Annotated in this window: 108 protein-coding genes and 3 tRNA genes (2 of these 111 only partly in view); 62 read left to right on the top strand and 49 right to left on the bottom strand. The window is 71.6% G+C overall.

All coding sequences use genetic code 11. The features are described from left to right. Both gatC and gatA read left to right on the top strand, forming a co-directional pair. Positions 1 to 29, top strand: partial view of an Asp-tRNA(Asn)/Glu-tRNA(Gln) amidotransferase subunit GatC gene (gene gatC, locus ABGB10_RS06010; RefSeq protein WP_347659843.1) — the 3' portion only. Its footprint begins 277 nt before the window's first position; only the last 29 of its 306 coding nucleotides appear in the window; its start codon lies off the left edge, out of view; its stop codon occupies positions 27 to 29. After that, positions 26 to 1501, top strand: coding sequence for an Asp-tRNA(Asn)/Glu-tRNA(Gln) amidotransferase subunit GatA (gene gatA / locus ABGB10_RS06005; protein ID WP_347659842.1), 1476 nt, complete (start codon positions 26 to 28; stop codon positions 1499 to 1501). Before gatC ends, gatA begins: the two co-directional genes overlap by 4 nt. A 131-nt stretch (positions 1502 to 1632) precedes the next feature. On the opposite strand, the gene ABGB10_RS06000 is transcribed toward gatA, so the two are convergent. After that, positions 1633 to 2277, bottom strand: coding sequence for a hypothetical protein (locus ABGB10_RS06000; protein WP_347659841.1), 645 nt, complete (start codon positions 2275 to 2277; stop codon positions 1633 to 1635). After that, positions 2274 to 2543, bottom strand: a complete 270-nt coding sequence (locus tag ABGB10_RS05995; RefSeq protein ID WP_347659840.1) for a hypothetical protein — start codon at positions 2541 to 2543, stop codon at positions 2274 to 2276. The genes ABGB10_RS06000 and ABGB10_RS05995 overlap by 4 nt, the downstream gene beginning before the upstream one ends. 136 nt (positions 2544 to 2679) lie before the next feature. On the opposite strand from ABGB10_RS05995, the gene gatB reads away from it, so the two are divergent. Together gatB and ABGB10_RS05985 are read left to right on the top strand one after the other, a co-directional pair. Continuing rightward, positions 2680 to 4179, top strand: a complete 1500-nt coding sequence (gatB, locus tag ABGB10_RS05990) for an Asp-tRNA(Asn)/Glu-tRNA(Gln) amidotransferase subunit GatB (RefSeq protein ID WP_347659839.1) — start codon at positions 2680 to 2682, stop codon at positions 4177 to 4179. Between the two features lie 107 nt (positions 4180 to 4286). Then, the gene (locus ABGB10_RS05985) at positions 4287 to 6644 is read left to right on the top strand and encodes a pyruvate dehydrogenase (RefSeq protein ID WP_347659838.1); all 2358 of its coding nucleotides are present in this window, start codon (positions 4287 to 4289) and stop codon (positions 6642 to 6644) included. Between the two features lie 37 nt (positions 6645 to 6681). On the opposite strand, the gene ABGB10_RS05980 is transcribed toward ABGB10_RS05985, so the two are convergent. The 3 genes from ABGB10_RS05980 to ABGB10_RS05970 all read right to left on the bottom strand — a co-directional run bounded on the left by ABGB10_RS05980 (position 6682) and on the right by ABGB10_RS05970 (position 11425). Beyond that, positions 6682 to 8280, bottom strand: coding sequence for a metallophosphoesterase (locus ABGB10_RS05980; protein ID WP_347659837.1), 1599 nt, complete (start codon positions 8278 to 8280; stop codon positions 6682 to 6684). A gap of 61 nt (positions 8281 to 8341) precedes the next feature. Continuing rightward, complete coding sequence (locus tag ABGB10_RS05975; protein WP_347659836.1) at positions 8342 to 9514, bottom strand: PQQ-dependent sugar dehydrogenase; 1173 nt, start codon at positions 9512 to 9514, stop codon at positions 8342 to 8344. Positions 9515 to 9607: 93 nt separating this feature from the next. Beyond that, positions 9608 to 11425, bottom strand: a complete 1818-nt coding sequence (locus ABGB10_RS05970; protein WP_347659835.1) for a SpoIIE family protein phosphatase — start codon at positions 11423 to 11425, stop codon at positions 9608 to 9610. Between the two features lie 186 nt (positions 11426 to 11611). Here ABGB10_RS05970 and ABGB10_RS05965 point away from each other — a divergent pair, with 186 nt between their 5' ends. Beyond that, positions 11612 to 12538, top strand: coding sequence for a 2-hydroxyacid dehydrogenase (locus ABGB10_RS05965; RefSeq protein ID WP_347659834.1), 927 nt, complete (start codon positions 11612 to 11614; stop codon positions 12536 to 12538). Here ABGB10_RS05965 and ABGB10_RS05960 read toward each other — a convergent pair. Beyond that, complete coding sequence (locus ABGB10_RS05960; protein ID WP_347659833.1) at positions 12532 to 12912, bottom strand: PH domain-containing protein; 381 nt, start codon at positions 12910 to 12912, stop codon at positions 12532 to 12534. The two genes, ABGB10_RS05965 and ABGB10_RS05960, sit on opposite strands and share 7 nt — an antisense overlap. Positions 12913 to 13130: 218 nt before the next feature. On the opposite strand from ABGB10_RS05960, the gene ABGB10_RS05955 reads away from it, so the two are divergent. Then, positions 13131 to 15506, top strand: a complete 2376-nt coding sequence (locus ABGB10_RS05955; protein WP_347659832.1) for a GGDEF domain-containing phosphodiesterase — start codon at positions 13131 to 13133, stop codon at positions 15504 to 15506. Positions 15507 to 15512: 6 nt separating this feature from the next. Here the strand turns inward: ABGB10_RS05955 and ABGB10_RS05950 are convergent, their stop codons facing one another. Then, positions 15513 to 16532 carry a LacI family DNA-binding transcriptional regulator gene (locus ABGB10_RS05950; protein WP_347659831.1) on the bottom strand — a complete coding sequence of 340 codons (1020 nt, stop codon included), beginning with the start codon at positions 16530 to 16532 and terminating at the stop codon, positions 15513 to 15515. Between the two features lie 141 nt (positions 16533 to 16673). On the opposite strand from ABGB10_RS05950, the gene ABGB10_RS05945 reads away from it, so the two are divergent. The 4 genes from ABGB10_RS05945 (at position 16674) to ABGB10_RS05930 (ending at position 23994) form a co-directional block, all read left to right on the top strand. Continuing rightward, positions 16674 to 19094: a glycoside hydrolase family 2 protein gene (locus ABGB10_RS05945; RefSeq protein ID WP_347660147.1), complete on the top strand. Its 2421-nt coding sequence runs from the start codon at positions 16674 to 16676 to the stop codon at positions 19092 to 19094. A gap of 609 nt (positions 19095 to 19703) precedes the next feature. Beyond that, complete coding sequence (locus ABGB10_RS05940) at positions 19704 to 20744, top strand: tetratricopeptide repeat protein (protein ID WP_347659830.1); 1041 nt, start codon at positions 19704 to 19706, stop codon at positions 20742 to 20744. 44 nt (positions 20745 to 20788) lie between these two features. Continuing rightward, entirely contained in the window at positions 20789 to 23047 is a 2259-nt protein-coding gene (locus tag ABGB10_RS05935) for a CHAT domain-containing protein (RefSeq protein ID WP_347660146.1), read from the top strand. Then, positions 23044 to 23994 (top strand): tetratricopeptide repeat protein, encoded by a 951-nt coding sequence (locus tag ABGB10_RS05930; RefSeq protein WP_347659829.1) that lies wholly within the window; start codon positions 23044 to 23046, stop codon positions 23992 to 23994. The genes ABGB10_RS05935 and ABGB10_RS05930 overlap by 4 nt, the downstream gene beginning before the upstream one ends. Here ABGB10_RS05930 and ABGB10_RS05925 read toward each other — a convergent pair whose 3' ends face one another. Then, the gene (locus ABGB10_RS05925; protein WP_347659828.1) at positions 23995 to 24618 is read right to left on the bottom strand and encodes an RloB family protein; all 624 of its coding nucleotides are present in this window, start codon (positions 24616 to 24618) and stop codon (positions 23995 to 23997) included. Next, positions 24599 to 25930 carry an AAA family ATPase gene (locus ABGB10_RS05920; protein WP_347659827.1) on the bottom strand — a complete coding sequence of 444 codons (1332 nt, stop codon included), beginning with the start codon at positions 25928 to 25930 and terminating at the stop codon, positions 24599 to 24601. Before ABGB10_RS05920 ends, ABGB10_RS05925 begins: the two co-directional genes overlap by 20 nt. Positions 25931 to 26172: 242 nt before the next feature. On the opposite strand from ABGB10_RS05920, the gene ABGB10_RS05915 reads away from it, so the two are divergent. From ABGB10_RS05915 to ABGB10_RS05905, 3 genes are all read left to right on the top strand, one after another. Further along, entirely contained in the window at positions 26173 to 26511 is a 339-nt protein-coding gene (locus ABGB10_RS05915; protein ID WP_130407971.1) for a metalloregulator ArsR/SmtB family transcription factor, read from the top strand. Then, the gene (locus tag ABGB10_RS05910; RefSeq protein ID WP_347659826.1) at positions 26508 to 28199 is read left to right on the top strand and encodes a SulP family inorganic anion transporter; all 1692 of its coding nucleotides are present in this window, start codon (positions 26508 to 26510) and stop codon (positions 28197 to 28199) included. The genes ABGB10_RS05915 and ABGB10_RS05910 overlap by 4 nt, the downstream gene beginning before the upstream one ends. Before the next feature lie 76 nt (positions 28200 to 28275). Then, complete coding sequence (locus ABGB10_RS05905) at positions 28276 to 28812, top strand: hypothetical protein (protein ID WP_347659825.1); 537 nt, start codon at positions 28276 to 28278, stop codon at positions 28810 to 28812. A 291-nt stretch (positions 28813 to 29103) separates the two neighbouring features. On the opposite strand, the gene ABGB10_RS05900 is transcribed toward ABGB10_RS05905, so the two are convergent. The 7 genes from ABGB10_RS05900 to ABGB10_RS05870 form a co-directional block, all read right to left on the bottom strand. Further along, a complete protein-coding gene (locus ABGB10_RS05900; protein WP_347659824.1) occupies positions 29104 to 29529 on the bottom strand; it encodes a hypothetical protein in 426 nt (141 codons plus the stop codon). Next, complete coding sequence (locus ABGB10_RS05895; protein WP_347659823.1) at positions 29516 to 30172, bottom strand: hypothetical protein; 657 nt, start codon at positions 30170 to 30172, stop codon at positions 29516 to 29518. Before ABGB10_RS05895 ends, ABGB10_RS05900 begins: the two co-directional genes overlap by 14 nt. Beyond that, positions 30169 to 30429 carry a hypothetical protein gene (locus ABGB10_RS05890; RefSeq protein WP_347659822.1) on the bottom strand — a complete coding sequence of 87 codons (261 nt, stop codon included), beginning with the start codon at positions 30427 to 30429 and terminating at the stop codon, positions 30169 to 30171. The genes ABGB10_RS05895 and ABGB10_RS05890 overlap by 4 nt, the downstream gene beginning before the upstream one ends. 15 nt (positions 30430 to 30444) lie before the next feature. Further along, on the bottom strand, positions 30445 to 30708 hold the full coding sequence (locus tag ABGB10_RS05885; protein ID WP_141908162.1) for a hypothetical protein: 264 nt from the start codon (positions 30706 to 30708) through the stop codon (positions 30445 to 30447). Between the two features lie 92 nt (positions 30709 to 30800). Next, complete coding sequence (locus ABGB10_RS05880) at positions 30801 to 31232, bottom strand: hypothetical protein (protein WP_347659821.1); 432 nt, start codon at positions 31230 to 31232, stop codon at positions 30801 to 30803. 127 nt (positions 31233 to 31359) lie between these two features. Continuing rightward, positions 31360 to 31554 (bottom strand): DUF397 domain-containing protein, encoded by a 195-nt coding sequence (locus ABGB10_RS05875; RefSeq protein WP_347659820.1) that lies wholly within the window; start codon positions 31552 to 31554, stop codon positions 31360 to 31362. Continuing rightward, positions 31547 to 32428, bottom strand: a complete 882-nt coding sequence (locus ABGB10_RS05870) for a helix-turn-helix transcriptional regulator (protein WP_347659819.1) — start codon at positions 32426 to 32428, stop codon at positions 31547 to 31549. The genes ABGB10_RS05875 and ABGB10_RS05870 overlap by 8 nt, the downstream gene beginning before the upstream one ends. Before the next feature lie 208 nt (positions 32429 to 32636). Between ABGB10_RS05870 and ABGB10_RS05865 the strand changes: the two genes are divergently transcribed. Genes ABGB10_RS05865 through ABGB10_RS05855 form a run of 3 tightly spaced genes read left to right on the top strand, consistent with a single transcriptional unit; the run spans position 32637 to position 35202 of the window. Beyond that, positions 32637 to 32930 (top strand): DivIVA domain-containing protein, encoded by a 294-nt coding sequence (locus ABGB10_RS05865; RefSeq protein WP_347659818.1) that lies wholly within the window; start codon positions 32637 to 32639, stop codon positions 32928 to 32930. Further along, positions 32927 to 33178 carry a hypothetical protein gene (locus ABGB10_RS05860; RefSeq protein ID WP_347659817.1) on the top strand — a complete coding sequence of 84 codons (252 nt, stop codon included), beginning with the start codon at positions 32927 to 32929 and terminating at the stop codon, positions 33176 to 33178. The genes ABGB10_RS05865 and ABGB10_RS05860 overlap by 4 nt, the downstream gene beginning before the upstream one ends. Continuing rightward, positions 33175 to 35202, top strand: a complete 2028-nt coding sequence (locus ABGB10_RS05855; protein WP_347659816.1) for a hypothetical protein — start codon at positions 33175 to 33177, stop codon at positions 35200 to 35202. Before ABGB10_RS05860 ends, ABGB10_RS05855 begins: the two co-directional genes overlap by 4 nt. 116 nt (positions 35203 to 35318) lie before the next feature. On the opposite strand, the gene ABGB10_RS05850 is transcribed toward ABGB10_RS05855, so the two are convergent. The 6 genes from ABGB10_RS05850 to ABGB10_RS05825 are packed head-to-tail and all read right to left on the bottom strand — an operon-like array spanning position 35319 to position 40357. After that, positions 35319 to 36062 carry a copper homeostasis protein CutC gene (locus tag ABGB10_RS05850; RefSeq protein WP_347659815.1) on the bottom strand — a complete coding sequence of 248 codons (744 nt, stop codon included), beginning with the start codon at positions 36060 to 36062 and terminating at the stop codon, positions 35319 to 35321. Continuing rightward, positions 36059 to 37120 (bottom strand): asparaginase, encoded by a 1062-nt coding sequence (locus ABGB10_RS05845; protein ID WP_347659814.1) that lies wholly within the window; start codon positions 37118 to 37120, stop codon positions 36059 to 36061. The genes ABGB10_RS05850 and ABGB10_RS05845 overlap by 4 nt, the downstream gene beginning before the upstream one ends. Beyond that, complete coding sequence (locus ABGB10_RS05840) at positions 37117 to 37986, bottom strand: amino acid ABC transporter permease (RefSeq protein WP_347659813.1); 870 nt, start codon at positions 37984 to 37986, stop codon at positions 37117 to 37119. The genes ABGB10_RS05845 and ABGB10_RS05840 overlap by 4 nt, the downstream gene beginning before the upstream one ends. After that, entirely contained in the window at positions 37983 to 38627 is a 645-nt protein-coding gene (locus ABGB10_RS05835) for an amino acid ABC transporter permease (protein ID WP_278144246.1), read from the bottom strand. Before ABGB10_RS05835 ends, ABGB10_RS05840 begins: the two co-directional genes overlap by 4 nt. Before the next feature lie 16 nt (positions 38628 to 38643). Beyond that, the gene (locus ABGB10_RS05830) at positions 38644 to 39609 is read right to left on the bottom strand and encodes a glutamate ABC transporter substrate-binding protein (RefSeq protein ID WP_347659812.1); all 966 of its coding nucleotides are present in this window, start codon (positions 39607 to 39609) and stop codon (positions 38644 to 38646) included. Positions 39610 to 39628: 19 nt separating this feature from the next. Then, a complete protein-coding gene (locus tag ABGB10_RS05825) occupies positions 39629 to 40357 on the bottom strand; it encodes an amino acid ABC transporter ATP-binding protein (RefSeq protein WP_145785835.1) in 729 nt (242 codons plus the stop codon). Positions 40358 to 40520: 163 nt separating this feature from the next. On the opposite strand from ABGB10_RS05825, the gene ABGB10_RS05820 reads away from it, so the two are divergent. Continuing rightward, positions 40521 to 41735: an ROK family transcriptional regulator gene (locus ABGB10_RS05820; RefSeq protein ID WP_347659811.1), complete on the top strand. Its 1215-nt coding sequence runs from the start codon at positions 40521 to 40523 to the stop codon at positions 41733 to 41735. A 139-nt stretch (positions 41736 to 41874) separates the two neighbouring features. Here the strand turns inward: ABGB10_RS05820 and ABGB10_RS05815 are convergent, their stop codons facing one another. Continuing rightward, on the bottom strand, positions 41875 to 42720 hold the full coding sequence (locus ABGB10_RS05815) for a hypothetical protein (RefSeq protein WP_347659810.1): 846 nt from the start codon (positions 42718 to 42720) through the stop codon (positions 41875 to 41877). Positions 42721 to 42881: 161 nt separating this feature from the next. Further along, entirely contained in the window at positions 42882 to 44729 is a 1848-nt protein-coding gene (gene ilvD, locus ABGB10_RS05810) for a dihydroxy-acid dehydratase (protein ID WP_347659809.1), read from the bottom strand. A 111-nt stretch (positions 44730 to 44840) separates the two neighbouring features. Between ilvD and ABGB10_RS05805 the strand changes: the two genes are divergently transcribed. The 5 genes from ABGB10_RS05805 to serA all read left to right on the top strand — a co-directional run bounded on the left by ABGB10_RS05805 (position 44841) and on the right by serA (position 53025). Continuing rightward, positions 44841 to 47213, top strand: a complete 2373-nt coding sequence (locus ABGB10_RS05805) for an EAL domain-containing protein (protein WP_347659808.1) — start codon at positions 44841 to 44843, stop codon at positions 47211 to 47213. A gap of 187 nt (positions 47214 to 47400) precedes the next feature. After that, positions 47401 to 49284, top strand: a complete 1884-nt coding sequence (locus ABGB10_RS05800; RefSeq protein ID WP_347659807.1) for an acetolactate synthase large subunit — start codon at positions 47401 to 47403, stop codon at positions 49282 to 49284. Between the two features lies 1 nt (position 49285). Then, positions 49286 to 49801, top strand: a complete 516-nt coding sequence (ilvN, locus tag ABGB10_RS05795) for an acetolactate synthase small subunit (protein ID WP_030337232.1) — start codon at positions 49286 to 49288, stop codon at positions 49799 to 49801. A gap of 91 nt (positions 49802 to 49892) precedes the next feature. After that, entirely contained in the window at positions 49893 to 50906 is a 1014-nt protein-coding gene (gene ilvC, locus ABGB10_RS05790) for a ketol-acid reductoisomerase (RefSeq protein ID WP_347659806.1), read from the top strand. A gap of 520 nt (positions 50907 to 51426) precedes the next feature. Then, positions 51427 to 53025 carry a phosphoglycerate dehydrogenase gene (gene serA / locus ABGB10_RS05785; protein WP_347659805.1) on the top strand — a complete coding sequence of 533 codons (1599 nt, stop codon included), beginning with the start codon at positions 51427 to 51429 and terminating at the stop codon, positions 53023 to 53025. A gap of 74 nt (positions 53026 to 53099) precedes the next feature. On the opposite strand, the gene ABGB10_RS05780 is transcribed toward serA, so the two are convergent. Then, complete coding sequence (locus ABGB10_RS05780) at positions 53100 to 53456, bottom strand: hypothetical protein (protein ID WP_347659804.1); 357 nt, start codon at positions 53454 to 53456, stop codon at positions 53100 to 53102. 413 nt (positions 53457 to 53869) lie between these two features. Then, positions 53870 to 54712, bottom strand: coding sequence for an FAD:protein FMN transferase (locus ABGB10_RS05775; protein WP_347659803.1), 843 nt, complete (start codon positions 54710 to 54712; stop codon positions 53870 to 53872). Between the two features lie 228 nt (positions 54713 to 54940). On the opposite strand from ABGB10_RS05775, the gene ABGB10_RS05770 reads away from it, so the two are divergent. Both ABGB10_RS05770 and ABGB10_RS05765 read left to right on the top strand, forming a co-directional pair. Beyond that, complete coding sequence (locus ABGB10_RS05770; RefSeq protein ID WP_347659802.1) at positions 54941 to 55972, top strand: 3-isopropylmalate dehydrogenase; 1032 nt, start codon at positions 54941 to 54943, stop codon at positions 55970 to 55972. Positions 55973 to 56114: 142 nt separating this feature from the next. Then, positions 56115 to 57212: a branched-chain amino acid aminotransferase gene (locus ABGB10_RS05765; protein WP_347659801.1), complete on the top strand. Its 1098-nt coding sequence runs from the start codon at positions 56115 to 56117 to the stop codon at positions 57210 to 57212. Positions 57213 to 57263: 51 nt separating this feature from the next. On the opposite strand, the gene ABGB10_RS05760 is transcribed toward ABGB10_RS05765, so the two are convergent. The 4 genes from ABGB10_RS05760 to ABGB10_RS05745 all read right to left on the bottom strand — a co-directional run bounded on the left by ABGB10_RS05760 (position 57264) and on the right by ABGB10_RS05745 (position 59361). Further along, positions 57264 to 58046: a tyrosine-protein phosphatase gene (locus tag ABGB10_RS05760; protein ID WP_347659800.1), complete on the bottom strand. Its 783-nt coding sequence runs from the start codon at positions 58044 to 58046 to the stop codon at positions 57264 to 57266. A 19-nt stretch (positions 58047 to 58065) separates the two neighbouring features. Continuing rightward, the gene (locus ABGB10_RS05755; protein WP_347659799.1) at positions 58066 to 58524 is read right to left on the bottom strand and encodes a PRC-barrel domain containing protein; all 459 of its coding nucleotides are present in this window, start codon (positions 58522 to 58524) and stop codon (positions 58066 to 58068) included. A 127-nt stretch (positions 58525 to 58651) separates the two neighbouring features. Next, positions 58652 to 59182, bottom strand: coding sequence for a carboxymuconolactone decarboxylase family protein (locus ABGB10_RS05750; protein WP_347659798.1), 531 nt, complete (start codon positions 59180 to 59182; stop codon positions 58652 to 58654). A 2-nt stretch (positions 59183 to 59184) separates the two neighbouring features. Further along, on the bottom strand, positions 59185 to 59361 hold the full coding sequence (locus ABGB10_RS05745) for a hypothetical protein (RefSeq protein WP_347659797.1): 177 nt from the start codon (positions 59359 to 59361) through the stop codon (positions 59185 to 59187). 314 nt (positions 59362 to 59675) lie between these two features. On the opposite strand from ABGB10_RS05745, the gene cimA reads away from it, so the two are divergent. Beyond that, entirely contained in the window at positions 59676 to 61259 is a 1584-nt protein-coding gene (gene cimA, locus ABGB10_RS05740) for a citramalate synthase (protein WP_347659796.1), read from the top strand. Between the two features lie 171 nt (positions 61260 to 61430). Here cimA and ABGB10_RS05735 read toward each other — a convergent pair whose 3' ends face one another. After that, a complete protein-coding gene (locus ABGB10_RS05735) occupies positions 61431 to 62438 on the bottom strand; it encodes an endonuclease/exonuclease/phosphatase family protein (protein WP_347659795.1) in 1008 nt (335 codons plus the stop codon). A 340-nt stretch (positions 62439 to 62778) separates the two neighbouring features. Here ABGB10_RS05735 and ABGB10_RS05730 point away from each other — a divergent pair, with 340 nt between their 5' ends. From ABGB10_RS05730 to arfB, 7 genes are all read left to right on the top strand, one after another. After that, on the top strand, positions 62779 to 63288 hold the full coding sequence (locus ABGB10_RS05730) for a hypothetical protein (protein ID WP_347659794.1): 510 nt from the start codon (positions 62779 to 62781) through the stop codon (positions 63286 to 63288). Positions 63289 to 63554: 266 nt separating this feature from the next. Continuing rightward, positions 63555 to 64604, top strand: a complete 1050-nt coding sequence (locus tag ABGB10_RS05725; RefSeq protein ID WP_347659793.1) for a MoxR family ATPase — start codon at positions 63555 to 63557, stop codon at positions 64602 to 64604. Beyond that, entirely contained in the window at positions 64601 to 65614 is a 1014-nt protein-coding gene (locus ABGB10_RS05720; RefSeq protein ID WP_347659792.1) for a DUF58 domain-containing protein, read from the top strand. Before ABGB10_RS05725 ends, ABGB10_RS05720 begins: the two co-directional genes overlap by 4 nt. Continuing rightward, on the top strand, positions 65611 to 66570 hold the full coding sequence (locus ABGB10_RS05715) for a VWA domain-containing protein (RefSeq protein ID WP_347659791.1): 960 nt from the start codon (positions 65611 to 65613) through the stop codon (positions 66568 to 66570). Before ABGB10_RS05720 ends, ABGB10_RS05715 begins: the two co-directional genes overlap by 4 nt. A 36-nt stretch (positions 66571 to 66606) precedes the next feature. Then, complete coding sequence (locus ABGB10_RS05710) at positions 66607 to 67491, top strand: trypsin-like peptidase domain-containing protein (RefSeq protein ID WP_347659790.1); 885 nt, start codon at positions 66607 to 66609, stop codon at positions 67489 to 67491. A gap of 110 nt (positions 67492 to 67601) precedes the next feature. Beyond that, positions 67602 to 67898, top strand: coding sequence for a hypothetical protein (locus tag ABGB10_RS05705; RefSeq protein WP_347659789.1), 297 nt, complete (start codon positions 67602 to 67604; stop codon positions 67896 to 67898). 63 nt (positions 67899 to 67961) lie between these two features. Next, complete coding sequence (arfB, locus tag ABGB10_RS05700) at positions 67962 to 68387, top strand: alternative ribosome rescue aminoacyl-tRNA hydrolase ArfB (protein WP_347659788.1); 426 nt, start codon at positions 67962 to 67964, stop codon at positions 68385 to 68387. Positions 68388 to 68467: 80 nt separating this feature from the next. Here the strand turns inward: arfB and ABGB10_RS05695 are convergent, their stop codons facing one another. The 4 genes from ABGB10_RS05695 to ABGB10_RS05680 all read right to left on the bottom strand — a co-directional run bounded on the left by ABGB10_RS05695 (position 68468) and on the right by ABGB10_RS05680 (position 72144). Further along, positions 68468 to 69373, bottom strand: a complete 906-nt coding sequence (locus ABGB10_RS05695; RefSeq protein WP_347659787.1) for an RICIN domain-containing protein — start codon at positions 69371 to 69373, stop codon at positions 68468 to 68470. A 200-nt stretch (positions 69374 to 69573) separates the two neighbouring features. Then, a complete protein-coding gene (locus tag ABGB10_RS05690) occupies positions 69574 to 70209 on the bottom strand; it encodes a hypothetical protein (RefSeq protein ID WP_347659786.1) in 636 nt (211 codons plus the stop codon). A gap of 260 nt (positions 70210 to 70469) precedes the next feature. Beyond that, positions 70470 to 70622, bottom strand: a complete 153-nt coding sequence (locus tag ABGB10_RS05685; RefSeq protein WP_347659785.1) for a hypothetical protein — start codon at positions 70620 to 70622, stop codon at positions 70470 to 70472. A gap of 34 nt (positions 70623 to 70656) precedes the next feature. Next, positions 70657 to 72144 (bottom strand): hypothetical protein, encoded by a 1488-nt coding sequence (locus ABGB10_RS05680; RefSeq protein ID WP_347659784.1) that lies wholly within the window; start codon positions 72142 to 72144, stop codon positions 70657 to 70659. 174 nt (positions 72145 to 72318) lie between these two features. On the opposite strand from ABGB10_RS05680, the gene ABGB10_RS05675 reads away from it, so the two are divergent. The 4 genes from ABGB10_RS05675 to ABGB10_RS05660 all read left to right on the top strand — a co-directional run bounded on the left by ABGB10_RS05675 (position 72319) and on the right by ABGB10_RS05660 (position 73743). Then, positions 72319 to 73122: a fumarylacetoacetate hydrolase family protein gene (locus ABGB10_RS05675; RefSeq protein ID WP_145785131.1), complete on the top strand. Its 804-nt coding sequence runs from the start codon at positions 72319 to 72321 to the stop codon at positions 73120 to 73122. 108 nt (positions 73123 to 73230) lie between these two features. Further along, a tRNA-Gln gene (locus ABGB10_RS05670) sits at positions 73231 to 73302 on the top strand. A 134-nt stretch (positions 73303 to 73436) separates the two neighbouring features. Continuing rightward, positions 73437 to 73509: transfer RNA gene (locus ABGB10_RS05665), tRNA-Glu, on the top strand. A gap of 161 nt (positions 73510 to 73670) precedes the next feature. After that, positions 73671 to 73743, top strand: a tRNA-Glu gene (locus ABGB10_RS05660). 190 nt (positions 73744 to 73933) lie between these two features. Here ABGB10_RS05660 and ABGB10_RS05655 read toward each other — a convergent pair. After that, a complete protein-coding gene (locus tag ABGB10_RS05655) occupies positions 73934 to 74620 on the bottom strand; it encodes an IclR family transcriptional regulator (RefSeq protein ID WP_007456408.1) in 687 nt (228 codons plus the stop codon). A gap of 49 nt (positions 74621 to 74669) precedes the next feature. Between ABGB10_RS05655 and leuC the strand changes: the two genes are divergently transcribed. The 4 genes from leuC to ABGB10_RS05635 all read left to right on the top strand — a co-directional run bounded on the left by leuC (position 74670) and on the right by ABGB10_RS05635 (position 79692). Further along, positions 74670 to 76115, top strand: a complete 1446-nt coding sequence (gene leuC / locus ABGB10_RS05650) for a 3-isopropylmalate dehydratase large subunit (protein ID WP_347659783.1) — start codon at positions 74670 to 74672, stop codon at positions 76113 to 76115. Positions 76116 to 76129: 14 nt separating this feature from the next. After that, entirely contained in the window at positions 76130 to 76717 is a 588-nt protein-coding gene (leuD, locus tag ABGB10_RS05645; RefSeq protein WP_347659782.1) for a 3-isopropylmalate dehydratase small subunit, read from the top strand. Between the two features lie 172 nt (positions 76718 to 76889). Further along, positions 76890 to 77588 (top strand): HU family DNA-binding protein, encoded by a 699-nt coding sequence (locus tag ABGB10_RS05640; protein WP_347659781.1) that lies wholly within the window; start codon positions 76890 to 76892, stop codon positions 77586 to 77588. Positions 77589 to 77730: 142 nt separating this feature from the next. After that, positions 77731 to 79692, top strand: coding sequence for an endonuclease/exonuclease/phosphatase family protein (locus tag ABGB10_RS05635; RefSeq protein WP_347659780.1), 1962 nt, complete (start codon positions 77731 to 77733; stop codon positions 79690 to 79692). 26 nt (positions 79693 to 79718) lie between these two features. On the opposite strand, the gene ABGB10_RS05630 is transcribed toward ABGB10_RS05635, so the two are convergent. The 5 genes from ABGB10_RS05630 to cofC are packed head-to-tail and all read right to left on the bottom strand — an operon-like array spanning position 79719 to position 85435. After that, the gene (locus ABGB10_RS05630) at positions 79719 to 80597 is read right to left on the bottom strand and encodes an NUDIX hydrolase (protein WP_347659779.1); all 879 of its coding nucleotides are present in this window, start codon (positions 80595 to 80597) and stop codon (positions 79719 to 79721) included. Next, on the bottom strand, positions 80585 to 82105 hold the full coding sequence (locus tag ABGB10_RS05625) for a CYTH and CHAD domain-containing protein (protein ID WP_347659778.1): 1521 nt from the start codon (positions 82103 to 82105) through the stop codon (positions 80585 to 80587). The genes ABGB10_RS05630 and ABGB10_RS05625 overlap by 13 nt, the downstream gene beginning before the upstream one ends. Before the next feature lie 24 nt (positions 82106 to 82129). Then, positions 82130 to 84487, bottom strand: a complete 2358-nt coding sequence (locus ABGB10_RS05620; protein ID WP_347659777.1) for an RNA degradosome polyphosphate kinase — start codon at positions 84485 to 84487, stop codon at positions 82130 to 82132. 54 nt (positions 84488 to 84541) lie between these two features. Further along, positions 84542 to 84739, bottom strand: coding sequence for a cold-shock protein (locus ABGB10_RS05615; protein ID WP_278137883.1), 198 nt, complete (start codon positions 84737 to 84739; stop codon positions 84542 to 84544). A gap of 48 nt (positions 84740 to 84787) precedes the next feature. Further along, positions 84788 to 85435: a 2-phospho-L-lactate guanylyltransferase gene (gene cofC, locus ABGB10_RS05610; RefSeq protein ID WP_347659776.1), complete on the bottom strand. Its 648-nt coding sequence runs from the start codon at positions 85433 to 85435 to the stop codon at positions 84788 to 84790. Between the two features lie 128 nt (positions 85436 to 85563). On the opposite strand from cofC, the gene ABGB10_RS05605 reads away from it, so the two are divergent. The 5 genes from ABGB10_RS05605 to ABGB10_RS05585 all read left to right on the top strand — a co-directional run bounded on the left by ABGB10_RS05605 (position 85564) and on the right by ABGB10_RS05585 (position 90469). Further along, positions 85564 to 86301, top strand: a complete 738-nt coding sequence (locus tag ABGB10_RS05605) for a lysophospholipid acyltransferase family protein (protein ID WP_347659775.1) — start codon at positions 85564 to 85566, stop codon at positions 86299 to 86301. Next, positions 86298 to 87305: an NAD(P)H-dependent glycerol-3-phosphate dehydrogenase gene (locus ABGB10_RS05600; RefSeq protein WP_347659774.1), complete on the top strand. Its 1008-nt coding sequence runs from the start codon at positions 86298 to 86300 to the stop codon at positions 87303 to 87305. The genes ABGB10_RS05605 and ABGB10_RS05600 overlap by 4 nt, the downstream gene beginning before the upstream one ends. A 7-nt stretch (positions 87306 to 87312) precedes the next feature. Continuing rightward, positions 87313 to 88431: a cystathionine gamma-lyase gene (locus ABGB10_RS05595; RefSeq protein WP_347659773.1), complete on the top strand. Its 1119-nt coding sequence runs from the start codon at positions 87313 to 87315 to the stop codon at positions 88429 to 88431. Positions 88432 to 88439: 8 nt separating this feature from the next. Further along, entirely contained in the window at positions 88440 to 89228 is a 789-nt protein-coding gene (locus ABGB10_RS05590) for a putative protein N(5)-glutamine methyltransferase (RefSeq protein WP_347659772.1), read from the top strand. A 191-nt stretch (positions 89229 to 89419) separates the two neighbouring features. Then, positions 89420 to 90469 (top strand): ROK family protein, encoded by a 1050-nt coding sequence (locus ABGB10_RS05585; RefSeq protein ID WP_347659771.1) that lies wholly within the window; start codon positions 89420 to 89422, stop codon positions 90467 to 90469. Positions 90470 to 90567: 98 nt separating this feature from the next. Here ABGB10_RS05585 and ABGB10_RS05580 read toward each other — a convergent pair whose 3' ends face one another. Next, positions 90568 to 90768, bottom strand: a complete 201-nt coding sequence (locus ABGB10_RS05580; protein WP_347659770.1) for a DUF397 domain-containing protein — start codon at positions 90766 to 90768, stop codon at positions 90568 to 90570. Between the two features lie 5 nt (positions 90769 to 90773). Further along, positions 90774 to 91619, bottom strand: a complete 846-nt coding sequence (locus tag ABGB10_RS05575; protein ID WP_347659769.1) for a helix-turn-helix transcriptional regulator — start codon at positions 91617 to 91619, stop codon at positions 90774 to 90776. A 278-nt stretch (positions 91620 to 91897) separates the two neighbouring features. On the opposite strand from ABGB10_RS05575, the gene ABGB10_RS05570 reads away from it, so the two are divergent. Together ABGB10_RS05570 and ABGB10_RS05565 are read left to right on the top strand one after the other, a co-directional pair. After that, positions 91898 to 92116: a hypothetical protein gene (locus ABGB10_RS05570; RefSeq protein ID WP_347659768.1), complete on the top strand. Its 219-nt coding sequence runs from the start codon at positions 91898 to 91900 to the stop codon at positions 92114 to 92116. A 195-nt stretch (positions 92117 to 92311) separates the two neighbouring features. After that, entirely contained in the window at positions 92312 to 93412 is a 1101-nt protein-coding gene (locus tag ABGB10_RS05565) for a D-alanine--D-alanine ligase family protein (RefSeq protein ID WP_347659767.1), read from the top strand. Between the two features lie 104 nt (positions 93413 to 93516). On the opposite strand, the gene ABGB10_RS05560 is transcribed toward ABGB10_RS05565, so the two are convergent. Both ABGB10_RS05560 and ABGB10_RS05555 read right to left on the bottom strand, forming a co-directional pair. Then, positions 93517 to 94209: a DUF3515 family protein gene (locus ABGB10_RS05560; RefSeq protein WP_347659766.1), complete on the bottom strand. Its 693-nt coding sequence runs from the start codon at positions 94207 to 94209 to the stop codon at positions 93517 to 93519. Then, positions 94210 to 94443, bottom strand: coding sequence for an Lrp/AsnC ligand binding domain-containing protein (locus ABGB10_RS05555; protein WP_007456453.1), 234 nt, complete (start codon positions 94441 to 94443; stop codon positions 94210 to 94212). Positions 94444 to 94596: 153 nt separating this feature from the next. On the opposite strand from ABGB10_RS05555, the gene ABGB10_RS05550 reads away from it, so the two are divergent. Together ABGB10_RS05550 and ABGB10_RS05545 are read left to right on the top strand one after the other, a co-directional pair. Continuing rightward, positions 94597 to 95529: a thiamine-phosphate kinase gene (locus tag ABGB10_RS05550; RefSeq protein WP_347660145.1), complete on the top strand. Its 933-nt coding sequence runs from the start codon at positions 94597 to 94599 to the stop codon at positions 95527 to 95529. 29 nt (positions 95530 to 95558) lie between these two features. Continuing rightward, positions 95559 to 96020, top strand: coding sequence for a GNAT family N-acetyltransferase (locus tag ABGB10_RS05545; protein WP_347659765.1), 462 nt, complete (start codon positions 95559 to 95561; stop codon positions 96018 to 96020). A gap of 103 nt (positions 96021 to 96123) precedes the next feature. Here ABGB10_RS05545 and rpmB read toward each other — a convergent pair whose 3' ends face one another. Continuing rightward, positions 96124 to 96315, bottom strand: a complete 192-nt coding sequence (gene rpmB / locus ABGB10_RS05540; RefSeq protein ID WP_011905179.1) for a 50S ribosomal protein L28 — start codon at positions 96313 to 96315, stop codon at positions 96124 to 96126. A gap of 287 nt (positions 96316 to 96602) precedes the next feature. On the opposite strand from rpmB, the gene ABGB10_RS05535 reads away from it, so the two are divergent. Further along, complete coding sequence (locus ABGB10_RS05535; protein WP_347659764.1) at positions 96603 to 98216, top strand: DAK2 domain-containing protein; 1614 nt, start codon at positions 96603 to 96605, stop codon at positions 98214 to 98216. Beyond that, complete coding sequence (gene recG, locus ABGB10_RS05530) at positions 98213 to 100411, top strand: ATP-dependent DNA helicase RecG (protein ID WP_347659763.1); 2199 nt, start codon at positions 98213 to 98215, stop codon at positions 100409 to 100411. Before ABGB10_RS05535 ends, recG begins: the two co-directional genes overlap by 4 nt. Positions 100412 to 100511: 100 nt before the next feature. Here the strand turns inward: recG and ABGB10_RS05525 are convergent, their stop codons facing one another. Beyond that, positions 100512 to 102020, bottom strand: coding sequence for a cell wall anchor protein (locus ABGB10_RS05525; RefSeq protein WP_347659762.1), 1509 nt, complete (start codon positions 102018 to 102020; stop codon positions 100512 to 100514). A 305-nt stretch (positions 102021 to 102325) separates the two neighbouring features. On the opposite strand from ABGB10_RS05525, the gene rsmD reads away from it, so the two are divergent. The 9 genes from rsmD (at position 102326) to ABGB10_RS05480 (ending at position 110255) form a co-directional block, all read left to right on the top strand. Beyond that, a complete protein-coding gene (rsmD, locus tag ABGB10_RS05520) occupies positions 102326 to 102889 on the top strand; it encodes a 16S rRNA (guanine(966)-N(2))-methyltransferase RsmD (protein ID WP_347659761.1) in 564 nt (187 codons plus the stop codon). Then, complete coding sequence (gene coaD / locus ABGB10_RS05515; RefSeq protein ID WP_347659760.1) at positions 102886 to 103368, top strand: pantetheine-phosphate adenylyltransferase; 483 nt, start codon at positions 102886 to 102888, stop codon at positions 103366 to 103368. The genes rsmD and coaD overlap by 4 nt, the downstream gene beginning before the upstream one ends. Positions 103369 to 103597: 229 nt before the next feature. Further along, positions 103598 to 104095 (top strand): hypothetical protein, encoded by a 498-nt coding sequence (locus ABGB10_RS05510; protein WP_088991070.1) that lies wholly within the window; start codon positions 103598 to 103600, stop codon positions 104093 to 104095. Between the two features lie 110 nt (positions 104096 to 104205). Further along, on the top strand, positions 104206 to 104769 hold the full coding sequence (locus ABGB10_RS05505) for a YceD family protein (protein WP_278137900.1): 564 nt from the start codon (positions 104206 to 104208) through the stop codon (positions 104767 to 104769). A 5-nt stretch (positions 104770 to 104774) separates the two neighbouring features. Further along, positions 104775 to 104948, top strand: a complete 174-nt coding sequence (rpmF, locus tag ABGB10_RS05500) for a 50S ribosomal protein L32 (RefSeq protein ID WP_030335284.1) — start codon at positions 104775 to 104777, stop codon at positions 104946 to 104948. 111 nt (positions 104949 to 105059) lie between these two features. Then, complete coding sequence (locus ABGB10_RS05495; RefSeq protein WP_347659759.1) at positions 105060 to 106046, top strand: phosphate acyltransferase PlsX; 987 nt, start codon at positions 105060 to 105062, stop codon at positions 106044 to 106046. Further along, on the top strand, positions 106043 to 106963 hold the full coding sequence (rnc, locus tag ABGB10_RS05490; protein ID WP_347659758.1) for a ribonuclease III: 921 nt from the start codon (positions 106043 to 106045) through the stop codon (positions 106961 to 106963). The genes ABGB10_RS05495 and rnc overlap by 4 nt, the downstream gene beginning before the upstream one ends. Then, on the top strand, positions 106956 to 107813 hold the full coding sequence (mutM, locus tag ABGB10_RS05485; protein ID WP_347659757.1) for a bifunctional DNA-formamidopyrimidine glycosylase/DNA-(apurinic or apyrimidinic site) lyase: 858 nt from the start codon (positions 106956 to 106958) through the stop codon (positions 107811 to 107813). Before rnc ends, mutM begins: the two co-directional genes overlap by 8 nt. Before the next feature lie 222 nt (positions 107814 to 108035). Continuing rightward, positions 108036 to 110255, top strand: coding sequence for an MMPL family transporter (locus ABGB10_RS05480; protein ID WP_347659756.1), 2220 nt, complete (start codon positions 108036 to 108038; stop codon positions 110253 to 110255). Positions 110256 to 110302: 47 nt separating this feature from the next. On the opposite strand, the gene ABGB10_RS05475 is transcribed toward ABGB10_RS05480, so the two are convergent. Next, on the bottom strand, positions 110303 to 111145 hold the full coding sequence (locus tag ABGB10_RS05475; protein ID WP_347659755.1) for an endo alpha-1,4 polygalactosaminidase: 843 nt from the start codon (positions 111143 to 111145) through the stop codon (positions 110303 to 110305). Between the two features lie 116 nt (positions 111146 to 111261). Then, a complete protein-coding gene (locus ABGB10_RS05470) occupies positions 111262 to 112458 on the bottom strand; it encodes a CAP domain-containing protein (RefSeq protein ID WP_347659754.1) in 1197 nt (398 codons plus the stop codon). A 371-nt stretch (positions 112459 to 112829) separates the two neighbouring features. On the opposite strand from ABGB10_RS05470, the gene ABGB10_RS05465 reads away from it, so the two are divergent. Both ABGB10_RS05465 and smc read left to right on the top strand, forming a co-directional pair. Beyond that, a complete protein-coding gene (locus ABGB10_RS05465; RefSeq protein ID WP_007456482.1) occupies positions 112830 to 113024 on the top strand; it encodes a hypothetical protein in 195 nt (64 codons plus the stop codon). A 358-nt stretch (positions 113025 to 113382) separates the two neighbouring features. Beyond that, positions 113383 to 113636: the beginning of a chromosome segregation protein SMC gene (gene smc / locus ABGB10_RS05460; RefSeq protein ID WP_347659753.1), read on the top strand. Its footprint extends 3361 nt past the window's final position; only the first 254 of its 3615 coding nucleotides appear in the window; its start codon is at positions 113383 to 113385; its stop codon lies off the right edge, out of view.

Raw genomic sequence — 113636 nt, 5'->3', positions numbered from 1 at the left:
GGATCCTGAGCGAGGACGTGGCCTCATGAGCGATTTGATCAGAATGACCGCGACGGAGATCGCGTCCCTGGTCGCCGGGGGCGAGACCTCCGCCGTCGAGGTGACCCAGGCCCACCTGGACCGGATCGCCGCCGTCGACGACCGGGTGCACGCCTTCCTGCACGTCGACACCGACGGCGCGCTCGCCGCGGCCCGCGCGGTGGACGAGCGCCGGGCCGCCGGCGAGGAGCTGGGTCCTCTCGCGGGTGTGCCGGTCGCCGTCAAGGACGTGCTCGCCACCCGAGGCGTACCGACCACCGTGGGGTCGAAGATCCTGGAGGGTTGGCGTCCGCCGTACGACGCGACGATCGTGCAGCGCCTGCGGGACGCCGGCACGGTGATGCTCGGCAAGACCAACATGGACGAGTTCGCCATGGGGTCCTCCACCGAATACTCGGCGTACGGCCCGACGCACAACCCGTGGGACCTGACCCGGATCCCGGGCGGCTCGGGTGGTGGCAGCGCCGCCGCGCTGGCCGCGTACGAGGCGCCGCTGGCGATCGGCTCGGACACCGGCGGCTCGATCCGCCAGCCCGGCGCGGTCACCGGCACCGTGGGTGCGAAGCCCACCTACGGCGGCACCTCCCGCTACGGGCTGGTCGCCTTCTCCTCGTCGCTGGACACTCCCGGCCCGTGCGCCCGTAACGTCCTCGACGCGGCCCTGCTGCACCAGGTGATCGGCGGGCACGACCCCCGGGACTCGACCTCGATCCCGCAGCCGATTCCGGACGTGGTGGCGGCGGCGAAGCTCGGTGCGACCGGTGACCTGACCGGCGTGCGACTCGGCATCGTCAGCGAGTTCGTCGGCGAGGGCGCCGAGCCGGGTGTGATGACCGCGTTCCGCGAGTCGGTGGACGCGCTCGCGAAGATGGGCGCGGAGATCGTCGAGGTGTCCTGCCCGACGTTCGCGTACGCGCTGCCGGCGTACTACCTGATCGCCCCGAGCGAGTGCTCGTCCAACCTGGCCCGGTTCGACGGCGTCCGGTTCGGCCTGCGGGTCGGCGACGACGGCAACCGGTCGCTGGAGGAGGTCATGTCGCTGACCCGGGAGGCCGGCTTCGGTCCTGAGGTCAAGCGCCGCATCATGATCGGCACGTACGCGTTGTCGTCGGGTTACTACGACGCGTACTACGGGCAGGCGCAGAAGGTTCGGACGCTCATCACCCGAGACTTCACCGCCGCGTTCGAGCAGGTCGACGCGCTGATCTCGCCGACCACCCCGTCGGTGGCGTTCCCGATGGGCGCGCGGACCGCCGACCCGTACCAGATGTACCTGGCCGACCTGTACACGATTCCGACGAACCTGTACGGCGGGCCGGGCATCTCGGTGCCCTGCGGGCTCTCCGAGGGGTTGCCGGTCGGTCTGCAGGTGATGGCCCCGACGATGGCCGACGACCGGATGTACCGGGTGGCCGCCGCGCTGGAGTCCGCGATCGGCACGTTCACCCCGCCGGCGCTGTAGTGCCATCGCGACCGGCCCTGACGGATCCGTCCGTCGGGGCCGGTCGTGCGTCCGGGTACGGCGGGGCCGGCGCGTCGCCCTACTCTCGGGCGTCGCGGTCACTGGCGAGGTAGCGGCGGGCCTCCCGCAGGTCACGCCAGCGCCGGTAGCCCTGAATGGCCCAGAGAACACCGAGCGCCACGGCGATCACCCGGGTCGACGGGCGGGACGCGCCGACGACCAGGGCCTGTGTCGAAGTCCTCGGTCGAGCCGAGGCGGAGTCCGGGCGGCGGTCCGGCAAGGCGGATATTCGTTCGGATACCGGTGTTGTATCCGGGCGAATATCCAACGCGGCCGGTCGTCGTCCGGGCCCGCCGCAGGCCGGCCAGGGGCTTTGACACAGGCCCTAGCAGCGCCTCGAGCAGCATGCCGGCACCGAAAAACCAGAGCACCCAGCGCCCACCGATCCGGTGTTCGGCCTCCCTGCGCGCGAGGGAGTCGATGCGCGGGTCGTCGGCCTGTCCGGCGCGCAGCGCCCGGCGGACCGTCCGATCGGCGGTCCGGGCGGCCTGTGGATCGGATAGCCGGCGACCGGTCAGGAAAGTCGCCGCCGCGCCGAACGCCGCGAGGAGGAGCGCGAACAGGAAGATCGTGAGTACGCCGCGCGGCGTGATCTCCCGCCCGTCCAGGACGAACAGCGCCACCGTCAACGCCGGGAGCCCCACCACCAGACCCGCGGCGACCACCGCCGCGCGCCACCACGCACCCCGGCCGGTCGGCCGGCGAGCCGGTGTCACGCCCCCTCCCGGTTGCGGCGGCGCGAGGCCACCGACCCGACCCCCCACGCGACGGCCAGCCCGATCAGGCCCGGGATGGCAAGCAGGACCACCAGTAGCCACAGGTCGTCCGGCTGCCGCTCGCCGCCGGCGACGGACCAGCCGACCATGGTGAGCGCGGCAGCCACCACCCACGCGACCAGCACCGCCAGCAGGACCTGCCTTTTGTCGTACCGTCGGCCCGGCGCGGCCGGGTTGACGGATCGACCATTCCCCGTATTCGCCATGGTCGACAGGTACCCGGGTGTTATCGCGGACACACTCGACGACTGTTTCGGTGTGTTCTCGAAACCCCACCGGAGCCGGGAGCGGCAACCCCACTAGGCTGGACAGGTTCTGTCCGGATCGCGCCTGGAGCGTCTCATGACCACGACACTGCCCGCGTACGACGAGGTCGTCGCGCGCTACGAACCGGTGATCGGCCTGGAGACCCACGTCGAGCTGGGCACGAACACCAAAATGTGGTGCGGCTGCCCGACCGACTTCGGTGGCGAGCCGAACACCCGGGTCTGCCCGGTGTGCCTGGGCCTGCCCGGGTCGCTGCCGGTGGCCAACAAGGCGGCGATCGAGGCGATCATCCGGATCGGTCTGGCGTTGAACTGCTCGATCGCCGAGTGGTGCCGGTTCGCCCGGAAGAACTACTTCTACCCGGACATGCCGAAGAACTTCCAGATCAGCCAGTACGACGAGCCGATCTGCGTCGACGGTTACCTGGACGTCGAGGTCGACGGCGAGACGGTGCGGATCGAGATCGAGCGGGTGCACCTGGAGGAGGACACCGGCAAGACGCTGCACGTCGGCGGTGCCACCGGCCGCATCCACGGCGCGACGGAGTCGCTGGTCGACTACAACCGGGCCGGCATCCCGCTGGTCGAGATCGTCACCAAGCCGATCACGGGCACCGGTGCGCTCGCCCCCGAGGTGGCCAAGGCGTACGTCGCGGAGTTGCGCGACGTGATCCGCACCCTCGGTGTCTCGGACGTGCGGATGGAGGAGGGTTCGCTGCGCTGTGACGTGAACACCTCGCTCAACCTGCCGGGCGCGGAGTGGGGCACCCGTACCGAGACGAAGAACGTCAACTCGCTGCGGTCGGTGGAGCGGGCGGTCCGCTCGGAGATGCTGCGGCAGGCGTCGGTGCTCGACGCGGGTGGCCGGATCACCCAGGAGACCCGGCACTTCCACGAGGACACCGGCGACACCACCCCCGGGCGGTCCAAGGAGACGGCGACCGACTACCGGTACTTCCCCGAGCCGGACCTGGTGCCGATCGCCCCGGACCCGGCCTGGGTCGCCGAGCTGAAGGCCGCCCTGCCGGAGCTGCCCCGGGTGCACAGGCGTCGGCTCCAGGAGCAGTGGGGCCTGTCCGACCTGGACATGCAGTCGGTGTTGAACGCGGGCGCGGTCGAGCTGATCGAGGCGACCGTCGCCGCCGGCACCACCCCGGCGGCGGCGCGCAAGTGGTGGCTGGGTGAGCTGTCCCGCCGGGCCAACGAGAGTGGTGTGGAGCTGGCCGAGATCGGTGCCACCCCCGCCCAGGTCGCCGAGCTGCAGGGGCTGGTCGACGCCGGCAAGCTCAACGACAAGATGGCCCGTACGGTGCTGGAGGGCGTGGTCGACGGTGAGGGCTCGCCCACCGAGATCATGACCAGCCGGGGCCTGGAGGTCGTCTCGGACACCGGCGCGCTGACCGCTGCCGTGGACGAGGCGATCGCCGCGAACCCCGGCATCGCCGACAAGATCCGCAGTGGCAAGGTCGCCGCGGCCGGCGCGCTGGTCGGAGCGGTCATGAAGACCACCCGCGGCCAGGCCGACGCCGCCGCCGTCCGCACGCTGATCCTGGAGCGCCTCGGCGCCCAGGGCTAGTTGTAAGGAAGGGCCCCTTCTTATACATAAGGCGTTAATAAGGGGCCCTTCCTTAGCTCGCACCCCTTGGATGAGGGCGTCAACGGCGACGCCTGGATGGAGCCACCGTGACCCAGCACGACCTCGATGTCCTCGACGAGATCCAGCGGCGGGTGCTCTGGCTCGCCACCCGGATCGTGGACGCCGCCAACCACGACCGCGCCACCGGTGACGGTGTGAAGGTCGGTGGCCACCAGGCGTCCAGCGCCTCCCTGGTCACGGCGATGACCGCGCTGTGGTTCGCGCACCTGGACGCCGAGGACCGGGTCGCCGTGAAGCCGCACGCGTCCCCGGTGTTCCACGCCATCCAGTACCTGCTCGGCAACCTGGACCGCTCCTACCTGCCCCGGCTGCGGGCCCGTGGCGGCCTCCAGTCGTACCCGTCGCGCACCAAGGACCCGGACGAGGTGGACTTCTCCACCGGCTCGGTCGGGCTCGGCGCGGCGGCGCCGCTCTTCGCCGCCGCCACCCGGCGGTACGTCGACGCGCACTTCGGGGCCCGCCCGCACTCCCGGTTCGTGGCGCTGATCGGCGACGCCGAGCTGGACGAGGGCAACATCTGGGAGGCGGTCGCCGACCCGGCCACCACCGGGCTGGGCAACGTCATGTGGCTTGTCGACTTCAACCGCCAGTCGCTGGACCGGGTGGTGCCGGGAATCCGGATCAACCAGTGGCGCGGTCAGTTCGAGGCGGCCGGCTGGCACGTGGTGGAGGTCAAGTACGGTCGCCGGCTCGCCGAGGCGTACGCCCGGCCGGGCGGCGAGGCGCTGCGCGACTGGATCGACGCGATGCCCAACGAGCAGTACCAGTCGCTGTTCGGGCTGGCCGGCCCGGCGCTGCGCAAGCAGTTCCTGGACGGCGCGCCGGCCGGCATCGACGAGCTGATCGCCCACGTCAGCGACGAGGACCTCGCCCCGCTCGTCACCGACCTGGGCGGGCACGACCTGTCGGCGATGCTCGACGCGTACGCCCAGTGCGACGCGGTCACCGACCGGCCCAGCGTCGTCTTCGCGTACACCGTCAAGGGTTGGGGGCTGCCCATCGCCGGCAACCCGCGCAACCACTCGGCGCTGCTCAGCACGGAGCAGGTGGACACGCTGCGGGCCGCGCAGGGCTTGACCGCCGAGACCGAGTGGGACCGCCTCGACCCGGCGTCACCGGCCGGCATCCGGGCCGGCGCCCGCCGGGAGGCGCTGTCCCGCGCGCCCCGCGAGCGCGCGCTGGGGGTCACCGTTCCGGAGAGCACCGGAGTACGCGCCAACAAGCCGATCTCCACGCAGGAGGTCTTCGGTCGGGTGCTGGTGGACCTGGCGCGGGACCGGGAGGTGGGCCGTTACCTGGTCACCACCGCCCCGGACGTGGCCACCTCCACCAACCTCGCCGGGTTCATCAACAAGACCGGGGTCTTCGCCCCCACCGAGCAGCGTTCCTGGACCGAGGACCGGATGCTGCGCTGGACCGAGAGCCCCGCCGGGCAGCACATCGAGCTGGGCATCTCGGAGATGAACCTGTTCCTGCTGCTGGGCCAGCTCGGGCTGTCGTGGGACCTGTCCGGGCAGCCGCTGCTGCCGGTGGGAACGGTCTACGACCCGTTCGTGCTGCGCGGCCTCGACGCGTTCCTGTACGGCACGTACTCCGGCTCCCGGTTCGTGGTGGCCGGCACCCCGTCCGGCATCACCCTGGCCCCGGAGGGCGGTGCCCACCAGTCCACCATCACCGCGTCGGTCGGCCTGGAACTGCCCGGGGTGACGTTCGTCGAGCCGGCGTACGCGGGCAGCCTCGACTGGTTGCTCTGCGACGCGCTGGGGCAGATCGCCGGCGGTTCGAGCCCGGCCGCGACGGCCGCGCCGACCGAGGACGGGGCGTACTACTTCCGGTTGAGCACCCGCCCGCTGGACCAGGCGCCGTTCGAGGCGGCCCGCGCCCGGCTCGGTGACGCGGTCCTGCGTCGGCAGGTGGTCGCTGGGGCGTACCGGCTGGTCGACGCGCACCAGGCGTACCCGCACCTGGTCGACGCGCCGGTGGTGCAGCTCGCTGCCTCCGGTGCGGTGCTGCCGGAGGTGCTGGCCGCCGCGGCGGAGCTGGCCGACGAGGGCGTCGCCGCGCACGTGGTGGACGTGACCTCGCTGGACCGGCTCTACCGCGCCTGGCAGCGCACCCTGCGGCAGGGCGTGCGGACGGCCACGGTGCCCAGCGTGCCGGGCGCGCTGCGGTCCGCGTTCGCCGACCGGGTGCCGGTGGTGACCGTGCACGACGCGGCGTCGCACGCGATGGCCTGGCTCGGGTCGGCGGTCGGCGCGCCGGCGGTGCCGCTCGGGGTGGACGAATTCGGCCAGTCCGGCACCGTCGCCGAGCTGTACGAGTTGCACGACCTGCTGCCCGGCAGCATCGTCAACGCCGCGCTGGCCGCCATCGCCCTGCGCTGACCCGCCCGCCGGTCCGCTGGCCGGCGTCGACGTCGGCTCAGCCGGTCGGCGTGGGTGTGGGTGTGGCGGGGACACCGCCGCTCGGCGTGGGTGTGGGCGTGGCGGGGGCGGTCGGGTTCTCCACCAGGCGTCGTTCCAGGTTGACCTGGGCCTGCCCGGTGCCGCCGACGGTGATGGTGTCGTACGCCTGGAGCATCTTCTGCTGGTCGAAGTAGAGCACGCTCATCGACAGTGGGGTGGGCTTCTCGCCCTCCAGGCCACGCAGCCCGGCACCTCCGGTCGAGCCCTCCACCATCAGCGTGGTGGGCTGCTGCCCCGGTGCCTGCGGCAGCTTGGAGACCTGCCGGGCGTGGGTGTGCCCGGCCAGCACCAGCGGGCAGGTGCCGGCGAGTGGCCCGGCCGACGCCGGGTCGTGCACCAACGCGATGTTCACCGGCTGGGGTGAGCGGCGCACGGTGGTCGCGAGCTGCTCACCGACGCCGATCACCTGGTCGGCAACCTCCTGGGTCAGCCCGCTGCCGGCCGGCGAGGTGTTCTTGTCCGGGGTGAAGCGCGGGTCGCCGATGCCGGCGATGGTCAGGCCGGCGACGGTCGTCGTGGAGTTGTTCAGCACGATCGCGTTCGACTGCCGGGCCACCGCGGCGGCGGTCTTGCCGGAGTCGTGGTTGCCCCGGATGAAGACGTACGGCTTCTTGAGCAGACTGATCGAACCGACGAAGGAAGCCTCCGGTTCGCTGCCCCAGTCGGTGATGTCCCCGGTGTCGATCACCACGTCGATGCCGAACTGATCCACGACGGTGCGGATCAGCTGCCAGCCGGTCGGGTTGAGGTGCATGTCGGAGACGTGCAGGACGCGGGTGGTGCCCGGGGCCGGCTCGTACACCGGGAGCGCCGAGACGGTGGTGTAGAGCTGGCTGACGTTGCCGACCAGGCGTTGCAGCTGCTCGGCGTACTTGGTGTAGTCGTTGGCGATCCGGCGGGCGTCACCGACGATTGCCGGCGCGTTGACCAGCAGCCCTTCGTAGCGCGGTTCCTCGATCGCCTGGGGGCGCAGGGTGGCCGCCGCCGTGCCGAGACTGCCGGCGGTGAACAGCAGCGCCAGCCCGCCGGCCCAGGCCGTCCGTCGGAAGTTCCGGAAGATCAACCCGGCCAGGATCAGCGTGACCAGCACCGACGCGCCGAGAGTCCGCAGGCCCAGCCGCATGATGCCGGAGCGGACGTCCTCCACGGCGCTCTGGCTGGCCCGGCTGATGCTGGCCGGGTCGTCGAGCAGCGCCTCGGTGCGGCCCTGGTCGAGTGCGCCGAGCCGGACGGTGAGGTGGGTCGGCCCGTCGTGACTGTCGAGCAGCAGCGCCCCGAGCGGTGGGATGTCGACGGTGGTGCCGCCGTCCCGGGAGGGGGAGATGCTGAGGTTGGCCCGGAACGGGCCGATGTCGGTGTCCACCCGACCGCCGGCAAGCACCCCGAGCACCGCCCCGGCCAGGGCGATGGCGAGGACGGCGCCGATCAGCCCGACGCGCCGCAGCGGCCCGGCCAGCGCGGCCCACCGGCCGTTCGGGCGCGGCAGATCGGCGCCGGTGCCCGGGGCGTCCCGGTCGTCGGCGTCGTCGTGCTGCTCGTCTCGTTGCCCGTCCATGCTGAAATTCTGACCTGCCCGTCGGAAGATCTTGGCAAACCTGAACGGATGGTGACGAACCTCAGCTGCGTCCGCCGTCGCCGCCGGCGAAGACCACCCGCAGGAGTCGGTCGTCGTCGCCGGCCGGGTCACCCCGCCCGTCGTGGTTGGAGGTGCCCACCCAGAGCGACCCGTCCGGTGCGGCGGCCACCGCGCGCAGTCGGCCGTACCGGTTGGTGAGCAGCTCACTGGGCTGACCGAGCAGCGTACCCGTGTCGGTCAACTCCATCACCCAGAGGCGCTTGCCGCGCAGACAGCCGGCGACCAGCAGTCGGTCTGCGGCGGCCAGACCGGAGCAGGACGCGTCCGAGGTCGCCCACTGCGTGATCGGGTCGGTGAAACGCCTGTCGCCGGCTCGCCCCTCGACCTCCGGCCAACCGTAGTTGCCGCCCTTGGTGATCTGGTTGATCTCGTCCCACGTGTTCTGGCCGAACTCGACGGCGTACATCCGCTTGGCGTCGTCCCAGGTGAAGCCTTGCACGTTGCGGTGGCCCAGGGACCAGACCGGGGAACCGGGGTACGGGTTGCCGGCGGACGGCTTGCCGTCCGGCGTGATCCGGAGGATCTTGCCGCCGAGGCTCTTCACGTCCTGCGAGAGGGGGCGTTCACCCGCGTCGCCGGTGCTGACGTAGAGCTGCCCGTCGGGGCCGAAGCCCAATCCGCCGCCGTTGTGCACGTTGGCCTTGGGAATGCCGGTCAGGATCGGGGTGGGCTGACCGCCCAGTTCCAGCCGGGCGACCCGATTGTCCTGGGCGGAGGTGTAGTAGACGAAGACCGACCGGTCCTGGGCGTAGTTCGGGGAGACGGCGATGCCGAGCAGACCGCCCTCGCCGGCCGCCGCCACGTCGGGGATCGTCTGCGCCGGGCGGACCCGCAACCCGTCCGGCCCGGACTCCGGGCCGACCTGCAGGATCCGGCCGTTGTCCCGTTCGGTGACCAGCGCGCCGCCGTCGGGCAGGAAGGCGATGCCCCACGGCACCCGCAGACCCTTGGCCAGCACGGTCGCCACCGCCTGCTGGCCGGCGCGGCCGGGGCTCGCCGACGCGGAGGGAGTCGGCAGATTGGGCGGCTCGCCGGCCGGGTCGGGCTCCGGTTCGCCGAAGCTGCAACCGGAGGCGAGCAGCAGCGCGGCGCAGGACGCCGCGAGGGCCGCCCGGAGGCGGCGGACGCGAGGGTACGGGGGACGGGCTCTCACCCGGCCCAGGGTAGCCCGCCGGACGGCTCACCCGGGCCCGTCGCGATCCGACCGGTGCCGGTTGCTCCGGCCGAAGGGTCCCCGGTGGACCGCTCACCGTGCTCGTACGGCCAGCAGCGCGGCGTCGTCCTCACGGCCGTGGATCGAGGCGAGCAGCAGGTCGCACAACTCGTCGAGGGGCAGCGTGTCGGTGCCGGTCAGTCGGCCCACCAGCTCGGCCAACCCTTCGTCGATGGACCGGTCCCGCCGCTCGATCAGCCCGTCGGTGTAGAGCAGCAGGGTGTCGCCGGCCGCCAGGCTGGTCGGCTTGCTGGTCCGTGCCTGCGACCGGGTCAGACCGAGCAGCGGCTCCGGTGTCGCCTCCAGCACCTCGACCGCCCCGCCGGCGCGGACCACCAGGGCCGGTGGGTGCCCGGCGTTGGACCAGGTCACCTCGTGGACGCCGGCGATCTGCGGACAGATCCGGACCAGCGTCGCGGTGGCGGCGATCGGCAGCCGCAGTCCGCGGATGGCACCGTCCAGGTTGCTCATCAGCGCGCCGACACTGTCGGGCCGGCCGAAGGCGTTGCCGCGCACCAGGTTACGCAGCTGGCCCATGGCCGCCGCCGCCTCGATGTCGTGCCCGGCCACGTCGCCGATGGTGGCGATCACGTCGCCGTCGGGCTGGACGAAGGCGTCGTACCAGTCACCACCCACCTCGACCTGGTCGGCGGCCGGCTGGTAGCGGGCCGTCAACTCCAGCTCCGGCACGTTCGGCAGGTGGGGCAGCATGCTGTGTTGCAGGACCTCGGCGACGTGCCGCTGCTCGCCGTACATCGAGCTGTTGCCGACGGCCTGGCCGGTTCGGCGACCGATCTCGACCGCGGTGAGCAGGTCGTGATCGTCGAACTGCTGACGCTGCGAGCTGTTGACGAGGGTGATCGCCCCGAGCACGGTGCCGCCGACGCCTCGCATCGGCACGCTCAGGTAGGAGGCGATGCCCAGGCGGGCGGCGATCGACACCATCTCCGGGTCGGTGGTCCCTTTCGCCACGTCGGCCAGGGACGCCACGGTGCCGAGTTGGGGTTGGCCGGTGCGGAGGACCGACCGGATGATCGAATCCGGGCTCAGCCCGGTGCGCAGCAGCTCACCGAAGTGTTCGACGTCCGCCGTGCGGGCCGGGTCGCGGTGCACCGAGACCACCTCGCGCGGCTGGCCGGTCGGCCCGATCAGGGCGAGCAGGCACCAGTCGGCGAGCGGCGGGACCATGGTGGCGGCGAGCCGGCGCAGCGCGGTGCCCACGTCGAGTGTGCCGGCCAGCGTCTCGCTCACGCCAGCGACCAGCTCCAACCGTTCGTGCGCCTGCACGGCCCGCCGCTGTGCCTCCCGCGCGCCGTCGAGCGCGATCCGCAGTCGCAGCTCCGACGAGCACGCGGCGGCCAGGTCGGCCAGTGTCCGCAGTTGGGCGGTCGTCCACGCGCGGGGTTTGTTGTCGATGGCGCACAGCGCGCCGAGCACCCGGCCGGAGAGGTCGGTCAGCGGCATCCCGGCGTACGCGACCACACCGAGGTCGTCGATGGCCAGATTGTCCCGGACGCGGGGGTAGAGCCGAGCGTCCGGCAGCACCATCGGCACCTCGACGTCCACGACGTGCTGACAGAACGAGTGGCTCAGCGGGGTCTGCCGGCGCTGCGACCAGGGTTCCGGCAACCCGACCGCGCCGGGGAAGAACTGCCGGTCGGCGGAGACCAGGGAAACCAGCGCCACCGGTACGTCAAGCAGGTCGCTGACCAGCCGGGCGAACCTTTCGAAGGCCTCGTCCGGGACGGCGTCGAGCCCGGTCTCGGTGAGCGCACGCAGTCGCGCCGCGTCGCCGAGCGCCGGAGGTGGCACTGTCGGACGCCGGGCGCTGGCGGGGGAGCCGTCGGTCATCGAGCACCTGTCTGCCGGGGCGGAGGACGACCGGCCCTCCGACATTTCGTTATACCTCGGCCAGGCCGGAGTCGAACATCGGTGTGCTGAGTCTCGCCCGCCCCGGCGGCCCGCGCCATCCCCCGGGACGCCGGATCGTCGCCGTGCCCACGCGGGCCGCCGCGGAGGGGACTATCGTCGGCGGACGTGAAGGTATGGATCCCGCACCAGGCCGGCCTGGACCTCATGGGCGAGCTGCCCCCGGACGTGGCGGTGGAGGTGTTCGAGCACACCGACCGGATGCCGTCCGACCCTGCCGACGTCCGCGTCTGGGTGCCACCGTTCCTGGGTGGCTCGGACGGGACGGCGTTGCTGCGTGAGCTGCCCGACCTGGCGGTGGTGCAGTTGCTCTCGGCCGGGGCTGACGCCTGGGCCGGCCGGACTCCGCCGGGGGTCACGCTCTGCGACGCCCGGGGTGTGCACGACCCGTCCACCGCCGAGTGGGTCGTCACGGCGATCCTCGCCCAGCTGCGCGCGTTCCCGGCGTTCGTCCGGGCGCAGGCCGAGCGGCGTTGGGCGTACGAGGGGAACACCCCCACCGACGAGCTGACCGGTAAGCGGGTGCTCATCGTCGGGGCCGGTTCGATCGGCACCGCGGTGCGGGACCGGCTCGCCCCGTTCGACGTGAGCTTCACGCTTGTCGCGCGGACCGCCCGTCCGGAGCAGGGGGTGCACGGCGTCGAGGAGTTGCCCCGGCTGCTGCCCGAGGCCGACGTGGTGGTGGTGATCGTGCCGCTGACCGACCAGACCCGTGGCCTGATCGACAAGGACTTCCTGGCCGCGATGCCGGCCGGGGCACTGCTGGTCAACGCCGCCCGAGGGCCGGTGGCCCAGACCGAGGCGCTCGTCGCCGAGCTGGCCACCGGTCGGATCGCGGCCGCGCTGGACGTCACCGACCCGGAGCCGTTGCCCGCCGACTCGCCGCTCTGGGCGATGCCGAACGTGTTGCTCACCCCGCACGTGGCCGGGTCGGTGCGGGGTCTGCTGCCGCGGGCCTACCGACTGGTCGGTGACCAGGTGCGTCGGTTCGCCGCCGGGCAGCCGCTGATCAACACGGTGGTCGACGGTTACTGACCGGGCGTCTCGGCCGGCGTCTGGCCGGTGGCCGACAACAGCCGGGGCAGGTCCACACCGCGTACCGCCGGCAGGGTGACCTGCTGGCCGTCGTCGAGCCGGGCGACCGCCCGCCCGCGCTCGTCGGTGACCAGCTCGACGACCTGGTCCCAGTCGATCCGGCGTTGCCCGGCCAGCGCCCGCACGCGCAGCCCTCTGGCGTCGGCGTCGGTGCCGGCCCGCCAGGCCCAGACCGCGACGGCGAGCGGCACGAGCAGCACCGGCAGAAGGTAGGACCGGGCGCTGGCCAGCGGCAGGGCGCCGATGAAGGCGATGACCGCGGCGGCCAGGATGGCTTGGTTGTGCCGGAAGCGGACCGTGTCGGGCTTACTCACCCTCCGATGATCCCACCCCCGGCCGGTCCGGCTCGCGGCGGGCGGTGCCGGCAGGGTGCGGTACGCCGTACAGTGACACAGGTCATTGTCTCCTCCAGGTGACCGACACGTAACCGATCCGGCCGCCGATCGTTGCCAGTTGTTGAGCAGCGGACCCGCAACGTCCGCTGCCCCGCGCCGTCGTAACGCCCCCGTGCCCCCTCACGAAGGCGACCGCTGTGCTCCTCGCGTACCCGTTCCGCGTTCTCGTCCCCCGCCGGGCGGCGTCGGAGGCTGTCACGTCCACGGCGGTGACGCTGCTCCTTCTCGCCGGTGCCTTCGACCTGGTTCCGACCCCGGTGGTGATCGCGCTTGCCGTCGGTGCCGGCGCCACGGTCGCCGGGGTGCGGCTCTCCCGGCTGGCCGGCCGACCCGCCACCGGCCCACCGCCGCGCGCGGCGGGCGTGCTGCTCGACGCGGCGGTGGTGACCGCTGGTCTCACCGCCGTCGTGCTGCCCCTGACCGCCCTCGGGCCGAGCTTCGCCGTGCTGGTCGGTTCGCTTCTCGTGGCGGCCCTCTCGGTGAGCGGTCTCCGTCGCCTTCCCGGCCGGACGCGTCCGTCGCCCGGGGTCCGGCTGCGCCGGCTGGTCGAGTCGAGCGGCCCGGCCGTCGGTCTGGCCCTCACCGGCTGGCTGCTGCTGCCCCAGGACGCCCTGCCCGATCCGGCCCGACTGGTCGCCGCGTTGGCGCTCGGCGGGCTGGGCATGGCCGCGCTGGACGCGTTCGCGGGGCCACGGCGACGCTCGGGCGCGGCGGTCTGCCGGGGCGGTGTCCTCCTCACCCTGGGCGGTTTGGTGCTGTTGGCCGCGCTGGTGTCCGCACCGGCGGGCCGGGCGGCGCTGCTGGCCGTACCCCCGATGGTGTTCGGGATGCTGCTCGTCGCGGTCGGTGCGGAGGCGGCGGCGGACGCGGGTGACGCGGGGTCGGCGCCGCCGGTCGCTGCGGCCTGGCCCCGGGCGGTCCTCCCGGCGGCGATGCTGCTGCTGGCGGCGGGTCTGCACCTGGCCGCCGGCCGCGCCCCCGACCGGACGAGCGTGGTGTTGGCCCTGGCGGCGGTGCCGTCCCTGATGGTGTGCGAGCTGCTGCGGGCGGGTGAGGCGTCCACCACCGAGCGGCGGGCCGCGCACCGCCGCCGCGCCGGTGGTGCGGTCCGGCATCGTGCGGCGCACCCGCGCTGGGTGGGCGGGTCGGAGCCGCCGCCCGCGTCGCCCTCGCGGGTCGTCGACCCGGACGCCCCGACCACCGCGAGCGCTGTCGGCGCGGCCTGGCAGCCGGGCGCCGCCTGGTCGACGCTCGACCGGCGGCCCGTTCCGGCGGGAGGCGGTGCGGGCGACCGGGCGGCCCTGCTGGACGCCCTGGCCGCGATCGGTGACGTGCCGGCGCCGACCGGCGCGTTGCTGCTGGTGGACCTGCACGGCACCGATTCGGTCGGCCCGACGGCCCGGGAGGACGTGCTGGCCGAGGCGGTGCACCGGGCCCGCGCGGTCATCGCCCCCGACGACCTGGTCACCGGGTGCACGGGTGCCGGCTTCGCCGTGGTCACCGCCGCCGGCCCGGTGCTGGCGTACGCGCTGGGCACCCGGCTGCTGACCGCGCTCAGCCCGCCCTATTCGCTGCCCGGCGTGGTGCTGCGGGTGCAGACGAGCATCGGGCTGGCCGAGGTGAGCGGGGCGGGGCCGGCGGACGTGCTCCGTCAGGCCGAGCTGGCCCGGCGGCGGGCGGTGCAGTTGGGCCGCGACCGGGTCGAGTGGTACGACGCGTTCCTGGAGGAGCAGCTGGTCCGTCGGCTCGACCTGGAACGCGAGCTGCCCGGTGCGGTGGCGCGCGGCGAGTTGGACCTCGTCTACCAGCCGGTGCTCGACCTGGCCGACGGGCAACCGGTGGGCGCGGAGGCTCTGCTGCGGTGGCGGAGCCCGGTGCTCGGCACGGTGCTCCCGGCCGAGCTGCTGCCGGTCGCCGAGGACCTGGACCTGATCGGCGAGTTGGAGTGGTGGGTCCTGGACCGGGCCTGCCGGCAGTTGTCCAACTGGTCGGTGGGCGTCCGGGAGCTGTGGATGGCGGTCAACGTGACGACCCGGGAGCTGACCACCCCCGACTTCGTGCAGCGGGCGGCGGCCGTGCTGGCCGCGTACGGGGTGCCGCCGGAGCGGCTCGTGGTGGAGGTCAGCGAGCCGCGGGTGGCCGCCGACCTGTCGACGGTGGTGGCCCGGCTGGCCGGGTTGCGGTCGTTGGGCGTACGCACCGCGTTGGACGACTTCCGGGCCGAGCACGCTTCGCTGGCGCAGCTCCGGCGGCTGCCGATCGACCTGTTGAAGGTGGGCCCGGAGTTGGTGGGCGCGCGGCCGGACGGGCAGCCGCCGCTGATCGACGTGGTGGTCAACGTCGGCGAGCGGCTGGGTGTGGAGATCGTCGCGGAGGAGTTGGAGTCGCCGACCCAGGTGGAGGGGGCGCGCCGGGGCGGCTGCCGGTACGGGCAGGGGTTCGCGCTGGCCCGACCGGCGACGGCCGAACGGGTCGAGGCGTACTTCGAGGAGTTCCCGTCAGCATCTCGCTGAACCGGTTCATCTCTCCCGGGGTGGTGCGGTGCTGCCGCGCGGTGTGAGGTGGGGCGTCTCGTCCTGCACCCGGCCGGCCGGGTCTCCGCCGATGACGGCGAGAAGTTGGCGGGCGGCGTGCGCGCCGTACGCCGCGATGTCCCGGCCCAGCGCGGTCAACGGTGGGTGCACCAGCCGGCACAGCGGCGAGTCGTCCCAGGCCACGATGGACAGATCAGCGGGCACGGTGAGCCCCATCTCCTGGGCCACGGAGAGCCCGGCGATGGCCATCACGTCGTTGTCGTAGATGACCGCCGTGGGCCGCTGGGCGGAGCTGAGCAGGCGGCGGGTGGCCCGGCCGCCCTCCTCGCCGGTGTAGTCGGACGAGACGGTGACGGCGTCGACCAGGCCGAGCCGCTGGCAGACCGCCGTGAAGGCCGCGGTGCGGATCTCGGTGTGCCGTAGGTCGGGCAGGCCACCGACCCGGGCGATCCGCCGGTGTCCGAGCGCGACCAGGTACTCCACCGCCTCGGTCAGCGCGGCGGCGTCGTCGGACCAGAGGCTGGCCAGCTCTCCGGTGCCGCCGGGCCCGCCGATCACCACCGCCGGCAGTTGGATCTGCTCCAGCGCGGGGATGCGGCGGTCGTGGCTACGCAGGTCGCAGACCAGCACCCCGTCGACCCGACGTTCGCCCCACCAGCGCCGGTAGACCGCGATCTCGGCGTCGTGGTCGGCCACCACCTGGAGGGTCAGCGCGTACGAGCGGGCGGAGAGTTCGGCCTCGACGCCGCTGATCAGCGCCATGAAGAACGGCTCGACCCCGAGCGTCCGGGCCGGCCGGCACAGGGCCAGACCGACCGCCCCGGCGGTGGCGGCGGAGAGGGCTCGGGCGGCGCTGCTCGGGCTGAACCCGATCTCCGTGGCGATGGTCAGGATCCGCTGCCGGGTGGCTTCGGAGACGCCGGGCTGGCCGTTGAGCGCGTACGACACGGCGCCCTTGGACACCCCGGCGCGTCGGGCGACGTCGGCGATTGTCGGCCGCTTCACCGGTGTGCTCCTTCGCTCTCCGGCCGTTGACAGCCCGGAGTTCGGACCATACGGTGGCTCAACTTATCCGGTTCAGTCAACGTCTTTCGATCCAGGAGATGCGGGGAAGTCTTGAGTCGACAGGCACTCTACGACGGTTGGATGCTGCGGGCAGCCCACGGAGCGCAGGTGCCGGCCGAGATCGCCGGGCGGGCCGTGCCGGCGACCGTGCCGGGCTGCGTGCACACCGACCTGCTCGACGCCGGGCTGATCCCCGATCCCTACCTCGACGACAACGAGCTGACGCTGGCCTGGATCGGGCGCACCGAGTGGACGTACCAGACGAGCTTCCGGCCGCCGTCCGGCGACCACGACCGGGTCGACCTGGTCTGCGCCGGCCTGGACACCGTCGCCACGATCGCCGTCAACGGGGTCGAGGTCGGCCGCACCGAGAACATGCACCGCGCCTACCGGTTCGACGTCCGGTCGTTGTTGCGCGACGGCGACAACGATCTGGTGGTCGCCTTCGACTCCGCGTACCGCTACGCCGAGGCGCAGCAGGAGCGACTCGGCGACCGACCGAACGCCTACCCGGAGCCGTTCCACTTCATCCGCAAGATGGCCTGCAACTTCGGCTGGGACTGGGGGCCGACCCTGGTCACCGCCGGCATCTGGCAGGAGATCGGCCTGCACGCCTGGTCCACCGCCCGGCTGGCCACCGTCCGCCCGCTGGTCACCATGGACGGCCGCGACGGCCGGGTCGAGCTGCACGTCGAGGTCGAGCGGGCGTCGGACGTCCCGCTGACGGTCCGCGCCGCCGTCGCCGGGGCCCGCGCCGACGTGGTCATTCCGGCCGGCCGGCGCACGGCCGTGCTGACTCTCACCGTCCGCGAACCCGCGCTCTGGTGGCCCCGAGGGTACGGCGACCAGGCGCGCCACCTGATCGAGGTGACCCTGCACGCGCCGGACGGCGACACCCTGGACACCTGGTCGCACCGGATCGGCTTCCGGTCGGTCCGCCTGGACACCACACCCGACGAGCACGGCACCCCGTTCGTACTGTCGGTCAACGACGTCCCGGTCTTCGTCCGCGGGGTCAACTGGATCCCCGACGACGTGTTCCCCACCCGGGTCACCCGCGACCGCCTCGCCGAGCGGTTCGACCAGGCCACCGACGCCAACATCAACCTTCTGCGGGTCTGGGGCGGCGGCCGGTACGAGTCGGCGGACTTCTACGACCTCGCCGACGAGCGTGGGCTGCTCGTCCAACAGGACTTCCTCTTCGCCTGCGCCGCCTACCCGGAGGAGGAACCCTTCGGCACCGAAGTGGCCGCCGAGGCCGCCGAGCAGGTGACCCGGCTGATGCCGTACCCGTCCCTGGTGCTCTGGACCGGGAACAACGAGAACATCTGGGGCTGGCACGACTGGGACTGGCAGCAGCCCCTCGACGGACGCACCTGGGGGCGCGGCTACTACCTCGACGTGCTGCCCCGGATCGTCGGCGACCTCGACCCGACCCGCCCGTACTGGCCGGGCAGCCCCTGGTCGGGCACCGAGGCCATCCACCCCAACGACCCGGCGCACGGCACCACCCACATCTGGGACGTGTGGAACACCGACGACTACACGAAGTACCGGGAGTACGTGCCGCGCTTCGTCGCCGAGTTCGGCTACCAGGCCCCGCCGGCGTACGCCACCCTGCGCCGGGCACTGAGCGACGAACCCCTCGCCCACGACTCACCGGGCATGGCACACCACCAGAAAGCGGCCGACGGTGACGCCAAACTCCAGCGCGGCCTGGACGCGCACCTGCCCGCCCCGGCGGACTTCGACGACTGGCACTACCTGACACAGCTCAACCAGGCCCGTGCGATCCAGCTCGGGGTGGAGCACTTCCGCTCCCACCGGGACGTCTGCGCGGGGACCATCGTGTGGCAGCTCAACGACTGCTGGCCGGTGACCTCCTGGTCGGCCGTCGACGGCGACGGCCGCCGCAAACCCCTGTGGTACGCGCTGCGCCACGCGTACGCCGACCGGCTCCTCACCGTGCAACCGCGCGACGGTGGGCTGGCGCTGGTGGCCGTCAACGACTGTGGCACGCCGTGGCGGGCGTCGGCCTCGGTGACCCGGGTGACCCTCACCGGTGAGTCCCGGTCGAAGACGACGATGGCACTGGACGTGCCGGCGTACTCCTCGATCGTGTTGGCGCTGCCGGCGGACCTGGTCCGACCGGACGAAGCCCGCCGCGAGTTGCTGGTCGCGGAGGCCGGTGACACCACGGAGCGCGCACTGTGGTTCTTCGCCGAGGACCGGGACGTGGACTGGCCCTTGGCGGCCTGGGAGGCCACCGTCGAGCCGGTTGACGGCGGTCAACGGGTCCGAGTCACGGCCCGCACCGTGCTCCGCGACCTGACGCTCTTCCCGGACCGGCTGGATGCGACCGCCACTGTGGACGAGTCCCTGGTCACCCTGCTGCCGGGCGAGTCGGTGCTGTTCACCGTGTGCGCCGGAGCCCCGCTGGACCCGGCGGCCCTCGTCGCCCGCCCGGTGCTCCGCTGCGTCAACGACATCCGCCAACCCTGAGCCGCCCACCGGGCGGCCCGGCCGCCGCGAGGTCGCGAGCCGAACCAACCGACCGCTTGATCAACACCATTTCGCCGATGTCGCGGTGTCCACACGTGCGGGATACCGCGACATCGCCGAATTCGTGTTGATCTAGCGGGTGTTTCCGCATCGAGTAGCGATGTCGGAATGCGGACTCTCCCGGCGCCACCGCACCCGCCACTCACGGCCAAGAATGGCGCAGGTCAACGGCGATTGTGACCGTCAATGGTCCGGACAGCCCGGAAAAGCCGCCGGTCCTGTGCCCGAGCGAATGCTGCCCACCGTCCGATATCGACGGTACCGTTCACGGGACCCGAGACTGGCATTCGCGAGGACTCGTCGTCACGGCTGCGCAGAGGCAGGGGAGGTGCCGGGTTGACGGATGGTTCAGACCCAGCGGCCGACAGCGCGCCGGCCGGGCGACCGGCAACCGCGGCGCGCAGTGGGTCGGCTGCTGCGACGGTTGCCCAGTGGGCGGAGGTGCACCGGTTGGCGGTGGGGGGCCAGGAGCCGGCAATCGCCCGGCACGTCGGTGATCTGGTGTCGAGGGTGTGGCTGCCCAGGTCGCGGTTCGCCGACGTGGCTGCCATGGCGAGCGCGACGTTGACTCTCGGCCCGGACGCCGGCGCCTTCTATGACCTGGGGTGGACCCAGTCATCCACCGGGCAGCCTCGAGAGGCTCTGGCCAGCTACGAGCGGGCCCTGCGCCTGTATCGCGAGGCCGGTGACCGCGGCAACGAAGCAGCAACCCTCACCAACATCGGCCTCGTTCACCACAGCCTCGGCGATGCGAGGCAGGCTCTGGCCCACTACGGGCAGGCTCTGCCGATACAACGGGAGGTCGGCTACCGCAGGGGCGAGGCGAACACTCTCAACAATATCGGTGGTGTGTACAACAGCCTCGGCGATGGGGAGCAGGCTCTGGCCTTCTACGGGCAGGCTTTGCCGATCCGGCGTGAGGTCGGTGATCGTGCTGGCGAGGCGGCGACGCTCAACAACATCGGTGGTGTGTACGACAGGCTCGGGGATGGGGAGCGGGCTCTGACCTTTTACGGGCAGGCGCTGTCCATCCGGCGTGAGGTCGGTGATCTTGCTGGCGAGGCGACGACGCTCAACAACATCGGTGGTGTGTACGACAGGCTCGGGGACGGGGAGCAGGCTCTTGCCTTTTACGGGCAGGCGCTGTCCATCCGACGTGAGGTCGGTGACCGTGCTGGCGAGGCGACGACGCTCAGCAATATCGGCGCTGTGTACGGCAGCCTCGGCGATGGCGAGCAGGCTCTGGCCCACTATTCGGAGGCTTTGCCTCTCCGACGGGAGGTCGGCGATCGGGCTGGCGAAGCGATCACCCTCAACAACATCGGTGCGATCCGGTTCCGCCAGGGCGATCTTGCTGGGGCGAAGGACATTCTGGACCAAGTTCTTGAGGTCTTCCGCGTTGTCGGCGATCGCAGGTCTGAGGCAATGGCCAGCGCCAATATGGCCACTCTGCTCGCGAAGATGGCGCGGGTGGACCAGGCCATCGAGTTTCAGCGCCGCGCTGTTGCCCTCGCCCAGCAGACGAGCCATCCACAGCTGGACCAATATCGGGCATTCCTCAGCCGGTTAGAGGAAATCAAGGGGAGTTGAGCGTTGGGCGCTATCGGTGAGGGAGGAGACCAACGGTGAGCGACATGATCACCTATGAGCTGGAGATCTTCGAGCGGACCTCCGACTACTCCGAGCTGCGCCTGTCCACCGGCGGTGGTCAGCCGAAGACCCGTGGAGTGGACAAGGCCGCCATCGATCAGCTGATCGACCTGGTGACACGCCACTATGGCCAGCACTCGGTCGCTCAGCAGGTCTTCGGCTCACCACAGCTAGGCGACCTCGGGATGCGACTGGCCGCCTTCCTCGACGGCGACGAGCGGTGGCTGACGCCGATCCTGCACCAGCCTCCCGGCAGCACGCTGCGGATCACCGTCGCGGGCCGGCTACGGCATCTGCCCTGGGAACTGCTCGCCGTGGACGGGGCGCATCTGACCGTCTCCAGCCAGGCACCGTTGTTACCGGTGCGGGCCGTAGGCACCAACACGGCCTTCAAGGGCCCGGTCACTCCCGGGAACCGGCCCCTGCGGGTGCTGTTCATGGCCACCTCTCCCGAGGGGGTCGAGCCGGTGCTCAGCTACGAGGCCGAGGAGGCGGCCATCCTGGCTGCCACGTCCCGAACCGGTGCCGAGCTGGTCGTCGAGGAGAGCGGCACCCTGGAGGGACTTCGTTTCCTCAACCGGGACTACGGCGCGGGCTACTTCGATGTTCTCCATCTGAGCGGCCACGCCACCATCAACGGCGACGGTCAACCCGTCTTCCTGGTGGAGAACGAGTTCGGCGAGCACGTCGACGCCACCGCCGACCAGATCGCCCACGCGATGGCTGGGCACTGGCCGCGCCTGATCTTCGTCTCCGGCTGCCTGACCGGGAATGCCCCCGGCGCCGGCACCGTCCCCTCGATGAGTGAAAGCCTGGTTCACTCCGGGGCCCCCGCCGTCCTGGGGTGGGCGCTGCCGGTCGGCGACGTCTCCGCGACCGACTTCGCCGCCGAGCTCTACCGGTCACTGGCTGACGGGGTGCCCCTCGACCGGGCCATCATCGAGGCCCGCCAACACCTGTACGCGCAGAAACGCGGCAACTGGCACCTGCTGCGCGTCTACGCCGACAGATCCCCGCTCGCCCCGATGGTCACGCCCCTGATCACCAAGGAACGTGCGCGGATTCAGATCCGCCCGGCCGACCAGGAATTCCTGGACCCACAGACCCAGTTGTCCCGGGTCGCCGCCCGTGCCGCCTTCGTCGGACGACGACGAGTCATCCAGCGCTGTCTGCGTACCCTGAAAATGCCTCTGGGCCAGGCCGGCGCAGCCGAGGCTCTGGTCCTGCATGGCATGGGCGGTCTCGGCAAGAGCAGCCTCGCCTCCCGGCTGCTGGAACGCATGCCCACCCACCAGCGTGCCGTCTGGTACGGCCATGTCGACCTGAAAAGCTTCCGGGAGCTGACCACCAAGGTCCCATTCTCGACCGTGGAGCAGCAGGTCGAGGCGGACAAGCTGCTCGCCAACGACCAGGCACCCCTCCTCGTCCGCCTGCGCCACCTGCTCCACGTCGACGGGCCGCTCGGGCGGACTCCCTGCCTGTTCGTGTTCGACGACTTCGAGGAGGGCAACCTCGACGAACGCGACGGCACCTACGTGCTCTCCGCGGAGATGGCCGGCATCCTCCCGGCCCTTCTCAGAGCCATCCGCGAGACCGGCAGCCCCAGCCGGGTCGTGATCACCAGCCGCTACCGCTTTCCCGCCCCCGTCGGAACCACCGTCGCCGTCGAATCACTCGAAACGCTCACCGCGATCGAGCAGACCAAGAAGCTCGCGAACCTGCGGAACCTGCGCCCCGGCTCAGTGATCGACCCGGACATCCGTAGGCGGGCCATCCACGCCTCGGCCGGGAACCCCCGCCTGCTCGACTGGCTTGACCTGATCGTCGGTGACACCAGCCTCGACATCGATGGCCTCATCACCGCCATCGAAGAGGAGACCGACCGATTCCGCCGGGAGACCATCCTCGCGGCGAACCTGCTCGACTCCCAGGTTCCCGAGCTGCAACAGATGCTCGCCAAGGTCAACGTCATCGACCTGCCCGTCCCCGCCGCGACCGTGAGGGCCGTCCACGACCATCCCGACGCCAGTGCCCACCTCAAACGCGCCGTCGAACTCGGGCTGATCGAAGAAGGTACCGACCCGGAGACCCGCCAGCCTCGCTACTTCGTCTCCAATGTCCTGCGCCCCCTCATCCGCCCTCTGCTCAGCGACGACGAGTACGTCCAAGCCTGCGCCGCCGCCGCGCGAAGCCTCTACGAACTCTGGGTCACCGCCCCTGCCCCGCCCGGGTCCGCGTCATGACCACCCTCGCCCAATGGGTAGAGGTGCACCGGTTGGCGGTGGCGGGCCGGGAGCCGGCAATCGCCCGGGACGTTGGTCACCGTCTGGCGAGGATGTGGCTACCTAAGTCCCGGTTCGCGGATGTCGCGGCCCTCGCGAACGCGACCCTGACCCTCGGCATGGACGCCGGCGCACTCTATGACCTGGGCTGGGCTCAGTCCTCCACCGGGCATCCGCAGCAGGCCTTGATGAACTATGAGCAGGCCCTGCATCTGTATCGCGAGTCCGGCGACCGTGGCAACGAAGCAGCCACCCTCGCCAACATCGGCGGCGTGTACGGCGGGCTCGGGGATCGGGAGCGGGCTCTGGCCTGCTACGAGCAGGCTCTGCCCATCGCCCGAGAGGTCGGCCACCGCGGCAACGAAGCAGCCACCCTCGCCAACATCGGCGGCGTGTACGGCAGGCTCGGGGATCGGGAGCGGGCTCTGACCTACTTCGAGCAGGCTCTGCCCATCCAGCGAGAGATCGGCGACCGTGCTGGCGAAGCGACCACCCTCAACAACATTGGCCTTCTCTACAAGGGGGTTGGGGATCGGGAGCGGGCCCTGGCTTACTACGAGCAGGCTCTGCCCATCCGACGGGAGGTCGGTGACCGTGCTGGCGAGGCGGTCACCCTCAACAACATTGGCCTTCTCTACAAGGGGGTTGGGGATCGGGGCCGGGCTCTGGCCTACTACGAGCAAGCCCTACTCATGACCCGGGAGGTCGGCGACCGCGCAGCCGAAGCGGTCACCCGGTTCAACATCGCAATGCTGCACCGGGAGAAGGGGAATCTCGATGCCGCTATCCGCGAACTCGAAGTCGTCGTGGACCTCGATCGTCAGGTCGCCCACCCGGACCTCGCGTCTGACACTGCCGCGCTGGAGCAGGTACGCGAAGAACGAGCACAGGCTCGGGAAACGACCTGATCACTGTCCTGTTCGGGCACGACCATCACGTAGCGCGGCGATGATGTGCCCCACGGCAGTGGACGGATTGCCCTCCGGGGGCGGGTCAAGCCGATCAGCCCGGCGGCAGGCATCCTCGATCCGGTCGCGGAAGTTGCCGAAGTCGAGCGCGGTCTTGTCCCAGGCAGGGTCGTGCTCGCGCAACAGGTCGCGGGCCCTCTTGGCGTTCTCCACGAACCTGGTGCAGTTGCCGTAGTGGAGCAACAGCCAGACCTCGAAGCAGGGATTGGACCAGGCCAGATTGACATCGGCGACGACAGCTTCGCGGGTCGCCGGCTCCGTGGCGAAGTCGTCGACGTCGCAGACGGCCCATGCCTCGTCGAAGTCGTCGCGCTGGCGGCGCCGCGCCGCACCTCGCACCACGTTGACCGGCGAGCCGCGTTCTGCCACGACGACCACCCGAGGGCGCACCCACGACTCCTGCTTGAGGCCGTTGAAGTAGGCCCGTTCCGTGGATTCGCCGTTGGTGGCGATCAGGATGGTTGTCCGCTGTTCCCGGGTTGACGCGCGTCGTCGGAGGTCGGTCTCGCGGCCACGGCCGGACCGGGGGCCGGAGGCTTGCCGATCACCCTGCCGTGGCGTCATCCGAGCCTCCACGGGTGGCAAGGGCCTGTTCGAACAGGTCGGTGGAGAGGTTGGGAACCGCACCGTAGTTGCCGTTCAAGTAACGGCGCTGACGGTTCTCGCCTTCTTTCCGGGGCTTGAAATCGGTCAGCGGGTACAGCGAGGACGCACCCTCGTCGTCTTTCTCCACGAACCAGATCTCGTCGCGGCGCAGGATCTCCTCCGTGTCGAGGGTGCCGAGTAGGGCCGCGTCGTGGCTGGTGAAGATGAGTTGGCTGCCCAGGGGATTCGCCGATGGGCTGCGGAACAGGCTGACGAGCTTGGCGGTGAGGACCGGGTGCAGGCTGGTGTCGATCTCGTCGATCAGCATGGTGGCGCCGGTACGCAGCATCGCGGCGGCGTGCAGGCCCAGGGTCAGTAGCCGCCGCGTGCCGGTCGACTGGTTTTGGAGGTCGAGCAGCGCGAGTCCGTTCGGTCCCTGGTGGGCGAACAGGATGAGGGGTGGGCGCCGGGCCCCCGCCATGGCCTTGTTCACCCGGGCCCTCATGCCGTGGACCGACGAGTTGAACCAAACAGAATGGTCGTCGGCCGGGTCCGAGGGAATCATGACATCGACGATCCCGACGTCGGCGGCCTGCAACAGGTCCACAGCCAGCCGGCGTACCTCGTCGGCGTCCGAATGGCCGACGCGGATGAGGGTGGACAGCTCAGGGGTGGCGTCAGTGCCTTGGCTCATCAGGTAGAACCACCGGTAGGTGTCATGCAGCGGCTGTGGGTTTGCCGGGTCCGGCTGGGGGCGGCTGTGACCAAAGCGGGCGACCGTGCTGAGGAAAAGAGCTGTCGGAGCGGTGATGCCGCCGATTTGCTCCAGGTCGCTTCGTCGGCCCGTCTCCTCGCCCCAGGAGAAGGTGTCACCGTCTCGTTCGAACACGCGCCGCCTGCGCCCAACCGGATAGTGGTAGAGCCACTCCTCCAGCACCCGGTCGTCATCGATGGTGAACCCGTAGGTGTGCCGGACGCCGCCGAGCAGAAGATCGACGACATAGCGTGACGGCTGGGTGGCAACTTCCGGATCCAACCGAAACGGCTCTCGGTGTAGGCCCACCCCAGGTTCGACGGCGCGGTCGGACTCCACGACGGTCTGCCGCATGAACGCCATCGCGTTGAGGCAGTTTGACTTGCCAGAGGCGTTCGCCCCGAAGATGCCGACGACCTGGACCGCCTGTGGGGCCGGCTCGTCGGCCGAGGCCCCGTCCCCGTAGACGGGCGTCAGGTTGAGCTGCTGCTCGTCGCGAAACGACCGATGGTTGGCGAAGCGGAAACTCAACAGCATTGGCTGTGTGCCCCTAGGTAGTGGGCTGTTACAAGCGCATCCCTGCGAGTAAACCACGAGAAGGCGACGCAAAGCCCGATGCGGACCAGTGCTGACCCGGCGGGTTGGCCGGGGGTACGCGTTCGGCTCGGCCTGCCTCGTCAACGCTCAGCCACGAGTGCGGTGTTGTCGGCGGCGACACGGTCATCGGTTGAAGACTTCTTCAACTGCTAAAGTCTTCGCATCGATCCGGAGGGGTGCTCATGTCGGTCCCGCTGTACCAGGCAAAGGCGGAACTCTTCCGCACCCTCGGGCACCCGGTGCGCATCCGGGTCCTCGAACTGCTCCAGGACGGCCCGAAGCCGGTCCGCGACCTGCTCGCCGTCATCGAGGTCGAGGCCTCCAACCTCTCCCAGCAGCTCGCCGTGCTGCGTCGCGCCGGGATGGTCACCTCACACCGCGACGGTCCCCTCGTCATGTACGCGCTCAGCACCCCGGACGTGGCCGACCTGCTGGCCGCCGGGCGGCGGATCCTCGGCGCAGTCCTCACCGACCGGGACGGCCTCCTCGACGAACTGCGCGCCACCGGCGCGGACAGGTGAGCGGCGCCATTCCTGTCGTCCGCGAACGGCTACTCGGGCTGCTGCCCGGTCGGGCCGACTGGACGGCCGTCCACCGCTCACCGCGCCGGGACCTTCTGGCCGGTCTCACCGTGGCGGTGGTGGCGCTGCCGCTGGCTCTGGCGTTCGGCGTCACCTCCGGGCTGGGCGCCGAGGCCGGGCTGATCACCGCCGTGATCGCCGGCGCGGTGGCCGCCGTCTTCGGCGGCTCCAACCTCCAGGTCTCCGGGCCGACCGGGGCGATGACCGTGGTGCTGGTGCCGGTGGTGCAGCAGTTCGGAGCCACCGGCGTACTCATGGTCGGGGCGATGGCCGGCCTGGTGCTGATCGCGCTCGCCGTGGCCCGCCTGGGCCGGTACGTCCGCTACCTACCCACCCCGGTGCTGGAGGGTTTCACCGCCGGCATCGCGGTGGTCATCGCACTGCAACAGGTGCCCGCCGCGCTCGGCGTGACCGACGCGCACGGGGAGAAGGTCTGGGCCGTCGCCGCCGACGCGGTCGCGCGGTTCGTCGTACACCCGAAGCCAGCCGCGCTCGCGGTGGCCCTCGCCGTCGCGGCGCTGATGCTGTTGGGTGCCCGGTGGCGGCCCGGTCTGCCGTTCTCGCTGCTCGGCGTGGGGGCCGCCACAGTCCTCGCCGAGGTTGTTCCGGTCGATCTGGTCCGGATCGGCGCGTTGCCTCAGGGCCTGCCCGCGCCCTCGCTCGGCTTCCTCGACCTCGACGCGCTCGGCGTGCTGCTGCCCAGCGCGCTCGCGGTCGCCGCGCTCGCCGCCCTGGAGAGCCTGCTCTCCGCCACCGTCGCCGACGGCATGACCGTCGGTGAACGGCACGATCCGGACCGGGAACTGTTCGGTCAGGGGCTGGCCAACCTAGCCGCCCCGATCTTCGGCGGCATCCCGGCGACCGCCGCCATCGCCCGTACAGCCGTCAACGTCCGTGCCGGGGCGGCCTCGAAGCTGGCCGCCCTCACCCACGCCGTCGCCCTCGCGGCGATCGTGCTGGCCGCCGCGCCATTGGTCGGCCGGATCCCGCTCGCCGCCCTGGCCGGGGTGCTGCTGGCCACCACGGTCCGCATGGTGGAGGCGGGCTCGTTGTGGGCGTTGGCGCGGGCCACCCGGGGCGATGCCGTCGTGCTGGTGCTCACCTTCGCCGTCACCGTGATCTGGGATCTCGTCACCGCCGTCGCGGTCGGCGTCGGCGTCGCCGTGGTGCTCGCCCTGCGCGCGGTGGCCCGCAGCGCCCGACTGGAACAGGTGCCCCTCGACCCCGGGGATCACAGCGCCGAGGAGTACGCGCTGCTCACCGAACACATCGTCGCGTACCGGCTGGACGGGCCGCTTTTTTTCGCCGCGGCGCACACCTTCCTGCTCGAACTTTCCGAAATCTCCGACGTCCGGGTCGTCATCCTGCGGATGTCCCGGGTGACCACGATGGACGCCACCGGCGCGCACGTCCTCGGCGACGCGATCGGACGGCTCCGCGGGCGCGGGATCACCGTCCTGCTCTCCGGCATCACCCCCGCCCACGACCAGGTGCTGGCCACGCTGGGGGTGGCTGACGACCTGCGCCGCGAGGAGTTGCTCTTCCCGGACACGCCCGCCGCCATCCGGTACGCCCGCACCGTCGCGCTCTCAACGGCGGGTCACCCTACGGTCGTACCCGCCGAGTGAGCGGTACGGGCGTCCGCTGTCGCGTTCCGGATAGCAGGGGCTTCGCCGAGACGGTACGACCGGTTCAATGACAGGCATGCGGGGACCCAACGGCACGGCGGCGGCGAAGGCTCTCATCCTGGCTGCCATTCCCATCGGTGGTGTCGGCTTCATCGTCGCCGGGCCGAGGGCCGTGGCCGCGATCGTCGCCAACCTCCTCCTGCTCGCTGGCGGCGGTGCTCTGTGGTGGCTGGACTTCCACCGGAAACGTCGTTGGCTCAACCTCCACCGCACCGGCGTGCCCGGCACCCTGACGCCTGGCGGCGGTGTCACCACCTCCATCGCTGACACCCGCGGTGGCGGGCCACCGGTCTTCGTCGAACAACGTCGCCGGCACCGGCTGATGTTGTCGGCGACCAGCCGGGTGCGGCGCTCCGGCGGGCGCCGGCACATCGCGGGCGAGCCGTCGCGTGACGCTGATCAGTTGACCATGGTGGCGGACAACGTGGCCCGGATTCAGCATCTGATCGACACGGGGCAGCAGCGATCCCGGCGTGAGCAGTTGTGGTGGCTGGTCGCGGGTCTGGCGGCATCGATTCCGATCGGCGTGGCCATCAACCTCGCCACCGGCTAGGCGGCGAACGCTCCTTGCGATCCAGCGACGCGACGTGCCCGGCAGCGTCGACTCAGGTCGTGCTTCGCACCGAAGGTCTGAGGTGTGGGCTCACCGGGTTCGGACCACTCCTCCAACTGGCTGCCAGCTGCAGAGCTGCTGTCGTTCGCTGTCGGTGTATCGAACTCCGGGCTGTCCTGTGACGAGATGGCGGTGGACACGACGCTGACCGCGACCGGCTGCACGGGGCGCGACGAACGGGTCAGCGCTCCAATCTTGTCGTGCCATCGCTCGAAGCTGTCGAGTGTCGACTTACACTCGGTTGGCCAGCGCTACGGCATCGGCGAGGAGTGCTTCCAGGTCGTCATCGGCAATGGCGTGATTGCCCAAGATGGCAAGAATCACCAGGCCCTGGATCCGGCCGGCCATCTGCGGATCGATGGCTGTCTCGACATCTGGATCCACGGCCGCCCGGATCAGCGTCTCGGCCGCATTGGCGTCGATTTCTGGTGCACCCGCCGGAACTGCCGCTCGTATGTCGGCCACGAACCGCATGATCTCACCGGGAGACGTCTGCTCATCGAAGCGTCGGTTGACCGCAAAGTAAAAGACCGCACCGAGGAGGGTCGGGAAGCCGTCCCAGCCGAGCTGATCGAGGCGAGCCTCGACCCGGTCGTTGGCCTCGTGGTCGCCTCTGACCATCGTCCGGATGTAGTCGACCATTTCAGGGCTGCTCATCAGATCGCTTCCTTTCGCGGCGCTTCTTCGTCATGTTCCAAACACCTCGAAGGCCCACGACTACTGCGCCAGCAGCCATGATGACTGATGTGACCGGGTGCTCCAACTGAGGGCGGTCAGCCGGCGTGCCGGGGCTGGCGGAGGTGGATGTCGTGCTGCCACTCGATCCCGAGCCCTTGAAGCTCTTTTGCAGCTCGCGAAGGCCAGTGGTGATCGACTGTTCGGTTTGTTTGAGGGTGTCCTCGGAATCGTCCGCCTTCCTGATGTGCCGGCGGAGGAATGCCTCGGCTTTCCGACTGCGGCCCTCTGCTTCCTCCACCAGGCGCTCGCCGGACGGCGATGCCGCATCAACTGGGCCGGAGGAGGACGCGGCACCGGGGGCGATGGTGTTGACATACCCGGTGATGTGTCGGGCAGCCTCGGCCAGGAGGCGGGCGTAGCGGCTGGCTTTGTCACGGGCCACCCCGGCGTCCGCGACAGCCGCGCTCAGCCGCTGGTCAGTACTGCCCCGCTGTACTTCGGTCAGGTGTGTAAGGGCCTGCTCGGCATCCGCCCGGGCGCGCAGCGCGGTGACGGCAGCGGCATCGAGCTTTCCGCGTACGGCGAGAAGCTGCGCGACGACCTCGGCGATGCTGCCGCTCATCCGAGGCGGGTGAAGTAGGTGTTTGCGTGTTTGGCGGTGTTGTCGAAGCGGCGGCGGGTCGGTTCGACCTCTGCCCCGGCTGCGGCAAGCGCCTGCCGGGCTTCCGTTACATCCTCATTCCGGCTGCCCTGCAGGACGGCGTTCGCCATCCGGGTTGCCGCCTCCGCCTCGGAAGCGGCCTGGTCGAACACCCGACGTCCCTGACGGGCCGCCTCGATGGCCGCGCGAAGGGACGCCTTGACCTCGCCAACGCTCATCGCTGTGGCCGATGCTCAGCCGAGGACGCTGATGTAGCGGCGTGCCGCCTCCGAGCTGCCCTGCACCAGGGCCATGGCTTCGGCCAGGCGTTGCTTGCTCTGCTCGCCACGGGCGATGGCCTCGGCGATCGTCGGGTGCCCGGTGCCGGCGGAGATGGCGCGTAGCCGGGCCAGCATCTGTTCGGTGTTGTCGGCGGCGGCACGGATCTGGTTGATGGTGGCGTTGCCCTGCTCGGCGGCCTGCATCAGAGCTGCTTTGACTTCTTCGATGCTGGCCATGCCGCCCTCCATCTGACGATCGCGCAACTAGTTCACGTTTGCGTGGTCGGACGGACACTATCGGAGATCAAGCTGGCATGCAGCCCCGCTGGTTACAAGTATTCGGCAGCCGTGCGCCCCACGTCGGCGATGAACGCTTCTAGCTGCGTCTCGCCGAGATCACGGTCTTGAAGCAGCTTGCCGAGGAGCACGATTTGCATTTTTAGGGCGATCTCGGAGCTGAGGTTGTCGATTAGCCCGACCTCACCGAGGGTCGCGCGGACGAGCGCTTCCATCTCCAGGGTGGGCAGCGCCTCCGCGCCCGGAAACTGGTTACGCGTCTCGGCGACGAAGCGGGCAACGTCGGTGGGGGAGTGAGCGGAGGCGAGGCGGTCGTTGACCGCGATGGCGAATGCAGCACCGATCACCTGGTTCCCGCCGTGCCAGCCGGACGTTTCCAACGCGTCCAGAAGTTGGTCCACCGTGCCCCAGTCACGCCGTGCCATCGCGCGAATCAGGTCGTCGAACTTGGTCCGTACGCTCACGATTTCGTAACCCCGCTGGTCCTCAAGGATCGACTGAACAGAGTGCTGGTGGTGATGCTCGCCGCCAGCGAGCGCAGCTCCGCACCGGATGGGTGTCCCAGGAGAGCCCGAGGCACCCACCGAAGCCTCAGCGGGAAATGCGGGTCGAGCGCACGAAGGTGGCCCAGGTGGCGGGGGTGAAGGTGAGGGCCGGGCCGTCCGGGTCCTTGCTGTCGCGTACGGCCACGACGCCGGGCAGGTTGTCGGCAACCTCGACACACTCGCCGCCGTTGCTGCCACTGCGAGTGCTCTTGCGCCAACGAGCGCCGCTCAGATCAACCATGATGGACCTCCCCGATGATCTTGTTGATCAGGTGCCTCGATTGTCCTTCATCAAGGGCGAGCTGATCCAGGCTTGACCAGACCTGCTCGTAGGCGGCGAACTCTTCTGGCCGATCAAGGTAGAGGGCACCCGTCCAGGACTCGCAGTAGATCACCGAAGGCTCGGGCAGGGCCCGGTTGCCCAACGGGAAGTCGAGCATCACGAAGGATCCCGCCTCAACGCCACGATGCAGGCCGGCAGTGAGCGGCAGGATTCGGATCGAGTTGGTCGCTGTGTCTCCCAACATCAGCAGGTGATTCAGCTGATCTGCCATCGTCTCGGGGCTGCCGACTGTGCGCAGGAGGGCGGCCTCGGAGATGATCACGTCCAGCTTCGGAGGTGGAGGCAGGCGACGTCTCAGCAGTGCCTGACGTTGCAGCCGGATCTGCACCAGGCACTCCCGCTCTTCGTCGCTCACCTCCGCTCGGTGTTGGTAGACGCCCAGTGCGTAACCCCGATGTTGTAGGAGACCCGGAACCATTGCTTCGTTGAAGAAGCGCAGATGGGACGCGGCGGATTCGAGGCCGACGTACAGCTCGAACCATTCGGGGACGGCGTCGCCGTACGCGTGCCACCAGCCCTTCGCTTTCGTCTCGCCGGCCAGGGAGATCAGCGCCCGGGTCAGCTCGCCAGTCGCCCCGTACAGCTCGCACATCGCTCGGACGTCGACGCCGCGCACCGAGCCGAGCCCGCTCTCGATCCGCCACACCTTCTGGCGGCTGCACTCCAGCGCTTCGGCGACCGCGTCGAGGGTCGCCCCTGCCTCGGTGCGCAGGTCACGTAGCGCCCTGCCGAGCTGGCGTCGGGGCACCGTCGAGCCCATGTCATCGGCCACCCGGTCTCTCCTTCCTGTTGAGTTTTGCAACATCCCGACAGCCGTTCTGCAACACGGGAATGTTGCGCACAAATAGCGGAACAGTGTGAGTCGACATTCATTGTGATGGTGCCTCTGACCTTACAAGATTGGTCCGACAACGCCGATGGGCGCGCAATTCCTGCGCCGGTGGACGTCGACCAAATGCGAGGAAGGGTGGTGCTGCGTCGTGCGCGCGTTTCTCCGTCATCTCCGGGCCGAGCCGCCCCGGCCGGCGCCCTATCGGGCGGCCAACTACGTACCCCTGAAGCCCTGGCAGGTTCGCGAGCGCCGGTTCACCCGACGCGGCCGGCGTGGCGTGGACGCCGTGGAGGTCGCCGAGTTCCTCGACCGGGTCGCCGACGATATGGCCGAGGTGTACGCGGCACTGGGCAGCAGTCGCCGGGAGACCGAGCGGATCAAGGACGCCTTGAAGTGTTGGCAGTCGCGGCGGGCCCGCGAGGATCTGGCGGCCCGCCGGTGAGCGCCCGGTGGGTGGCGCACCTGCCGTTCACCGCCGCCGACCTGCCGGCCGCCCAGCACTTCGCCGGGACCCTGGCCCGCTCGCTGAGCTTCCTGTCCGAGGTGGACGCGGGCGAGACCACGGTGTCCGCCGAGGACGCCCAGGGCGTACGCCATCGGGTGTTCTGCGACCTACCGCTCGACGGCGGCCGGCGCTGCGTGCGGCGCGTCGAGCACGACGGTGACTGCGCGGGCCGGCGGTGCCGGTGACCGCCGTACCCGTGGTGACCTGCCCCGACTGCGACGGGATGACCTTCACCCTGGACCCGTGCCGGTGCACCACCTACGGCGACCGGTTTCTCGCCGAGGCCGACGTGCCCGGGCCACCTCGGGAGGCGTACCGGAGCTGCGAGCAGTGTCGCGGCTCGGGCCGCGTCGCGTACCCCTGTTATCGCTGTGGTCGGCGCGGCCGGCGGCGGGCGCAGCTCGTGGTCACCGTCGCCAACCTGGACACCGGCGCGGTCGCGTCCCACCAGGTCGTGCCCGGCGGCCTCGACCCCCACCGCGACCCGGCGGGAAACTGGGTGGTCGACCTTGCTTCCCGGGTACGCGAACTCGCCGCCACCGTCGGCGCGGTCGTGGCCGAAGCCGACGCGCCGTCGCTGTGGCTGACCAATGAGTGGCGACCCGACCTGCCCACGACGCAACGGCACGAGTTGGAGGCCCAGGCCCTCCTGCGGGCCGACCACGCAGCCTGGCGGTTGGTGCTGGGCCGATCGACCGCAACGCCCGCGGTCGACCCGGCCGACCTACTGGTCCGGCTCTGCGCGCTGGCCGACCTGCTCCTGCTCGACCTGGTCGTCGAGGCCCGCCGGCAGGGCGCGGGGTTCGGCTGGGCGATCCGGTACGAGGTGCCTGGCTCCCCGGTGCCAGCCGGCACACCCGGCTCGTGCCGGGACCTGCCGGAGGCGTTGGCCCGGACCGACGTGGCCACCGCACTCACCGGCCTCGCCGAGCGTGGCCTGGCCGCTCCCGCCCGGTTGCTGCGCCCCGACGCGCCGCGCTCACCCGTCGCCCCGAGCGTGGACGTCGACCAGCTCGAACGCCGCGTCCTCGCCGACTGTGTCGACCCGGCCGGCGGCGACGACCTGCCCGGCGCGCAGGCCCTCTGGCGGCACGGCCGCTGGTGGCACACCACGTTGCGCCCCGGCGAGCCGGTGGAGATCCTCGCCGAGCAGCCCACCGGCCAGGTGGTCCGCCGCGTGCAGGTGCCGGTGACCCGTGGCTACGAACCACCCGACCCGCCCTGGCTGGGTGAGCCCGTCGGCTGGCGGCCCTGCCCGGACTGCCGACCGCAGAGCCGGTTGCGCGCCTGCGAGTGCCGGCTCGGCGGGCGTCCCGCCGACTCGGGCTGCCCGCACTGCTCCGGGGCCGGCCTGCGCCCGTCGGCGCTGCGCTGCTTCACCTGCGGCGACACGCACCGCCTGCACCAGGCCGTGCTGGTCACCGTCACCGACCTGCGGCACCGGGTGGTGCACCTGGCCTGGCAGGCCGGCACGCCCGAGGTCGCCCCGCTGGTCGCCACCCAGCCCAACGGCCGGCCCGTGGTGCGACTTCCCGACCGTTACCGACTCACCTCCTGGGCTGCTGTTCTCGGCGCGCGACCCGAGGACCTCGCCGACGCCGACGGCGGGCACGAGATCGGCAGGGACCTGCGCGAGGGGTACGTCACCCTGCCCTGGGCCGGTGCCGACCCGGTGGGGGAGCACGTACGCAGCGCCGGACGGGGCACGGCCGCCGGTCGCCTGATCGTGGCGGTGGGGCCGCCCGACGCACCACCGCTCGCCGAGTTGCTGCGCCTTGCCCTCGGTCTCGACCTGGCCCTCGTGGTGGGTGTTCTCGACCTGCGGCACAACGCCGGTGACCCGTTGCTGGCCGACGGCCTGCGCTGGTCGGTCGAGGTGAAGCCCCGCGACGCGCCGGTGAGCCGCGACGACCTGCCGTACCGGCCGAGCCTGACCGCCGCTCTCGCCTGGTGCCGCGAATGCCTGATCGACGCCGTCGCCAGCGCCGCCCCGACCGACCCGGCGGTCGCCATCCCGGTGCCCCGGTCCGGGCCGTGCGGCAGCGTCGCCGACCCCGAGCCGGACCTGCTGCGGCTCGCCGCCCAGCACGCCGGGCAGGCGGTCACCGTGCGCTTCACCCGCGCCGGCTGCGCCGTGCACCGACACGACGACGACGGCGTACGCCTCCTCGCCGAAGGCCCGGACCTGCGCGATCTCCGTCTGACGTGAGGGTTGGGGTCCCATGATCGTGCTCGATCCATGAAGTAGTGGCCTCCCCAGTTGGGGGAGGCCACTACTTCCATGTTCGAGCACGATCAGCACGCCCGGGGCGCGATCCGGCAGGGTCAGGCGCGGGCGGCGGCGAGCACCTGGCCGACCAGGGCACCAGAGGTGCCGGAGCGCTCGTACTCGGGCCGGTTCAGGCTGCCGCCCATCAGCGGTGCCGGGTTGCGGTGCACGGCCGGGCTGTCCGAGCTGACCAGTGCCGCGAAGTGGTACTCGTCGGCGCCCGTCGCCTCGACGATCCGGGTGATGTTGCGCGGGGTGATGCCACCACCGGGCATGATGACGATCCGACCGGCGGCTCGGCGCACCAGCTCGGCGATGAGCGGGGCACCCTCCAGCACGCTGACCTCCTGGCCCGAGGTGAGCACCCGGTGCACGCCCAGCTCGATCAGCTGCTCCAACGCCGCGTACGGGTCGCGGGTCATGTCGAAGGCGCGGTGGAAGGTGATGCTGGCGTCACCGGCGGCGGCGATCAACCGGCGGGTGGTCGGTACGTCGACGTCGCCCTCGGCGGTCAGCGCGCCGATCACGATGCCGTGCGCGCCGGCCGCGACGGCGGCCCGCACGTCCCGCTCCATCGCCTCGATCTCGAACGGCGAGTAGATGAAGTCACCGGCCCGGGGCCGGACGATCACGTGCACCCGGATCCGGGTGACGGCGCGCAGGGTCGTCTCGATGGTGCCCAGGCTGGGGGTCAGTCCACCGTCGAAGAGCGCGGAGCACAGCTCCACCCGGTCGGCGCCGGCCTCCTCGGAGGCGACCGCCCCCTCGACGCTGTCGATGCAGATCTCGAATGTGCTCATGACTCTTCCTTTTCGGTGCGAGACGACGCCGCTTCGGTGCGAGACGACGCCGCTTCGGTGCGAGACGATGCCGCTTTGGTGCGAGACGGGGCCGCGGTCCAATCGATGACGGCCGTGACGGCGCCGACCGGTTCGCCGCCGCCGAGCACCGGCACCTGGCGCAGCGCGTCGGCTCCGCCCACCGGTACGCCAACGGCGTCGAGGGCGGCGAGCGCGATGGCGGTGGTGGCTCGGGGTGAACCGTCGACCACCTTCACCGCGACGGCGTGACCGTCCGGGGCGGCCACCCCGAGCACGCCCTCGGCCCCGCCCTTGGCCAGGACGCCGGGCAGCGCCCGCATCAGGTCGGTGTTCGGGTGCCCGTGCCAGCCGCCCACGTACTCCGGGTATTGGCGCATGGCCTGCGCGACCAGCGCCTCGTCGCTGTCGTCGGGTGCGGTGACCAACGCCTGGAACGTGCGGGCAAGGCCGGTCAGCGGCAGGCCGAACAGGGGTGCGCCGCAACCGTCGACGGCGTGGTGCGCGATCGGCGTTCCGGCCAGCCGGGCGACGGCGGCGGCGGTCTCCCGCTGCAGCGGGTGCTCCGGGTCGAGGTAGTCGTGGGTGCTCCAGGACCGGGCGACGGAGGCGACAAGCATCGCGGCGTGCTTCCCGGAGCAGTTCATCCGGATCCGGTCGCGCTGCCCGCCGGCGCGGATCAGCCGCTCCCGGGTCGGTTCGTCCTCCGGCCAGTCCACCGGGCAGCCGAGCGCGTCCTCGGTCAGACCGACGCCGGCCAGCATCGCCCAGACCACCTCGACGTGCCGGTCGTCGCCGGTGTGGCTGCCGGCGGCGAGCGCCAGCGCCGCGCCGGTCAGCTCGTCACCTGCCGCGACCCGGCAGGCCAGTGCCTGCACCGGCTTCAGGGTGGAGCGGGGGAGCACCGGCTCGTCGGGTACGCCGGCGGCGAGGACGACCTCGCCGTCCGGTGCGAGCACCACGACGCTGCCGTAGTGCCGGCTCTCGACGAAGCCGTTGCGGACGACCCGAGCCAGTTCGGCGTAACGGAAGATGGTCACCGCGGGGTGGTCCCTTCGATGAGCGGCGGGGGCAGGTCGGCGTCGCGTCCTCCGCGCCGGCCGCCGAAGCGGCCGTTACGGGCCTGGAGTACGCGGGCGAACTTCGACAGCGAGGCGTTGACCGCGAGGTAGATCAGCGCCACCACCAGGAACGTCTGGATCAGCAGATGGGTGTACGACGAGAGCACCTGCCCGCTGTACAGCAGCTCGGTGTAGCTGACCACGAAGCCGAGCGAGGTGTCCTTGAGCAGGCCGACCAGTTGGCTGACCAGGGACGGCGTGAGTTGGAGCAGCGCCTGGGGCAGGACCACCAGTGCCATCACCTGTCCACGGCGCAGCCCGACGGCGAGGCCGGCCTCGGTCTGTCCACGGTCCAGGGCCAGGATGCCGGACCGGAAGATCTCCGCGAACGCCGCCGAGTTGGACACCACCAGCGGCACCACGAGCTTCCAGAAGAGCGGGAAGTTCATCCCGTACTGCGGCAGGGCGAACAGCGTCACGTAGATGAGCAGCAGGGTGGGAACGGTCCGGAAGACCTCCACGTACGCGCCGGCCAGCCAGCGCAACGGTCGGTGCGTGGAGAGGCGTCCGAGCGCCAGCAGCAACCCGAGCGCGGCGCTGAGCACGGCGGTCGCGGCGGCGGCCCGCACGGTGGCCCAGAGGCCGTTGAGCAGGTACCGCCAGATCGGCCAGGTGGTGAACGGCTCCCACCGGGCGGCGGCCAACTCGCCGTGACTGGCGAACTGGTACACGGCCGCCACGGCGGCGGCCACCAGGAGGACGGCACCCACCACTGTGGCGATCCGGATCCGCCGCTGGGCGCGCGGGCCGGGTTCGTCGAAGAGGATCTGTTGCGTCTTGTTCATCGGACGATCGCCAGCCTTCGTTCGAGCAGGCCGGTGACCTGACCGATGATCAGCGCCAGCAGCATGTAGGCGAGGCCCGCGCCGGTGAAGACGGCGATCGGTTGGGCCTCGACCAGGTTCACGTTGTTGGCCGCCTGGGTCAGTTCGACCACTCCGACGGCGGCGGCCAGCGAGGTGTTCATCAGCAACGCGATGCAGATGTTGCCGATCGGCTGGATCACCGCCCGCAGTCCCTGCGGCAGGATCACGTGCCGCAGGGACTGCCCGAAGGTCAACCCGATGGCGCGGGCCGCCTCGGCCTGGCCGACCCCGACCGTGTTGATCCCCGCGCGGATCGCCTCGGCCAGGTACGCCCCCTCGTACACGGCGATGACGATCGCGGCGGAGGTGAACAGCGGGAACGTGATGCCGATGGTCGGCAGGGCGAAGACGAAGAGCACCAGCAGAGCCAGCAGCGGCAGGTTCTGGAACACCTCGACGTACGCCGTGCCGATGGCGCGCAGCAGCGGGACGGGTGCGATCCGCAGGGTGGCGACGACGATGCCCAGCAGCATCGCGCCGACGGTGGTCACGACGGTCAGTTCGACAGTCGTGACCAGGCCGTGGCCGAGCTCGCTCAGGTGGGCGGTGAGGGCGTCCATCGGTACGGGAGGATTCTCAGGAACCGTCGGCGGAACCCAGGGCGGGCGGGGTGGGCGCGCCGCCCTCCACCACCGAGCCGAGGGTGCCCTCCCAGACCTTCGCCCAGGTGCCGTCGGCCTGGATCTTCTTCAGCCAGTTGTTGACGAACTCCTTGAACTGCGTGTCCTCTTTGTTGAGGCCGATGCCGTACGACTCGGTGGTGAACGGCTCGCCGACCACCTTCATGCCCGGGTTGGCCCTGGCGCCCGAGGCGAGCAGCGTGAAGTCCTGCACGTACGCGTCGCCGCGCTTCTGCAGCAGCGCCTGCAACGCCTGCGGGTCGGTGCCGAACGCGATCTGCTTCGAGCCGGGAGCGGCCGAGGGCAGCGCGGTGACCGCCGGGGTGTTCGCTCCGACGATGACGGTCTTGCCGGCGAGGTCCTTGACGCTCTTGATCGAGGTGTCGTCCTTGCGGACCCCGACCGCGAGGCCGGAGGTGAGGTACGGGCCGGCGAACGCGACCTGGGTGGCCCGCTGCGGGGTGATCGTGTACGTCTGGAAGACGGCGTCGACCGACTTGGCCTGGAGCATGGCCTCCCGGGTCTGGGTGCCGATGGTCGTCGTCTTCACCTCGGGCTTGCCGATGATGTACTTCGCCAGCAGCTTCGCCATGTCGGCGTCGAAGCCCTCGATGGTGCCGCTGACCGGGTTCTGCTGGGCGAGCAGTGGCGCGTCCAGGGATCCGCCGATGTTCAGGTAGCCGCGCTTGCGGATCGCGTCCATGGTCGAGCCGGCCGGGATGTCCGCGTCGGTGGCGACCGGGGCGGCGTCGTACACCGACTGGGCGACCACGCCGTCGCCACCCAGGCCGGGGTTGCCCGGCAGCGTCGGTGCGCCGCCGCTGTCACCGCCGCAGCCGGTGGCGGCGAGGGCCACCGCCACGGCGGTGGCGGTGAGGGCGAGCGAGCGCCGCCCGGTGAAGCTCATCTTGAGGATTGACATGACACCCTCCCGTTGGGGGCTAGTGCTGGAGGATCTTGGAAAGGAAGTCGCGGGCCCGCTCGGTGCGCGGAGCCGCGAAGAATTCGTCGGGGGCGCCGGATTCGACGATGCGGCCGTCGTCCATGAAGACGACCCGGTCGGCGGCGCGGCGGGCGAAGCCCATCTCGTGGGTGACCACGATCATGGTCATCCCCTCGCTGGCGAGGGAGACCATCACGTCGAGCACCTCGTTGACCATCTCCGGGTCGAGCGCCGAGGTCGGCTCGTCGAAGAGCAGCACCTTCGGTTGCATCGCGAGGGCCCGGGCGATCGCGGCCCGCTGCTGCTGTCCACCGGAGAGTTGGGCCGGGTGGTGGTTCGCCTTGTCGGCGATCCCGACGCGTTCCAGCAGGGCCATCGCCTGCTGACGCGCCTCGGGACGGGCGATCCTGCGGACCCGGGTGGGGCCGAGGGTGACGTTGTCCAGCACCGTCTTGTGCCCGAAGAGGTTGAAGGACTGGAAGACCATGCCGACGTCGGCGCGCAGCCGGGCCAGCGCTCGGCCCTCGGCCGGCAGCGGCTCACCGTCGATCTCGATGCTGCCCTGCCCGGCCGTCTCCAACCGGTTGAGGCAGCGGCACAGGGTCGACTTGCCGGAGCCGGACGGCCCCACCACGACGACCACCTCGCCGGCGGCCACCGTGAGGTCGATGTCCTTGAGCACGTGCAGCGGACCGAACCACTTGTGCAGGCCGCGTACCGACACCATCGGTCGGTCCGCACCTGTCGTCTCCGGTGCCACCAGACGGCCCCACTTTCTCCGACAACCGAACTAAGTCGGCTTGACATCGAATCAACAGCGCCATCTAAAGGTAGCCAACAAACTAAGTCAACCAGTTGCTTGAACGAACTGCGGATGCTAAGAACCTGACGTGACGATTGACGACGCGCCACGCGAGGCCCTCCGGGGTGGTCCCCGGGAGCTGCTGCGGTGGGTGGCCACCGGAGCCGCCGTCAGTCGCGCCGACCTGTCCCGGCTCTCCGGGCTCTCGCCCTCGACGGTCTCCCAGCGGGTCGAGGCGTTGATCAACCAGGGTTTGCTGGAAGAGGCCGGCGCCGGGCGTTCCCGGGGCGGGCGACGACCGCGCCAGCTCGCCGTACCCACCGGCGGTGCCGTGGTCGGTGCCATCGACCTCGGCGCCCACCACGCGCGCATCGGCACACTGGATCTCTCCGGGCGGGTGGTCCAGGGCCGCACCCTGCCGGTACGCATCGAGGACGGCCCGGAAGCGGTGCTCGGCACCCTGCTGGCCGAGGTCGCGGCGTTGGCCGCCGCGCCCGGTGACCCGACGGCCGCCGGCACCGCCTCGTCGGCGACCGGGTCGACGACGGCGGACGGCGCCGCGGGCGCGCTGCGGGGCGTCGGCATCGGCATTCCCGGTCCGGTGCAGCACGCCACCGGACGGGTCGTCAGCCCGTCCCGGATGCCCGGCTGGAACGGGTTCGACGTCGCCGCATTCTGTGCCGACCGGGTCGACGTGCCGGTCATCGTGGACAACGACGCCAACCTGATGGCGCTCGGCGCGCACCGTATGGCACACCCCGAGTTGGACCATGCCGTCTACATCAAGGCCGGTACCGGGATCGGCTCCGGGGTGATCTCCAGTGGACGGTTGCACCGCGGTGCCCAGGGATCGGCCGGGGACATCAGCCACTGCCGGGTGGTGGCTGACCCCGCGCCGTTGTGCAGCTGCGGCAACGCCGGCTGCCTGGAGGCGGTGGCCAGCGGCGCGGCCCTGGTCACCGCGTTACGCGACCAGGGCGTGTCGGTCTCCGACCTGACCGGCGTGCTCCGCCTGATCGACGACGGCGACCGGCACGCCACAGCGCTCGCCCGCAAGGCCGGCCGGGCCATCGGCGAGATCCTCGCCGTCGTGGTCAACTTCTTCAACCCGCAGGTGGTCGCCATCGGCGGTCGGCTCGCCGACTGCGAGCCGCTGCTGGCCAGCATGCGGGCCACCCTCTACGAGCGGTGCCTGCCGCTGGCCACCCAGACGCTGCTCATCGAGCGGGTCGCCACCAGCCAGGACATCGGCATCACCGGCGCCGCCCACCTGGTCATCGACCACGTGGTGTCCGCCAGCTGACCCCGCTCCATCCCTTCGTGGTGCTGCCCGGCGCGGCCGGCCAGACCCGGCCGGGAGGGTCGCCACGCGGGCCGGGTGGCACTGGGAACGGGACGGGCGGGCCCGGCGTCACGCCGAGCCCGCCCGAACACGGAACTGGTCAGTTGCTGGCGGTCAGGCCCTGCAGACCCTTGAGCATCTCGGCGAAGTCGAGGGTCTCCGCCGTCGGCGGCGTCTCGACCGTCACCGCCTTGCCGTAGTCGGTGTAGTCCATCACCAGGTCACCCAACGGCCCCATCTTCAGGGCGGCCCGGCGGGGCCGGTACTGCTCGTCGACCCACAGGTCGGTGGTGATCTCCTTGACGCCCATCTTGGTCATCTGCTGCTCGACGCCCGCCCGCAGCTTCGCGTCGATCTGCTCAAGGTAGGTCGCCATCGGGGTGGTGACGGTGTAGTGGACGGTGGCCGCCCCGTTCACCGTCTCCTGCCCGACCACCTTCGTGCCCTCGGTGGCGAGCAGCGTCTTGACCTGCTTGATCGGGTCGATGTCCTCGAACTGCTTGCCGAAGTTCATCCCGGCCTGCTTGCCGGCTTCGCTCAGGTCCATCTTCATCCAGCGCTTGCCGTCCATGCTGGAGCGGTCCTCGGCCGGAATCTCGACGTAGATGACCGCGCCGATCATCCGGACGACGATCGAGCCGCCCTCCGGGTCCGTCGTCGTCATCTCGGCCTTGACCGGGTCGCCGAGGTCCAGGACGCCGCGCATCTCGACCTTCTCGCCGCCCGCCGTGCCCGTCATCGCCACGGTCACCGAGTCACTCTTGTCGGTGGCCTCGGCGGTCTTCTGCAGTGACCCCTTCAGATCACTGGCCAGCAGCTCCAGGACGCTGGGCTGCTTGGGCGCGTTGGACCCGCCGGACCCACCGGACGTCGTGCCGCACGCGGAGACAGCGAGCGCGGTGAGCGCCGAGACCGCAACCGCCACGGACTTCTTACCAAACGACACGTGCACGCCTCTTCCCCGCAGGAATCCGGGCTCTCCCCGAATTGATCGACGACACGCTAGCCCACACCACCGACATCCGGGGACCGCGTTTCGCCGATATCTGAGTGTCAGAGCCAGTGAGACACCCCAATATCGGCGAGCCGTCAATCAGCGGGCGGCGGTTACTCCGGGACGCGGCGGTAGGCGCCGTCGCTGGCCGAGGTGGCCATCGAGGCGTACGCGCGCAGCGCCGCCGACACCGGACGCTGCCGGTCGGTCGGGGTGTACGGCTTGTCGCGCTTCTCCTCCGCCACCCGGCGGGCCTCCAGCTCGTCCTCCGGCACGTTGAGCGAGATCGACCGGCTCGGGATGTCGATGACGATCTCGTCGCCGTCGCGGACCAGGGCGATCAGCCCACCGGAGGCCGCCTCGGGGGAGACGTGCCCGATGGAGAGCCCGGAGGTGCCGCCGGAGAAGCGGCCGTCGGTGAGCAGCGCGCAGGAGCGGCCCAGCCCGCGTCCCTTCAGGAACGAGGTGGGGTAGAGCATCTCCTGCATACCGGGGCCGCCCTTGGGGCCCTCGTACCGGATGACCACGACGTCTCCCGCGACGACCTGCTTGGCGAGGATCGCGGTCACCGCGTCGTCCTGCGACTCGTAGACCTTCGCCGGACCACGGAAGGTCAGGCAGTCGTCCGGCACACCGGCGGTCTTCACCACGCTGCCGTCCGGCGCCAGGTTGCCGTGCAGGATGGCCAGCCCGCCGTCCGCCGAGTAGGCGTGTTCGCGGTCCCGGATGCAGCCACCGGCCGCATCGGTGTCCAGCGACGACCACCGGTTGGTGGTGGAGAACGGCTCGACGGTACGCACCCCGCCCGGCGCGGCGTGGAAAAGCTCGACCGCCGTCGGTGTCGGCGAGCCGCCGCGCACGTCCCAGTCGGTCAGCCACTGCGCCAGCGAGGGGGAGTGCACGGCGTGCACGTCCCGGTTGAGCTGCCCGGCCCGGTCCAGTTCGCCGAGGATCGCGGGGATGCCGCCGGCCCGGTGCACGTCCTCCATGTGGTAATTCGGGGAGTTGGGTGCGACCTTGGCCAGGCACGGCACCCGCCGGGAGATCGCGTCGATGTCGGCGACACCGAAGTCCATCTCCGCCTCCCGGGCGGCGGCGAGCAGGTGCAGCACGGTGTTGGTGGAGCCGCCCATCGCCACGTCCAGGGCGACCGCGTTCTCGAAGGCGGCCTTGGAGGCGACCGTACGCGGCAGCACGGAGTCGTCGTCGCCGTCGTACCACCGCTTGGCGATGTCCACGACGGTGCGGCCGGCCTCGACGAAGAGCGACCGACGTGCGGCGTGGGTGGCAAGCGTCGAGCCGTTGCCGGGCAGCGCCAGCCCGATCGCCTCGGTGAGGCAGTTCATCGAGTTGGCGGTGAACATGCCGGAGCACGAGCCGCAGGTCGGGCAGGCGGAGCGTTCGATCTCGCCGAGCTGCTCGTCGGTGACCGTCTCGTTCGACGAGGCGATCATCGCGTCGATCAGGTCGATCTTGCTGTGCACGACGCCCTCGATCGCCATCGTCTTGCCGGCCTCCATCGGGCCGCCGGAGACGAAGACGGTCGGGATGTTGAGCCGCAGCGCGGCCAGCAGCATCCCGGGGGTGATCTTGTCGCAGTTGGAGATGCAGACCAGGGCGTCCGCGCAGTGCGCGTTGACCATGTATTCGACCGCGTCGGCGATCAGCTCCCGGCTGGGCAGCGAGTAGAGCATGCCGCCGTGGCCCATCGCGATGCCGTCGTCGACGGCGATGGTGTTGAACTCCCGGCCCACCCCGCCGGCCTCGGCGACCGCGTCGGCGACCAGGCCACCCATGTCCTTGAGGTGTACGTGACCAGGCACGAACTGGGTGAAACTGTTGGCGATGGCGACGATCGGCTTGCCGAAATCGTCGTCGGTCATCCCGGTGGCCCGCCAGAGGGCCCGGGCGCCGGCCATCGTCCGTCCGTGTGTGGAAGTCCTCGACCGCAGCTCAGGCATGCATACCAGCATGACACCGCCGCCGCGCCGGCCCTCCCCGGTGGGTGCCGTGTCCCAACAGATGCACACCCAGTCCCCCACGGCGTGCGCGCATCCGGCACTCTTGGGGGCGTGCAATTCCCCCCGGGCATGGTCGCTGTCGCGGTGCTCAGCGGGCTCGTCGCCGCCGCGGCCACCGGGCTGCTGACCGTGATCGCCCGGCGGCGCACCGGGCCGCGCCGGCCGGCACACGTGCTGCTCGCCGCCGCCGCCGGGGGAGCGCTGCTCAGCCTGCTGGTCGGGGTCCTCGCCGCGCTCACCGCGAACGAACACTGGGCCCACCAGCAGGGGCAGCGCACGGGGTGGGCGACCGTGGTGGCGATCGGCACCGCGGTGAGCGGGCTGGTCTTCGCCGCCGGCCTGCTCCGGCTGCCGGGGGTGGCCGCGACCGCGACGGGGACGGCCCGACTCGCCCTGGACGGGTTGGTCATGGCCGCCGCGCTGTGGTTCGTCGGCTGGGTGCTCTTCTCCGAGCCCACCCGGTTGCTCGGCGCCGCCACCCCGATGGCCTGCCCGGCGATCCTGGTCACCACGGTGAGCGCCGCGCTCGCGGCCGGGCTGGCCGTGATCGTGGTCTTCCGGGCCGCGAGCCCACGTCGGCGGCTCGCCGCGCTGAGCGCCGGCATCACCGCGGTGACCTGCGGCGGGCTGGGCCTCAGTGCCGGGCTCTGCGAGGCCGGGCCGACGATGGCCCTGACCGGTGCGGCGGTGCTCGCCGCCGGCCTGCTGACCGTCGCGTTCGCGGTGCACCGGGCCGACCGGCCGGGGCAGGTCGAGTTGGACCTGATCGGTCGCGACGGCGAGTACGCCATCGCCCCGATGCTGGCGATGGCCGCCTCGGCGATGTACCACCTCGCCCAGGACGGCCGGTTCACCGCGGCGGGCATCGTGGCCGGCAGCGTGGAGGGCTTCGCCCTGGTGGCACGCCAGTACCTCACCCTCCGTGACGTTCGGGGGTACGCGGACCGCCTGGCCGAGCGGGAGGCGCACTTTCGTGAGCTGGCGCACACCGACCCGTTGACGTCGTTGGCCAACCGACGTGGCCTGCTCCGCGCACTGCACGACAGCGCCGCTACGGGCACCCCCCGCGTCCTGCTCGGCCTCGACCTGGACGGCTTCAAGAACGTCAACGACATGCGTGGCCACGACGTGGGCGACGCGGTGCTGGCCGAGGTGGGCCGGCGACTGCGTGTCAACCTGCGCCCCGGCGACGTGGCCGCCCGGCTGGGCGGCGACGAGTTCGCCGTACTCATGCAGGGCCGGCCGGCCGAGGCGGACCGGGTCGCCGAACGGTTGCTCGGGGTGCTCAACCGGCCGTACGACGAGCCGGAGGGGCCGGTCTTCCTGTCGGTCAGCATCGGGGTGGCCGGTTGGGCCGGTGAACCGGACGTGGAGTTGCTGCTGCGCCACGCCGACCTGGCCCTGCGCTACGCGAAGCAGCGCGGCAAGAACCGCATCGAGCGGTACGACGCCGCCTACGACCAGTTCCTGCGGCGGCGCACCGCGGTGGAACACGAGCTGCGCGGCGCGATCGACCGCGACGAGCTGCGGTTGGCTTTCCAGCCGGTGGCGTCACTGCCGTCGGTGCGGCCGGTCGGTGCGGAGGCCCTGCTCCGCTGGCACCACCCCGACCTGGGCAACGTCCGTCCGGACGAGTTCATCCCGCTCGCCGAGGAGTGCGGGATGATCGCCCCACTCGGTGCCTGGGTGCTGCACCAGGCCTGCTACCAGCTCTCCCGGTGGCTGGCGGACGGGCACGATGTCTGGGTGTCGGTCAACGTGTCCCCGCGTGAGCTGCACGCCCCGGAGTACGTGGTCCAGGTCGCCGAGGCGCTGCGCGCCCACCACGTGCCGCCGCAGCGGCTGGTGCTGGAGGTCACCGAGCACGCGGTCGCCACCGACCTGGACGAGCTGATCCGGCGGCTGACCGCGCTGCGGTTGACGGGTGTCCGGATCGCGCTGGACGACTTCGGGGCCGGTTACTCGTCGCTGGGGCAGTTGCGTCGGCTTCCGATCGACATCCTGAAGATCGACCACAGCCTGGTCGCCGAGCACGAGCCGGTCCGTCCGGTCGACCAGGACGGCCCGGCGTTCGCGCCGATGGTCGACATCGTCATGCGACTGGGTCACCAGTTGGGGCTGGAGGTGATCGCCGAGGGGGTGACCACGCCGACCGAGTTGGCCGCCGTGGTGGCCGCCGGCTGCCGGTTCGGTCAGGGCGCCCTGTTCGGCTGGGGGGTGCCGGCCGAGCACCTGGAGGCGATGTTGGAGGCGGCAACCTCACCGGGTGCACGGCCTGCTCCGGTGCCCGCGCCACGTCGGGATCCGGCTGGGTCGAAGCAGCTCAGCACGCCTGCCGAGGGCGCGTCGCCAGCCGACGCGCCGAACTCCGTTAACCAACATGTGGGATCAGTTGACTCATCGCGTGAGATGCGTCAGGCTTAGCCGCATGTCGTCGTACCGGTCGCTGCGAGTACTTACCTGAGCGCACTCTCCCTGATGAGAGTGCGCTGGCCCCGTGCATCTGCACGAGGGCCGTTTTTATTGCCATCGGAACCTGGCGAGGCGGGCCCCGCCCGTGTCGCAACGCTTGACTAGCCACCAGCCACTCCAGCCGAAGGCCAGAACCGTCATGACGAGACCCACGCCCGAGACCCTCGCCCACACCGCCCGCCGGGCCCGCGCAGCCGCCGACCCGACCGTCGACGTCGACCCGGCCTCCGCGCGCAGCGCGGCGACCCCGGCCGTTCCGGCGGTACGGCCCTCCGCCCCGGCCCAGGTCTCCGGGGCCGGCTCCCTCGTGCGGTCCCTCGAGGCGCTCGACGTCGACGTCGTCTTCGGCATCCCGGGCGGCGCGATCCTGCCGGCGTACGACCCGCTCTACGACTCCACCGTCCGGCACATCCTGGTGCGCCACGAGCAGGGCGCCGGGCACGCGGCGACCGGGTACGCGCAGGCCACCGGCAAGGTCGGCGTCTGCATCGCCACCTCCGGCCCGGGTGCGACGAACCTGGTCACCCCGATCGCCGACGCGTACATGGACTCGGTGGCGATGGTCGCGATCACCGGGCAGGTGGCCCGTCCGTCGATCGGCACCGACGCCTTCCAGGAGGCGGACATCCAGGGCATCACCCTGCCGATCACCAAGCACAACTTCCTCGTGCAGACCGCCGACGAGATCCCCCGGGTGCTGGCCGAGGCGTTCCACCTGGCCAGCAGCGGGCGACCCGGCCCGGTGCTGGTGGACATCCCCAAGGACGTGCTCCAGGCGCCGACCACCTTCGCCTGGCCGCCCACCCTGGACCTGCCCGGCTACCGGCCCACGCTGCACCCGCACGGCAAGCAGATCCGGGAGGCGGCGCGGCTGATGGCCGGGGCTCGCCGACCGGTGCTCTACGTCGGCGGCGGGGTGCTCAAGGCCGGTGCCACCGACGGGCTGCGCCGGCTGGCCGAGCTGACCGGAATCCCGGTCGTCACCACGCTGATGGCGCTCGGCGCGTTCCCCGACTCGCACCGGCAGCACCTGGGGATGCCCGGCATGCACGGCACGGTCGCCGCGGTCTACGGCCTGCAGAAGTCGGATCTGATCGTGGCGCTGGGCGCGCGGTTCGACGACCGGGTCACCGGCAAGCTGGACTCGTTCGCCCCGGACGCGACGGTGGTGCACGCGGACATCGACCCGGCGGAGATCGGCAAGAACCGGCACGTGGACGTGCCGATCGTCGGAGACGCCAAGCACGTCATCGACGAGCTGATCGCCGCGGTGACGGCCGAGCGGTCGGCGGGGCACAGCACCGACCTGGCCGACTGGTGGACCCAGCTGGACGACCTGCGCAACCGCTACCCGCTGGGCTACGACGAGCCGGCCGACGGCACGCTCTCCCCGCAGTACGTGATCAAGCGCCTGGGCGAGATCGCCGGCCCCGACACGATCTTCGTGGCCGGGGTGGGCCAGCACCAGATGTGGGCGTCCCAGTTCATCTCCTACGAGAAGCCGCACACCTGGTTGAACTCCGGCGGCCTCGGCACGATGGGCTACGCGGTGCCGGCGGCGATGGGCGCGAAGGTCGGCAAGCCGGACACGGTGGTCTGGGCGGTGGACGGTGACGGCTGCTTCCAGATGACCAACCAGGAGCTGGCCACCTGCGCGTTGGAGGGCATCCCGGTCAAGATCGCCGTGATCAACAACGGCAACCTCGGCATGGTGCGGCAGTGGCAGACGCTCTTCTACAACGAGCGCTACTCCAACACCGAGCTGGGCACGCACAAGCACCGCATTCCCGACTTCGTCAAGCTCGCCGAGGCGTTGGGCTGCGTCGGCCTGCGCTGCGAGAACGCGGCCGACGTCGACAAGACCATCGCCGCCGCCATGGAGATCAACGACGCCCCCGTGGTGATCGACTTCGTGGTCGGCAAGGACGCGATGGTCTGGCCGATGGTCGCCGCCGGCACCAGCAACGACGAGATCATGTTCGCCCGCGGCGTCCGCCCGGTCTTCGACGAGGATGACATCTGACATGACCATGCACACCCTGTCCGTGCTCGTGGAGAACAAGCCCGGCGTGCTCGCCCGGGTCTCCGGCCTGTTCTCCCGCCGTGGGTTCAACATCGACAGCCTCGCCGTGGGCGAGACCGAGAACCCGGACGTCTCCCGGATCACCATCGTGGTCAACGCGGAGTCGTCCCCGTTGGAGCAGGTCACCAAGCAGCTGAACAAGCTGGTCAACGTGCTGAAGATCGTCGAGCTGGATCCTCAGGTGTCGGTTGCCCGGGAGTTGCTGCTGGTGAAGGTCCGCGCCGATCGGGCCGCGCGATCCCAGGTGCTGGAGACAGTCAACCTGTTCCGCGCCCGGGTGGTCGACGTCGCACCGGACACGCTGACCATCGAGGCCACCGGCACTCCCGACAAACTCGATGCGCTGCTCCGCGACCTCGAGTCCTTCGGCATCAAGGAGATGGTCCAGTCCGGGCTGGTGGCGATCGGGCGCGGCTCGCGTTCGATCACCGCCGGTCCCGCGCTACGGGCCGCCTGACGCCACCGGTCGGCCCCGGCGGGCCTCCCGGACCCCAACCACACAGACCACGACGGGCCGCCCCGGCCGTCGTACGAAAGGGAAGTTTCACATGAGCGTTGAGGTGTACTACGACGACAACGCCGACCTCGGCCTGATCCAGGCCAGGAAGGTCGCGGTGATCGGCTACGGCAGCCAGGGTCACGCCCACGCGCTGTCGCTGCGCGACTCGGGCGTCGACGTGGTGATCGGTCTGCCGGAGGGCTCGAAGAGCCGTCCCAAGGCCGAGGAACAGGGCCTGCGGGTGCTCACGCCGGCGCAGGCCGCCGCCGAGGCCGACGTGATCATGGTACTCGCGCCGGACACCGCCCAGCGCAAGCTCTACACCGAGTCGATCGAGCCGAACCTCACCGCGGGCAAGGCGCTCTTCTTCGGCCACGGTTTCAACATCCGCTACGGGCTGATCAAGCCCCCGGCGGAGGTCGACGTGGCGATGGTCGCGCCGAAGGGCCCCGGTCACCTGGTGCGTCGCCAGTACGTCGACGGCAAGGGCGTGCCCGTCCTGGTCGCCGTCGAGCAGGACGCCAGCGGCACCGCGTTCGCGCTCGCCCTGGCGTACGCCAAGGCGATCGGCGGCACCCGGGCCGGCGCGATCAAGACCACCTTCACCGAGGAGACCGAGACCGACCTCTTCGGCGAGCAGGCGGTGCTCGCCGGCGGCGCGACCGCCCTGGTGCAGGCCGGTTTCGAGGTGCTCACCGAGGCGGGCTACGCCCCGGAGGTCGCGTACTTCGAGTGCCTGCACGAGCTGAAGCTGATCGTCGACCTCATGTACGAGGGCGGCATCGCGAAGATGCGGTACAGCATCTCCGACACCGCCGAGTACGGCGACCTGTCCCGTGGCCCGCGCATCGTCGACGCCCGGGTCAAGGACGAGATGCGCAAGATCCTCGGCGAGATCCAGTCCGGCGAGTTCGCCCGCGAGTGGGTCGCCGAGGACGAGGCCGGTCGGCCGAACTTCAAGAAGTGGCAGGCCGAGGGTGCGGCGCACCCGATCGAGGAGACCGGCAAGAAGCTGCGCGGCATGATGAGCTGGGTCGACCGCCCGATCACCGAGACCGCCTGACCTGTTCGGTTCCGCCGACGGCCCCGGGCCGACGCTCTCCCCAGCGTCGCCCGGGGCCGTCGGACCATGTTGCCGCCCCGCCCCGCCCCGCCCCGCTCGACGCGCCGCGCTCGACGCGCCCCGCCCCGCCGCGCCCCGTGATCCGCGCAACATCGGGGATATTGCGCCCTCAGGCTGCTTCGAGGCAGCAGTTTCCCTGATGTAGCGCAGATCATGGCGCCGGTGGTTGGCGCGCCAGCGGACCGGCCCGTGGGCGCGCGGGAACCCGAGGGTGGGCCGGTGCGGGTGGGACGTCTCGTGGCCGGGACCGTTTCGGCCCGGTGAACGGTCGATGTCCAACGCCCGACCGGCCGTGTGAGGGCCCTCACCCCGCAGACCGGAACATGCCGGGCAGCGCGGCCCCTACGATCGCGGGTAGGTGCGCAGCCGGCACCTGACGGCCACGGCACGGATCAGCGCGGGGCGCAGTGCGGCGCCCCGCCGCCCGGGCCGATCGCAAACACGACCTCTACGAGGACCGATGAATCCTGTCGTACTGATCGCCGAAGAACTCGCCCCCGCCGCCATCGAGGTGCTCGCCCACGACTTCGACGTCCGTCACGTCGACGGCACCGACCGTCCGGCCCTGCTCGCGGCGCTCTCCGAGGCCGACGCCGTCATCGTGCGCAGCGCGACCCAGATCGACGCCGAGGCGGTCGCCGCCGCGCCGCGACTCAAGGTGGTCGCCCGGGCGGGCGTCGGGCTGGACAACGTCGAGGTGCCGGCCGCCACCGCCCGCGGCGTCATGGTCGTCAACGCGCCCACCTCCAACATCGTCTCCGCCGCCGAGCAGGCCGTCGCACTGCTGCTCGCCGTCGCCCGCAACACCGCGAGCGCCAGCTCCGCGCTCAAGGCGGGGGAGTGGAAGCGGTCGAAGTACACAGGCGTCGAGGTGCAGGGCAAGACCGTCGGCGTGGTCGGGCTCGGCCGTATCGGGGTGCTCTTCGCGCAGCGCATCGCCGCCTTCGGCACCCGGCTGATCGCGTACGACCCGTACATCCAGCCGGCCCGTGCGGCGCAGCTCGGCGTACGCCTGGTCGGGTTGGAGGAGTTGCTGCGGGAGAGCGACTTCATCTCCATCCACCTGCCCAAGACGCCGGAGACGGTGGGCCTGATCGGTGAGAAGGAGCTGGCGATCGTCAAGCCCGGCGTCCGCATCGTCAACGCCGCCCGTGGCGGGCTCGTCGACGAGCAGGCCCTCGCCGACGCGATCGCCGAGGGCCGGGTCGCCGGTGCCGGCATCGACGTGTACAGCAAGGAGCCGTGCACCTCCTCGCCGCTGTTCGCGTTCGACAACGTGGTGGCGACCCCGCACCTGGGCGCCTCCACCCACGAGGCGCAGGACAAGGCCGGTCTCGCCGTGGCCAAGAGCGTCAAGCTGGCGTTGCAGGGCGAGTTCGTCCCGGACGCGGTGAACGTGCAGGCCGGTGGGGTGGTCGCCGAGGACGTCCGGCCGCTGCTGCCGCTGGCGGAGAAGCTGGGTCGGGCGTTCACCGCGGTTGCCGGTGGGGTCGCCGCCAGCGTCACGGTCGAGGTGCGCGGCGAGATCGTCAGCCACGACGTGTCGGTGCTCAAGCTCGCCGCCACCAAGGGCCTGTTCAGCTCGGTCGTCGAGGACCAGGTCACCTACGTCAACGCCCCGCACCTGGCGGCGGAGCGCGGTGTCGAGGTCACCCTGGCGGCCCTGGCCGAGACGGCCGAGCAGTCCACCCTGGTCACGGTGCGTGGCGCACTGCCGGATGGTCGTACGGTCAGCGTTTCCGGCACGGTCACCCACACCGGCGCTCGCGACGTCCTCAAGCTGACCGAGGTGGACGGCTTCGACGTGGAGATCGGCGCGGAGGGCATCCTGCTCTTCCTGCGCTACGCGGACCGGCCCGGTGTCGTCGGCACCGTCGGCACCCTGCTCGGCGAGTCGGGCATCAACATCGCGGCCATGCAGGTGGCTCGGCGCGAGGCGGGTGGCGAGACGCTGATGACGCTCACCGTCGACCAGGCGCTCGGCGCCGACCTGCTCACCTCGGCCGCCGACTCGATCGGCGCCACGGCGGCCAGTGCGGCGGACCTGCGCGACGAGTGACCGACGGCACAGCGCCATGGGGGCCCGGCGATCCGCTGGGCCCCTTGTCGTCTCCGGGGTGAGGTGACCCGGGGTCAGCCGGGCATCCGGGCCGGGGGCGGGTAGACCGAGCCGTCCTGCGGGTCGAACAGCATGAGCCCGTGCTCGCCGGCCAGCCGCTCGATGTCCAGCAGCACCTGGTCCGCGCAGGTCGGATGCAGGTTCAGCTCGACATGGTCGTGGGCGGCGTGCAGCGGTGCCACCGCCCACGGGCTGTTCGGGCCGGGATGGCGGTCCGGATAGGAGGCGGTGATGGCCCGGTAGAAGCTGACCACCCTCGGGTCCGGGTAACGGTCGATGTGTCGCCCCTGCCGGCAACCGTCGACCGCTCTCCGTACGTCCTCGGGCGTCGCCCCGTCCTCCAGGGCCCACACACTCAGATCGAAACTCACGGCGGACAGCGTGCCATCCGCCGTTCACCATGTCGAAACTGCCTCGCCGCCAGCCCAACTGCCGAATTCCGCAGTCTCCGGCCACGACGGTCCGGTGTGGAGACTCTTGCGTCGAGTTGCGTCGATTCGCTAGCGTACGTGCTGCGGTCACTGGCCGAGTCGAGGCACCGGCCCGTCTTCGGGTGGCGCGGTCGACGTCCGGCCCGACCGGTCCGCACCCCTCGATTGTGCGAGCCACGCGCACTCGTCGCTGACCGGCCCCCACGGTCGTTGCCGAGACCGTGGGGGCCGATCGCAAGGCCCGACCGGCCGACCAGTACCGGCAACGGCTGGGTTCGCCGGCCGAGGGCGGCCGAGGTGCGAATCGGGCCGGAGCGCCGCGGGGAGACGGGCTCGCTGCGACGACCTGTTGTTCAGCGTCGGTGTGCGAAGAGCACGCGATAGTCGGCGTCGCCACGGAACCACGACAGGCCGGTGGGGCCGGCCGCGTACAGCGCGGTGGCGTAGGCGTCGGCGATCGTCAGGTCGGGGCCCACGACGGTGGCGGCGACGAGTTGGTCGGCCGGCTCACCCGTGTGCGGGTCCACCACATGGCCCTGCCGTCCGGTCACCCCCGAGGTGCCGACCGCGCCGGCGGTCATCTCCAACACCAGCGGCGCGCGCTCGGGGGCGGTCGGGTGGTGCACGGCGACCCGCCACGGCCCGCCGTGCGCCGCGTGGCCCCGGACGACGAGGTCGGCGCCGGTGAGTACGGCGTAGTCGTGGATGCCTGCGGCGCGCAGTCTCTCGGCGGCGCGTTCGACAGCCCAACCGCCGAGCAGGCCGCCGGGGTCGAAGCCGCCGGGCACCGCCCAGGCGTCGAACCACCCGTCGGTGGCGGCGCGCATGGCCGTGCAGCGGTCCACCAGGTCGGCGAGGGGCGCGTACGAGTCGGGGCTGATCTCGCCGCGACGTAGCCGGGAGACCAGGCTCTCCGGCCGGTTGGGGCCGTAGGTGAGGTCGATGGCGCGCAGCTCGGCCACGCTGTCCCGCAGTGCCTCGCCGACGCCTCGGCGGCCGAGCCAGGCGGGGGCGTTGAGGAGGAGGGTGTATTCGGCGGTCGCGGTGCGGACGGTGTGCTGCACGGCGATTCGGCCGTCGGTGGCGGCGGCCGGGTCGATCCGCTGCCGTCGGCGGCCGAGTCGGAGGTCCGGCCGGCGGCTGCGGAACGCGGACGGGTCCGGCCAGCGGGTCCGTGGCTGCTCGTCGATGCGCATCGCATCTGCCCCCTCGCGCTTGGTGTCGCGTCGCCGCGACCCCGGTGGTCAGCAGGCCCCCGTGACCCACTGACCACCACGGTAGGCAGCGGAGATGACCGCCCCATGAGTCTCAGCTGAGAGGGTGCTGTGCATCCGGACGTCCCGAATAGTGGAAGCCGCGTACCGGGAGGCGGGACGGCGACGTACCGTTGCCCGGACGTAACCGTTGAGCAGAGGAGTGCGGTCGTGGCGCGGATCGCGGTGGTGGCCGGGGATGGCATCGGGCCCGAGGTGGTCGCGCAGGCCCGCAAGGTCCTCGACGCGGTGCTGCCCGGAGTGCAGGCCACCGAGTACGACCTCGGCGCGGCCCGCTGGCACCGTACCGGAGAGGTGTTGCCCGACTCCGTGCTGGCCGAGCTGGCCGGGCACGACGCGATCCTGCTCGGCGCGGTCGGTGACCCCACGGTTCCGCCGGGTGTGCTGGAGCGAGGTCTGCTGCTCAAGCTCCGGTTCGCCTTCGACCAGTACGTCAACCTGCGCCCGTCCCGGCTCTGGCCCGGGGTCGCCGGCCCGCTGGGCAGTGTGAAGCCGGGCGAGGTCGACCTCGTGGTGGTGCGCGAGGGCACCGAGGGTCTCTACGCCGGGGCCGGTGGTTCGCTGCACCGGGACACTCCCGCCGAGGTCGCCACCGAGGAGAGCCTGAACACCCGGCACGGCGTGGAGCGGGTGATCCGCGACGCGTTCGCCCGCGCCGGTCGCCGGGAGCGGCGCAAGGTCACCCTGGTGCACAAGACCAACGTGCTCACCCACGCCGGGTCGCTCTGGGCGCGCACCTTCGACGCGGTCGCCGCCGAGCACCCGGACATCGCCACGGAATACCAGCACGTCGACGCGGCGGCCATGTTCCTGGTCACCCAGCCGCAGCGCTACGACGTGGTGGTCACCGACAACCTCTTCGGCGACATCCTCACCGACCTCGCCGCCGCCGTCACCGGCGGGATCGGGCTGGCGGCCAGCGGCTGCATCAACCCCGAGGGGGCGTACCCCTCGATGTTCGAGCCGGTACACGGCTCGGCGCCGGACATCGCCGGTAAGGGCGTCGCCGATCCGGTTGCCGCGGTGCTCTCCGCCGCGCTGCTCCTTGAGCAGTTGGGGCACGCCGAGGCCGCGACCCGGGTCAACGGGGCGGTCGCCGCCGAGCTGGCCAGCCGCACCGCGGGCGTGACGCTGCGGACCGAAGAGGTCGGCGACCGGCTCGCCGCCCACGCCGTAGCCTGACCACCCCGGCGTCGGCCTGCCCGGGCCCGCCGTCCTGCCCGGACGGCGCTACCCGCTGAACGACCGTTCGGGGTAAGTTTTCTGGCACAGCCAGTTCGGTGTGCGGTCCCGCATGCCGTCGTCCCGCAGGGAGGTCAGCGCGATGAGCGGTGGTGACAAGCTCGACTTCGAGATCCGTCCGAATCCCGCGCCGGTATCCGCCGCCGACCGGGCCGCCCTGCTGGCCAACCCCGGGTTCGGTCGCGTCCACACCGACCACATGGTCATCATCCGCTACGCCGAGGGCAAGGGCTGGTACGACGCCCGGGTGGAGGCGCGTGGCCCGATCCCGATGGACCCGGCCAGCGCCGTGCTGCACTACGCGCAGGAGATCTTCGAGGGGTTGAAGGCGTACCGGACGGCCGACGGTGGCGTGACGATGTTCCGGCCGGACGCCAACGCGGCCCGCTTCGCCACCTCCGCACAGCGGATGGCGATGCCGGTGCTGCCGCCCGAGGTGTTCGTCGACTCGCTGCACAAGCTCATCGAGATCGACCAGGAGTGGATCCCCACCGACGAGGACGGCAGCCTCTACCTGCGGCCGTTCATGTTCGCCAGCGAGGTGTTCCTCGGCGTCCGCCCGGCCAACGAATACCTCTACCTGGTGATCGCCTCACCGGCCGGGTCGTACTTCAGCGGTGGGGTCAAGCCGGTCACCGTCTGGGTCTCCCCGGACTACACCCGGGCCGCACCCGGCGGCACCGGTGCGGCCAAGTGCGGTGGCAACTACGCCGCGTCGCTGGCTGCCCAGGCGGAGGCCATCGAAGCCGGCTGCGACCAGGTCGTCTTCCTGGACGCGGTGGAGCGCCGCTTCGTCGACGAGTTGGGCGGCATGAACGTCTTCTTCGTCTACGACGACGACACGGTGGTCACCCCGCCACTGACCGGCACGATCCTGCCCGGCATCACCCGCGACGCGATCATGACGCTGGCGGCGGCGGCCGGGCACCAGGTCGAGGAGCGGCCGGTCAGCTTCACCGACTGGCAGGCCGACGCGGCCAGCGGTCGGCTCCGGGAGGTGTTCGCCTGCGGCACCGCCGCGGTGGTCACCCCGATCGGAGGGGTCCGCTTCCCGGACGGCGAGTTCCTGATCGGTGGGGGCGAGCCCGGCCGGGTCACCATGTCGCTGCGTCAGCAGTTGGTCGACATCCAGCGCGGCAAGGCCGCCGACGCGCACGGTTGGGTGCAGCGGGTCCTCTGACCCTCGTCGCGAGGTTGGCCCGTCCGAGCGGACAGGCCAACCTCGCTGGGCCTACGCCTCGTCGAGCAGGTGGTCGCGAAGGGCGGCGAGCTGCTCGTCGGTCACCCCGGCGTGCCGCAGGTACGCCTCGATCGACCCGTGCCCGGCACGCAGCTCGTCGAGGAAGATCTGCATCGCCTCGGCGGGGGAGGCCAGGAACGGCGCCGGCACGTCCACCCCGTCCGGGGCGACGGAGGCCAGCCACGCGCTGTATCGGGCCGACGCCTCGCTGCTGAGTGCGTAGTCCGCGGTGATGTCCGCGTCGTCGACGCCGAGCACGGCGAGGGTCAACGCGCAGACGATCCCGGTGCGGTCCTTGCCGGCGACGCAGTGCACCACCACCGGGGCGTTGGCGGAGTCGGCGATCAGCCCGACCGCCTCGGCCAGCCCGGCGGTGCCGGTCTGGGCCAGGTCGGCATAGCGGTCGGCGAGGTACCGGGCGAGGCTGGCGCCCTCCTCGTGCGGCGTACCCGACCAGTCGTCGTGCTCCGGGTGGATGTGCCGGTAGGTCAGCCCCTGGTAGGCCGGCACCCGGCCGTCGCGCTCCACCTCGGTGGGGCGGCGCAGGTCGATGACGGTGCGGACGCCGATCGCGGCGAAGGCGTCCCGGTCGGATTCGGTGAGGCGGTGCAGCGAGTCGGAGCGGTAGAGGCGGCCCCTGCGTACGGGCCGCTCGCCGTGGCCGAGGTAGCCACCTACGTCGCGGAAGTTGAAGGTGGCCGGGAGTGGGATACGGCGGCTGTCGTCGATGGCGTCCACGCTCACACGGTAACGGCCGGTGGGTCGGTGTCCCACCGGCCGTCGAGCCGAACCGTCATCGTGCCGTGCCAGGCGGGAGAGCGCCGTACGTCTCGTCGTAGTAGCCGCCCAGCCGATCCCGGTAGGTCGGATCGCTGTGGCTGGTCTCGTCGTACTCCGGGGCGGCCTTGATCTGGTCCCGGGTCCGGTCGACGGAGACGGTGCGCTGGTCGTGGTCGACCTGGTTGACGGTGCCGGCCGGCAGCATCACCTTCTTGCCGAAGATCCACGGCCCGGTGTCCACGACCAGGTAGCTGCCGTCCACCTCGTGGCTGGCGTTGTCGATCTTGCCGATTCCACCGTCGGTGGCCTCGACCTTGTAGCCGACCAGGTCGGCGTCGGCCACCCCGGCGTGGTCCCGGTAACGCCAGGGGTCGAAGGTGCCGGCGGGCGCGCCGCCGGGCACCGTGCCCTGGCCGCCGCCGCGCAGCGGGTCCGGCCCGGCTTGGGTGGCGTGCGGATCGATCCTGTCCATGCCGTTCACTCCTGACTGTCGCCGATCGTCGCGGCGTCGGTGGGTGCCTTCCCCCAACGGAGCTACCCGGCTGCCGGGGGATGGAAACGGCGGGAGTGCTGCGGTGCTCAGGCGAGTGCTGCGGTGCTCAGGCCAGGGCCGCCTCGGCGTCCAGGGTGACCGCGGCGGCGTGCACCACGGCGGCGATCCGCAGTGCGTCGTGCACCTGCTCACCGGTGAAACCTCGGCCACGCAGGGCCTTCTCGTGCAACTCCAGGCACACCCCGCAGCCGGCGATCGCCGACACCGCGAGGCACCACACCTTGAAGTCACCCTTGTCCACGCCGGGCCGGGCGGTGACCTGCATCCGCAGCCGGGCCGGCATCGAGGCGTACCTCTCGTCACCGATGAGGTGCTTGGCCCGGTAGTAGACGTTGTTCATCGCCATGATCGCGGCGGCGGCCTTGGCTGCCTCGACACCCTCCGGCCCGAGATGCTCCAGCGCCTCGGCCGCGATCTCCCGCAGCACCAGCGGGTTTCGGGCCGTCACCGCGCACGCCAGCGCGGTGCCCCAGGTCTGCGCCGGGGTCAACGTCGAGGTGCCGATGGTGGAGCTCAGGTTGAGTGCGATGTCCTTGGCGTACGCGGGCAGGGCCGCCCTGATCGCGTCCAGGCCCATGGTCAGACCCCGGCGATCTCCGTCGGACCGATGACGCTGACGTCGATCGGCCCGACGGGGACCAGACGCCACTTGCCCTCGTGGGACGCGTGGTTGATCGTCTTGGGCGCGTTGGTGGCGCCCAGCGATACGCAGGCGGCGAGTCTGTGCTCAGGTAAGCGGTCACTGACGGTGAGCACAGGTCCTCCTTGCAGATGGCACGGTGGCCATCATTGGATCCGTTCCAGATGCTTCCGCACGGCTGTTCCCGCCGGTGGGCGGCCTGGCGGCTTGTGAAGCCGATCACGAGCGGTGCTGCAGACTGAACGAACCCTCAGTAATCGTCCCGCGATGTGGATTGTTCCTCCCAAAAACACGAGCGGGGTGGCAGAGTGGCGATCGTGACCAGCACCGCCCTGATTATTGCGACCTAGCGCGCCGGCCCCCCTCCGCCGAGCGCGCAGACCTCCCGCATCCGCGGGAGGTCTTTTTGTTGCTCCGAGAAAGGATCCTGATGACGTTCCAGGTCTTCGACACGACGTTGCGCGACGGCGCCCAACGCGAGGGGCTCACCTACTCGGTGGTCGACAAGCTGGCCGTGGCCCGGCTGCTCGACGAGTTCGGCGTCGGCTTCATCGAGGGGGGTTGGCCGGGCGCGGTGCCCAAGGACACCGAGTTCTTCCGCCGGGCGCGCACCGAACTGGACCTGCGGCACGCCGTCCTGGTCGCGTTCGGCGCCACCCGCAAGGCAGGTGTCGCGGTCGCCGACGACGCACAGGTGCGGGCCCTGCTCGACGCGCAGACCCCGGCGGTGGCGCTGGTCGCCAAGGCCGACAGCCGGCACGTCGAACGCGCGTTGCGTACCACCGGCGCGGAGAACCTGGCGATGATCCACGACACCGTCAGCCACCTCGTCCGCGAGGGCCGACGGGTCTTCGTCGACGGCGAGCACTTCTTCGACGGGTACCGGCACGACCCCGCGTACGGCGCGGCGGTGGTGCAGACCGCGTTGGCCGCCGGGGCCGAGCGGATGGTGCTCTGCGACACCAACGGCGGCATGCTGCCGTCCCAGGTGACCGCCGTGATCGGTGACCTGACCGACAGGCTGGGGATCGACGCCGGGCTGCTCGGCATGCACGCCCAGAACGACACCTCCTGCGCGGTGGCCAACACGATCGCCGCCGTGGAGGCGGGTGTCCGCCACGTCCAGGGCACCGCCAACGGGTACGGCGAACGCCCCGGCAACGCCGACATCTTCGCGGTCGTCGCCAACCTCCAGCTCAAGCTGGGCATGCCCGTCCTACCGGAGGGCTGCCTGGCACAGATGGTGCGGGTCTCGCACGCCATCGCCGAGATCGCCAACATCGCCCCCGACACCCACCAGGCGTACGCCGGGGCCGCTGCCTTCGCTCACAAGGCGGGGCTGCACGCGAGCGCGATCAAGGTCGACCCGTTGCTCTACAACCACGTCGACCCGTCGGTGGTGGGCAACGACATGCGGATCCTGATCACCGAGATGGCCGGCCGGGCCAGCGTCGAGCTCAAGAGTCGTGAGCTCGGCCTGGACCTGGCCGGCAGCCCGGAGGCGCTGACCCGGGTCACCAAGCGGGTCAAGGAGTTGGAGGCGGGTGGCTGGTCCTTCGAGGCCGCGGACGCCTCCTTCGAGCTGCTGGTCCGCTCCGAGTTGCCGGAGGGCGGCCCGGCCCGACCGTTCACTCTGGAGTCGTACCGGGTGCTGGTCGAGCACCGCGAGGACGGCGCGGTGGTCTCCGAGGCGACCGTCAAGATCCGGGTACGCGGCGAGCGGGTGATCGCCACCGCCGAGGGCAACGGCCCGGTCAACGCGCTCGACGAGGCGCTGCGGGTGGGCCTGGCTCGGCACTACCCACAGCTGCGCGACTTCGAACTGGCCGACTACAAGGTGCGCATCCTGGAGGGCAGCCACGGCACCGGCGCGGTGACCCGGGTGCTGCTGGAGACCGCCAACGGCGCCGGCCAGGACTGGACCACGGTCGGCGTGCACCCCAACGTGGTCGAAGCGAGCTGGCACGCCCTGGTAGACGCCCTCACCTACGGCCTAGCCCCCACCACGGTCTAACCCCGTTACCTCCACCCCCCCACCTGGTCGATCATGGAGTTGTGGTGCTCCACAAAACGGGTTTCCGTTCTCAAAATGCCCACCACAAGTCCATGATCGACCGCAGCTGGGGTGGGGCGATGGCCGCGACCGCAGCTGGGGTGGGGCGACGGCCGCGGCCGCGGCTGGGGGTTACCGGGTTGGGAGGGTGACGGTGGCGAGGACGGGGCGGTGGTCGCTGCCGGGCAGGGCGAGCACCTTCACCGACCGGACCGCGATGCGCCGGTCGACCAGCACGTGGTCGATGGTGACCGGTGGGATGAGGTCACCGTCGTACGGGCCCCAGGTGCCGGTCAGGCCCTCTCCGGCGGCGTCGGCGGCGTCGACGTACCCGGTGCGCAGCAGGGCCCGTAGTGGGCCGTGGTCGAGGGTGGCGTTGAAGTCCCCGGCGAGGATCTGCAGGCCACCGTCCGGGGTGGCCGGTGGTTGAGCCTCCAGGTCGGCACGCCACGCGCCGACCTGGTCCACCGCGTACGGCGCCGACGGGTGGGCCGACTCGACCCTGACCGGGGGCCCGCCGGGGACGGTCGTCGTGCCGTACGCCTGGGTGAAGCCCCAGCCGTTGCGGTTGTGCCGGAGCCCGACGTCGCTGAGCGGCCACCGCGAGTAGAGCCCGGAGCCGGGTGTGCCGACCTGTGCGTTGAGCTGCCGGTGGGGTAGCAGCCGGTCGAGACCGAGCCGATCCAGGGCGGCCTGCGCCTCCGGGGTGAACTCCTGCACGGTGAGCACGTCCACCTCGTACCGCCGGACCAGCTCGACAAGGGTCCGCGCGTCGCCGGCGCCGGCGAGCAGGTTGGCGGTGAGCAGCCGCACCGTCGGCCCGTTCGCCGCCGGCTGCGGCGAGGCCAGCGCGCGCGGCGTGACGACGCCGAGCAGTGCCACCGCCGCCACTGCCGCGAGAGCCGCCGGCCACCAGCGCCGCAGGGCGAGCGCGAGGCTCAGGGCGAGCACGCTGAAGCCCGCGACGTACGGCGTGAAGGCGAGCGCCTGCACCAGTGGCCCGCGGTCCAGGCCGACCAGCCGGAGGGCGGCCCAGAGGGTGGGCGGGGCGACCGCCAGCCAGCAGAGCGCCGTGCCGAGCCGAGCGCTGCGGTGCCGCCCCGACGTCGGCACGGGTGTGGGCGGGGCGTCGACGATCATGGCGGTGATCATAGCGGTCGCACGCCTGGCGCCATTTCATGAATGGTGAAGGGCTCATCTTTCATAATTGTCTGACGGCTGATTGACAGCTCGACAAAGTGAGATCAACTATTGACTGGCGGCTTTTTCCGGTGCTACGTTCCATCTGGCTTAAACGAGGCAACTCTGAGTAGTAATGGCAGCTCAGATGGGGTGTAGATCGTTGAGAAATCGACCTTACCGAGGGTGGGTGAAAAGCTTTCCCTCGCCCTGCCGTCGTCGCCTCGCCTATTAGTGGGCAGCCATCCGTCCCGCCCCGCGGGTCGGCCGAATTCGCACGGTCACACAAGGGGGACCTGTCATGAGTTCATTCTTCCGACGTAAGGTGGCAGCAGTCACATTCGCTGTCCTGGCCCTCAGTCTCGCCGGCGGGGGCATCGCCATCGCCCAGCCGTCGGCGAAGGCGCCGCAGGAGGCGGTCCAGCCGGCGGCACGGAGCACGAACTCCCAGCCGCCGGTCAGCGCCGAGTCGGCGCGTATCGCGAAGTCCGCGCTGAAGGCGAGTGCGGCCACCCCGCTGGTGGCTACCAACGTCTTCACCGTCGTCAACTCCAACGGCACCAAGGCGCGCGGTGGCGGCACCGTGGTCAAGTACGGCGTCGGCGAGTACGAGGTGATCTTCGGCCACACTGTGTCGGCCGGCGCCTTCCTGGCCACCCTCTCCCTGTCCGGCTCCTGCTGCGTCCCGCCGGGCGGCGAGGTCTCGGTCGCTCCGCGGCTGCTGACACCCAACGCGGTCTTCGTGCAGACCCGCAACTCGGCCGGGGTGCCGGCCAACCTGGGCTTCACCCTGCTCACCCACACACCCTGACCGAACCGACACCCGGCCCCCGCGCCCACGGCGCGGGGGCCGGACTCTGTCTGCCCGCCGCACCGCCCGCCCGGAGCGGCCGGGCCAGCAGTCGGTTCGTGCCGGTCGGTCACTCGCTGGCCGGTCACTCGCCGGTTGTCCGTCCCTCGACGGGCTCGCGACGGTCGTCACCCTTCCGCGCGGCTCATCCCCATTCCGGCCACTCCGGGCCGGTCCGGGCCGCACAATCCGACGTTTGCCGGGCACCTGTCAGGGAAGCAAGCACCGTGACGGACATCTCGGACACCCTGGCCAGCATGCCCAGCTCGGTCGATCCCGAACCGACCGGCGTCGAGCTGGAACAGACCCTCTTCGAGGTCAAACGCGTGATCGTCGGGCAGGATCGCCTCGTCGAGCGCCTGCTCACCGCACTGGTCGCCAACGGGCACTGCCTCCTGGAGGGGGTCCCCGGTGTGGCCAAGACACTGGCCGCGCAGACCCTCGCCACAGTGGTCGGTGGCACCTTCTCGCGGATCCAGTTCACCCCGGACCTGGTCCCCTCCGACATCGTCGGCACCCGGATCTACCGGGCCTCCAAGGAGACCTTCGACATCGAACTGGGCCCGATCATGGCCAATCTGGTACTGGCCGACGAGATCAACCGTGCCCCGGCCAAGGTCCAGTCGGCGCTGCTTGAGGCGATGGCCGAACGGCAGGTCTCGATCGGCGGACGGAGTTGGCCGGTCCCGGAGCCGTTCCTGGTGCTGGCGACCCAGAACCCGATCGAGTCGGAGGGGGTGTACCAGCTCCCGGAGGCGCAGCGCGACCGGTTCCTGATGAAGGTGGTGGTCGACTACCCCAGCGACGCCGACGAACTGGCCATCCTCTACCGGATGAGCACCGACCGGCCTAGCCCACGGCGGGTGCTCGACGCGCAACGGCTGAGGGACCTGCAGGCCCACGCCGAGCGGGTCTTCGTCCACCACGCGTTGGCCGAGTACGTGGTGCGGCTGATCCTCGCCACCAGGGACCCGGGTCGGTTCGGGCTACCGGAGATCGCCCCGCTGCTGGCGTACGGGGCCAGCCCGCGGGCCACCCTGGGCCTGGTCGCGGCCGCCCGGGCACAGGCCCTGCTGCGCGGGCGGGAGTACGTGCTGCCCGAGGACGTCCGGGAACTCGCCGTCGACGTCCTCGCCCATCGACTGGTGCTCTCCTTCGACGCGGTCGCCGACGGGGTGTCGGCCGAGAGCGTGGTGCGCCGGCTGGTCGAGGCGGTGCCACCGCCTCGGCTGGCCAACGGGCACCCACAGCAGGCGCCGGACCTGGCGGCGGCATGAGACGCGTGCACGTCGCGCCAGCCGACCCCGGCCTGGCCGAGCTGGCCCTCGACCAGCGGTTACGCCGCCTCGAACTCACCGTCACGCGCCGACTGAACGGTCTGCTGCACGGTCAGTACCGTGGCCTGCTGCCCGGCCCGGGCAGCGAACCCGCCGGCAGCCGCGAGTACCGCCCGGGCGAGGACGAGGTACGTCGGATGGACTGGGCGGTGACCGCTCGTACCGCCGTGCCACACGTCCGGCAGGTCGACGCCGACCGTGAACTCACCACCTGGCTGCTTGTCGACGGCAGCGCCAGCATGGAGTTCGGCACCGCCGACCTGGACAAGCGGGAGCTGGCGGTGGCCGCCGTCGCGGCGGTCGGTTTCCTGACCGCGGGCGTCGGCAACCGCCTCGGCGCCCAGGTGCTGCGTGCCGACGGGGTACGCCGCTTCCCGGCCCGCACCGGGCGTACCCATCTGCTCGCGCTGCTCCGTGCGCTGCTCGCCGCCCCGCGTGCCACCGCACCCGCCGACGGCGCGGGGCGGGCGTCCACGGTCGGCCCGCCGGACCTCGCCGACGGGCTCGACGCGTTGCACCGGATCGCCAATCGGCGCGGCCTGGTCGTGGTGGTCTCCGACTTCCTCGACGGGCTGCCCGACGACCCCGACCAGCAGGCGCCCTGGGAGCGGACTCTGCGCCGGCTGGCCGTCCGGCACCAGGTGCTGGCGATCGAGGTGACCGACCCGCGTGAGCTGGAGTTACCGGACGTCGGCCTGATCACCCTCGTCGACCCGGAGACCGGCCGCTGCCGCGAGGTGTCCACATCGGACCGACGGCTGCGCGAGCGGTACGCCGAGGCCGCCGCCGCCCAGCGCGATCAGGTGCAGAAGGCGCTGCGTCGTAGTGGAGCAGCCCACCTGCCGCTGCGCACCGACGGGGACTGGAGCGCGGACATCGTCCGGCACGTGCACGCCCAGCGTCGGCTGGCCGCCGCACCGGCCGGTCAACGACGGGGAGGTGTCGCGTGATCTGGCAGTCGCCGCTGCGGCTCTGGCTGCTGCTCGGTGTGCTCGCCCTGGTCGTCGCGTACCTGGTGGTGCAGCGCCGACGCAGCCGCTACGCGGTCCGCTTCACCAACCTGCGGTTGCTCGACCGGGTGGCACCGGAGCGACCCGCCTGGCGTCGACACGTACCGGCGGGGCTCTTCCTGGCCATGCTGGCGCTGCTCGTGGTCGGTTTCGCCCGACCCAGCGCCGAGGTCCGGGTGCCTCGGGAACGCGCCACGGTGATGGTGGCGGTGGACGTGTCCACGTCGATGCTCGCCACCGACGTCGATCCGGACCGGTTGGCCGCCGCCAAACAGGCGGCCCGGCGCTTCGTGGAGGGCCTGCCCGACGAGTTCAACGTGGGCCTGGTCGCGTTCGCGGGCAGCGCGGCCGTACTGGTGCCGCCGAGTACCGACCGGGATGCCCTCGACGAGGGGATCGGCCGGCTCGCCGAGGGCATCACCGGCGTGCAGGGCACCGCGATCGGCGAGGCGATCAACACGTCGCTCGGCGCGGTCAAGAGCCTGGACAGCGAGGCCGCGAAGGAGCCGCCGCCGGCCCGGATCATCCTGCTCTCCGACGGCGCCAACACCTCCGGGATGGACCCGATGGAGGCGGCAGCGGAGGCGGTGACGGCGGAGGTGCCGGTGCACGCCATCTCGTTCGGCACACCGTCCGGGTTCGTGGACCGCGGTGGACGCCCCATCCAGGTACCTGTCGACGGGCAGACCCTCAAGGCGGTCGCCGAGGAGACCGGCGGCATGTTCCACGAGGCCAGCACCACCGACGAGCTGCGCGCCGTCTACGACGACATCGGCAGCTCGGTCGGCTACCGCACCGAGCGGCAGGACGTCTCGGCCCGGTTCATCGGCCTCGGACTGGTGTTCGCGATGGGTGCCGCCGCCGGCTCGATGCGCTGGTTCTCCCGACTGCCCTGATCGCCGCACAACGGACGTCGACCGTGAGGAGTACGCATGGCAGTGCAGACCGGACTGGGAGAACCGCGCGGTCCCTGGTTCATCTCACCGGAACTCGGCCCGGACGGGCGCGGGTGGTGGGACCCGCCCGAGCGTGAACCGGGCGGACGACGGCCTGGCCGGCTGCTCGCCGTGCTGGCCGTGGTGGCGGTCTCGGCCGTCTCCGGTGCTCTCGCCGGCGGCGTGGTGGCCAGCCGGGACGGGGCTGGAGGCCCGGCTGCGGCGTCCGCCGCCCCGGTTCCGGCCGAGCTGGTCACGGCGGCCGAGCGCACCGTGCCCGGGGTGGTGTCGGTGCTGGCCGGCGGCACGACCGCTGGTTCCGCGACCGGCGGATCCGTGAACGGCGCGTCCGCGACCGGCTCCGGATTCGCCGTGGACGACCAGCAGCACCTGATCACCAACGACCACATCCTGGCCAAGGGCGGTGGCGGGCCGGTGACCGTGGAACTGCCCGACGGCCGCCGGTTCGCCGCCGAGGTGGTCGGACGGGAGCCACGCAGCGACCTGGCGGTGCTGAAGGTCCCGGCATCGGCCGGCCTGACCCCGCTGCCCCTGGCCAAACCGGGCGCGACCCGGGTCGGCGAGCCGGTCCTCGCGGTGGGTTCGCCGCTCGGTCTGGCCGGGACGGTCACCGCGGGCATCGTCAGCGCGCTGGACCGGCAGGTGCGACTGGGAAACAACCGGCACACCGCCGTGCAGACCGACGCGTCCATCAACCCCGGCAACTCCGGTGGGCCCCTCGTCAACGCCCGCGGGGAGGTGGTCGGGGTGAACACCGCCATCGCCACCATCGACGGCAACGGGTCGATCGGCATCGGGTTCGCCATCCCGATCGACCAGGTGCAGCAGACCGCCGACACCATCATCGGCAAGGGTGGCTGAGCTGCCCGGACAGCCGCCCGGCGAGCAGTGGGAGCGTCGCCAGTGTCAGATATCCGGCCGGACGGCATCGGGCCATGGAAATATTACTGTCGGTATGGATACTGGCGGAGGTGGAGCGTCCTCTTCTCGCGGTCCTCCTGCTGGTGGGCCTGTTCATCGGATGTGCAGTGGGGTCGGCGTACGCCCGGGCACGACGCGGGTGGAACGATTACCAGACCGTCAAGAAATCGGTGCCGGGCGCCCGTCGAGGCGCCTGGACGCTGATCCGTGGCGTCGCCGTGAAGGCCGGGGTGATCGCCCTGCTTCTCTTCGGCGCGGTCGCGTACGCGGCGGTCGGGTCCGACGAGGAAGCCGCCGGGCCGGCACCCGGCCAGTCCCCGACGCAGAGTGAGACCCCGCGCCGCTAGGGCGGCCCGGGGCTTTGCCCGGGCCCTGACCTTTGGCGGTTCGTCACGGGTTAGCCTCAGGGCGTGGACGACGGACTGCGGGTGACCGACCGGTGGGTCGTCCCCGCCGGGGAGCTGCGGGAGCGCTTCTCCCGCTCCTCGGGGCCGGGAGGGCAGGGCGTCAACACCGCGGACTCCCGGGTCGAGCTGAGCTACGACCTGGCCAACTCGCCGGCCGTGCCCGAGTCGTTGCGGTCGCGGGCGTTGGCCCGCCTGGCCAACCGCCTGGTCGACGGAGTGCTGACGATCGCCGCCAGCGAGCACCGGGCCCAACTGGCCAACCGGGAGGCGGCCCGGGAACGGATGACCGCCCTGCTGCGGGAGGCCGCCGCGCCCCCACCGCCGGCCCGCCGAGCGACCCGCCCGTCGCGTGGGGCCAAGGAACGCCGGCTGGCCGAGAAGAAGCGCCAGTCCCAGCGCAAACGCGACCGTCGCGCCGACGACGACTAGCGCGCCTCCCGCGCCGCCGACGACCCGCTCGACCCGCACCGACGACGACTACTACTAGCGCGGTCCGGCCAGCGCGGGGGTCAGCCGGTGAGACTCCATGCCTGGTTCTGGCCGCCGATGCATTCCCACTGCTGCACGAAGGCGCCGGGCGCCGGAGCGGTCAGGGCGGAGTTGGCCGCGTCGAGGCACTTGTCGCTGTGCCCAACCCGCAGTTCCCACTTGTCATCCGCGCGGCGCTGAAGGTGCCAGGTCTGGTTCGGGCGCCAGCCGCAGGTCTCGAGCACCAGACCGGCCCCATTTCCCGTCGCGCCGTCGCGCACGCTCAGGCACCGCCGGCTGGCCGCGTCCCGGATCTGGAAGGCGTTCTGGTAAGCGACTCGTCCGCCTCGACGCAGGAAAACAAATCGCTGAGTCGGTCGGTTCATGTCCGGTTGTACCTTCATGTCCGTCACGTCGACTGCAAGGTCGTTCCGGCCTGAATAGACGCTGTGAAGTCGGTCGAGTTCGCCGAATTGCACAAAAGGAACGGACGTGGTTTCGCCCCGTTTCGAAACGGTGGCCACCCATCGCGTAGCTGCGCTTTCGTTGAACCTTTTATGCGTTTCTCGCACCTGGGGTGCGACGCAGAGGTGGTCCTGGGGCGTCGCCTCACGCCACACGAACCCCTGCTGGCACGTGTCGGGCCCAAACGTCTGGTCGGCGGGGTTGCGGAACTGGTTGGGGTTTCTGTTGTCCAGTTTCACGAATTGCCGGGTCTTCGGGTCCACGCAGACGTGGTCGCCCGGTGTGGCCTCCCGCCACACGTTTCCCTGTGTGCAGGTGGAGGGTCCGAAAGGGCCGAAGGCGGTAGCCGCACCATAGGAAGCAGGGCTGGCAAACACCGCGCCTCCCGACGTTGAGCCCTCTTCGGCAGGTGTTTCGGACGCCGTCACGCCGACCGTCAAAAGGCCGGCAAGGAGCAGCAGTGATCTCGCGCCGGTAATCACGATTATCAAGCTAACACGATGCTTGGAGTCGCTGACGAGAAAACCAATCCTCACCAATAACATTGATGGGGATGCAGTCAAAAGGCGCAAAACTGCGATCGAAAACCGGATGATCGCGCCGGCTCAGGCCGGAACGGCGGTGAGCAGCCGGATGTCCCGGGCCAGGTCGACCGCGTCGGCTGCCAGCTCCGAGGAGACCTTCAGGGTCGTTCCCCCAGCCGCGCGGCTGGCTCTGCAGGGTGGAGCAAGGCCGCGCAGACATCGATCAGTTGGGCACGCAGGTGGCCGGCACGCTGCGAGAACTCGCGCTGCCGCGCGATGTACTCGGCCTTGCCCTCAGCGGTCTCGATGGCTACTGCCGGTTCCCCGTACGAGGAGAAGTCGTACGGGGATGCCTGCATGTCGAGTAGGCGGATGTCCCTCGCCAGCTCGAAGCAGTCGAGGGCCAGCTTCCCTGGAACCGCAGGTCCCAGCTTGGTTGCCCACTTGTGGCAGTCCATCGACGCATGCAGGCAGCCCGGCTGGTCAAGCTCTACCTGGCTCTCCCTCGTGGGTTGGATCCGGTTGAGGCTGACTGCGTCTGAGGTGAAGAACCGGAACGCATCGAAGTGTGTGCAGCGGATCTGGTGAGACTCGACAACCGCGTCAGTGCCCTCTTGCCCAAGTCGCAGGGGGAGCGGATGCCGATGCTCACGTTGGCGGTACACCATCGCCCACTCATGCAGGCCGAAGCAGCCGGCGAAGGCTGGCCGTGATGCGATCGCGGAGAGCAGTCGATGGATGAAGCGCACCGACTCTGCCCGGTCGGCGAGGAACGCTGCGACGTCGAGACTCACGACTCCGACCGTGTTCGTGGCGTACCAACGCCACTGTTGATGTGGAGCAGACCCGTTCGGTCCGGGCTCCAAGGAGACGCCGACGCCCGGGTGCCACCGACGGAGCCCGGAGGGCCTGGTGCCGTAGTAGTCGTACAGGAAGTCATCGATCGCGTGGCGTTGCCTCGCGGCCTTGCGGGTTCGATGTCCGGCGGTGAGGGCGTCGGCGCGCTCCTCGTGTGCCCGTGAGAGGGAAGCCCAGGCGGAAGCGGGCAGGTGAGTCACTTGCCCTGCCCCCTGTTGTCCGCTTCGTGCCGCTTCGATACGCCGCGCCTTCGGAAGCCCCCCGAGTTGCGCAGCCGCAGATCGACGGCCCGCAGGCGGGCCTGCCACTGCGTCGCGTCGAGCACGGCGGGGGCGAGGGCGGCGGTCACGCACCCCAGGGTACGACCGCCGCCCGCGCACCGGTCAGGGCATGTGCACCCGAACCCCGGCGGAGAACACGCCGCTGCGCAACTCCAACTGCTGGGGCGGGTCCCGGCCGTCGACGGTGAAGACCAGCGGGAGCACCATCCGGGTACCCGCCGCCATCGGGTCGGCGAAGATGTCCCGACCCAGGTTGGCCGCCCGGGTGGCCGGCTCGTCGGTGCTCACCCAGCGCCCGCCGGGCAGGTACGCCCGTTGCAGCTGACCGTGCCAGGGCTGGTGCTCGCCGGTGACGTTGCGCACACCCACGGTGGCCTGGCAGCGTCGGCCGTTGGCCGGTGCCGCGCCGCCGTCGGTCTTCGCGGCAGAGCCGGCCGCGCCACAGGACATCCGGTACACGGTGAACTCGAACGCCGACTCACGCAGCGGCACGCCCACCGGACCGGTGACCCCGGTGCCCATCCACGCGCCGCTGGTCGGCTGCTTCCGCGTGTCGATCTGCGAGACCTGCCGGGTCGCCGTCCACCCGGCGGTGCCGACGACGCCGGCCAGCACCGCGACGGCGGCGCCCACCAACAACCAGACCGGTGGGGTACGCCGACGCCTCGTCGGCCGCGGGGTCGCCGGTCGCGGATAGATCGTCCCGCGTCCACCGTCCGGCCCGCCGTTGCCGGCCAGCGCGGCGGCCGTCACCCGACGCCCACGCCGACGTCGCCACACCCACAGCAGGGCCGCGCTGATCAGCAGCAGGACCGCCAACCCGGCGAGCAGCACCGGGTACCGCCGCCAGGGCGGCGCCTCGGTGACCTCGGCCGCAGGTGCCGCCGCCGCCTTCCAGGTGGCCGTGGCGCAGTCGTACGGCCGGGTGCCGTCGCTGGTGAAGGCACACGCGGGGGCGGTCAGTGGTTGGCCCGGCGCGGTCGCGGCGAGCGCGGTGCCCAGCGTGGTGGAGCTGTGTGCCGGCAGCCTCAACCGCCAGGTCACCTCGGTGGTGGAACCGCCGGCCCGGGTGGACCGGCCGCCGCCACTGATCGCCGTCGGCGACGAGCCGGGTGGCAGTTCCTGGCGCACCGTGGTCTCGACCGGTGCGTTGCCCACGTTGCGGACCTGGATCCGGTACCTGGGTGCCGGGCTGTTCTCCGGCGCGACCGCGACGGTGACCTGCTGCGGCGGTGCCGATGCCGGTGCCCGGGATGGCGGTGCCATCGCCGGCGGCGCCGAGGGCGGGGTGGGCTCGGTCACCCGCGCGACCATCGCGACCGGTGGTGGGGTGGCCGCCGGCCCGGGTGTCCGAGTCGCGGTCGCCTCCGCCGACGGCCGTGCGGCGCTCGGTCGTGGCGTCGCGGCACCCGGCGGCACCGCAGCCGTCGGTCGCGGCGTCGCGGCCGTTGGCTGCGGCGTTGCGGCCGGTGGTCGTGGCGTGGCCGCTGCCTCCGGGGCCGCCGCCGGCAGGGCCGGCACAGCGGCGAGGATGCCGAGGCAGTGTACGAACACTGCGAGGGCTCTGTGGTGTCGTGTCGATGCAGGCATACGAACGAACCTCCGGAGCCGACGGTAGGGGCGAGCCGCCTCCGTGCGGGTACGAAGTCGGGAAGACCGCCCCGCTCACCTCCTGCTCCGATAGGGTGCCGCGCGGTGACGGGTTGAGCACATCCGACGGCCGGTCCTGGCCGGTTGGGGTGCCGGCGGGGCTAGATTGGCCGGGTGCGTATCGCTCGTTTCGCCCATGCCAAGGGAATGTCGTTCGGTGCCGTCGAAGGCGAACCGGAGGCCGGGCCGCAGGGCCTGACCATCGCCGAGATCGAGGGCCACCCGTTCGGCAATCTCTCCTTCAGTGGGGCCCGTTGGGCCCTTTCCGACGTTCGGCTGCTCTCGCCGATCCTGCCCAGCAAGGTTGTCTGCGTCGGCCGCAACTACGCCGACCACGCGGCCGAACTCGGCAACGACGTGCCCAAGGAGCCGCTGCTCTTCCTCAAGCCGTCCACCTCGGTGATCGGCCCTCGGGACGCCATCCGACTGCCGATCTTCTCCAAGCAGGTCGAGCACGAGGCGGAACTCGCGGTCGTGATCGGGGCTCCGGGCGCGCGCCGCGCCGACCGGGCCGCCGCCGAACGCGCGATCTTCGGCTACACGTGCGCCAACGACGTCACCGCGCGGGACCTCCAGCGCTCGGACGGGCAGTGGACCCGGGCCAAGGGCTTCGACTCGTTCTGCCCGATCGGTCCGTGGATCACCACCGGTCTGGACGTCTCCGACCTGGAGATCCGGTGTGAGGTGGGTCGCAACCCGGAGGAGATGGAGGTACGCCAGCTCGGCCGGACGAAGGACATGGTCTTCGACGTACCGGGCCTGGTGTCGTACATCTCGCACGTGATGACTCTGCTGCCCGGCGATGTCGTTCTCACCGGCACTCCGGCCGGGGTTAGCCCGCTCGTCGAGGGGGATACGGTCACCGTGCGGATCGAGGGCATCGGCGAGCTCACCAACCCGGTGGTGCCCGTCGCCTGATTCGTCTGATGCCCCTGTTTCCGCAGCTCACGGGCGGTTCGGGGGGATCGGATTTGGCCTGCCGGCACCGGGAGGGTAAAGTTCACTCCCGGCGCCGCAAGGGGCCAATGGGGTATGGGGTAATTGGCAGCCCGACTGATTCTGGTTCAGTTAGTCTAGGTTCGAGTCCTGGTACCCCAGCGCTGCTGGAATTCGTGAGAATTTCAGACGCTGGATTCTGACGGAGTTTGACTCCGCCCCTCCGGGGGCGGAGGGTGGTCTCTGGTAGAGTGCAGCTCCTCCGCCCGCGAGGGTGGGGGAGCGAAAGTTGTTCTGGCCCCGTCGTCTAGCGGCCCAGGACGCCGCCCTCTCAAGGCGGTAGCGCCGGTTCGAATCCGGTCGGGGCTACATCGTGCACAGCCCGTCTCACCTGGTGAGGCGGGCTGTTTCGTTGTCGCTGTTCGTTTTTCACGGCAGCCCTGCCGCGTCCCGTACCCCGCGATCATGCCGGTCGGCGGTGCCGCTAGACTACAGCCGCACCGCTCGCGAGGGCGGTGAACGGAAGTTCTGGCCCCGTCGTCTAGCGGCCCAGGACGCCGCCCTCTCAAGGCGGTAGCGCCGGTTCGAATCCGGTCGGGGCTACAACCAAGGCTCGTCTCGCTCCGCGAGGCGAGCCTTTCCCATACCCACCCCACCCCCCTCTGGCGCCCCCCTCGGTCTCGGTGATCAAGAGGTTTGCGTCATCGCTTCCGGCGTGTCGTGACGCAAGCCTCTTGATCACCGGTCGAAGACGGGGGAGGAGGGGGTCGGGGGGTGGGGGCCGGGGTGGGGGTTAGAGGCCGGACAGGCGTTGGCCTGCTCTTACTACGGCCATGGCGTGGCGTTCGCCGGGGCGGCGGCCCAGGCGCTCGATCGGGCCGGAGATGCTGACCGAGGCGATCACCCGGCCGGTGCGGTCGCGGATCGGGGCGGAGACGCTCGCCACACCGGCCTCCCGCTCGGCGACGCTCTGCGCCCAGCCACGGCGGCGTACCTCGGCGAGGGTACGGCCGGTGAACTTGCTGCGCGGCAGCAGTGGCATCACCGCCTCCGGTGGCTCCCAGGCGAGCAGGATCTGGGCCGCGGAGCCGGCCGTCATCGGCAGCACCGAGCCGACCGGGACGGTGTCCCGCAGACCGCTGGCGCGCTCCGCCGCCGCCACGCAGATCCGCTCGTCGGCGCGGCGCAGGTAGAGCTGGGCGCTCTCACCGGTGGCGTCGCGCAGCGCGGCGAGCAGCGGCTCGGCGGCGGTCAGCAGGACGTCCGGCGCCGCGTTCGCCAACTCGCCCAGACGGGGGCCTGGTCGCCATCGGCCCTGGGTGTCCCGCACCAGCATCCGATGGATCTCCAGTGCCTGCGCGAGCCGGTGTGCGGTGGCTCGGGGCAGCTTGGTGCGTTCAACGAGTTCGGCCAGGCTGGCGCCGTCCACGCAGGCGGCCAGGATGACCACCGCCTTGTCGAGAACGCCGACACCGCTCATACTGTGTCCCACAAGCCGAAACTTACCTCCCAGAATTTAGGATGTCCAGATGGTGGGAGTCACTCCTGAGCCGAGGACCCTGGCCGAGAAGGTCTGGGACGCGCACGTCGTACGGTCCGCCGCTGGTGAGCCGGACCTGCTCTTCATCGACCTGCACCTGCTGCACGAGGTGACCAGCCCGCAGGCGTTCGACGGGCTGCGGCTCGCCGGGCGCCGGGTGCGTCGTACCGACCTGACCCTCGCGACCGAGGACCACAACACCCCGACCGGGTACGCCGACCCGGCGTTCCGCCTCCGCCGTGGTGACCTGCTCACCATCGCGGACCCCACGTCGCGTACGCAGATCGAGACGCTGCGCCGCAACTGCGCCGAGTTCGGGGTGCGGCTGCACCCGCTCGGTGACGACAACCAGGGCATCGTGCACGTGATCGGCCCGCAGCTCGGTGTCACCCAGCCGGGCATGACGATCGTCTGCGGCGACTCGCACACCGCCACCCACGGCGCGTTCGGCGCGCTCGCCTTCGGCATCGGCACCAGCGAGGTGGAGCACGTGCTGGCCACCCAGACGCTGCCGCAGAGCCGGCCGAAGACGATGGCCGTGAACGTCACCGGCCGCCTCGCCCCCGGCGTCACCGCCAAGGACCTGGTGCTCGCGCTGATCACCCAGGTCGGCACCGGCGGGGGGCGCGGGCACATCGTCGAGTACCGCGGCGAGGCGATCCAGGCCCTCTCCATGGAGGGGCGGATGACCATCGCCAACATGTCCATCGAGTGGGGCGCCAAGGCCGGCATGATCGCGCCGGACGAGACCACCTTCGCGTACCTCAAGGGTCGCCCGAACGCGCCCCAGGGCGCGGACTGGGACGCGGCGCTGGCGTGGTGGCGGACGCTGCCCACCGACGAGGGCGCGCGCTTCGACGCCGAGGTGACCCTGGACGCCAGCCGGGTCACCCCGTTCGTCACCTGGGGCACCAACCCCGGGCAGGGCGCACCGTTGAGCGCGCCGGTACCGGACCCGGAGGAGTTCACCACCGACTCGGAGCGCGCCGCCGCGCGCCGCGCCCTGGAGTACATGGACCTGCGCCCCGGCACCCCGCTGCGGGAGCTGCCGATCGACGTGGTCTTCGTGGGCTCCTGCACCAACGGGCGACTGGAGGACCTGCGGGCCGCCGCCGACGTGCTTCGCGGCCACCGGGTCGCCGACGGCGTCCGGATGCTCGTGGTGCCCGGTTCCGCCGCCGTGCGGGAGGCCGCCGAGGCCGAAGGGCTGGACAAGGTCTTCGCCGACGCCGGCGCCGAGTGGCGGTTCGCCGGCTGCTCCATGTGTCTGGGGATGAACCCCGACACGCTGAAGCCGGGCGAGCGTTCCGCCTCCACCTCGAACCGCAACTTCGAGGGCCGTCAGGGCCGGGGTGGGCGTACCCACCTGGTTTCCCCGCCGGTCGCCGCCGCCACCGCCGTGGCCGGCCGGCTGGCCGCCCCCGCCGACCTGTAGAAGGGACCGAGGAGATGGACAAGTTCACCACCCACACCGGCACCGCCGTGCCGCTGCGCCGGTCCAACGTGGATACCGACCAGATCATCCCCGCCGTGTACCTCAAGCGGGTGACCCGGACGGGCTTCGCCGACGGGCTGTTCAACGCCTGGCGGGAAGACCCGGCATTCGTGCTCAACGATGACAGCTATTCCGGGGCGTCGATCCTCATCGCCGGCCCCGAGTTCGGCACCGGCTCCTCCCGGGAACACGCGGTCTGGGCACTGCGGGACTGGGGCTTCCGGGCGGTGGTGGCTCCGCGCTTCGGCGACATCTTCCGGGGCAACGCCCTCAAGGAAGGTCTGTTGCCGGTCGAGTTGGAATTGAAAGCCGTCGAAGAGTTGTGGGACCTGGTCGAGTCGGATCCGACCACTCCGGTGACCGTCGACCTGACCGCCCGGCAGCTCCGGGCGGGGGAGGCCAGCTGGTCGTTCCCGCTGGACGACTTCAGCCGGTGGCGCTTGCTGGAGGGCCTCGATGACATTGGACTAACCCTCCGCCACGCCGCCGACATCGACTCGTACGAGGCGCGCCGACTGCCGTTCCTGCCCTCCGTGGCATAGCCGTACGCCCGCCCGCACAGCGAATTTCACCCCCACCGGTCCAACCGGTGGGGGTGAATCCGTTGCGACACAAGGGCTTTTTTCTACCGAATGTTTGTGTCTCGGCAGCACAGGGCATAACGTGCGCGCAGAATGGCTCGCGTCGAGTCAGTTGCACAATCGGGAGGAAGTCGTGAACAAGGCCGAGCTCATCGAGGCGCTCGCCGTTCGCCTGGGGGACCGGAAGATGGCGACGGCCGCGCTCGACGCGGTCCTCACCGAGGTCCAGGCGGCGGTCACCAAGGGCGAGAAGGTGGCGATCACCGGATTCGGAGCATTCGAAAAGCGTGTGCGTGGCGCGCGAACAGCGCGCAACCCGCGTACCGGCGAGGCGGTGAAGGTCAAGAAGACGTCAGTCCCGACCTTCCGCCCCGGCGCCGGGTTCAAGGAGATGGTGGCCAGCGGCAAGGTGCCGAAGGCCACGGTGGCGGCGAAGAAGACCGCCACCAGCACCGCCACGGCCAAGGCGGCGGGCACGAAGGCGACCGGCACCAAGGCGGCCACCGCCAAGGCGGCGGGCACCAAGGCGACCACGGCGAAGGCGACCACGGCGAAGGCGGCCAGCAAGAAGACCGCCCCGGCCAAGGCGAGCAAGACCGCCACGGCGACCAAGACGGCCGCCAGCAAGAAGACCGCCCCGGCCAAGGCGAGCAAGAGCACCACGGCGACCAAGACGGCCGCCAGCAAGAAGACCGCCGCGGCGAAGAAGACCACCGCGGCGACCAAGTCGAGCGCGGCGAAGAAGACCACCGCGGCGGCGAGCAAGAGCACGGCGGCAAAGAAGGCGCCGGCGAAGAAGGCTCCGGCCAAGAAGGCGGCCAGCAAGCGCTGACCGACCCACTACGAAAGGGCGTCCACCCGTTGGTGGGCGCCCTTTCGGCGTACGAGCGGACCGTTGACCCGTTCGGTCCGCTCGCGCAGAATCGCCGTGCCGGCCCCCCTCCGCCGGCCCGTCGACGGGAAATGGGGTGCCGGTGCGCTATCGCCAGCTCACCACCGGGACGCTCGCGTTGGGCGTCATCCTCCTCGTCGACGTGCTGCGGGTCTGGCTGCCCGGCATCATCACCATCTTCGGCCAGGCGGCGTCCACCCCGGCCGAGTTGATGGGAGCGTTCGCCCTCGGCTGGTTCGTGCTTTCGCTGGGCGCACCCGCAGTGGTCCGCCGGGTCGGCGCCCGCCCGGTCACGGTTGTCGCCGCCGTCGTGCTCGCCCTCGCCCGGCTCACCCTCACCGCCGCGCCGGGCGGGCACACGCAACTCTGGCTGGCCACCGCCGGACTGCTCGCCGGGCTGGTCTGGCTGGTCGGCGTCGCCGCCGACACCGACCGTCCGGTTCCGGGGCTGGCGTTGGGTTTCGCGGTCAACGCGGCCCTGCACGCGGTGTGGGACACCGTCGACCTGGTCTGGCGGGGCGACTGGGTGGGGTGGCTGCTCAGCTCCGTCGCGGTGCTGCTGTTCCTGCTCGGCACGGCACAGCCCGTCGCCCGGGCCGGTGGCGGTGGCGTGCGAGCCGGTCGCGGTGGCGTGCGGGCCTGGCTCCTGGCCGGGCCGGCGCTGCTGCTGGCCGGAATGGTGGCGCTCTCCCCGGCGCTGGCCCGGACCGGGGTGTCGTACCTGGTCGCCGGGGACGGTGTGGCAGGTTCGCCGTTGTTCGGCCTGGCGCCGGTGCCGGTGGCGGTCGCCGTGTTCCTGTGCACCGCGTCGACCCGGCCGCCCCGGGGGTGGGGCCGCGCGTACGGGCCGGTGGCGCTGCTGGTGGGCGCGGTGCTGTTCGCCCTCGACCGGGGCGACCTGCTCCTTCCGGCCATCCTGCTCGCCGCCGTCGGTCTCGGCGCCTGCCTGGCCCTGACCGACGACGCCAACCGCCCGGCCCCGACGGCAGTGACCGTGCCGGCGAGCACGGAGGGCGACACCACGAGCGTCGGCACCGCTGACGACACCAGCGCGACGGCCGCCCGTCGGGGGTACGCGGTGGCCACCGGCATGCTGGTCTTCGCGCTGGCGGCGGTCGGGTACTACTCCGCCTACGACCTCGGATACCCCAACGCGGCGGTGCCGGTGGTGGTGGCCGGTCTGGTCGCCGTCGTGGCGTTCACCGCCCAGCCGGTCGTCCAGTGGCTCCCCGGGCCGTTTCCGCCGCTACGGGCCGCCACGGCGGTCACCGCGCTGGCGCTGCTGGCGCCGGTGGTCGCCGACGAGGTTCCGGTGGCCAGCAACCGGGACGGTCCACCGGCACGACTGACCGTGGTGGCGTACAACATCCGGATGGGCTTCGGGCTGGACGGTCGGTTCGACCTGCGCGGGCTCACCGAGGCGGTCGACCGGCAACGCCCCGACGTGGTGCTGCTCAGCGAGGTGGACCGTGCCTGGCTGCTCAACGGTGGGCACGACACCCTGGACGTGTTGGCCGACCGGCTCGGCATGCCGTACGTCTTCGGGCCGGCCGCCGACCCGGTCTGGGGTGACGCGGTGCTCAGCCGTTGGCCGATGGACGATCCGCGTAGCCTCCCACTGCCGGCCGTCGGTGCGCCCACCGGAGCACAGGCCCTCGCCGTCACGCTGGACCTGGGCGACGGCGTCCGTACCGCCGTGGTCAGCACCCACCTGCAACCGCCACCCGGGCAGGGCCCGGTGGTCCAGGCCCGCGCGGTCGCCGACTTCGCCACCCGGTACGCCGCCGGCCGACCGTTGGTGGTGGCCGGCGATCTGAACACCGAGCCGGGAGACGAGGCGTTCGGGCAGTTCACGGCCGCCGGGCTGGTCGACGCGTTGGCTGTCGCCCGACCGCTGGCGACCAGCCCCGCCGACGACCCTCGTGAACAGATCGACCACATCTTCGTCTCGGCCGGTCTGACCCCCAGCGACCCGGTCGCGCCCCGCAGCACGGCCAGCGACCACCTGCCGGTCGCGGTGACCCTGACCCTCCCGCCGCGCTGACGAGGCCGGGCCCGTCGAGCGCGGCCCTACAGGCGGTCGGCGGTCAACAGTCGGTCGGCGGTGAAGGCGAGCAACCAGCCGCCGCCCTTGGGAGTGGCGAAGTCTTCGTCGGTGCGCCCGGTCAGCCGCTGCAGGGCGCCCGGCAGCACCTTGCCCTGGCCGCACACCGCCACCTGCCCGCCGGCGACGGCCAGCTCCAGCAGCCGGGCGGCGGTGGCCAGGATCTGCTCGTCGCTCTGCTGGCCGGGCTGTGGCTCGTCCAGGTCGCCGCAGATCTCGATCGGCAGGTCGAGCAGCGCGGCGGCCGGGTCCAGTGTCTGCACACACCGTCGCGGTGACGCCGACACCAGCCGGGCCGGCCGGATCAGGGCGATCAGCCCGGCCAACGCGGTCGCCTGGGCCCAGCCCTCGGCGTCCAGGGGCCGCCCGACGTCCGGGCCGGACCAGGTGGCCCGCTTACCGGCGTGCGCGTGCCGGACCAGCGCGACGGTCGCGGTCACCGACGGCAGCGCGGCGAACGCCGCCAGCACCTCGGCGTCGTGGGGGTAGCTGACCAACCGGATCGCGTCGTCCACCGCGAGCCAGCGGATGTCGTCCACCTCGGTGCCCGGTTGGAAACCCCCGCTGGACACCGCGAGCATCGACCAGTAGTCGACCAGCTTGGGCTGCCCCTCGCTGCGGTACCGCACCGACGGCAGCCGCACCTGCGGCACGCCCCGCACGTCGGCCTCCTCGGCCACCTCGCGGACCGCCGCCGCCAGCGCATGCTCGCCCGGCTCCAACTTGCCCTTCGGCAGCGTCCAGTCGCCGTAGCGGGGGCGGTGCACCACGCAGACGTGCACGCCGTCGGCGGTCGGCCGCCAGGCCACCCCGCCCGCCGCGCGGATGCCGGTCACGGCAGCCAACTCGTCCGCCGTCGTCGGGTGGCCCGGTGCCAGGCCGCCGGGAAGGAAGCCCGCATCCGGTGTACGGAGGCGCGTTCCCGCTCGGCGAGCCGCCCGGCGGTGACCGCCAGCTCGTGGTCGTCCGGCCGCTCGGCGGCGATCTCCAGCCAGGTGTCCGCCGCCACCGCCGCGTCCTGGTGCTCGCCGAGCACGTCCTGCACGCGGGCCAGGGCGCGGGACAGCCGGCGCGCTCCCTTGCCGACCGTCGGTGCCACCGCGTTGACCGCGTACCGGGCCTGCTTGGCTTCCTTGCGAACGGCGTGCCAACTGTCGTCCGGCGACTGCGCGTCGAGCCCGTCGACGCCGTCCGGCCCGGTCAACCGTGCCCAGGGTCGGGCCACCAGCGCGGGGAGCGCCTCCGCCGCGTGCGCGGTCGCCCGGCGGGTGAGCCGGGGCGAGGCGGAGGCCAGCACCAGGGAGTCCACCAGGGCCAGGTAACGCGCGCTGCGCAAGGCCTCGTCGATGACGGCGAGTGCCGATCGCTGCCGTGCGGCGAGCACCTCGTCCAGCCGGCCCACCGCGGCCTCATCCAGCGGGCTGAGCGGATCCGCGTCGGCGGTACGTCGCAGCCGCGCCCGCAACACCTCGGCGTCACGGGCCGCGCCGAGGACACCGGCCAGCCACCGCAGCTCGGTGCGCAGAGGACGGGACCAGGTCTTGCGAATCAACGGTGTGAAGGTGCGCAGGTCACTGCGGAGTCGTCGGCAGGCCACCCGCATCTGGTGAACAGCGGTGTCGCCGCCGGCCGCCGGGGCTCGTAGCCGGACCAGCGGGTCGTGCGCCAGCAGTCGGCGGATCTCCTTACGGAGCGCCTCGGTCACCACGTCACCGGCGGTCGGCTCGGCGGGCAGGCCGGCCGGCGCGACCAGGTCCGGATCGGCCTGCGCCGTCGCGCCCAGCGCCCGTACGTGCTTCGGGGTGAACGACCCGCCCTGGGCGCCAGCCTCGCGCAGTACCGTGCCGACCCGGTCGAGCAGTGCCCGGTCGCCGGCCTTGCGCTCGACCTCAAGCTCGCGGAACGTGTCGGTGGTGGCGCCCGAGTCGTCCAGCACTGTCACCCGGTCGTCCACCACCTCGGCGAGCACCGTGCCGGCCCTGTCGCACACCTCGTACGCGTGCCGGACCGTCCGGACCACCGTCACCGGGGCCAGCGGCGCCCCCCGGTGCAGGACGGTCACCAGCTCCACCAGCTCCGGCGGCGGCTGCCCCTTCGGACCCGGGCGGGAGACCTCGTGCCGGACGCCCGGCGTGTCGGTCGGTAGTTTCACCGTCCAGGGCAGCTCGTCGCCCCGGCGGTGACGCAGCGACGCACCGGCGCGGGCCAGCCTCAGGTCGACCGTGTCGAGGTAGCGGGCGACAAGCGTCACCGGTGGCAGCGCCCGGACCCGGCCCCCGGCAGGTGCCGTGGCGGCCAGGTCCGGTAGCACGTAGGTGTCGTCCACCTCGTACTTCTGCTCCTCCTCGACCATCAACCCAGCCTATGCGCTGATCGGTCAGCCGGCCGTGCCACCGACGCGGCGCAACAGCAGTTCCTGCAGATGCGCCCGGGCGTTGTCGTCGGCGCTGGTACGCCGGGTCCAGCTCCCGTCGCTGGCCAGCTCGAACGCGTCCACGTCCGGGCTCATGGCAGCGGTCAGCACCTGGTCCAGTTCGGCGCGCGCGATCGGGTCGCTCACCTGCACCAGCGCCTCCACCCGGCGGTCCAGGTTGCGGTGCATCAGGTCGGCCGAACCCATCCAGAACTCGGCCTCTCCGTTGTTGCCGAACCGGAAGACCCGGGAGTGCTCCAGGAATCGGCCGAGGATCGAGCGGACCCGGATGTTCTCCGACAGGCCGGGCACCCCGGGGCGCAGCGTGCACATGCCCCGGATGAGCAGGTCGACGTGGACGCCGGCCTGGGAGGCCCGGTACAGCGCGTCGGTCACCCCCTCGTCGACCAGCGAGTTGACCTTGAACTGGACCAGGCCGGGCATGCCCAGCCGGACGTGCGAGACCTCCCGCTCGATGCGCTCGATGAGGCCGGTGCGGATGCCCTGCGGGGCGACCAGCAACCGCCGGTACGCGGTCTGCCGGCTGTAGCCGGTGAGCACGTTGAACAGGTCGGTGAGGTCGGCACCGATCTCCGGGTCGGCGGTGAGCATGCCGAAGTCCTCGTACAGCCGGGCGGTCTTGGGGTGGTAGTTGCCGGTGCCGATGTGGCAGTAGCGGCGGATCTGGTTGCCCTCCTGGCGGACCACCAGCGCGGTCTTGCAGTGCGTCTTGAGGCCGACCAGGCCGTACACCACGTGGCAGCCGGCACGCTCCAACGTGCGGGCCCAGCCGATGTTCGCCACCTCGTCGAAGCGGGCCTTCACCTCCACCAGCACCACCACCTGCTTGCCGGCGGCAGCCGCGTCGACCAACGCGTCGACGATCGGGGAGTCGCCGCTGGTGCGGTAGAGGGTCTGCTTGATGGCCAGCACGTTCGGGTCGGCGGCGGCCTGCTCGATGAAGCGCTGCACGCTCGTCGCGAACGAGTGGTACGGGTGGTGCACCAGGATGTCCCCGTCGCGCAGGGTGGCGAAGACGCTGCGCGGCACCTCGCCCTCGGCGAGCCGGGGATGGGTGGCCGGCACGAACGGCGGGTCCTTGAGGTCCGGCCGGTCGGCCTCGCCGTAGACCTGCCACAGCGCGGACAGGTCCAGCAGGCCGGGCACGCGCAGCACGTCCTGGTCGTCCATGTCCAGCTCGCGGACGAGAAGCTCCAACATGTGGTCGGAGATCGACGCGGCCACCTCCAGCCGGACCGGCGGGCCGAACCGCCGCCGGGCCAGCTCCCGTTCCAGGGCCTGCAGCAGGTCCTCGTCGCGGTCCTCGTCGACCTCCACCTCGGCGTTGCGGGTGACCCGGAACAGGTGGCACTCGACCACCTGCATGCCGCTGAACAGCTGCCCCAGGTGCACCGAGATCAGGTCTTCCAGGGGCAGCATCCGTACGCCCGGCTGGCCCCGGTCGACCCGGACGAAGCGGGGGACGTTGTTGGGCACCTTCACCCGGGCGAACAGCTCGGAACCGCCGTCGGGGTCACGAACCGCCACCGCCAGGTTCAGCGACCGCCCCGAGATGTATGGGAACGGGTGCGCCGGGTCCACCGCGAGCGGGGTCAGCACCGGGAAGATGTGCTCCCGGAAGTAGGTGCGCAGCCGTTCCCGCTCCGGGTCGCCCAACTCGCTCCAGCGCAGGATGCGGATGCCCTCGTCGGCCAGCCTGGGCAGCACGTCGTCCACGAAACAGGCGGCGTGCCGGGCGACCAGCGCGGCCGTGCGCTCCGCGATCAGCTCCAACTGGGTACGCAGCGGCAGCCGGTCCCCGCCGCGCACCGGCAGGCCGGCGGAGAGTCGCCGCTTCAGCCCGGCGATCCGCACCATGAAGAACTCGTCGAGGTTGCTGGCGAAGATCGCCAGGAACTTGGCCCGTTCGAGCAGCGGGGTGCGCTGGTCCTCGGCCAGGGTGAGCACGCGGGCGTTGAAGTCGAGCCAGGAGAGCTCCCGGTTGAGGAAACGCTCCTCGGGCAGCGGCGCCGGTGGTTCGTCGGCCTTCTCCTCGGCGGCGGTCGGGAGGTCGTCCGGCAGGACCTGGTGGGCTCCGGTGGTGGCCGGGGCGTCCACCTCGTTGCTCGTCGGCGCGGGGTCGAGGATCTCGTCCAGCCCGGAGGAGGCGGCCCCCGGGTCGTCGGCGAGGGTGTCGGCGCGGGCGGCGCCGGCCCGTTCGGCGCGGGACGGGCGGAAGCGCCCGTCGGTGCCGCGCGCGCGGGAACCGTTGCGGAGGTCGGTGGCGGGCGGGTGGGCCGGTTGCTCGCGAGGGGTGCTCACCCGCTCATAATCACCCGATTACGGTGAACGCAAAATGAACTTGGGCTCGCCGGTTCAGATCATCGTCGGCAATGTCACCCGGACTACCGCACCGTCGGGATCGGTGTCGATGTGAACCCGCTGGCCGAGCCGGAGAAGTCGCAGCCCGGAGGCGTCGAAGGCCCGCGCGGGGAAGCGCATCTCGGTGCCGTCGTCGAGCAGCAGGACGCCGCTTCGTGTCGCCGCGTCGTAGCTGGCCACCGTGCCCTGCATGCTGGCACCGTACACCGGGGGGTCAGCCTGCGGCGCGGGCCGGGCGGGTCAGCCTGCGGAGTGCGCGGGGCGGTCGGTGGCGACGAGGGCGGCGGTGTGCGGCCCCAGCCCGAGCCGGGTGGCGGCGGTCAGGTCCGCGGGGGTGTCCACGTCCCGGCGCAGGCTGGGCCAGTCTCCGGTCAGTGGCAGCGCCCCGCTCGCCGCGTGCGCGACGGCCGAGCCCACCCCGAACCGGGGATCCAGCGGAACGCCGGGCGGGGCGGTGAGCAGAACCGTGCCGCTGCCGGGTGCGTCCGGCACGAACCGGCGTACCCCCGGCCGGCCGTTCTGGGCCGCGAGCAGGGCGACGGCCAGTTCGGCCGGGCGCAGCGCCGGCAGGTCCGCGGTGAGCCCGGCCACCCAGCCGGCGGTGGTCCCGGTCGCGCCGTGCCGGAACGCCGCGTTCAGGCCGGCGTCCGGCCCGTCGGGCAGCACCCGCGCGCCGGCCGCCCGCGCCGCCGCCGCCACACGCGCGTCGTCCGTGACCACCAGGGCCTCGGCGACCGCCGGGCAGGCCAGCACCGCGCGGAGGGTGTCGGCCGCAAGGGCCAGCGCCAGCTCCTCGTGCGGTACGCCGGACAGCGCGCCCCGCAGTCGGCTCTTGGCCGCGCCCAGATGCTTCACCGGCACCACCACGGCCCACCTCGGCTGACTCACGTCCGCAATCCTGCCAGCCGGACGACGGGACCCTCGCTGGCCGTACCGGGGGCGAGCAGGCATGATTTCCGCTGCGGGTGTCGCGGGCGGGGTTTCGCGGCGGGGTTGCGGCGCGATGAGGAGGCACAGTGGCACGGCGGAGGCTGGGGTTCTGGCAACGGTTCGCCGTGGGGTTGGTCAAGCCCGTGATGACCGTGTGGACCCGCCGGGCCTGGAGTGGCCAGGAACACCTCGGCGGCGACGGCGGCGTGATCATCGTGGCGAACCACCTCTCGCACGCCGACCCGCTGGTCTCCGCGCACTTCATCTACGACTCCGGGCGTTGGCCGCAGTACCTGGGCAAGGCCAGCGTGTTCCGGGTGCCGGTGGTCGGCTGGATCCTGCACCGGTGCCTGCAGATCCCGGTCGAGCGGGGCAGCGTCGACGCGGTCCGCTCCCTGGACGCGCTGGTCGGCGCGCTCGACCAGGGCGGTGCCGTGGTCATCTATCCGGAGGGCACCACCACCCGGCAGCCGGAGCTGTGGCCGATGAAGGCGAAGACCGGCGCGGCCCGGCTGGCCCTGGCCACCGGCGCACCCGTCGTACCGGTGGTGATGTGGGGGCCGGAGCAGATCTTCGATCCACGCACCAGTCGCGTGAACCTGCGCCCCCGGATCCCGGTGACCGTCGTCGCCGGGGAACCGATCGACCTGAGCCGGTGGGCGGACGCCCAGCCGACCCGGGCCACCCTCGAAGAGATGACGGACACCATCATGTTGCGGCTGCGGGACATGCTCGCCGAGATCCGTGGTGGCACCCCGCCGCCGCTGTGGGAGCGACCGGCCAGGTCCTCCGCCGGCCGTGAGCAGCAGGGTGAAGCGGCATGAGCGGGCACGTCGCGGTCCTCGGCGCCGGTTCCTGGGGCACCGCGTTCGCCAAGATCCTCGCTGACGCGGGTCGGGACGTGACGGTGTGGGCGCGCCGCGCGCCGGTCGCCGAGAGCATCCGGGCCGAGCGCCGCAACCCGGACTACCTGCCGGACCTGCTGCTGCCGGCCCGGGTCACCGCCACCGCCGACGCCGCCGAGGCGATCACCGGCGCCGAGGTGGTGGTCCTGGCGGTGCCGTCGCAGACCCTGCGCGGCAACCTCGCCGAATGGGCCGGGCACCTACACCCGGATTCCACCCTGGTGTCGTTGATGAAGGGCATCGAACTCGGCACCACCAAGCGGATGAGCGAGGTCATCGTGGAGACCGCCGGGGTCGCCGCGGACCGGGTGGTCGTGGTGTCCGGTCCGAACCTGGCCCCGGAGATCGCTGCCGAGCAACCCGCCGCGACCGTGGTCGCCGGAACGAACAGCCACCGTACGACGCTCGTGCAGGCGTCGATCCGGACGCCGTACCTGCGCCCGTACACCAACGACGACGTGATCGGCTGCGAGCTGGGCGGGGCGGTCAAGAACGTGATCGCCCTGTCGTACGGCATCGCCACCGCGATGGGTTTCGGCGACAACACCCGGGCCATGTTGATGACCCGTGGGTTGGCCGAGACGGCCCGGCTGGGCGTGGCGCTCGGCGCGGACCCGATCACCTTCGCCGGCCTCGCGGGCATGGGCGACCTGGTCGCCTCCTGTTCCTCGCCGCTGGCCCGCAACCGCACCTTCGGGGAGCACCTGGGCCGGGGCGAGACGCTGGAGCAGGCCCAGACCGCCACCCGGCAGACCGCCGAGGGCGTGAAGAGCTGCCTGGCGATCCGCGACCTGGCCCGCGCGCACGGCGTGGAGATGCCGATCACCGAGCACGTCGAGCGGATCTGCCACGAGGGGATGGACCCGCGCCTCGCCGTGGAGACCCTGATGAGCCGCACCGCCAAGCCCGAGTCGTACGAGTGAGGATCCGATGAGCGAGTGGGGAGACGGCACCCGCTGCGTACGCGCCGGCCTGCCTGAGCCGACACCGGGGGACCCGTTCCTGCCGGGGCCGGTCTTCGCCGCGCCGTACCATCTCGACCCGTTCCAGGGCCAGGGCACGTCGCCGAACGGCTACGGTCGCCCGGACAACCCGACCCGGCGGTTGCTGGAGGCGGCCGTGGGCGAGTTGGAAGGCGGTGAGTGCCGTGTCTTCGCCACCGGTCAGGCGGCGATCACCGGCCTGCTGCTGACCCTGCTGCGCCCCGGGGACACCGTCGTGCTGCCCACCGACGGATACTTCCCGGTCCGGGCGTTCGCCACCGACGTGCTGGAGGCGATCGGCGTCCGGGTGCTCTTCGTGCCGACCGTCGGGCCGTACCCGTCGTTCGAGGGTGTCCGGCTGGTGCTGGTGGAGACGCCGGCGAACCCGGGCCTGGACGTGGTCGACGTGGCGGCCCTGGCCGAGAGGGCGCACGCCGCCGGCGCGCTGCTCGCGGTGGACAACACCACGGCCACTCCGCTCGGTCAACGCCCGCTCGACCTCGGTGCCGACCTGGTGGTCGCCTCGGGCACCAAGGCGCTCACCGGCCATTCCGACCTGCTGCTGGGTTACCTGGCCAGCCGGTCCACCGAGCTGATCGCGGCGGTGACGACCTGGCGGACGACCACCGGATCGGTTCCGGGAGCGTTCGACGCCTGGTTGGCACACCGGTCGCTGGCCACCCTCGACCTGCGGCTGGCTCGGCAGAGCGCGAACGCCGCCGCGGTCGTCGACCTGCTCGCCGGCCGCTCGGACGTGACGGGCCTGCGCTGGCCGGGGCGGCCGGACGACCCCGCGTACCCGGTGGCCTCGGCCCAGATGCGCCGGATGCCGGGGGTGCTCTCGTTCGACCTGGGGAGCGCCGACCGGGTGGGCCGGTTCATCGAGGCCGCCCGGCTGGTGGCGGCGGCGACCTCCTTCGGCGGCCTGCACACCACGGCGGACCGGCGGGAACAGTGGGGTGACGACACCGCACCGGGCTTCGTCCGGCTCTCCTGCGGGGCGGAGGACACCGCGGACCTGGTGGCCGACATCGCCGCCGCGTTGGACGCCGCCGGGCCGGTCTGAGGTCGCTGGTGGCACCACCGTCACCGACCGACCGGGCCACCCTCGTGGGCCGGCTGCGCGCCGCCGGCTGCGTCTACGCCGAGGACGAGGCCGAGCTGCTGCTGGCCGCCGCCGACTCCCCGACCACGTTGGCCGAGTTGACCGACCGGCGGGTGGCCGGCGAACCGCTGGAGTACCTGCTCGGTTGGGCGGAGTTCGCCGGTCTGCGGATCGCCGTCGACGCCGGCGTCTTCGTGCCGCGTGCCCGGACCGCCCTGCTGGTCCAAGTGGCGGCCGAGGTGACCGGCCCGGAGCCGGCCGTCGTCGACCTGTGCTGCGGGTCCGGGGCCACCACCGTCGCGCTGGCGCACCGACTCAGACCACGCTGGCTGGCCGCTGCCGACATCGACCCGGCGGCCGTGGCGTGTGCGAGGCGCAACGTCGTCGGGCTGAATGCCGAGGTGTACGAGGGTGATCTCTTCGCTCCGCTGCCCCGGCAGTGGCGGGGTCGGCTGGACCTCGTGGTCGCCAACGCCCCGTACGTGCCGACCGACGCGGTGGCGCTGATGCCCCCGGAGGCGCGGCTGCACGAGGCCCCGGTGGCGCTCGACGGCGGGCCGGACGGGCTCTCCGTGCTGCGCCGGGTGGGCGTCGACGCCGCGCACTGGCTGACCCCCGGTGGACACCTGGTGGTCGAGGCCGGCACCACCCAGGCGTCGGTGCTCTGCGACGCGTTCAGCGCCGCCGGTCTGGTCCCCACCGTGCGACAGGACGAGGACCTGGAAGCCACCGCAGTCGTCGCCCAACGCCCGACCTGACCCCCTCAACCGGTCGATCATGGAGTTGTGGTGTCCAGTTTGCACCACATAGCGTTATTTACTCCCCGCCACAACTCCATGATCGACGGGGAGGGGGTGGGGTCGGAGCTGGGCGGGGTGGCCGGGCATGGCGGGGGCGAGGGCTTGGCACTAGCCTCGGCTCACACTCACGACGGCGAGAGGCGGTTTCGGTGGGCAGCGCAGGGGTGCCGGTGGTCGTCGGGTTGGACAACGGCGGCACGAGCAACAACGCCACCGTGCTGACGGTGGACGGCCGGTTCCTGGTGGACGGGCTGCTGGAGATCCCCAGCGAGGTGCAGGCCGGGCCGGACGCCGCGATCGAGGCGCTGGGCCGGGCGCTGGACGGTGCGCTGGCGCAGACCGGAGTCCCGCGCGAACTGGTCCAGGCGGTCGGCCTGGACACGCCCGGCCCGGCCAGCGCCGACGGCGTCATCTCGTCCCGGGGTTCCACCAACTTCTCCCAGCCGGCCTGGCGGGGCTTCGACGTGCGCGGAGCGCTGGAACGACGGCTCGGCCTGCCGGTGGTCTACCACAACGACGGCAACGCGGCTGCCCTCTACGCCCACCACGTGCACTTCGGCGCCGACGCGATGAACCGCTCGTCGGTGTCCGCGATCGTCGGCACCGGCCTCGGCGGTGGTGTGGTCGAAGGTGGTCGGGTGATCGCCGGCGCGGCCGGCATGGCCGGGGAGCTCGGCCACGTGCACATCCCGCTGACCGGGCTGCTCGGCCCAGGTCAGCCGGAGCCCACCTGTGCCTGCGGCTTCATCGGTGACGTCGAGAGCGTCGCCTCGCTGACCGGCATCGAGCGCAACCTGCTGCCCTACTGGCTGACCCGGTACCCGGACCACCCGCTCGCCGCCGAACCGGCGGCCCGGGCCGCCAAGCTGGTGCGCGGGTACGGCGAACGGGGGGACGCCCTCGCACGGGACCTGTTCACCCAACAGGCGATGGCGCTGGGACGGCTGTTCACCCTGGCGGCGAACTTCACCGACCCGCATGCGTACTTCGTCGGTGGTGGGGTGGTCGAGGCGGCGCCGGAGTTCCGCGACTGGTTCCTCGCGACGGTCCGCGAGCACACCGTGCTCCGCGAGGAGCAGGCGGCCGTGGCCACCTTCGCGCTGGTGCCGGACCGGGACATGGCCGGTGCCCGGGGCGTGGCCATCGCCGCCCTGGAGAGGCTACGTGCCGCCCCGGAACCCCGTCCGTTGGTCGCCTGAGCCCGCCCGCATCCGCCCGCCGCGCGCCCTCGCGGGCGGCACGGCGGTCGGTCGGCAGGTGGTGTGTCCGGTCCGGTGCGCGGCGGAGGCAGGTCTGGTCAGGGGCGCGGTGGTGCCTGGGCGAAGGCCGCCCATGCCGCCGTCGCGAACAGCAGGGCCGGGCCGGCCGGGTCCTTGGAGTCGCGGACGGCCACCAGCCGTGGCAGCGCGGCAACCTCGACGCAGGCGCCTTCATCGCCGCTGCGGCTGCTCTTGCGCCACGCCGCTACGGCCAAGGCCGCTGTGATTGTCGGTGTCATCGGTCCTACCGTCCCTTCAGGACTGACAGGAGCATCTCGCGGCTGTCCGCCGGGCTGAGCGCCACGCTCCGGAGATGCTCCATGATCTTGGTGCAGGTTCGCGTCTCGCCGGCCCGGTCGAGGATCATCTGACCTGCGACGGTCTCCACCGAGGCGATGATCGGATCCTCCGGGTCGGCGAACTCGAGGATGTGCAGCGAGCCCCGCGTGCCCCGGTGGTAACCGGCGGAGAGCGGGATGACCTGGACGCTGATGTTCGGCAGTTCGGCCATCTTGACCAGGTGTCGCAGTTGCCCGTTCATCACCGACTGGTCGCCGACCGGGCGTAGCAACGCGCCCTCGTCGATGATCGCGTCGAAGATGGGCGGGTTGTCGCCGGTGAGCCGTTGTTGACGGTCCAGCCGGACCTTGACCCGTTGCTCCACCAGGTCGTCGCCGAGGGTGTGCGGCCCGCCGCGCATCACGCCACGGACATAGTCCGGGGTCTGCAGCAGGCCGGGCACCACCGAGGGCTCGAAGTTGGCGATGGCGGTCGCCTCGGCCTCCAGCGCGATGAAGTCGATGGTGCGCGGATCCAGCAGGTACGAGTACGACACCCACCAGCCGGGCTTGCGGGCGTCCTTGGCGAGCAGCACCGCTGCGGCCACCTCCTCGGCACTCACCCCGTACGACGTGAGCAGGGCGCGCACGGTGGCGGGGGTGATCAGGGTCTGGGCGTTCTCGTACCGGGAGAGGGTGCTGCGGGTGCTGTTGATCTCATCCGCCGCGGTTTCCAGCGTCAGGCCGGCGGCTTCCCGGTGATGGCGCAGGGCGATGCCGAGCCGGCGGGCACGGGCGGTCTTGGGGGCCATGCATCGATGGTCGCATACATTTGCGGGAACGTCTGCATGAGAGAACGTCGATGAGAGTTGCATTCATGGCTCTACACATGTCAATCTGTTACCGCGTCCTCACCGCCGGTTGTCGTGGCGACGGTGGTGGTGAGCGACCGGAGGGGATGGGGCGCGCGGCGATCGGGTTTCTCCCCCGTACCCGATCGTCGCGTGCCGCCCCGCCATCCCGGCCCGCCGGAAGGAGACGACGTGGGAACCTGTCCGGAGCCTCCCGCCGTGGACGCGGGCGGCCTTCGATGACCCGCTTCCTCGTGGTACTCACCGACGTGCGCCCGGTCGAGGGCGTCGAGCGCAACGAGCGGGTCGCGCCGGAGCGGCGTCGGCAGGTGGTCGGCGCCAGCAGTCGCGAGGCCGCCGAGCGGATCGCCGGAGCGTTCATGGCATTGGGCATGGTGCGGGCCGGCCGGCAACGGGTGAAGGTGATAGCGGTCGGTCGCCGGCATTCCCGGGACTGAATAGGCCCAGGTCACCGGTCTGCGAGAGCGCCACCGCCCCGTCACGCACCGTATATCCTCTGTTGACCGATTGCCGTGTCGTGCTGCGGCTCGCCGGGTATCGCCTCGCCCTGTCGCCACGCACAGTAAGGTCAACCGGGTGAGCGCCACCGGCGAGCACGACCAGCCGCAGTCGCGTACGAAGAGGTGACCGGAGTGACCACCCCAGGCAAGACCCGCGTGGCGATCGTGTTCGGCGGCCGCAGCCCGGAGCACGGCATCTCCTGCGTCAGCGCTGGCAGCGTGTTCGCCGCGCTCGACCCGGACGAGTTCGAGGTCGTGCCCGTCGGCATCACCCGGGCCGGCCAGTGGGTGCTGACCAACGGAGATCCCGCCCAGCTCGCGATCAACGCCCGTCAGTTGCCGGAGATCACCTCCGATTCCGGCGACGACATCGTGCTGCGCGCCGACCCCACCGGCAACGGGCTGATGGTGCTCGACCCGACCGAGGGTCCACGGGTGCTGGCCGACGTGGACGTGGTCTTCCCGGTGCTGCACGGCGCGTACGGCGAGGACGGCACCATCCAGGGAATGCTGGAGATGGCCGGCATCCCCTACGTCGGGGCGAACGTGTTCGCCTCCGCCGCTGCCATGGACAAGGAGTTCACCAAGAAGCTCTGTGCCGTCGAGGGCATCCCGGTCGGCGCGTACGCCGTGCTGCGCAACGGGATGACGCTCAGCGAGCAGGACAAGGAGCGGCTGGGCCTGCCGGTCTTCGTCAAGCCGTCCCGGGCCGGGTCGTCGTTCGGCGTCAGCAAGGTCAGCGACTGGGCCCAGTTGGACGACGCGGTCGCCGCCGCCCGGAAGTTCGACCCGAAGGTCATCATCGAGGCCGCGATCGTCGGCCGCGAGATCGAGTGCGGTGTGCTGGAGGGCGAGGCCGGCGGCGCACCGGAGGCGTCCGTGCTGGCCGAGGTGCGGGTCGTCGCCGACCACGACTTCTACGACTTCGAGGCGAAGTACCTCGACGACTCCTGTGAGTACGACATCCCGGCCAACCTGCCGGAGCGGGTGACCCGTCAGGTGCAGGAGTACGCCGTCCGCGCGTTCACCGCGCTGGACTGCGCCGGCCTGGCCCGGGCGGACTTCTTCGTCACGCCCGAGCTGGACGTCTACCTCAACGAGATCAACACGATGCCCGGGTTCACCCCGACGTCGATGTTCCCGCGAATGTGGGCGGCTGCCGGCCTGGAATATCCAAAGCTGGTCAACCGACTGATCCGCACCGCCCAGCGGCGCGGCGTCGGCCTGCACTGAGCCACCCGGTCCCGCCCGCCGTACGTCAGCCGGTGCGGGGCCCGCTCAGCGTTGGCAGCCGGTGCGGGGCCGGGTCAGCGTTGGCAGCCGGACGGGATGCCCGCTCAGCTCTGGCAGCCGGACGGGATGGCGCCCCCGGACGGCACGGTCGCCACGATCGTGCTGGAGATGGCCGGCACCCACTGCAACGGCTGCTCGTACGAGCGGGGGACCCGCACGGTGATCAGGGTCTCCCGGTCGACGGTGCTGAGCACGGTCTCGTCGGCCTGCTCGGCCAGGTGCCAGCAGACCCGGTTGACCGTCCAGACCTCGTCGGTGCTCGGGAACGTCGGCTCGGCGCCGCCGCAGGCCACGGTGAGCGCGGGGTCGCCGTACGCGGCGTTCTGCTCGGGGCCGGCGGTCACCGGCCGCTGGGCCAGATCGCGGATGCTCGCCGGTAGCTGGGAGAGCAGAGCCCGGCAGACGGTGGCCGGGCGAGCGGCCAGCGCCGGGGCGGCCATCTGCACCGGGGTGGTGGACTGCACCCGGGCGGTGGTGGCGGACGGGCTCGGCGCGGCGGCCGGCGTCTCCGGGGCGAGCTTGGTGAAGGCCAGCACGGCCACCAACAACGTGATCGGCAGCGCGATCAACGTGGCCAGCAGGGCGGCGCCGCGGATGGTCCGGTCCCGACCGGCCGGCGCGGCGGCGGCCGGGTCGGCCGGTTCGCGGTTACCGTCAGCCGGCCCGCGTGTCCCGTCGGTCGGCTCGCGTGTCCCGTCGTCGTCCAGAGCGGAGGAGGAGGTCGTCATCTCGTCCACTTACAGCCGCACCACCGAACACGTGAGGGTGCGGGTGATGCCGGGCACCATCTGCACCTTGCTGACGATGAGTTTGCCGAGCTCGTCGACCGTGTTCGCCTCGGTGAGAACGACCACGTCGTACGGCCCGGTGACGGCGTCGACGCGCACGACGCCGGCGATGTCCGCGATGAGACCCGCCACGTCGCGTGCGCGGCCGACCTCGGTCTGGATGAGGATGTACGCCTGTACCACGACTCGACCTCCGTCCGTCGCCGCTCGGGAGCGGCCCGAAGGGTGAAACTACCTTACGGACCAGGTCTGATCCCTATCGGTGGTCAAGGAGCAGCGGTGAGCGAGCAGGGCGGGGCCGGGCGGCCCGGGCGGAACGCCGGCGGTGGCGTCAGCGTGTCCGGGATCGGGGAGTTCGGGCTGATCGAAAAGATCACCGCTCGACTGTCGTACGGGCCGACGACCCTGGTCGGTCCAGGTGACGACGCGGCGGTGGTGACCGCGCCGGACGGTCGGGTGGCGGCCTCCACCGACGTGCTGGTCGACGGCCGACACTTCCGGCGGGACTGGTGCTCGGCCCGGGACGTCGGGCACAAGGCGGCGGCGGCCAACCTGGCGGACATCGCGGCGATGGGCGCGACGCCGACGGCACTGCTGGTCGCCCTCTGCATGCCGGCGGACCTGGAGACCGGCTGGGCCGAGGAGTTGGCCGACGGCCTGTCCGCGGAGGCGGCGACGGTCGGCGCGAGCGTGGTCGGCGGGGACATGTCCTCCAGCCCCACGCTGACCGTCGCGGTCACCGCGCTGGGCGACCTGGAAGGGCGTCCGCCGGTGCTGCGTTCCGGGGCCCGTCCGGGGGACGTGCTCGCCCTGGCCGGGCGCACCGGGCACGCGGCAGCCGGGCTGACCGTGCTCACCCGGGGCTTCCGGACCCCCCGGCTGCTGGTCGAGGCGTACCGGCGGCCACAGGTTCCCTACCCGGCTGGTCCGCAGGCCGCCAAGCTCGGCGCCACCTCGATGATCGACGTGTCGGACGGGCTGCTCGCCGATCTCGGGCACGTGTCGACGGCGAGCGGGGTGGCCATCGACGTCCGCCGGGAGGCGTTCGAGGTGCCCCGGCAGATGGCCGACGCCGCGCAGGCGCTCGGCGTCGACCCGTACACCTGGATCCTGGCCGGTGGCGAGGACCACGCGCTGGCCGCGACCTTTCCCCCGGCGGCGGCGTTGCCGCCGGACTGGCGGCCGATCGGCGTGGTCACGCACGGTGCCGGGGTGACGGTCGACGGCGGGCCCTACGACGGCCCGACCGGCTGGGACCACTTCCGGTAGGGCCTGGCGCCCGCCGTACCCTGGATACCGTGAGTGAGATCGAGATCCGGGTGGTGCGGTTCGACGCACCGGTGGCACAGCAGTTGATCCAAGCCGCACTGGCCGACCTCGGTGCCCGCTACGGCGGCTCCGGCGACGACACCCCGGTGGACGCGACCGAGTTCGAGTCACCCGACGGCGCGTTCCTGGTCGCCTACCTGGCTGGTGAGCCGGTCGGCTGCGGCGGCTGGCGCAGCCACGGCCCGGACACCGCGGAGCTGAAGCGGATGTACACGGCCCCGGCGGCGCGGGGGCGGGGCGTGGCCCGCACGGTCCTGGCGGCCGTCGAGCGCTCGGCGCGCGAGCAGGGCCGCAAGCGGGTGGTCCTGGAGTGCGGAGACAAGCAGCCCGAGGCGATCGCCATGTACCGCTCCGCCGGATACGAGCGGATCCCGAACTTCGGCTTCTACAAGGACGCGGAGGGCTGCGTCTCCTTCGGTCGCACCCTCTGACCTGCGGGTCTGTGGCGAGCGGCCTTCGGGGTGCGAACACGACAGAGCCGGCGGACCTCAGGGTCCGCCGGCTGAGCCGTACGAGAAAGTGGGTGCTACCGCGTCAGGCGCGGGTGACCTTGCCGGCCTTGATGCACGAGGTGCAGACCTTCAACTTCTTGGTGTTGCCGCCACCGGCCGGGGTACGCACCGACTGGATGTTCGGGTTCCAGCGGCGGTTGGTCCGCCGGTGCGAGTGGGACACGTTGTGGCCGAAGCCCGGTCCCTTGCCACAGACGTCGCACACGCTAGCCACGGGATACTCCTGGGATTGATACGTTCATGGGGTCGCCGGCAGGTGCTGCCCGGGCAACCTGGTCAGGTTACCCGATGACTCGCCGACCCGGCCAACCGGCCCGGTCCGGCGCTCGGCCGTGCTCCGGCTCCCGCCTGGTCGCGGGCCCGTCCGCCCGAGAGTGGGCCGGCCCGGCGGCAAGGCTACCGGAGGGGCTTGTCGGCGTTGCGGTCACCGCTGGACCGGGACGCGGAGGACACGCCGGACGAGTCCGCCACGTGTCGGTGCGCGCAAGTAGGCTTCTGCCCGTGCTGGACACCCTCGACGCCGCCACGGTCCGCCGGTGGTGCGCGAGCGGGTTGGCCGCGCTCAAGCGCCACCAGGGTGAGATCGACCAGCTCAACGTCTATCCGGTCCCGGACGGCGACACCGGCACCAACCTGGTGCTCACCCTCACCTCGGCCCAGCAGGCCCTCGCGATGGATCTGGACACTCTCCCCGACAGCGGGCCGACCGCACACGGGCACGCGCTGCGGCTGATGGCGCAGGGCGCGCTGCTCGGCGCGCGGGGCAACTCCGGGGTGATCGTCTCGCAGATCCTGCGGGGGTTCGCCGACGAGGTCGCCGTGGTGCCGGCGGTGCGGGGCCGGGAGTTGGCCGCCGCGCTGCGCTCCGGCACCGTGGCCGCGTACACCGCGGTCGCCCGTCCGGTCGAGGGCACCCTGCTCACGGTGGTCGCGGCGGCCGCCACCGCAGCCGAACGGGCGGACAGTGACGACCTGCCGGCGGTGGCCCGCGCGGCGGCCCGCGCCGCCGCCGAGGCGCTCGCCCGGACCCCGGAGCAACTGCCGGAGTTGGCTCGCGCGGGTGTCGTCGACGCCGGTGGCCGAGGGCTCTGCGTGCTTCTCGACGCCTTGGTCGCGGTGCTCACCGGCGAGACCGCGGCCCGGCCCGGGCCGACGCCGCGCTCCGCCCGTCCGGCCGCCACCGTCGCCCGGGAGACCGGGTCCGAGGAGTACGCGTACGAGGTGCAGTTCCTGCTCGACGCCCGGGCGGAGGCGGTCGCCGGGATGCGGCGGACGCTGGACGCGTTGGGGGATTCCCTGGTCGTCGTCGGCGACGGGCGGGAGCCGGAGGGCACCTGGAACGTGCACGTGCACGTCAACGACGTGGGTGCGGCGGTCGAGGCGGGGGTCGGCGCCGGTCGCCCGTACCGGATCTCGGTGACCCGCTTCGCCGACCAGCCGGAGCCACCCCTGGGCCCGGTGGCGACCGGCCGGGCGGCGGTGGTGGTCGCCACCGGGGGTGGCATCGCCGAGCTGTTCGCCGCGGAGGGCGCCACAGTGGTGCCGGGCAACCCGTCCACCGGCGAGTTGCTGGACGCCGTCCGCAGCACCGGTGCGGCCCGGGTGGTGGTGCTGCCCAACGACGCCAACACGGAGGCGGTGGCCAGCGCGGCGGCGCGCGAGGCCCACCGGCTCGGCATCAAGGTGAGCGTGGTGCCGACCCGGTCGCCCGTGCAGGCGCTCGCCGCCCTCGCGGTCCGGGACGGCGACCGGCGCTTCGAGGACGACGTGATCGCGATGGCCGAGGCGGCCGGCGCGTGCCGCTACGCCGAGGTCTGCCATGCCAGCCGGGAGGCGCTGACCGTGGCCGGCCCGTGCCGGCCCGGCGACGTGCTGGCGCTGGTCGAGGGGGAGGTGCACCTGATCGGCACCGACCTCACCGACACCTGCGCCGCCGTGGTCGACCGGATGCTCGGCGGCGGTGGCGAGATGGTCACCCTGTTGGCCGGGCTGGACGCCCCGGCCGGGCTCACCGACGCGGTGCGCGCGCACGTCGCGAGTCGTTGGCCGTTCGTCGAGGTGCACGCGTACCCGGGCGGCCAGCCGTTTTATCCGCTCCTGGTAGGGATCGAATGAGCGAACCAGCCACCGTGGACACTCCGCTGAAGAAGCTGGTCGGGGACAAGACGGCCAAGGCACTGGCCGCGCACCTCGACCTGCACACCGCGGGTGACCTGGTCTACCACTTCCCGCGCCGCTACGACGAGCGTGGCGAGCACACCGACATCCGGTCGCTCGACGTCGGTGAGCAGGTCACCGTGCTGGCCCAGGTGCAGCGCACCGCGGTGCGCCCGATGCGGCAACGGCGGGGCAACCTGCTGGAGGTGACCGTCGGAGACGGCTCCGGCGGAGTGTTGACGCTGACGTTCTTCGGCAACCAGGCGTGGCGTGAGCGGGAGCTGCGTCCCGGTCGGTGGGGGCTGTTCGCCGGCAAGGTCACCGAGTTCCGGGGCAAACGACAGCTCAACGGCCCGGAGTACGTCCTGCTCGGCGAGGGTGGGGACGGCGAGGCGGCGGTGAGCGACGAGATCGAGGAGTTCGCCGGCGCGCTGATCCCCGTCTACCCGGCCGCCGCGGCCCTGCCGACCTGGGTGATCGCGCGGTGCGTACGGGTCGTGCTGGACACGTTCACCCCGCCGGACGATCCGCTGCCGACCGACGTGCGGGCCAGCCGCAAGCTGGTCGGGCTGGGCACCGCGCTGAAGGAGATCCACCGGCCGTCCAGCAAGGAGGAACTGCACCGGGCGCGGCGGCGGCTCAAGTGGGACGAGGCGTTCGCCGTCCAGTTGACCCTGGTCCAGCGCAAGCACCGGGCAGCCGACTGGCCGGCCCGACCCCGCCCGGCCCGCCCAGGTGGGTTGCTGGACGCCTTCGACGCCCGGCTGCCGTACGAGCTGACGGCCGGCCAACGTGACGTGGGCGTGGAGATCGCCGAGGATCTCGCCGCGCCGCATCCGATGCACCGCTTGTTGCAGGGCGAGGTGGGCTCCGGCAAGACGGTGGTGGCGTTGCGGGCGATGCTCCAGGTGGTCGACGCGGGAGGGCAGGCCGCGCTGCTGGCACCCACCGAGGTGCTGGCCGCCCAGCATCACCGCGGCATGCTCGACCTGCTCGGGCCGCTGGGCAGAGCCGGCGAGCTGGGTTCCGCCGACCACGCCACCCGGGTCGAGCTGGTCACCGGCTCGCTGGGCGCGGCGGCCCGGCGGCGGGCGCTCGGCGAGGTCGCCAGCGGTGCCGCCGGCATCGTGCTCGGCACCCACGCCCTGCTCTACGAGGGGGTCGACTTCGCCGATCTCGGCCTGGTGGTCGTCGACGAGCAACACCGCTTCGGCGTGGAGCAACGCGACGCCCTGCGGGCCAAGGCCGACCAGCCGCCGCACGTGCTGGTGATGACGGCCACCCCGATCCCGCGCACGGTGGCGATGACCGTCTACGGCGACCTCGAGGTCTCCACTCTCTCCCAGTTGCCCCGGGGGCGGTCGCCGATCGCCTCGCACGTCGTGCCCGCCGCCGAGAAGCCGGCCTACCTGGACCGGGCCTGGCGTCGGCTGCGCGAGGAGGTGAACGCCGGCCACCAGGCGTACGTGGTGTGTCCGCGGATCGGGGACGGGCCGGCGTCGGAGGACGAGCCGCCGCCCGAGGACGACAACGGCCGCCGGCCGCCGCTGGCGGTGACCGAGGTGGCCCCGCTGCTGGCCGAGGGGCCACTGCACGGGCTGCGGATCGGGGTGCTGCACGGTCGCCTGCCGGCCGACGAGAAGGACGCGGTGATGCGCTCCTTCGCGGCCGGTGACCTGGACGTACTGGTGGCGACCACCGTGATCGAGGTCGGCGTGGACGTGCCGAACGCGACCGTGATGATCGTGCTCGACGCCGACCGTTTCGGCGTCTCCCAACTGCACCAGTTGCGGGGTCGGGTCGGCCGGGGTGCCGCCGCCGGGCTCTGTCTGCTGGTCAGCGAGGCGGCCGAGGGCTCGTCGGCGCGGGAGCGGCTGGACGCGGTGGCGTCCACGAGCGACGGTTTCAAGCTCGCCGAGCTGGATCTTGAGCAGCGCCGCGAGGGTGACGTGCTGGGCGCCACCCAGTCCGGGCATCGGTCACACCTGCGGCTGCTGTCGCTGCGACGGGACACGGAGCTGATCCGTGACGCCCGCGCCGAGGCGATCACCCTGATCGAGGAGGACCCGGACCTGACCGGCAACCCGGCGCTGGCCGCCTCGGTGGCCGCGCTGGTGGACGAGGACCGCGCGGAGTACCTGGAGAAGGGCTGAGGCTGCCTGACCCGCCGGCGTCGGGCCGGCGACCGACCGCATGACTGAGGGCGCGCCGACCGGGTGGTCGACGCGCCCTCAGTTGTCAGAGCGGGGTGTCTCAGGCGGTGAAGGTCACCCGACGACGCCGAGCGATGACGAAGAGCACCGCGCCCGCGATCAGCAGCGCGATCGCGCCGGCGGCGATGCCGCCCGCCGCCGCACCGGTGACCGGGAGGCCCGGCTCCTCGCCGCCAGCGCCACCGCCGCCGCAGTTGCCCTCCGGCGTGTACACCGCTTCCATCTCCAGGTCGAGGTCAGGCAGCGCGACGAGCGCCGTCTCGGCCTTGCCGGCCTGGAAGGTCACGGTCTCCGACTTGCCGGCCGCGACCGTACGGGTCTCGTTCTTGTCGCCGTAGGTGAACGTCGCCTTGACCGGGAGGCCACCCTCGGGGTTGGTCACGGTGAGGGCGAAGTCCTTGCAGTCGGCCTTGGTGGTGACGGCCGGCAGCGGGCAGTCCTCGGGGCGCTGCCACTTGTACGTGCCGTTCTCGACCACCTTGCCGTCGACCAGCACCTCGATCTTGCCGGCGTCCGCGGCGGGCACGACGACGCTGGTGTCGGCCTTACCGGCGGCGACGGAGACCTTCTTGGAGAAGCCGTTCTCGGCCTTCACCTCGAACTCGACCGCGTACTTGCTGATCTTGCCGTCGTTGCTGAGCGACACGGCGACCGAACCGTCGCAGTTGGACGCGAAGGTCGAGGCCGGCGTGGTGCAGCTCTTGCTGCCGCCGTTGTACCAGCCCTGCGGGCCCTTCGAGCGGTTGCCCGGGGCGCCCGGGGCACCGAGCTTCTTGTTGTCGTAGCGCTTGCCGCCGTCGACCAGCTCGTCGATGACCTGGTCCTTGCCGCCCCAGATCAGGTCGACCTGGGTGTGGCAGTCCGGGATCTCGACGTTCAGCGTGATCTCGGTCTGGGTGCCACCGATCCAGTTGCTGTCCGGCGTGCCGTAGACGTACTGCGGGGTGGCGAACTGCGGCCGGGGCGCGAAGTACGACACCAGCGTGAACCACTGCTTGCCCTCGCCGCAGAGCGGCAGGTCACCGTCGAGCTTGACGGTGGCGGTGCCCTTCGGGCCGTCGAAGGTGTGGCTGTACTTCGCCTTGTCGACGTCGACGCACTTCGGCGCCGGTGCGCAGGAGCTGTCGGCGGCCAGGTTGATGCTGCCGTTGTTGGTGGCTTCCTGCCCGTTCTTCTTCCACTTGCCGAACACGATGAGCTTGGCGGTGGTGGTGTCGCCCGGCACTCGCTGGACGGCCACGACGCTGCCGCCCTTGGGGATGACGGAACCCTGCAGCGGGACCGCCTTGGAGCCCTCGACCGGCACGGTGACCTCGGTCGACGGCTCCGCGGTCACCTTCTTGAGGGTGACGGCCTTGTCGCGCTCGCTGTTCTCCACGGTCCACGTGATCACGCGCTCGCCGGTGAGTCGGTCACAGTCGGCTACGGCGGTGATCGTGGTGTGGTGCGCGCTGGCCGGGCCGGCCACCGCGACTGCCCCGGTGAGGCCGATGAGGGCGGCTCCCAGGATGGCCAGCGGTCGCTGTAGCGACAGCTTGGGACGGATCACGGGTACTCCTGGAGTGCTGAAGCGTCAGGGGTGTGGCACGGGAGTGACAGTGGACGGTCGCTGCACGTCCGATCGGAGAGGCGCCCTCCCGTACCGCGGGCCGGTGGGTTGCCGCCGGCACCGGGCAGACCCTAGCGAGATCGTCGGTCGTGAGACAGCGCTCAGGATTTGCTAAGACGGATGTTATGAAGTTGAGATCATTGATATACGAGAAGTGATCACGTGATCTTCATGGCGGTACCGACCGTGTCGGCCGGCAGGCCCGACGGGTCGCGTAGCGTCGCGGGCATGAGCAGGTGGAGACCGTGACCCGGATCGTCGCCGGCACGCTCGGTGGCCGGCGGATCGCCGCGCCTCCCGGTGCCGGCACCAGGCCCACGTCCGACCGGGTTCGGGAGGCGCTGTTCAGCGCCGTCGAGGCCGAGGTCGACCTCGACGGCGCCCGCTTCGCCGACCTGTACGCCGGTTCCGGCGCGGTCGGGCTGGAGGCGCTCTCCCGGGGTGCTCGGCACGTGCTGCTGGTCGAGTCCGACCCACGGGCGGCCCGGGTGATCCGGGAGAACGTGGCGACCCTGCGGGTCGGCCCGGCCGTCCGCCTGGTCGCCGGCAGGGTGGCGACGGTGCTGGCCGCCGGCCCGGAGGGCGGCCCGTACGACGTGGTCTTCGCCGACCCGCCCTACGCGGTGCCGGACGAGGAGATCACCGCACTCTTGGCCGCACTCGTCGACGGCGACTGGCTGGCACCCGACGCGCTGGTGGTGGTGGAGCGGTCCAGTCGCACCAGGCAGTTCGACTGGGTGGACGGGATCACCCCGGACCGCAGTCGCCGTTACGGCGAGACCACACTTTGGTACGGTCGCCGATCATGAGACGTGCGGTGTGCCCCGGTTCGTTCGACCCGGTCACCAACGGACACCTCGACATCATCGGGCGGGCCAGCCGGCTCTTCGACGAGGTGATCGTCGGTGTGCTGGTGAACCAGTCGAAGAGTGGCCTGTTCACCGTCGAGGAGCGGATCGACATGCTCCGCGAGGTGACCTCGTCGTACGGGAACGTGCGGGTCGAGTCGTTTCGAGGGCTGCTGGTGGACTTCTGTCGGGCCCAGCAGGCGAGCGTGCTGATCAAGGGCCTGCGGGCGGTCAGCGACTTCGACTACGAGTTGCAGATGGCCCAGATGAACATCGGGCTCGCGGGCGTCGAGACGCTCTTCATGCCGACCAACCCGCTCTACTCGTTCCTCTCGTCGAGCCTGGTCAAGGACGTGGCCAAGTGGGGCGGCGACATCTCCGCGCATGTCCCCGACCCGGTCCGTGAGGCCCTCCAGGCCCGGCTCGGTCCCCGTAGCTGATCCACACCCGCCGCCGGCGATCGCACCGCTCCATTCGCCGGGACGCCCCTTTTGCGAGAAATAGAGGCAAGAGTGCGGGCAAGGTGGGCGCCGGGTGACGATGTCGCGACGCGCCGGGTAGGGGCGGATGGGGCGCGTGTGGGGCGAGCACGACATGATTGGTGGCGCGGGGAACGGCCGTAGCCCGCATCATGGAGGTCGGCCGAAGAACGACAGGAGTGAGGTACCGGTGGACCCGCTCGATCGCATCGACGAACTGATCGCCATGGTGGAGCAGGCCCGCTCCGTCCCGATGTCGCGCAACAACTGCATGGTCGACCGGGGTGAGACGATCGCGGCCCTCGACGAGATACGTGCCGACCTCCCCGCCGACCTGCGTCGCGCCGCCGCGCTCCTGGAGGAGCGGGACAAGATCATGGAGGCCGGCAAGCGCGAGGCCGACCGGATCATCAGCGAGGGTGAGGCAGAACACGCCCGCCTGGTCTCGGTGAACGAGATCACCGTGTCGGCCGAGCACGAGGGCGCCCGGATCATCGCCGAGGCCCGGGCGGAGGCGCAGCGCCTGCGTGAGGAGGTCGACGACTACGTCGACACCGCGCTGGCCAACTTCGAACAGTTCCTCACCCGGGCGCTGGCCTCGATAGAGCGCGGCCGGGACAAGATGCACGCCCTGCGAGAGATCGGCACGTTCGCTGGGGACGAGGCGGAACGCCCGCTACCCTTCTGAGCGGCACCTCACCAGCCGACATTCTCGGGCGGGCGTCGCCCCCGGTTCGACGGTCCGGCGGTCGTCCAGGTAACCTTTTTTGTCGGCCTCTCACCGGCCGGAGTCTAACTATGCCCAAGCACTCGCCATCGACACTCAACCCCAGGTCGCCGCTGGTCCTCGACACGAGGGACCTGCCGCGCCGCCCTGGCGCGTTGCGTGAGGTCCAGCGGGTCGTGCCGGCACCGGCGGACCTCGGTGTGGAGTTGATCGGCGTGCCGGAGGGCGCGGACCTCGACCTCGATCTGAGGTTGCAGTCGGTGTCCGAGGGCGTGCTCGTCTCCGGGACCATCACCGGTCCCGTCAAGGGCGAGTGCGGCCGCTGCCTGCGCGAGATCAACGACTCGATGGGCGTGACGATCCAGGAGCTGTACGCGTACGAGGACAGCACCACGGACGCCACGACCGACGAGGACGAGGTGGGCCGGATGCAGGGCGATCTGATCGACCTGGAGCCGGCGCTGCGGGACGCGTTGGTGCTCACGCTGCCGACCAACCCGCTCTGCCGGGAGGACTGCCCAGGACTGTGCCCTGAATGCGGGGCGCACTGGGACGATCTGCCGGCCGACCACAGTCACCAGCAGATCGACCCGCGTTGGGCGGGCCTGTCGCAACTGACCGTTACAGAGGAGTAAGAACCGTGGCCGTCCCGAAGCGCAAGATGTCGCGCAGCAACACCCGGTCCCGCCGGGCGAACTGGAAGGCGACCGTGGTCGCGACCGTTGCGTGCCCGCAGTGCAAGTCCCCGAAGCTGCCGCACGCCGCCTGCTCCGTCTGCGGCACCTACAACGGCCGCCAGGTTCTCGAGGTCTGACCTGGACGCCCAGTGACGCCCCCGACCTCAGGTCGGGCGGCGCGCGCATCCTGGCATTCGCCCGGTGCCCCGGCTCCCTCCGACGCCCGACCGACTCCGGCCGGCGTTCCCGTGGAGCCGGGCACCGCGCGGATCGCCGTTGACCTCCTCGGCGGGGACGACGCTCCCGCCGTCGTGGTTGACGGCGCTCTGCGGGCCATGCGCGCCGACCCTGACCTGCACCTGCTTCTCGTCGGCCCGACCGAGGTCGCCGACGAGTTGATCGCTGCCCTCGACCCGGCGCAACGCGCCCGGATCGCGGTGCGGCCCGTTCGCGACGTCGTCGGCATGGCCGACCATCCCAGCGCCGCCCGCGCGGAGAGCACCGTCCGCGCCGCGGTCACCGCCGTCCGCGACGGCACCGCCGACGCCCTGGTGTCCGCCGGTGCCACCGGTGCCACCGTCACCGCCGCCGTTCTCGGCCTCGGCCGTTGGCCGGAGATCCGCCAACCCGCCCTGGTCGCCACCCTGCCCGCCGTGGCCGGGCCGGTCGTCCTGCTCGACGTCGGCGGCTCCCTGGAGCCCCGCCCGGCCACTCTCGCCCGCCACGCCGTGCTCGGCGCCGCGTACGCCGCGGTGGCCCACTCGATCGCCGCGCCCCGGGTCGGGCTGCTGTCGGTGGGCACCGAGGCCGGCAAGGGCGACCGGGTCCGGCGGGCCACCGACCCGTTGCTCGCCGTCGAGCCGCTCCCCGGCGGGGCGCGCTACGTCGGCCTGGTCGAGGGGTACGACGTGACCCTCGGCGCGCGCGCCGATGTGGTGGTCACCGACGGCTTCACCGGTAACGTGCTGCTCAAGGCCATCGAGGGTGCGTACGCCATGGCTGGCGGCCCTCCCGCCGAGGGTGGCGCCCCCCGCGCTGCCGCCCTGCTGGGCGTGGCCGGGACGGTGGTCGTCTGCCACGGTTCCGCGCGCGTCGCCGACGTCGCCTCCGGCATCGCCCTCGCCGCTCACCTGTGGCGGCGGCGCGCCACCGATCTGGTCTCCGCGTTGCTCGACGGCGACGCCGCGACGGATCGCACCAACCGTTCCACCGACACCGAGGTACGCACATCATGAGCAACGACAAGAGGCGGCGGGCGTCCGTCGGTCACCTGGAAGCCGCCTTCGGCGTGAGCCTCGAACCCGAGCTGCTCCAGCGCGCGCTGACCCACCGCTCGTACGCGTACGAGAACGGTGGGCTGCCCACCAACGAGCGGCTGGAGTTCCTCGGCGACTCGGTGCTCGGCGTGGTGATCACCACGGCGCTGTTCCACAACCACCCGGACCTGCCCGAGGGTCAGCTGGCCAAGTTGCGCGCCAGCGTGGTCAACATGAGGGCGCTCGCCGACGTGGCCCGTGGTCTGGGCCCGGACGGCCTCGGCGCGTACCTGCTGCTCGGCAAGGGCGAGGAGACCACCGGCGGTCGGGACAAGGCGAGCATCCTCGCCGACACGCTGGAGGCCCTGCTCGGCGCGATCTACCTCCAGTACGGGCTGGACACCACGGGCATCGTCATCCATCGGCTCTTCGACCCGTTGATGGCCGAGTCGGCCGGTCGGGGCGCCGCCCTGGACTGGAAGACCAGCCTGCAGGAGCTGACGGCGGCGCTCGGGCTCGGCGTTCCGGAGTACCGGATCGAGGGCACCGGCCCGGACCATCTCAAGACGTTCACGGCGTGGGTGGTGGTGGCCGGCAACCGGTACGGCGGTGCCGAGGGGCGCAGCAAGAAGGAGGCCGAGCAGCGCGCCGCCGAGGCGGCCTGGCGGACGCTCGCCGAGCAGAACGACCAGGACGGCGGCGACGGCCAGAACGGCGGTGCCGGCGAGAACAGCGGTGCCGGCCAGAACGGCCAGAGCGGGCAGACCAGCGACGAGCCGTTCGGGCCGCTGGAACGCGCCGAGCGCGCCGCCGAGGCCGAGCAGGCCGACCACCTGGCGCAGGCTCTGCCGGCCGGGGGTGCCGACGGCCACGAGACGGGGTCGCGGCGTGCCTGAGCTGCCCGAGGTCGAGACCGTCCGGCAGGGGCTGGCCCAGTGGGTCGTCGGCCGCCGGATCGTCTCGGTCGAGGTCCGGCACCCGCGTGCGGTCCGCCGGCACGTGCCCGGTGACGTGCACTTCGCCGACGTGCTCGCTGGTCGGACCGTGCTCGACGCCCGCCGTCGCGGTAAGTACCTGTGGCTGCCACTGGACAGCGGCGACGCGATCATCGGTCACCTCGGCATGTCCGGTCAGATGCTGCTCCAGCCGTCCGGCGCCACCGACGAGACCCATCTGCGGGTCCGGTTCCGGTTCGCCGACGACGGGCCGGAGCTGCGTTTCGTCGACCAACGCACGTTCGGCGGGCTCTCGGTGAGCGAGGGCGGCGCCGAGTTGCCCGACGAGATCGCACACATCGCCCGTGACCCGATCGACCCGGAGTTCTCCGACGCGGGGTTCGTCGCCGCGTTGCGCCGCCGGCACACCGAGGTGAAGCGGGCCCTGCTCGACCAGACCCTGATCTCCGGGGTGGGCAACATCTACGCCGACGAGGCACTCTGGCGTGCCCAGCTGCACGGCGGCCGACCCACCGACGCGTTGACCGGCCCGGCCGCGCTGCGCCTGCTCGGCCATGTCCGCGACGTGCTCGGCGAGGCGATCAGGGAGGGCGGCACCAGCTTCGACGCCCTCTACGTCAACGTCAACGGGGAGAGCGGCTACTTCGACCGGGCGCTGAACGCGTACGGCCGCGAGGGCGAGCCGTGCCGTCGGTGCGGCGCGCCGATCCGCCGCGAGGCGTTCATGAACCGGTCCTCGTACAGCTGCCCGCGCTGCCAGCCGCGGCCCCGGGGTTCCCTTCGGGGATGACCCGGAGTCGACTCCGGGGCGGCGTCGGCGGGTCGCGGCGGGCCGCTCCGGGCTGGACCCCGGCGTACGTCCGATTCGTGGGCTGATGCCCGCCGCACCACCCCCGCCGGCCCACCCGGGGTTTCCGGGGTGGACCGGGGCCGATCCCCGATGTGACCGCCTCGTCACGCCCCTAGCGTCAGCACCGGATGACTGGGGGCTGACGTGACAGGGGGATTCGAGATGCGGGGAAGACCGGTGACGGTGCGGCTGGCGCGGTGGAGCGCCGAGCATCCGTGGCGGGCGATCGCGTTGTGGGCGGTGTTCGTGGCGGTGTGCTTCGTCGGCGGCAACGCCGCCGGCCTCAACGAGGCCACCAGCGGTGACCAGGCCATCGGCGAGGCGGGGCGGGCCAGCCTGATCGTGGACGGCGCCAACTTCGACGACCCAGCCGTGGACAACGTCCTGATCACCTCACGGGGTGGTGCGCTGGACCAGGCCGCGGCCACGGCCGCCGCCGACGACGCGGCGGCCCGGCTGCGTACGGTCGTCGGGGTGGCCGAGGTGGGTCAGCCGGTCACCGCCCGGGACGGCTCGGCGTTGCTGGTGCCGATCACCATGTCCGGTGACCCGGAGACGGCCTCGGAGCGGGTGCAGCCGTTGCGCGACGCCACCGCCTCCGTGCAGGCCGCCCATCCGCAGCTGCGCGTGGAACAGGTCGGCGGGCCGTCGATCGGCCAGGCCCTCGACGACACCCTGGGCAAGGACTTCAAGCGGGCCGAGCTGCTCAGCCTGCCGGTCACCCTGGCGATCCTGATCATCGCGTTCGGGGCGCTGATCGCGGCCAGTGTGCCGGTGCTGCTGGCGCTCTCGTCGGTCGCCGCCGCGATGGGTCTGTCCACCCTCGCCTCGCACCTGGTGCCGGCGACCGACACCACGGCTCCGGTGATCCTGCTGATCGGTATGGCGGTCGGGGTCGACTACTCGCTGTTCTACATCCGTCGGGAGCGGGAGGAACGCGCCAAGGGCCGTTCCGGCCTCGACGCCGTGGAGATCGCGGCGGAGACGTCCGGCCACGCCGTGGTGGTCTCCGGCCTGGCGGTGATGATCTCGATGGCCGGGCTGCTGCTCGCCGGTGACGTGGTCTTCTCGTCCCTCGCGGTCGGCTCGATCCTGGTCGTCGCCGTCGCGGTGACCGGTTCGCTGACCGTGCTGCCCGCCCTGCTGGCCAGGCTCGGCCGTTGGGTCGACCGGCCCCGGGTGCCGCTGCTCTGGCGGCTGACCGCGCCGCGCACCGGCCGGCACGGCCAGCCCCGCGCACCCCGGCTCTGGCCCGCGGTGCTCCGGCCGGCGCTGCGCGCGCCGGTGGCGACGCTTGTCATCTCGGTCGGGCTGCTGCTCGCGCTGGCCGCGCCGGCCCTCGGCATGAAGCTGAAGTTCCCCGGCATGGAGGACCTGCCCCGCACCACGCCGGCGATGCAGGCGTACGACCGGCTCACCGCCGCCTTCCCGAGCACCGGCACCAATCACGTGGTGGCCGTGCGGGCACCGGCCGAGCAGGCCGACCAGGTACGCGCCGCCCTCACCGACCTGTCCACCCGTGCGGCCGGCGATCCGCTGTTCGCCCCGGTCGAGGCGGACGGCCCGAAGATCGAGGTGTCGGCCGACCGGCGGGTGTCGGTGCTGGACGTCGCCACCCCGTACGCCAGCCGGGACGACCGGTCGGTGCGGTCGCTGGAGAAGCTGCGCGAAGACCTGGTCCCGGCCGAGTTGCGGGGCATCCCGGGCATCGAGTACGCGGTCGGCGGCAGCGTCGCCGACAGCGAGGACTACGCGGCCCACGTCCGGGACAAGTTGCCACTGGTCATGGGCTTCGTGCTGGTGCTGACCTTCCTGGTCATGGTGTTCACCTTCCGGTCGGTGGTGGTCGCGGTGAGCTCGATCGCACTGAACCTGCTCTCCGCCGGCGCCGCGTACGGGCTGCTGGTGTTGGTCTTCCAGGGCGAGTGGGCCGAGGGACTGCTCGGCTTCACGTCGATGGGCGCCATCGTGTCCTGGTTGCCGCTGTTCCTCTTCGTGGTGCTCTTCGGCCTCTCGATGGACTACCACGTCTTCGTGGTCAGCCGGATCCGCGAGGCGATCCGGTCCGGCATGCCCAACCGTGACGCCGTGTCCTACGGGATCACCTCGTCGGCCGGGGTGGTGACCAGCGCGGCGATCGTGATGGTCGGGGTCTTCTCGATCTTCGCCACGCTGAGCACGATCGACATGAAACAGCTCGGCATCGGCCTCGCGGCGGCGATCCTGCTGGATGCCACGATCATCCGGGGAGTGGTGCTGCCGGCGTTGATGACCATGCTGGGCGACGCCAACTGGTGGGCCCCGCGCTTCCTGCGCCCGCGCCCGGCGCCCGCGCCGGCCGATCCTCCGGCTCCCACCCCGGAGCTGGTGCCGGTGCCCTGAACCAGGCGCTGTGGCCGGGCCGCGACCGCGGCCCGGCCCGTCGTCTGTCAGGGCAGGGGGCAGGCCTCCCGTGACGCGTCCAACGCGCGGTCCTTCCGGATCGACGCGAAGCCGTAGCCGACGGTGGTCACGCAGAACTCGTCGGTCGAGCCGGCGTACTCCACGTGGAAGACCGGCTTGCCGGCGTCGGCGAACGGCAGCAGCTTGGCGCACTGGGCGAGCCGCACGCACTCCTCGTTGACCACGAAGTCGAAGTCCGGGGCCAGCGCGGCGAGCTGCGGCACGTCGTTGACCAGCCCGGGGGAGAGGCTCAGCGAGCGGGCCAACTCGGCCAGCCGGCGGTTGAACAGCAGTTGGTCGTCGAAGTCGAGTGGGAAGCCGGTGCGGAACGCGTACCCGTCGGCGTCGGCGAGCGCGACCGCGCCGAAGCCCTTGCCCCGGCACAGCCGGAACCGGTCGGCCAGCACCGGTTCGAGAGCGTCCCAACCCCGGACGTCCAGCCACCGGCTGTCCGGCCGAGGTCCGGTCGAGCCCTGCACGACGTCCGGGAACCGGCTGGCGTCCGGATCGGCGGAGCGGACCGACCCGACGTGCACCTGGCAGATCAACCGGCGGTCCCGGGAGCGCAGCTCGGTCGTCTGCGCGGTAGTGGTGGCCACCGGGTCGAGCAGGAAGACGTCCGCCTGCACCGTCGGGTCGAGCGGGCCGGTGAGCTGCCACTGCCACTGCCAGTGGCGGGACTGCGCGGCCGGCCACGCGGTGGGCGCGCCGGGCGGAGTCAGCGCCGGGCGGCACCCGTACGCCGGTACGACCAGAAGCAGCGCGACACCTGCCGACACGACGCGGTGCAGTGGGCGTACGGCGGCGCGTCGTCGTGGCCGGATCCGCATCGGCAGCTCCCGGGTTCCGGGCGGCCCGTCGCCGCCCTCACCGGCACGCCGGGCCCACGCTCGGCCCGACGTACCTCACCGGGTCAAACGAGCGCGGGGGCACGGACGACGCGCGGTCAGCGCGGTGCGGCGAAGACCTGCGTCCAGTACGGTCCGTTGCTGTTGGCGATGCCGACGCCGATCTCGGTGAACGCGCAGTTCAGGATGTTGGCCTTGTGGCCGGAGCTGTTCATCCAGGCGTCCATCACCGAGGTCGGGGTCTTCTGGTTCCAGGCCACGTTCTCGCCGTACGTGCGCCACGCGTAGCCGACCCGGTCCAGCCGGACGCCGGCGTTGCTGCCGTCGCTGCCGGTGTGCGACATGTTCTGGTGGTCGGCCTGGTCCTGGCTGTGCTTCTGCGCGGCGGTCATCAGCTTGTCGTCGATGCTCAGCGCCTTGCAGCCGGCCTTGGCCCGCTCGGCGTTGACCAGGTCCACCACCTCGCGGGCCTGCGAGCTGACGGTGCCGCCGGAGCCCGAACCGTTGGTCGTGCTCGGCGCGGTGCTGCGCGCGCGGCGCGAGGCGGCGGTGGTCCGCGACTGCGCGGGGGTCGGCTTGACGACCTTGCTCGGCGAGGGGCTCGGCTGCGCCGAGCTGGGCGCGGCGGACGGGGAGGGTGCGGCCAGGGTGTCGATGGCCGGCGGCTCGGTCGGGGCCTGCGACGCGGCGAAGGTGTCGTCGACCGCGACCGGCTGGTCGGCCCCGTCGCCACCACCGGGCATCGCCAGCGCGCCGACGCCGAAGCTCACCACCAGGGTGGCCGCCGCGGCGGCTCCGCCGATCATCAGCGGCTTGCGCCAGCGGCGCGGGGAGCGGTGACGTCCCTCGCCGGGTCGGCCGGTCGCGCCAGCCTCGGTGCGCCAACCCTCGGTCGTCCCCGGGTCGGTGTCGGTGCGCCAGCCGCCGGTGGTGGTGGGGTCGGTGTCGCCGTGCCAACCGCTGGTGTTCGCGGGGTCACCGTCGGCGTGCCAGCCGCCGGTGGGGTTCTCGGTCGGGCGGCTGTCGTCCCAGTGGCCGCTGTCGCCGCCCGGGTGGTGGGCCGGCCAGGCGGCGGTGGGAGCGTCGGCCGAGCCGGTGGCCGTCGGCCGGCCCGACTGCCAGTCGTCGGCGGGCTGCTGCGGGTGCCACTCGTCGTCGGGCTGATCGGTGTCGTCGCCGAACAGGTAGGCCGAGCGGGGCTCCGGGCGGTCGTGCAGCCAGGCCGGCTCGTCGGTCGGCCGCTCGGCGCGCCGGGGGGCGCCGTTCGGGTCCATCGGGTCGGTCCAGCCGTACACGCCTATGCCTCCAGGGGTCGGTTGCGGGCCGGGGTGACGCTACGGCGCGCCCGCGACCTGCGGCAACGTGGCTAAGGAAGAGTTAAGGGGAAGTCGGACGCCAAGGGGCGGACTTCCGGGAATCCGGGCGTACAGTAAAGGTGTCCGGACAGAGCGTGTCCGTGCCTTGAAGGCAGCCCCCCGACAAGTGGACAGGTCGACGTGGAGATGATCTACGGCCTGCGAGAACTTGACGAAGGAGGGGTTTGCGGCTCAATATATAGGTGTCGCCAGTCGCGCCCGGTCATGCCCAGATACAGCTGGAATGACAGCCGCGTACAAATGGGCGCGCGTTGGCCGGCCTTTCCGGCAGCGCATATCAAGGAGTCAGCATGGCGAAGGCCCTCTACGGCCACGTAGGCGCAGCGCCCGACCGGCGTCTGCTCGACGAGGTCACCCGGCTGCGTGCCAGGGTGCAGGCACTGGAGTTCGAGATCACGCGTCTGCGTGCCGACAACGATCGGCTCGCGGCGGCTGCGGCGGAGGCGGACGATCTGCTCCGTCTGGCCGAGCCGGCGCTGACCTGATCTCCGCGTCGACAAAACTGAATCGCACCATCGCCGAAAAGCGCGCCGACACGTCTGTGCCGGCGCGCAACGCTGTCCGATCCTTTTCGGGCCGACTATTCATGATCTTGCGATCGGTCGCGCGGGAACCGTCCCGGCCGCATCCGAATAGCGCACCGGCGGATAAGCCGATCATGAACCGCTCTCGCCATTGTCGCGGCCGCCAGAACAACAGCGCGTGCGCGCCTCGCACCCTCGACGTACCCGACCCGGGGCGGGTCGCGTGCCGACCCGCTTCCACCACCGGGTTAGTCTGCGAGTTCACCCAGGTCCCCAGAGCCGGCGACGGTACGGCGGCCACCGGACGAGGATCGAGAAGGTGTATCTCAAGAGCCTGACGGTGAAGGGGTTCAAGTCCTTCGCCTCCGCGACGACGTTGAAGCTGGAGCCCGGGATCACCTGTGTGGTGGGCCCGAACGGCTCCGGCAAGTCCAACGTCGTCGACGCCATCGCCTGGGTCCTCGGCGAGCAGGGCGCCAAGGCGCTGCGCGGCGGCAAGATGGAGGACGTCATCTTCGCCGGCACCTCCGGCCGGGCACCACTGGGTCGCGCCGAGGTCACCCTCACCATCGA

The organism is Micromonospora sp. B9E7 (assembly GCF_039871815.1).
GTDB lineage: Bacteria > Actinomycetota > Actinomycetes > Mycobacteriales > Micromonosporaceae > Micromonospora.
Note: the sequence above shows the minus strand (reverse complement) of the source record. Positions and strands in the feature narration are given on the sequence as shown.

What these genes read in the sequence shown, in the direction of transcription:
- ilvN (WP_030337232.1), top strand. Translation starts at nt 49,286, where the DNA reads ATGACCATGCACACCCTGTCCGTGCTCGTGGAGAACAAGCCCGGCGTG.
- ilvC (WP_347659806.1), top strand. Translation starts at nt 49,893, where the DNA reads ATGAGCGTTGAGGTGTACTACGACGACAACGCCGACCTCGGCCTGATC.
- ABGB10_RS05925 (WP_347659828.1), bottom strand. Translation starts at nt 24,618, where the DNA reads ATGACGCCACGGCAGGGTGATCGGCAAGCCTCCGGCCCCCGGTCCGGC.
- ABGB10_RS05720 (WP_347659792.1), top strand. Translation starts at nt 64,601, where the DNA reads ATGAGACGCGTGCACGTCGCGCCAGCCGACCCCGGCCTGGCCGAGCTG.
- ABGB10_RS05710 (WP_347659790.1), top strand. Translation starts at nt 66,607, where the DNA reads ATGGCAGTGCAGACCGGACTGGGAGAACCGCGCGGTCCCTGGTTCATC.
- ABGB10_RS05615 (WP_278137883.1), bottom strand. Translation starts at nt 84,739, where the DNA reads ATGCAGGGCACGGTGGCCAGCTACGACGCGGCGACACGAAGCGGCGTC.
- ilvD (WP_347659809.1), bottom strand. Translation starts at nt 44,729, where the DNA reads ATGCCTGAGCTGCGGTCGAGGACTTCCACACACGGACGGACGATGGCC.
- ABGB10_RS05570 (WP_347659768.1), top strand. Translation starts at nt 91,898, where the DNA reads ATGACCCGCTTCCTCGTGGTACTCACCGACGTGCGCCCGGTCGAGGGC.
- ABGB10_RS05850 (WP_347659815.1), bottom strand. Translation starts at nt 36,062, where the DNA reads ATGAGCACATTCGAGATCTGCATCGACAGCGTCGAGGGGGCGGTCGCC.
- ABGB10_RS05945 (WP_347660147.1), top strand. Translation starts at nt 16,674, where the DNA reads ATGCTGCGGGCAGCCCACGGAGCGCAGGTGCCGGCCGAGATCGCCGGG.
- ABGB10_RS05935 (WP_347660146.1), top strand. Translation starts at nt 20,789, where the DNA reads ATGATCACCTATGAGCTGGAGATCTTCGAGCGGACCTCCGACTACTCC.
- ABGB10_RS05755 (WP_347659799.1), bottom strand. Translation starts at nt 58,524, where the DNA reads ATGGACAGGATCGATCCGCACGCCACCCAAGCCGGGCCGGACCCGCTG.
- ABGB10_RS05595 (WP_347659773.1), top strand. Translation starts at nt 87,313, where the DNA reads ATGAGCGAGTGGGGAGACGGCACCCGCTGCGTACGCGCCGGCCTGCCT.
- ABGB10_RS05930 (WP_347659829.1), top strand. Translation starts at nt 23,044, where the DNA reads ATGACCACCCTCGCCCAATGGGTAGAGGTGCACCGGTTGGCGGTGGCG.
- ABGB10_RS05465 (WP_007456482.1), top strand. Translation starts at nt 112,830, where the DNA reads ATGGCGAAGGCCCTCTACGGCCACGTAGGCGCAGCGCCCGACCGGCGT.
- ABGB10_RS05680 (WP_347659784.1), bottom strand. Translation starts at nt 72,144, where the DNA reads ATGCCTGCATCGACACGACACCACAGAGCCCTCGCAGTGTTCGTACAC.
- ABGB10_RS05735 (WP_347659795.1), bottom strand. Translation starts at nt 62,438, where the DNA reads ATGATCGTCGACGCCCCGCCCACACCCGTGCCGACGTCGGGGCGGCAC.
- ABGB10_RS05905 (WP_347659825.1), top strand. Translation starts at nt 28,276, where the DNA reads ATGCGGGGACCCAACGGCACGGCGGCGGCGAAGGCTCTCATCCTGGCT.
- ABGB10_RS05750 (WP_347659798.1), bottom strand. Translation starts at nt 59,182, where the DNA reads ATGGGCCTGGACGCGATCAGGGCGGCCCTGCCCGCGTACGCCAAGGAC.
- gatB (WP_347659839.1), top strand. Translation starts at nt 2,680, where the DNA reads ATGACCACGACACTGCCCGCGTACGACGAGGTCGTCGCGCGCTACGAA.
- ABGB10_RS05505 (WP_278137900.1), top strand. Translation starts at nt 104,206, where the DNA reads ATGCCCAAGCACTCGCCATCGACACTCAACCCCAGGTCGCCGCTGGTC.
- ABGB10_RS05900 (WP_347659824.1), bottom strand. Translation starts at nt 29,529, where the DNA reads ATGAGCAGCCCTGAAATGGTCGACTACATCCGGACGATGGTCAGAGGC.
- ABGB10_RS05730 (WP_347659794.1), top strand. Translation starts at nt 62,779, where the DNA reads ATGAGTTCATTCTTCCGACGTAAGGTGGCAGCAGTCACATTCGCTGTC.
- ABGB10_RS05480 (WP_347659756.1), top strand. Translation starts at nt 108,036, where the DNA reads ATGCGGGGAAGACCGGTGACGGTGCGGCTGGCGCGGTGGAGCGCCGAG.
- cimA (WP_347659796.1), top strand. Translation starts at nt 59,676, where the DNA reads ATGACGTTCCAGGTCTTCGACACGACGTTGCGCGACGGCGCCCAACGC.
- ABGB10_RS05890 (WP_347659822.1), bottom strand. Translation starts at nt 30,429, where the DNA reads ATGAGCGTTGGCGAGGTCAAGGCGTCCCTTCGCGCGGCCATCGAGGCG.
- serA (WP_347659805.1), top strand. Translation starts at nt 51,427, where the DNA reads ATGAATCCTGTCGTACTGATCGCCGAAGAACTCGCCCCCGCCGCCATC.
- ABGB10_RS05830 (WP_347659812.1), bottom strand. Translation starts at nt 39,609, where the DNA reads ATGTCAATCCTCAAGATGAGCTTCACCGGGCGGCGCTCGCTCGCCCTC.
- ABGB10_RS05600 (WP_347659774.1), top strand. Translation starts at nt 86,298, where the DNA reads ATGAGCGGGCACGTCGCGGTCCTCGGCGCCGGTTCCTGGGGCACCGCG.
- ABGB10_RS05840 (WP_347659813.1), bottom strand. Translation starts at nt 37,986, where the DNA reads ATGAACAAGACGCAACAGATCCTCTTCGACGAACCCGGCCCGCGCGCC.
- coaD (WP_347659760.1), top strand. Translation starts at nt 102,886, where the DNA reads ATGAGACGTGCGGTGTGCCCCGGTTCGTTCGACCCGGTCACCAACGGA.
- ABGB10_RS05895 (WP_347659823.1), bottom strand. Translation starts at nt 30,172, where the DNA reads ATGAGCGGCAGCATCGCCGAGGTCGTCGCGCAGCTTCTCGCCGTACGC.
- ABGB10_RS05970 (WP_347659835.1), bottom strand. Translation starts at nt 11,425, where the DNA reads ATGACCGACGGCTCCCCCGCCAGCGCCCGGCGTCCGACAGTGCCACCT.
- ABGB10_RS05575 (WP_347659769.1), bottom strand. Translation starts at nt 91,619, where the DNA reads ATGGCCCCCAAGACCGCCCGTGCCCGCCGGCTCGGCATCGCCCTGCGC.
- ABGB10_RS05825 (WP_145785835.1), bottom strand. Translation starts at nt 40,357, where the DNA reads ATGGTGTCGGTACGCGGCCTGCACAAGTGGTTCGGTCCGCTGCACGTG.
- leuD (WP_347659782.1), top strand. Translation starts at nt 76,130, where the DNA reads ATGGACAAGTTCACCACCCACACCGGCACCGCCGTGCCGCTGCGCCGG.
- ABGB10_RS05800 (WP_347659807.1), top strand. Translation starts at nt 47,401, where the DNA reads ATGACGAGACCCACGCCCGAGACCCTCGCCCACACCGCCCGCCGGGCC.
- ABGB10_RS05775 (WP_347659803.1), bottom strand. Translation starts at nt 54,712, where the DNA reads ATGCGCATCGACGAGCAGCCACGGACCCGCTGGCCGGACCCGTCCGCG.
- recG (WP_347659763.1), top strand. Translation starts at nt 98,213, where the DNA reads ATGAGCGAACCAGCCACCGTGGACACTCCGCTGAAGAAGCTGGTCGGG.
- ABGB10_RS05940 (WP_347659830.1), top strand. Translation starts at nt 19,704, where the DNA reads ATGGCGAGCGCGACGTTGACTCTCGGCCCGGACGCCGGCGCCTTCTAT.
- ABGB10_RS05980 (WP_347659837.1), bottom strand. Translation starts at nt 8,280, where the DNA reads ATGGACGGGCAACGAGACGAGCAGCACGACGACGCCGACGACCGGGAC.
- leuC (WP_347659783.1), top strand. Translation starts at nt 74,670, where the DNA reads ATGGTGGGAGTCACTCCTGAGCCGAGGACCCTGGCCGAGAAGGTCTGG.
- gatA (WP_347659842.1), top strand. Translation starts at nt 26, where the DNA reads ATGAGCGATTTGATCAGAATGACCGCGACGGAGATCGCGTCCCTGGTC.
- ABGB10_RS05475 (WP_347659755.1), bottom strand. Translation starts at nt 111,145, where the DNA reads ATGCGGATCCGGCCACGACGACGCGCCGCCGTACGCCCACTGCACCGC.
- ABGB10_RS05875 (WP_347659820.1), bottom strand. Translation starts at nt 31,554, where the DNA reads ATGGTTGATCTGAGCGGCGCTCGTTGGCGCAAGAGCACTCGCAGTGGC.
- ABGB10_RS05580 (WP_347659770.1), bottom strand. Translation starts at nt 90,768, where the DNA reads ATGACACCGACAATCACAGCGGCCTTGGCCGTAGCGGCGTGGCGCAAG.
- ABGB10_RS05995 (WP_347659840.1), bottom strand. Translation starts at nt 2,543, where the DNA reads ATGGCGAATACGGGGAATGGTCGATCCGTCAACCCGGCCGCGCCGGGC.
- rnc (WP_347659758.1), top strand. Translation starts at nt 106,043, where the DNA reads ATGAGCAACGACAAGAGGCGGCGGGCGTCCGTCGGTCACCTGGAAGCC.
- ABGB10_RS05885 (WP_141908162.1), bottom strand. Translation starts at nt 30,708, where the DNA reads ATGGCCAGCATCGAAGAAGTCAAAGCAGCTCTGATGCAGGCCGCCGAG.
- ABGB10_RS05920 (WP_347659827.1), bottom strand. Translation starts at nt 25,930, where the DNA reads ATGCTGTTGAGTTTCCGCTTCGCCAACCATCGGTCGTTTCGCGACGAG.
- ABGB10_RS05835 (WP_278144246.1), bottom strand. Translation starts at nt 38,627, where the DNA reads ATGGACGCCCTCACCGCCCACCTGAGCGAGCTCGGCCACGGCCTGGTC.
- ABGB10_RS05625 (WP_347659778.1), bottom strand. Translation starts at nt 82,105, where the DNA reads ATGGTCGAGGAGGAGCAGAAGTACGAGGTGGACGACACCTACGTGCTA.
- ABGB10_RS05765 (WP_347659801.1), top strand. Translation starts at nt 56,115, where the DNA reads ATGAGCGGTGGTGACAAGCTCGACTTCGAGATCCGTCCGAATCCCGCG.
- ABGB10_RS05655 (WP_007456408.1), bottom strand. Translation starts at nt 74,620, where the DNA reads ATGAGCGGTGTCGGCGTTCTCGACAAGGCGGTGGTCATCCTGGCCGCC.
- ABGB10_RS05915 (WP_130407971.1), top strand. Translation starts at nt 26,173, where the DNA reads ATGTCGGTCCCGCTGTACCAGGCAAAGGCGGAACTCTTCCGCACCCTC.